Here is a 115343-nt window from a genome sequence, read left to right as displayed (position 1 = left end):
ACACGCCCGCGTGTTTTGACGTCAAAGGGGTTGGCCATGTCCAGAAGCAAGTCGGTCAAGGATTACATCCGTACCATCGTTGATTTCCCGCACGAAGGGATCATGTTCCGGGATGTCACAACTCTGTTCGCCGACCCGCGCGGATTTCGCATGGCGATTGACCAAATGCTGCACCCCTACGCTGGTGAGCAGATCGACAAAGTTGTCGGCCTTGAAGCTCGTGGTTTCATTCTCGGCGGGGCCATTGCGCATCAGTTGAGCGTCGGCTTTGTTCCCATCCGCAAAAAAGGTAAGTTACCCGGAACCACTATCAGCCAAGACTACAAGCTCGAATATGGCGAGGCCATCGTTGAAATCCATGATGACGCCATTCAGCCAGGCGAGAAGATCCTTGTGGTCGACGATCTGTTGGCGACTGGGGGCACCGCAGCAGCCGGCATCAAGCTGATCGAAAGACTGGGTGGTGAGATCGTATCTTGCGCGTTCATCATAGACCTGCCAGAGCTGGGGGGGCGCAAAGTACTCGAAGAAATGGGTATGGACGTGCACATCCTGTGTGAATTCGAAGGTCTTTGACGGCCGAATATTCACAAAAACGTGAATGGAAATTCCATGCGGCGCAGGCTTAGCGCGGCCTTAACTTTCGTCAATATACAAATATCCAAATATTCAGTGATCTTGTTGCGATATCGGGACGTAAAAGGTTCGATGCCACTTTTGGCATTCCAAAAAGGGAACCTGTTATCATGTTTCGCAAACTCGCAATTGCCGGCGTGGCCGGCGCACTGATCGCAACTACCGCATTCGCAGGTGGCAAGAAAGATATCGTTGATACCGCAGTTGACGCGGGCAGCTTTGAAACGCTCGTCGCTGCCGTTCAAGCTGCTGAGCTGGTCGATACTCTGAAGAGCGAAGGCCCGTTCACCGTCTTCGCGCCCACCGATGAAGCATTTGCAGCTCTGCCTGAAGGTACGGTTGAGTCGCTGTTGATGCCCGAGAACAAAGACCAGCTGATCGCTGTTCTGACCTACCACGTCGTGCCGGGCAAAGTCATGTCCACCGACCTGTCCGATGACATGACCGCCGCCACCGTCCAGGGTGGCAACGTCACGATTGATCTGGATAACGGTGTGATGGTCAACGATGCGTCGGTCGTACAGGCCGATATCGAGACATCGAACGGCGTGATCCACGTGATCGACAAAGTGATCTTGCCAGAGTCGTAAAATCTTTGGCGTGGCTCGTGCTTTGCCGGGCCGCGCTTAAGACCTCAAAACCGCGCCCGGATTCATTATCCCCAACGGATCCAGCGCGGTTTTGATGGCGCGCATTGCGGACATTCTTGCCGGATCGCCGTATCTCTCAAGGTCGTCAGCTTTCAAACGGCCGACGCCATGCTCTGCACTGACTGATCCCCCGAACGCATTGACCAGATCATGCACGCTGCGCTTGACCACTTGTCTTTGGCTATCGAACTCTGACCGTTCATGGCCCTTGGGCGGGAAAACATTGTAGTGCAGATTACCATCGCCCACATGACCAAAACAATTGACCCGGAACGGGCCCAACGCGGCCACCATCTCATTCGCACGTTCGATGAACTTAGGTATCAACGAAATCGGCACTGAGATATCATGACTGGAGACGGATCCGATCAATCGGTTTGCCTCGGGGATGCGTTCACGAACGGCCCACAGATCAGCGCGTTGAGCCTCACTCTGCGCAATGACCGCATCGCCAGCAAGCTCTACTTTCTCTGCCGCAACATAGAGTTTTTCCAACGCGTCCATGGGCGCCTGCCCCGCAAACAACCCCAGTTCGATCAATACGCACCATTGGGGCTGCGTGGCGAAAGGTTGGCGTACATCCGGCAGCGCCTCGGTCAGGAATTGCAAACCCTGCCTGTGGATCAATTCAAACGTGCTGACGGCATCGCCAAGCTGTTCATGCGCCAACGCAAGCAGCGCGATTGCCGCTTCGGGAGAGCGGACCTGTATCATCGCTGTCCCCTCATTTTCAGGCTGTGGAAACAGCTTGAGAGAGGCCGCCGTGATGATCCCCAGCGTGCCTTCTGCCCCGATCAAAAGGTTGCGCAAATCATAGCCGGTGTTGTCCTTGCGCAAACGGCTTAGCCCGTGCCAAATCTCGCCGCTCGGCAGAACTGCCTCTAGACCCAAACAAAGATCGCGTGCATTGCCATAGCGCAGCACATTCACCCCGCCCGCATTGGTCGCAAGGTTCCCGCCAATCCGGCATGAGCCTTGCGCAGCCAGCGCCAGAGGGAACAATCGGTTGACCTGTTCTGCTGCGGCCTGCACATCGGCCAGAATAGCACCGGCTTCGACGATCAGTATGTTCTCAGACGGGTAGACTGCGCGGATCGCTGTCATACGCTCCAGCGATATCACCATAGGTACAGGGCCATCTGACATGACCTGCCCGCCAACAAGGCCAGTTCCACCACCATAAGGCACCACCGCAACCTGCTCACGTGAAGCCAACCGGACCAGCGCAGCCACCTCGTCGACCGTTCGCGGCAAAGCCAAAACAGCCGCTTGGCCGGAAAAACGGCGGCGCGGTTCTTCCAGATAACGTTCTGTCACAGGACGTAGGATGTCGTCGCCCAGCTCGGCTCGGATCAGCCTGGCAAAGCTCTCATCAGCAGGATTCAGTGTCATGACCTTTCCTTGCCCAAGTCGGATCGCCCCGGCAAGCCCTATTCCAGGTCAATCAGATAGCGCGGCTCTAGAACAACTACTGTAGGCCGGTCTGGAAGCGTGCGCAGAGAGACGATGATCTCTGAGCCTCCGCTGCGTTCGACGGGGAAGTCATTTCGGATATCGACCAGAAACCGGTCGAGCGAAAACTGCGAGAACCAATGCATCGGAATGATGACAGAGCTTTTCAACCGCTTGAGCACCGAAATCATGTCTGGCAGGGGCATGGTTGTCCCCCCATCCACCGCCGCCATCACAACGTCCAAGCGGCCAAGGGCTGCGAACTGCTCATCGGTCGGAACATGATGCAGATGCCCCAAATGACCAATGCACATTCCCTCAATCTCGAACACAAAGATCGAATTGCCGCGCTCTTCCACCCCGCCATAGGGCGACCGGATATCGGTTGAGACATTGCGCACAAGCATTTCACCCAAATCAAGGTGATGCTCGATCCCTTGACCGAATTCGCCCCAGCCCGGCAACACATGTGGAATGGTCGGATCGGGATTGGGAGTCCAGTGGGTGCTGTGGGCATGGTTCATCGTGACCACATCCGGGATCATGTCAGCGCTGCCAATAAAGCCGGTGAAATCGGTGACCGCGTTCAACCCACCCTGCGTCTGGATCAAAAACGAGGCATGGGCAATGTAGCTGATCCGGACTGAGAAATCCGGGATTGGATCGGTCCACGTGGCCTTGTGGATATACTCGATGCCGGGCGCGGCATCGGCGATAGCGATACAATGGCTTGGCCGCCGCTCCTGCGCTGCGGCACCGCCCGAAATCACCAAAAGTACCGCTATAAACCAACGCATGACCGGAGTGTAGCGCAGAACATCACTAAGTCATGTCTATTGTTCAGACGAAAGCGCACCTTTTACCAAAGAGGGTCAGCATCGCGGAAAGATCCGCTATTCCGGCTTACCCTGCGTCCGTCTTACCGCGCCGGTCTGACCGCAGGCACGCATATAGAACATGTGTCCGCCACCGGCCATTGATCTGTAAATATGACTGCGCAACGCCTTCGTATTTAAAGCTCGACCGTTCCAGCAAGCCCCGAGATGGTTTGTTTTCGGGCAGGCAAGCGGCCTCGATCCGGCTCAGGTCCAGACGGGTGAACGCGTGATGCACCACCGCACCGATGGCCTCGCGCATATAGCCATTGCGGGCGTAGGCCTCGCCGGTCCAATAGCCCAGTGTTCCGGCCTGCGCCGGACCACGGCGGATATTGTCCAGGGTGATGGCCCCTACCAGCACGTCGTCCTCGCGGCGGAACAAAAACAAAGGTATCGCAGTGCCGCTGGCCACCGACCTTTGCGCCCAGTAAACACGGTTGGTAAAGGACTTACGGCTAAGGTGGTCCTTGGCCCAGACCGGCTCCCACGGGGTCAGAAACTCTTTCGAGGCGCGTCGAAGCGCCGCCCACTCATTGAAATCGGAATGGACCGGCGGACGCAAGCTCAGGCGTGCGGTTTCGATTTTCAGCTTGCGTCTGCCCAGAAGCATCACGCCGCGCGCCTCTCCTGCAGTTTTTCCAGGGTCGGCGCGCCCGAGACCGGACCGTACAGGGCCAACGCTGCCGGAGCCTGAACGGCCATTGCCTGCGCAAAGTTGCGCACGTCTTCGGTGCTGACGGCGTCGATCTTGGCAACGGTGTCCTCAAGTGTCGGCACCCGCCCCCAGATCTGTACCAGCCGCGCCAGACGTTCGGCCCGGTTGGATGGGCTTTCAAGCCCCATCAACATCCCTGCCTTCATCTGCGCGCGGGCGCGTGCAACCTCTTCGGCGCTCATGTCATCGGCTGCGCGCTTCATTTCATCTATGGTGATGGTGGCCAGTTCTTCGACCTGCTCGGCTGACGTGCCCGCATAGATGGTCGTCGTGCCAGTATCGGCATAAGCACCGGTTTGCGCAAAGATCGTATAGCACAGCCCGCGCGTTTCCCGCACCTCTTGGAAAAGACGCGAGGACATCCCACCACCCAGGGCCGTGGAATAGATCTGCGCGGTGTAAATCGCGTCATCGCGATAGCCCGGGCTTTCGAAGGCAAGTGCAAAATGGGCCTGTTCCAGCTCTTTCTCTTGCCGGGCTTCACCGCCGGTAAACCGGGCTGCTTCGGGGATCAGGCTCTTGCGCGGTTGCAGATGGCCAAACATCTCTTCGGCCAGTTTCATGAGGTCATCGTGATCCACGGCACCAGCCGCCGACAGGATCATCTGCTCGGGCCCATAATGTTCAGCCACGAAAGCTGAAAGGTCCTCACGGGAAAAGGCGCTGACCCGTTCAGATGGACCAAGGATCGTGCGGCCCAACGGCTGATCGCGATAGCTCTGCTCTTGCAGCCAGTCAAAGATTACATCGTCTGGCGTATCATAGGCCTGACCGATCTCCTGCAGGATCACGCCGCGCTCAACCTCGATCTCTCGCGGGTCAAAGATCGGGTTCAGAACGATGTCCCCAATGACATCCATGGCCAGCGCAACATCGTCCTTCAATACCCGCGCGTAATAGGCAGTAACCTCACGCGACGTGTAGGCGTTGATATACCCGCCTACATCCTCGATCGCCTCGGCAATTTGCAGCGAGGTCCGGCGCGCTGTGCCCTTGAAGGCCATGTGTTCTAGGAAATGCGCGATGCCGTTCTGTTCGATCCGCTCATGCCGCCCACCGGCGGTCACCCATATGCCGATGGCCGCTGATTGCAGCCCCGGCATGTGTTCACTGACGATACGAAACCCGTTTTTTAGTTGGTCTTGTCTGACAGTCACTCGGCGATATGCCCTTTGATATGATCCTCAATGGTGCCCAGATCATTGGCGATGCGGGTCACCCGTTCCGGACGTTCATACAGATCAGACATGCGAGAGGGAAGAGGCGGATGCACACCGCTCGCCTTCTCGACCGCGGCGGGGAACTTGGCGGGATGCGCTGTGGCCAGCGTGATCATCGGGGTATCGGCGGCACGCTGGTCTTCGGCCACCTTGATCCCAACTGCCGTATGCGGGCACACAAGCTCGGCGCTATGGGCCAGCGTATGCTTGATCGTCTCCAGCGTTTCATCCTCGGACACGCGGCCCGAGTCGAAATTCTCGCACAGGGATTCCATCGCGCCCTGGCTTACAGTGAAACCGCCAGTTTTCAGTTCATCCATCAACTGCGCCACGGCGCGGCCATCCTCGCCATAGGCATAGTACAGCGCGCGCTCAAAGTTCGAACTGACTTGAATATCCATCGACGGGCTTATTGACGGGATGGTGTTGCCCTTGAAATACCCCTGCCCCGACAAGCAGCGATGCAGAATGTCGTTCTGATTGGTGGCCACGACAAGACGGTCAATTGGGAGTCCCATTCGCTTGGCGATGTAGCCTGCAAAGATGTCACCGAAGTTTCCGGTCGGCACGGTAAAGCTGACCTTGCGGTGCGGCGCACCAAGGGCTACGGCGGACGAGAAGTAATAGACCACCTGCGCCAGCACACGAGCAAAGTTGATCGAATTCACACCCGCCAGTTTCACACCATCCCGGAAGTCGAAATCGTTGAACATGTCCTTCACGGCGGCTTGGCAATCGTCGAAGTCACCATCCACGGCCAAAGCGCGCACGTTGCTGTCCGTTGGCGTCGTCATCTGACGGCGCTGCACTTCAGAGACACGGCCATGTGGGAACAGGATGAACACATTCACCGCGTCTAGTCCCCGGAATGCCTCAATCGCTGCCGACCCGGTATCACCGCTGGTTGCGCCCACGATCGTGACGCGCTCGCCGCGCCGCTTCAGGGCCACCTGAAACAGTTGGCCGATCAGTTGCATCGCAAAGTCTTTGAAGGCCAGCGTGGGGCCGTGGAACAGTTCGAGCAAGAAGTGGTTTTCGTTCAACTGCTTCAAGGGCGCGCGGGCATCGTGACCAAAGCCTTCATAGGCGCGCGCAATGATCGCCTTGAACTCATCTTCGCCGAAAGACCCGCTGACATAGGGCCACATGACGCGAAAAGCGACCTCTTCATACGGCAGACCGGCCAAAGCGGCGATGTCACCCTTGCTCATCACCGGGATCTCGGCGGGCAGATACAGGCCACCGTCGCGGGCAAGCCCGGTCAGCATCGCCTCTTCAAATGTCAGTTCAGGCGCTTGGCCACGGGTCGAGATGTATTTCATTGCGCTTCACTCTTTGAAGGGGCGCGGCTGCGCCAAAGGAAGTAAACGGTCATCGCGGCCCAGACCAGAGCCAGACCAAACCAGGTCACTGCATATTGCAGGTGGTCATTCGGTATACCTGCGGTATCAACAGGCAGCGGGGTAATACCTGGATCGGTCCGGGACCGCGCGATCAGCAGCACCGGCTCTGCGCTCAACGCGTTAGCCAGTGCTGGAACATCGCGGGCGAACCAGATATTGTCGTCAAGATCGGCCTCAGGTGTGTAGCCGTCAATCTCGTCGGGCCAGTGCAGGTTACCAACCAAATCCATCTCACCGAGTTCACGTTTTGCAGCTTTCGCAGTTGTCGGAATGAACCCGCGATCGACCAGAATGGTGCGATTCTCCGTCAGGAAAGGTGCGATAATGCGATATCCGGGCCCGACCTGCTTGACCGAGACCAGCACATGCACCTCGCCCGGTAGCATCTGCCCCGAAACAGCGACGGGCAGATAGCGGTCGTTTTCGGCATCCGGGGCAACGGGTAAAGACACCGGATCACCTGCGATGCGCGCGTCGATATCGGTCAGCAGCCCCTCTTTCCACGCCAACCGCTGCACTTGCCACGCACCCAACGACAGCAAAATTGCCAGACCGGCAATTCCAAAGATTAATAGGAAAAGGATACGACGCATGATAGGGCTCGGGCTTGGTTGCAGGTGGGCACTAGAACCGGCGCCTTGTTAAGGTCAGCGAAGGCGCAATTGCAACCTTGCAATTGTATGGGGCGCAATCTTGCACCCCGTATAGCGAAAAAGCCGCCCCCTGGGCGGCTTTTACAATTTGATAGCCTGACCGGCGTTACATCAGCGGAGCCTGACCCCAGATGTACACAGCAAAGAACAAGAACAGCCAGACAACGTCGACAAAGTGCCAGTACCACGCCGCAGCTTCGAAACCGACGTGTTTTTCAGGAGTAAAATCGCCGCGCAGCGCCCGTATCAGGCAGACGGTCAGGAAGATCGTCCCAATGATGACGTGGGCGCCATGGAACCCGGTTGCCATGAAGAAGTTTGAGTAGAACTGATCGCCACCAAACACCCAACCTTCGTGCGCCAGCAACTCGTAATATTCGTACGCTTGCAGGAAGGTAAACAGCAGGCCCAGAACGATCCCAATTGCCAAACCATTCACCAACGCCTTACGGTCATTGTCATGTATCAGCGCGTGGTGCGCCCAGGTGATTGCGCAACCCGAAAGCAGCAGGACGAGCGTGTTGATCAGTGGCAGGTGGAACGGATCAACGGCATGGATATCCGGCTGGATGTATTCTGTACCGGCATAGTCATACATCGGATACATGCGATGCTTGAAGAAGGACCAGAACCAGGCAAAGAAGAACATCACCTCGGACATCACGAACAGGATGAACCCGTAGCGCAGACCGATACGGACAACCGGTGTGTGATCCCCTGCGCGGCTTTCTGCCACCACATCCGACCACCATGCAAACATGCAGTAGAGCACAGCAACAAACCCGCCCCAGAACAGGAACGAGGTATTTCCGTGCATCCACAGGACGGCACCGAACAGCATCGCGAAAGCCGCGACCGCGCTCAACAGGGGCCAGACCGATGGGGCCAGAATGTGGTAATCATGGTTTTTTGCGTGTGCCATCAGCGTCCCTCACCTACAGGCGTTAGTTCGTGTTTGATTCTGCCTGCGCTTCAAGGGCAGCGTAGCCCTCGGGCAGGTCAATTTCATAGAATGTATACGACAGAGTAATCGTATGCACATACTTGGCTTCCAAGTCTTCGACCATTTCCGGATCAACGAAGAACGTTACCGGCATTTGCACCCGCTCACCGGGTTGCAGCACCTGCTCTTCAAAGCAGAAGCAGGCGATTTTCTGGAAGTAGCCACCCGCTGAATACGGCGCGACGTTGTATGACGCCTGCCCCGCGATCGGGCGGTCGGTCGGGTTGTACGCCTCATAAAAGGCCAGCCCGGTTTCCCCGATGCGGACTTCCATTTCGCGCTCGACCGGTTTGAACTCCCACGCCATGCCTTTGGCTTTCGAGGCATCAAAGCGCACAGTTACCTTGCGGTCCAGGATATCTTCGGGCGCGGCTGCTGCCACCCCGGTGGTGCCTCCAAACCCGGTAACACGGCAGAACCAATCGTAAAACGGTACCGCCGCCCAGGCCAAGCCGCCCATCAGAACAACCACGCCGACTGTCTGCGCCACCGTTTTTTGCGGACCGGTCAATGCCATTAGTTCTGTACCTCCTGCGTTGCAAGACCCAGGCTTGTACCCGAGACCTTTACGATGGTTAGGCCAAAAATGATCACGATGAAGGCCGCCAACGTCAGACCGACCCCCAAATTGCGGCTGAACCGGCGCTGGTGGAGTTCATGGCTTTTGCGCAAACTCATGACCAACCTCCCAAACCATAAGGCTTTATCAGCGCCTCTAGCAGAATCGCACCAAAGTGCAGGAACAGATACAGCAGCGACAACTTGAAAAATGCGCGTTCGGCCTTGAAGTTATCGGCTTCCGAGTCGTCCTCGGTCCGGCGCGCGATCTGCCATGCGCCGCGCAAGAAGAGAGCATTCATCACAATCGCAACGGACAGATAACTTGGCCCACCAATGCCAGAGAACGCCGTCCCAACCGCCAACAAAGCAAGCAGGCCGGTGTAAACCAGAATATGCCAGCGCGTCGCGCGGCGACCATGCGTCACGGTCAGCATCGGCACGCCGGCATCGTCGTAATCAGACCGCATGAACAGGGCCAGTGCCCAGAAATGTGGCGGTGTCCACATGAACGTCAGCGCGAACATCAGCCATGGCTCCAGCGTCATTGAGCCGGTGGCAGCAACCCAGCCGATCACAGGTGGGAAAGCGCCTGCCGCTCCGCCGATCACAATGTTTTGCGGCGTCAAACGCTTGAGCCACATCGTGTATACGACAACGTAGAAAAAGATAGTAAACGCAAGAAAGGCGCCAGCAAACCAATTTGTCGCCAGCCCAAGCATGATCACCGATAGGCCCGACAACGTCAGGCCAATCGCCAAGGCTTCGCCCGCGTCAACCTTGCCCGACGGGATTGAGCGGCGCCTCGTACGCTTCATAATCTTGTCGATATCCGCATCCCACCACATGTTTAGTGCACCGGAGGCGCCGCCACCAATGGCAATGAACAGGATCGCGCAAAACCCAACAAACGGGTGTACTTGCACCGGGGCTGCCAGCAGACCAACCAAAGCCGTGAAAACAACCAGTGACATGACCCGGGGCTTTAGCAGGGCAAAGTAATCGCCAAAACTTGCCTCATCCGCGCGGGGCTGCGCGGAAACGGTGCTGGCATTGATGCTTGCGTCGGTCATCTCAGGTCCTTTTGCGGCGAAGGCTGCGCGGTTTCCGCGCAACCTGCGTCATGTTTGAAACAGGCTTTAGCCCGTATCAGTTCGCAGCAACTTGGTAGGATTGCGGCAGTCCTGCGTATTCGTCGATCGCACCTTGCAACCACTGTTCATACGCGTCTTCGCTGACCACTTTGACGGTGATCGGCATGTACGCATGGTCTTTGCCGCACAATTCGGAGCACTGGCCGAAATAAATGCCCTCTTTATCGGCTTCGAACCACAACTCAGCCAGACGACCCGGGACACCGTCCTGTTTCACGCCAAAGGACGGGATCGTCCAAGAGTGGATCACGTCCGAGGCCGTGACCTGCATAACGATGACCTTGCCGACCGGGACAACGACGGCTGTGTCGGTGGCCAGCAACCATTCGTCATCACTGTAACCGGCATCGGAAAGCTTTGCGCGCATCGCGTCATCCAGAACAAAAGGCGTGACGTCAGCATCCGCCGGGCGAGCGGACTCGTCCAATGTCGCCGGATGCCCCAACAGGTAGCTGTCGAATGCAAAATCGTGGTCAACATATTCGTAGGTCCAGTACCATTGGTTGCCGACCACTTTGATAACCACGTCGCCTTCGGGAATTTCTTGCTGCTTGAACAGAACCGGCAACGAGAAGGCGCCAATAAAAACGAGAACAAGGATCGGGCCCAATGTCCATGCGATTTCAACCGGTGTGTAGTGCGAGAATCGCGCCGGTGTCGGATTTACCCGCTGATTGTAGCGCACAATGCAGTAAACCAGCAGAGCGGCAACCAACAAACAGATTGCTGTGATGATCACCAGAATCATGCCGTCCAGCCGCTGAATACCCTCTGCCAGGCTTGTGGCGGCGGGTTGGAAACCCAGTCCGCCATCGACCGGCTTGCCAATAATCTCAAGCTCCTGCGCCATGGAAGGCAGGCTGGAGAGGGCTGTCAGCAGCCCCGAAAGCATCAAAGCATTCTTCATGTTCTGTCCTGATCGTTTGATCTTTGCTTCTTTTGCGAAAAGGTGTGAATCAGTCGCACCTCTCCCGTTGTCTTTGGCCGCGTTAAAAACCATATTCTGGCGGGTAGATAAAGCAAAATGCTTGCGTCAAACAGACGCTATTTTTGATCTGGATCAAACCCGAAAGGCCCCAAGTGATGCCCGACAACCCGTTTCGACCGTTTGAAAGCGTTCTTCCGAAGGACGAAGCGCTTGCGGTTTTGCAATCCGCCACCGCCGGGGCCCAGGACGGAGAGCTGTTTGTCGAACGGCGCAAATCCGAGTCTCTGGTCTTTGATGACGGGCGGTTGAAAGCCGCATCGTACGACGCGTCCGAAGGGTTCGGCCTGCGGGCGGTTCAGGGCGAGGTTGCGGGATACGCCCATTCCACCGATGTATCGATTCCCGCCCTGAAACGCGCGGCCGAGACGGCGCGGCTTGCTGTTGGGGACGGTGGCGGTACGCTCGCCGAAGCGCCACGCGCGACCAACACCCGGCTGTACACAGACGAAGACCCAATCGAATCCGCCAGCTTCCCAGTTAAAATCGAGACCCTGCGCGAGATCGACGCCTTTGCCCGCGATCTGGACCCGCGGGTCGTGCAAGTCAGCGCAACCATCGCAGCGGCCGTGCAAGAGGTCGAGATTCTGCGCCCAGATGGCGTTATGGTTCGCGACGTGCGGCCGATGACCCGCCTGAACATCTCGGTCATCGTGGAACAGAACGGCCGCAGGGAAAGCGGTTCGGCTGGCGGGGGTGGGCGCATCGGCCTTGATGGGCTGATCGACCCCTCTGACTGGCAAGACAAAGCGCGTGAGGCGCTGAGGATCGCTCTGGTCAACCTAGACGCTGTCCCTGCGCCAGCTGGCGTGATGGAAGTAGCACTTGGTCCTGGCTGGCCCGGCATCCTGCTGCACGAAGCCATCGGCCATGGGCTGGAAGGCGATTTCAACCGCAAGGGCAGTTCAGCGTTTGCGGGTCTGATGGGGCAACGAATTGCGTCGAAAGGCGTGACCGTCGTGGATGACGGCACCATCGCAGATCGTCGCGGTTCGATCACGGTGGATGATGAGGGCACCCCCAGTTCGCGGACTGTATTGATCGAGGATGGTATCCTGACCGGCTATATGCAGGATCGCCAGAACGCCCGTCTAATGGGTGTGGCCCCAACCGGAAACGGGCGACGTCAAAGCTATGCGCATAAACCTATGCCGCGTATGACGAATACGGTCATGCTGGGCGGAGATGCAGATCCGGCATCGCTGGTCGCGGACATAAAAGATGGTATCTGGGCCGTGGGCTTTGGTGGCGGGCAAGTGGACATCACAAACGGCAAGTTCGTTTTTTCCTGCACCGAGGCGTATCGCGTCGAAAACGGCAAAATCGGTGCCCCGGTCAAAGGGGCGACCCTGATTGGAGACGGCCCCTCCGCACTGAATCGCATCCGAGGGCTGGGCAATGACATGGCGCTTGATCCGGGCATGGGAACATGCGGCAAGGACGGTCAGTGGGTTCCGGTGGGTGTCGGCCAGCCAACCGTTTTGCTAGATGGCCTGACTGTTGGCGGATCGGCTGCCTAAGCAGAATCGGCTGGATACTTAGGTTAACTCCTTACAGCAGTTTGTAGCGGATTATGGCGCCTACCTTGTGAAACCCCCAAAGTGGGCGCCACTTTTTTATCTTTATTTCTTAGTTGCTTAAGTGAAATCAGCAGGGGAATTCAAGAAAATTTCCGAATAATTTGAGAGGATTCACAAGCTGTTAACCTCCTAAGCCGTAAACCAGTTCTGCAATCAGGCGGAGCAACGGATGACCGAAGAGCAGCTTTCTTCCTATCACCCCACACTCCCACCCACCACGGAAGAGGATCGGTTTTCCTGGCTTCGTCTGTTGCGCTCGCGCAAGGTTGGTCCGGCTACGTTTCGTCGGCTGCTGCGGGAACATGGCTCGGCGCAGAACGCGCTGGCCGCGCTGCCTGAAATGGCACGTGCTGCCGGAATTGAAGGGTATGAAATTTGCCCGCCCGGCGTGATTGAGGCGGAACTCAAGGCTGCAAGGGCTGCAAATGCGCGGCTGTTGTGCCTTGGGTCCGCTGATTTTCCTGATCAACTGAGTGACCTGTCCGACGCCCCCCCTATGCTGTGGGCGATCGGTGATGTGTCTATTTTGCGCAAGCCGTCTATCGCGATGGTTGGGGCGCGAAACTGTTCATCGTTGGGTGCCCGAATGGCGCGCGGTCTTGCGACCGATCTTGGGAAACAGGGGTTTGTTGTAGTTTCGGGGTTGGCCCGCGGAATTGACACATCGGCGCATCTGGCGGCGCTAGGTACGGGCACAGTGGCGGTCATGGCTGGCGGTGTTGATGTCATTTATCCAGCGGAGAACACCGATCTGGCAAGAGACATCGCGCAATCGGGGCTGCGTCTGTCGGAACAACCAATGGGGATAAATCCGCAGGCCCGGCACTTTCCACGTCGCAACCGTATCATCTCGGGTCTGGCTCAGGCGGTTGTGGTGGTCGAGGCTGCGGCAAAATCCGGCAGCCTTATCACCGCCCGCGATGCCTTGGACCAAGGCCGCGAGGTCTTGGCCGTGCCCGGGCACCCCTTCGACGCCCGCGCAGCAGGGTGTAACCTTTTGATACGCGATGGGGCAACACTGGTGCGATCTGCTGACGACGTGATCGAGGCGTTGCCGCAGCAGCCAGCAGACCTGTTAGACACCACCGAGCCGGCAGAGCCGTCCAAACCTGCTTTGTCAGGCGCTGCATTACATCGGGAGATATTGTCCCGGCTGGGTCCGTCACCCATTGCCGAAGATCAACTGATCCGCGATATCGCGGCCACGGCGGGTGAGGTTGGCCCGGCTCTGGTCGATCTTGAACTGGACGGGCAAATCCAGCGCCAACCCGGCGGCTTGTTGTCCCTCACAGCCTAACAGGACCTGCTGCAAGTTACGGTACAAACCGCTACGTCTACACCGCTGAATTCACCTCGAATTCTGCGTGTTCAAAGGAACGCATTGACAATCCGCACTTGCCCCACACATTTTGCACCATCACATAAGGCGCCCATTGAATTAAGCGAGGTTTCCCCTTAAATGCCTGTAGTTGTTGTAGAATCCCCGGCTAAAGCTAAAACAATCAACAAATATCTTGGCCCCGACTACACGGTTTTGGCATCCTATGGCCATGTGCGCGACCTGCCGCCTAAGGACGGATCCGTCGACCCTGAGCATGAATTCTCGATGAAATGGGAGGTCGGAAATGACAGTCGCAAGCATGTCAAAGCCATCGCGGACGCCCTGAAGGAAGACAATGCGCTGATCCTCGCCACCGACCCCGATCGTGAGGGTGAGGCCATCAGTTGGCACCTGCAGGAAGCACTGACCAAACGGCGCTCAATCAAGAAAGATACCCCTGTTAGTCGGGTGACGTTCAACGCAATCACAAAAGACGCAGTAACCGAGGCGATGCAAAACCCGCGTCAGGTCGATATGCCCTTGGTTGAGGCTTATCTGGCCCGCCGGGCGTTGGATTATCTTGTGGGGTTCAACCTGTCTCCGGTCTTGTGGCGCAAGCTTCCTGGCGCAAAGTCAGCCGGGCGCGTGCAATCTGTATGTCTGCGTTTGATTGTTGAGCGCGAGATGGAGATTGAGGCGTTCAAACCCGTTGAATACTGGTCGGTCCGCGCGTTGTTTGAAACACCACGCGGGCAGACCTACGAAGCACGGCTTGTCACCTATGCAGGCAAAAAGCTGGACAAGCACGACCTGAAGGATGCCACCCAGGCTGAGTTGGCAGTACAGGCCATCACCAGCCGAGCGCTCAGCGTAAAGTCGGTCGAGGCCAAACCCGCCGCCCGCAACCCCAGCGCGCCGTTCATGACCTCGACCCTGCAGCAAGAGGCCAGCCGTAAGTTCGGCATGGGCGCGCGACACGCAATGCAGGTGGCGCAGCGCCTCTACGAGGCTGGTTACATCACCTATATGCGAACCGATGGCATTGACATGGCGCCCGAGGCCGTGGCCTCGGCCCGGGATGCGATCAAAGACCGCTATGGCGCAGAGTACGTGCCGGACAGCCCGCGCATGTATAAGAATAAGGCCAAGAACGCGCAGGAAGCCCACGAATGTATCCGGCCTACGGATATGTCGCGCGATGCAAAGGCGCTGAAGGTTACAGATGAAGATCAGCGTAAACTGTATGACCTGATCTGGAAGCGTACTATCGCTTGCCAGATGGCCGCCGCGCGGCTTGAGAGAACCACGGTTGAAATCGGCAGCGATGACGGTCAGGTTGGCCTGCGCGCCACGGGTCAGGTGGTCTTGTTCGACGGTTTCATGCGCGTCTACGAAGAAGGCCGCGACGACGTTGTCGATGATGACGAAAAGCGCCTTCCGCAGATCATGCAAGGTGATCCGGCCCCCTTCGCCAAAGCCTCATTGCGGGACCAATTCGCCAAAGCGACCGCAGACGACAAATCTGCCGTTCTGTCTGACAACGAGGCCGTTCTGGCCCTGCAACACCACACGCAACCACCGCCACGGTACACTGAGGCGACCCTTGTCAAACGGATGGAAGAGCTGGGGATTGGGCGCCCCTCAACCTATGCGTCAATCGTCACCACGATCCAGGACCGGGAGTATGTGCGCAAGGACAAGAACCGCCTGATTCCAGAAGAAAAAGGACGGATCGTCACTATCTTCCTGCTGAATTTCTTCCGGCAATATGTTGGGTATGAATTCACCGCCAACCTTGAAGAACAGTTGGACGATGTCAGCGCCGGAGACCGCGATTACAAAGACCTGCTGGGCAAATTCTGGCGCGACTTCTCGGCCGCGATTGGCGAAACGTCTGAGCTGCGCATCTCCGAAGTTCTGAGCAAGCTGGACGAGGCTTTGGCCCCACAGCTATATCCCCCACGAGAGGATGGGTCTGACCCGCGTATATGCCCAAAATGCGGTGTCGGTCAGCTGCACCTGAAAACCTCACGAACCGGTGGCTTCGTGGGATGTGGCAACTATCCGGAATGCACGTACACACGTCCGATTGCAGGGGAAGGCGCCGAGGGGGACGAGCGTTTGCTGGGCGAAGACGCAGGTGATGAGATCTGGCTGAAGTCCGGTCGCTTCGGCCCCTATGTGCAGCGTGGTGAGCCCACACCAGAAAACAAAAAGCCTCCGCGTGCGTCTCTGCCGCGTGGGTGGAGCAAAGATGACATGGATCTGGACAAGGCGCTGACGTTGCTGTCCCTGCCCCGCCAGATCGGTGAGCATCCCGATGGAGGCATGATCACCTCGAACTTTGGACGGTTCGGCCCGTATCTGATGCATCAACTGCCCGATGAGGCCAAGCCGGTCTATGCCAACCTCAAGGACCCCAACGATGTGTTCGAGATTGGCATGAACCGCGCAGTTGAGTTGCTGGCAGAAAAACGCGCCAACCCGGGGCGGCGTGGACAGGCTGCCAAGCCATTGAAAGATCTGGGCGAACACCCCGATGGCGGCGCTATGCAGGTTTTTGAGGGGCGATATGGACCCTACGTGAAATGGGAAAAGGTCAATGCGACGATCCCCAAGGATATCAAGCCCGAGGACGTAACGCAGGAAATGGCCATCGAATTGGTGAATGAACGGGCCGCGAAGAAGGGAACCAAGAAAAAGGCTGCGCCCAAGAAAAAAGCCACCACCAAGAAGACAACCAAGAAGGCGGCCACCTAAGGGCCGTTAGGTAGAAATACCACCACCGGCCTGGATTCGTTGACTTCCCCGAGACGTGGCGGCACAACCTGCCCATCACCACGTCATTGGGGGAGTTTCCATGAAGAAAATCTATGCCAATGCCACCGAAGCGCTTGATGGGGTGCTGACGGATGGCATGCTGATTGCGGCGGGCGGTTTCGGCCTGTGCGGTATACCCGAACTGCTGTTAGAGGCGATCAAGGAATCAGGCGCTCAGGATCTGACATTTGCGTCGAACAATGCGGGGGTCGATGATTTCGGCATCGGCATTTTGTTGCAAACAAAGCAGGTCAAGAAAATGATCAGCTCATACGTCGGCGAGAACGCAGAATTCATGCGTCAGTATCTTGCCGGTGAGCTAGAGCTGGAGTTCAACCCGCAAGGCACCTTGGCCGAACGTATGCGCGCTGGCGGCGCGGGCATCCCTGGTTTCTATACCAAGACGGGTGTGGGCACCGTGATCGCCGACGGGAAAGAGCACAAGGATTTCAACGGCGAAACCTACATCATGGAAGAAGGTATCTTTGCCGATCTGGCCATTGTCAAAGCGTGGAAAGCCGACGACACCGGCAACCTGATCTTCCGTAAGACCGCGCGCAACTTCAATGTTCCCGCTGCAACCTGCGGCAAGATCTGCATCGCCGAGGTTGAAGAGATCGTACCGCGCGGTTCGCTGGACCCCGACGCAATCCACCTGCCCGGCATCTACGTGCACCGCATCATTCAGGGCGAGCATGAAAAGCGCATCGAACAGCGCACCACCCGCAAGAAGGAGGACGCATAATGCCTTGGGACCGCAATCAGATGGCCGCCCGCGCGGCGCAAGAGCTGGAAGACGGTATGTATGTGAACCTCGGCATCGGCATTCCGACGCTGGTGGCGAACTATGTGGGTGACAAGGACATCACGCTGCAATCCGAGAACGGGATGCTCGGCATGGGCCCCTTTCCGTTCGAGGGCGAGGAAGACCCGGACCTGATCAATGCGGGCAAGCAAACGATCACCGAACTGGCCCGCACGGCCTATTTCGACAGCGCGACCTCATTTGCTATGATTCGCGGCGGCAAGATCGCAGCCGCGATTCTGGGTGCCATGGAAGTGGATGAGAAAGGTGATCTTGCCAACTGGATGATCCCAGGAAAGCTGGTCAAAGGCATGGGCGGCGCGATGGACCTTGTGGCTGGCGTCGGTCGCGTGATCGTTGTAATGGATCACACGAACAAGCACGGCGACTCGAAGGTGCTGAAGGAATGCACTCTGCCGCTGACCGGTAAAGGTGTTGTGGATCGCATCATCACCAACCTGGGCGTACTGGACGTGGTCGAGGGTGGCCTCAAGATCGTTCAACTGGCTGATGGCGTCAGTGAGGACGAGATGCGCGCGGCGACCGAAGCCACAATCGTCAACTGACCATACCAATTGAAGAAGGCCCGCTGTTTTTTAGCGGGTCTTTTCAGTTTGTGGTCTGGAAAACGCAGCCGTCCGAAATCAGCTCGGGCGGGGTTGAACACAAGGCTTTGGCGATCTGAAAAGCCGCCAGCACTTTGGGCACATAGTCTCGTGTCTCGGCATAAGGCGGCACGCCGCTATGCTTGCGCACTGCGCCCTCCCCGGCATTGTATCCCGCCAGCACGAGGATCGGGTCATTTCCGAACTCGCCCATCAGCCAGTTGAGGTACTTTACCCCGCCCGAGATATTCTGCGCGGGCTGGAAACTGTCGCGCACGCCAAAACGTTTGGCCGTCGCTGGCATCAACTGCATCAAGCCTTGCGCACCTGCGTGGCTTACAGCATCCGCCCGACCTGCCGACTCCACGGCGATCACCGCCAGAACCAGGGCAGGCGAAACGTTCGTCCCCACGGTCGAGCGTAGAATCTCGACCCCCTGCTGTTGCGCGATGTTCTGAAGGGTCTGTAGCCGCGGTGAGGCCACGTTCGTGGCCGCCAGGGCATTTATGGCCGCATTCAACCTCCACGCACCTGCCTCGGCCATTGCGGGAGAGATTTTGTCCCAAAAGGCCTTGTAAGACCCCACCGGTTTGGCCCCTGTTCCTGCGTCGGGCGCAGATGGGGGAACGACCTTGGTCCGCGCAATGATTTCGGGAATGACGATCTCTGTTCCCGTGCTGGGCGCGAAGGGGGCTGCAGCGTGTTCCTCGGGTGAAATCTGGATGGTGATCCTGGGCGTCGTTCCCGGCTTGGGCGCCTTCACTCTCTTGTAAACGCCTCTGGGCTCAATCTCGTTTGCGACGACAGGCAGAGGTCCTGTCATCGTAAACGCCAAAATGCCGGCGCAGCTTATCGCGTCCCGGAGTTTCATTTGCCTGCCTCGTGCTTTTCTTTTTCGCCATTTCAAGCGCGAATCCCGTTGTAAAGCCAGAGAAACACGCCGAATTGGGGCAATTTCGCCTCATTTGGCGCAATTTTACATCGGCAACAGAGGATGGCCCCAACACTTTCGAATTTTTATTTGTTTATTTTCATCAGGTTATGGAAATTCCTACCAAAAAGTTAATCCTGAAAGGAAAAAAACGGTGTTTGGCCCAATTCCTGCCATGCCTGACAGGCAAACATAATGCCATACCGAGTGGGTCGGGAGCGGACTGAGAGAGAAAGCTCTGTAAAGACGCCGAGGTTTATTAGACTTTTGATCCTTTAGGAGGGACGTAACATGATCAAGTTCATCAAGAACTTCCGCAAAGACGAAGACGGCGCCGTAACAGTTGACTGGGTCGTTCTGACCGCAGCTATCGTTGGCTTGGCCGCAGTTGCTTACAACGCAATCGGAACCGGCACGGGGCAATTGTCGCAGTCCGTCGGCGCCGAAATCACTGCAGTCAAAACAACTACCGATAGTCAGACAATCGACACTGATTTCAGCCAATAATCGGCTAAAAGGCTAAATTAGCCGTAGCCGCGAGAATCTATGGTGGGGTCATGCTTTTCCAGGCTTGACCCCATTTTTTTAAAAGTAATTCAATAGTGGTAAACTTATGCTGAACAGATTGATAAGTTTCTCAAAGCACGAAGATGGGGCAGTTTCAGTTGACTGGGTAGTGCTGACCGCTGCGATGGTTGGATTCGGCACCTTCATCGGGCTTTACATAGGTGACCCGGTAAGAGAGTTGGGTGACGCGAATGGCGCCGCAGTTTCAGCTGTAGAAGTCCAACAGATTGATTTCGACTTTTCCGGCACCACCGATCCTTGACTGGGCATCGTTGCTGAACCGTTGCAGCGTTACAATCACGAAATTAATCAAGATTGTCCCCCTTTTCGACACAATTTACGATTACGAAGACTTAAGCTTCATCGTAGTGTTGCGATGAACTGACCAGAATTGAGAGTAATACGAGGGGACGTAAATGCGTGCAGTATTTGGACTTGTCCTGATTATCGGGGTGGCTTTGGCCGGGGGCGCCGTCTACTTGGCGCGCGATTACATCGCTCAGCATCAGGCTCAACTCGCCGCCGAACGCAAGGCCGCGCAAGAGGCGCTGGAAAACGCTGCTTTGGCCGGCACTACCGGCGTTATTGTATCCAACCGGACTATGAAATACGGCGAACGCCTTTCAGAAGAAGACGTGCGCATTGTGAATTGGCCTGACGAGGCAATCCCCGAAGGCAGCTTCGTGGACATGGCGGTATTGTTCCCTGAAAACGCCAACGGAGACCGATTCGTCCTGAGAACCATGGAAAAGGACGAAGCTCTGATGGAGGTGAAAGTCACCAAACCCGGAGAGTCGGCGGGTCTGACCTCGCAACTTGAAAAAGGTATGCGCGCTTTCGCCATCAGTGTCGATGTCGCATCCGGTGTGTCCGGCTTTCTTCGCCCCGGTGACAATATTGATGTCTACTGGACCGGAACCGTCAGCAGCAGCTATGAGGGCGGCGGCACTGAAATCACGCGTCTGATTCAAACCAATATCGAACTGATCGCAGTCGACCAGACCGCTGGATCAGATCTGACCGGCGCAACGATCGCCCGTACCGTTACAGTGGCTGCAACCCCGGAACAAATCGCGGCCCTTGCACAGGCGCAGAATACCGGTCGGCTATCGCTGGCCTTGGTTGGCGTGCAGGATGACACGGTGTCTGGTGCAGTTGAGGTGGACCAACGTAAACTTCTGAATATCCAAGAGGCTGCCCCTGCTCCGGTCGAGGCGGAGGAGAGAAAATGCTTCACCAATATTCGACGCGGCGCAGAGATCGTACAAACTCCGATTCCCTGCACAAACTGACGTTAAATCAGAGATTTACGGATGCAAGCCGCGCCAGATGCGCGGCTTGTGTCATTTTGCATGTTGCGGAATACCCACATAAGGAAAATTCCAGAAACCCTTGATTATTGCAATAAATTCGGAATTCGCGCAGTGTTGTCACACATAGGGCATTAGACCCAAAACGAGGCGTGATCGGAGAGGCAGGTCACATGAAAATACGTTCCTGGATCAGCGCAACCCTTTTTGGGTTGGCGCTTATAGTTGGTCCGGTCGGTCACACGGCCTGGGCTGAAACTTTACGCGTGGTTAAGAATGGCACGGCTGAAACGCTGGACGTGCCGATGAACCGCGCAATCGTAGTAGAAAGCGAAACACCGTTTGCGGAACTCAGCATCGCCAACGCAGGCATTGCTGATATTTCGTCGCTTTCGGATCGGACAATCTATGTTTTGGGTAAGGCCCCCGGCCTGACCACGTTGACCTTATTTGACGGTGCGGGAAACCTGCTGGCGAATGTCCGGGTCCGCGTCTCTCCGGATGTATCGGAATTTAAAGAACGGTTGCGGCAAATCCTGCCTGGTGAGCCGATCGAAGTTCGGACTGCCAATGATGGCATCGTGCTGTCTGGCACGATTTCGAGCAGTGCAAAACTGGCCCGCGCGCTTGAACTGGCCGAACGTTACGCGCCCGAGCGTGTTTCGAACCTGATGTCGGTTGGGGGCGTTCAGCAGGTCATGCTGAAAGTGCGCTTTGCCGAGATGAACCGTTCGGTAGCCAAAAGCCTGACCGCATCGCTGGGCTTCGGCGGCAGCGACGTGACTGGCGGATTTAACACGCTGAACAACCAAGGCGCGTTAACCAATGCCCTGAACAACAACATTCCTTTTGTGCAAACAAACACTGGCGCGGTTCTGTTCGGCTTTGGATCCGGATCAACGCAAGTGCGTTTGTTGCTGGAGGCGCTTGAGGCCAAGGGGCTTGCGCGCAGCTTGGCAGAGCCCAACCTGTCGGCATTGTCAGGGCAGGAAGCAACCTTCCTGGCAGGGGGTGAAGTACCCATCCCGGTTCCGCAGGACGACGGCGTTATTGCCATTGAGTACAAAACGTTTGGTGTCGAAATCGACTTTATTCCGCGTGTTGTGGACGGCGACTTGATCAACCTTGAACTGGCGGCAGCCGTTTCGGCAATCGACAACAGCTCGAACTTCACCATCCAGGGCGATACCGTGCCCAGCTTTGTGACCCGTCAAACCAGTACAACCATTGAGCTGCGCGACGGTGAAAGCTTTGCGATTGCTGGCCTGATTCAAGATGATTTCAGCGATCTGAACAGCCAGGTGCCGTGGCTCGGTGACGTCCCGGTGCTGGGTGCCCTGTTCCGCAGTGCAGAATATCAGCGTCAGCAGAGCGAGCTCGTGATCATCATCACTGCGCACCTTGTTTCGCCGACGCGTGGCGAGGCGCTGGCATTGCCCACCGATCGGGTCAAACCGCCAAGCGAATTTGATCTGTTCGTGAATGGCAGGGTCGGTCGTACAACGCGTCCGGGTTCTGGCGCAGCCTCAGAAGTGGCCAAACAGGACTTTGGCAGTTCTTACGGCTACGTTCTGGATTGATAGGAGGATAGGACCAATGCAGAAGTGGATCATCACACTGGGTCTTTCGGTCGCTGTCGCCGCATGTACGCGTGAGGCCGGGTACGAAGTGGACCAAGGCGCTTTCGGAAACGCAACGCTGAACAACGTTCAGGTCATGAACGGCGAATTGAGCTATGCCCAGATTCTGGGTCAAAGGTTCGCGGCCGAGGTTCCATCGCAGATCAACTTTGCCTTCGACAGCGCTCAGCTGGATGCGACGGCTCAGCGGATTTTGTTGCGGCAGGCCGCATGGATCAAGCAGTTCCCCGAAGCACGGTTCCGCGTTTACGGCCACACGGATGCCGTTGGCTCGACAGCTTACAACAAAGCTTTGGGCCAGCGACGGGCCAATGCTGCGGTTGCCTTCCTGACTCAGCAGGGTATCTCGCGGTCGCGCCTTGAGGCTGTTGTTTCCTTCGGCAAAGCACGTCCGTTGATTGACACGCCGAACCGCGACCGGCGCAACCGCCGTACCGTGACCGAAGTGTCCGGCTTTGTAGATGGCAACCCGCTGGTTCTCGACGGCAAATATGCCGCGATTGTGTACCGTGAGTATGTGGAAAGCGCGACATACCAGACGCAGCTGCGTACCCAGACCGCAGTTGGTACTACATCTGAACAATAATCCAGAATTGGGCGACATCGTCGCCCAATTCCCTACAATTGGTTCTTTTGCGCCCAATTCTTGCCCAAGTTCCAAGCCACATTTTCTACAATTAGATGACTTGTGGCCTGAAAAGGCCGCAACGGGGCAAAGGCGAACCAGACAGAATCTGCGGGTTCACTGGCTTGGTCTGCTCTCGCAACAAGGAATATGTTAATGACGAGCGCATCGCCACAAGATGACAAGAACGCCATTCTGGCTTGCACAATAAGCCGTGATGTCCAGAATTTCGACCTTCTGATCGAGGATATGGAGGTCGCGCTGGGAGAGCGATGGGGCGACCTGGGCTTTGCCGAAGCCCTTGCGTTTTTCAGTCAGCCCGACGCCGATTCCCTGGAGTTTGTCGCCTTGGCGATCGATGGCGAAGACGAAGACAACCTGTCCCTGATGGGCGAAATCATCACCCGCGCCAAGGAAAAAGGCATCAAGATCGTCCTGATCGCCGAGGATGTCACGCCCGCCGCTTTACACCAGTTGCTGCGCAAGGGGGCAGATGAGTTTGTCCCCTACCCTCTGCCCGAGGGCGAGTTGCAGGAAGCCATTGACCGAATGAACCGGCCTGATCCGGTCGCCGTTCAACCGGCAGCGGCACCGCTGACACAGGGCGCGTCCAAAGAGGGTGCTCTGTTTGTGGTACATGGGCTGGCCGGAGGGGTGGGTTCAACCACGATGGCGGTCAATCTGGCTTGGGAACTGGCCACGGTCTCGGACAAAGATGCGCCGTCCGTATGTCTGTTGGATCTGGATCTGCAATTCGGCACGATTTCGACCTATCTGGACCTGCCGCGGCGCGAAACGGTTTTTGAAATGCTGTCAGACACTTCGTCCATGGATGACGACGTATTCTCGCAAGCGCTCCAGACATACGAAGACAAGCTACAGGTTTTGACGGCGCCGTCGGACATCGTGCCGCTGGACCTGATTACCCCCGAAGATATCCAGCGTGTGATCGACATTGCACGCAAGAATTTTGACTATGTCATCGTGGATATGCCTTCGACCCTGGTTCTTTGGTCCGAAACGGTTCTTCAGGCCGCGCATGTGTACTTTGCCATGATCGAGTTGGACATGCGTTCGGCTCAGAACGCGCTGCGTCTGAAGCGCGCGCTTCAGGCCGAGGAACTACCGTTCAATAAATTGCGCTTTGCTTTGAACCGGGCCCCGAAATTCACCGATCTGAACGGCAAGGGCCGGGTTAAGCGGATGGGCGAAAGCCTGGGTATTTCCATCGACCTGCAACTGCCCGATGGCGGCAAGCCGGTTTTGCAAAGTGGTGACCACGGACAACCTTTGGCCAACGCGGCCGCCAAGAATCCGCTGCGCCGCGAAATCCAAAAACTTGCGAAGTCACTTCATAGTTTGGGCAGCAGCGACGCCGAGGCCGCGTAACCAGTATTAAAGGGAGAGAGCCGCCGTGTTTTCACGTTACAAGAAGCAGCCCGAAGCGCAGCCGGTTCAAACCCCGGCCGCAGCACCCGCACCTGCTGTTGAGACAAAGCCCACGACCACTGCCGTTGCCCGCAGGCCGGCACAGAAGAAACCGGCCGAACCCGTCGGTGCAGATCGTGATCGCAAGCGCAAAGAGCGTCTTGGCGAAATCAAGATCGAACTGCACCGCGAACTGCTGGAAAACCTGAATCTTGCAGCTCTTGAAAACGCGGGTGAGGCAGAGTTGCGCGCGGAAATCAGCGCAATCGTCAGCGAAATTCTTGAGGCTCGCAACATTGTTCTGAACCGCGAGGACCGCTCGCAGTTGAACAAGGAACTCTATGACGAGGTGACGGGTCTGGGCCCGCTTGAAACGTTACTGCAGGACGACACGGTCAACGATATTCTGGTCAACGGCCCTCAGCAGATCTTTGTAGAACGCAACGGCAAGCTGGAAGTCAGCGACATCACTTTCAAGGATGAAAAGCACCTGATGCGGATCATCGACAAGATCGTGTCCGCTGTGGGGCGGCGGGTCGATGAATCCAACCCTTATGTCGACGCCCGTCTGGCTGACGGTTCGCGTTTTAACGCGATGGTGCCGCCTATTGCGGTGGATGGGTCTCTGGTCTCGATTCGTAAGTTCAAGAAGGACAAGCTGGGTATTGATGACCTGGTGAATTTTGGTGCGTTTACCGAAGAAATGGCCGCCTATCTACAAGCCGCCGTGTCGACGCGCCTGAACATCATCGTTTCCGGTGGTACAGGTTCGGGTAAAACGACCACACTGAACGCCCTGTCGAGCTTTATTGACGACGCCGAGCGTATCCTGACCATCGAGGACACGGCGGAACTGCAGCTGCAACAGACCCATGTGGGACGCATGGAAAGCCGTCCGCCCAACGTGGAAGGCAAAGGCGAAGTCAGCCCGCGCGACTGTCTGAAAAACGCACTGCGTATGCGCCCCGACCGTATCATCGTGGGTGAGACACGTGGCGCCGAGGTGATTGACATGCTGCAGGCCATGAACACGGGCCACGATGGTTCGATGACCACCATTCACGCCAACTCGGCACGGGACGGTATTTCACGTCTTGAGAACATGATCGCAATGGCCGGGATCGAAATGCCGATCAAGGCGGTTCGCAGTCAGATTTCAAGCGCTGTGAACCTGATTGTTCAGGCCAGTCGCCTGCAAGACGGTTCGCGCCGCATGACCTCGATCACCGAGATTACGGGCATGGAAGGCGACGTGATCTCAATGCAGGAAATCTTTAAATTCCAACGCGTTGGACTGACACCTGACAACAAGATCATTGGGCACTTCACCGCCACCGGCGTGCGCAGCCACTTTTCCGAGCGCTTCCGTCTGTGGGGTTTTGATCTGCCCGCTTCGGTCTATGAACCAACGACTATGTAGGAGATCTGACAATGCAACTGCCTGTTGAGGCGCTCATTTATGTCGTGATCTTCGTCGCGGTTTTCGCGTTGGTCGAAGGTATCTATCTGGTGGCGTTCGGCAAATCCATAAGCCTGAACAGCCGCGTGAACCGACGTCTGGATATGCTCGAAAAAGGCGTCGGACGAGAGCAGGTCCTGGAACAGCTGCGCAAAGAAATGCAGCAGCATATGAAGACGCAGAGCATCCCGCTTTATTCGCTGCTTGCTGACAAGGCGCAAAAGGCGGCGATCGCCTTCACCCCCCGGCAATTGATCTTGGTCATGGTCCTACTGTCAGGCTTTGCCTTTGTGGGGCTGAGCATCGGCACAGCAACCGAGATGCTTCTACGGGTGGCGCTGTCCGTCTTTATCGGCGTCGGCGGCGTCTACGTATGGGTCAATCGCAAAGCCAACAAGCGCATGAGCATGATGGAAGAGCAACTGCCCGATGCGGTTGAGCTGATGGTTCGGTCCCTGCGCGTGGGTAACCCGTTTGTATCGTCCATTCAGATTGTCGCGAACGAGGTCCAGGATCCGCTGGGTACGGAATTTGGCGTAATAGCAGATGAATGCGCCTATGGCCGTGACGTGGGCGAGGCATTGAAGGATCTGGCCGAACGCCTGGATATGCAGGATCTCCGGTTTTTGGCCGTTGCTGTCGGTATTCAGCAGCAATCGGGCGGTAACCTGGCCGAAATTCTGGCCGGTCTGGCCAAAGTAATCCGAGCCCGCTTCCGTCTGTTCCGCAGGGTTAAGGCAATCACGGCCGAAGCGCAGTGGTCCGGCAAGTTTCTGTCCGGTTTCCCGCTATTCTGTCTGGTGTTCATTCTGGTGACGGACCCGGGCTACTATGACGACGTGATCGATCACCCGTATTTCATCCCGGCCTGTTTCTTTGTTGGCATCATGCTGACAGTGAACCTGATCGTGATGCGCGTTCTTACAAACATCAAGGTCTGAGGGGATTACGATGGAAATTCTGGGCCCATTCAACGACCTGATCAAACAGTATCTTGGTGAATTCGGACCGCTTATCCTGGTTGGAGTTTTGGGGCTGATCATGATCTTGATCGCCCTCACACTGATCATGAAGCAACCGGAAGACCCGCTGAAAAAGCTTCAAAGATCGACCGCAGCGCCAAAGCAGGACAAGAAAACCAAGAAAGACAAGCTGCGCACCGCCAGCCGCAACGAGCAGCTTGAAAAGTTCGCCACATTCCTTGAACCGCAGAACGAGGATGAACTATCGGCGATGCAGCTCAAGCTGCGGCAAGCCGGGTATCACTCGAAAGATGCGGTCCGGTTTTTCCATTTTGCACAGTTCGCGCTGGGTATCACTGGTATTCTGTTTGGCGTTTTGTTGGTGACTGTTCTGTCGGGCGGACAGGAATTCACGGCGCAACAAATGGCGATCCGTGTTCTGGTTCCTGCCGCTGCGGGGTATTTTCTGCCTCGCTACTGGATCACGCGACGCGTTGATGAGCGTAAAGAAGCAATCACGTCAGGCTTCCCAGATACGCTGGACCTGATGCTGGTCTGTGTCGAGGCCGGTCAATCGCTGGATCAGGCCATCGTGCGCGTTGCGGGCGAAATGAAGGCGTCATACCCAGATATTGCACAAGAATTCGAAGTCGTGGCCTACGAACTTAAGGCCGGTAAAGACAAAGACACCGTTCTGCGCGATTTCGGAACCCGCTGCGGTGTGCAGGATGTCAGCTCATTTGTGACGGTGATGATCCAGTCGGCCACTTTCGGCACCTCGATCGCCGAAGCGCTTAGGGTATACGCGGGCGAAATGCGCGACAAACGCGTCATGCGCGCCGAAGAAGCCGCGAACAAGTTGCCAACCAAGATGACGCTTGCCACAATGATCCTAACGGTGCCGCCCTTGCTTGTCATTCTGGTCGGGCCGTCGGCGAAAGGGATCGCTGATTTTGCAGCGGGTAATTGATAACCCATTACTGTCAGGCTTCAGGCGCATTCAACCGTGGATACGCCGTCCTTTAAAGGCCGCCATGGTGATCGCCATGGTGGCCTCTTGCACAGAAACGGGGCTGCCCGATGATCTGAACGCCCCAGGGATCGACCCGAAAGGTGAAAGCGTAGATGAGATCACCGTCGGAAATCGGCTAATGGCATCCGGTGAGTACGAACTGGCGTTGGATGCATTTACACGCGCCGCGCTGGGCCAGGGGATGACGACGCAGATATTGACATCTATGGGGACGGCCAATCTGGGCCTCAGGCGTCTGGGGCAGGCCGAAACCCTGCTGCGCCGGGCCGTAAAAGATGACCCCGAATGGCCCGTTGCCTGGAACAATCTGGGTGTTTTACTGATGGAAAAGGGTGAATACCCCGAGGCTGCACAGGTCTTTAAACGCGCCTATGCGTTGGACAATGGCGAAAGTGACGCAATCCGCGACAATTTACGCTTGGCACTCGTAAAAATGGAAAATCCTGTTAATAATATCGCAGAACAACAAGAATTTACGCTGGAGCAGCAAGGCGACGGGCAATTTAAGCTGCGCAGGCTCCCGCAAAATGGGCAAGAGCAGTAAGGGACGCAAAAATGCGCCAACAATTCTTGATAGCACCGATGCTGGTGTGCGGGCTGGTTTTGTCTGCCTGCGAAAAAGAAACCGAGGAAGAAAAAGTCGAACGCACCTACCAGGAGGTCAACGTCATTGACGAGACCAACCTGAGCGAGGTGTTGCTGACAGCCGCCGATCCGAATGAAGCGGTTGCTTATTTCCAAGGTGCCGCTTCAAAAAATCCGGACCGGATCGACTTGCAACGCGGGTTGGCAATCTCGTTAACCCGCGCGAAACGTACAACCGAAGCCGCCTCTGCCTGGAAAAAGGTAACGACGATGAAGGGGGCCGGGAATGTCGACAAGGTTGAATATGCCGATGCGCTGGTGCGTTCGGGCAATTGGAGCCAGGCCAAAACGGTGCTGGATTCCGTCCCCCCCACATACGAAACCTTTAAACGCTACAGGCTTGAAGCCCTGGTCGCCGACTCCAGAGAAGATTGGAAGCGTGCAGATCACTTCTATGAAACCGCGGTCGGCCTGACCACGCGTCCTGGTGGTGTCATGAACAACTGGGGATATTCCAAGCTGACCCGCGGACAATACGCCGAAGCCGAGCGTCTGTTTACCGACGCAATTCGGCAGGACAAGTCTTTGTTCACCGCCAAGAACAACCTCGTGCTGGCTCGGACCGCGCAAGGTAATTACAGCTTGCCGGTCGTCCCAATGACGCAAGTAGAACGCGCCATGCTGTTGAACACAATGGGTATTTCCGCGGTCAAGCAAGGGGACGTGGCGACAGCCAAAAACTTGTTCCGAGAGGCCATTTCCACCCATCCACAGCACTATGATGAGGCTGTCCGCTCGCTCCGCGCGCTTGAGGGTACCTGATTTATGAGCATTCCTGCGGCTGCATCTCTGTTGTTCCTGCCGTTTGTACTGCCAATTTGCTTGTATGTGGCGTTCACGGATATGCGGTATATGCTTATCAAGAATCATGCGGTGGCTGCATTGGCCGTTGTATTCGTCGTTATCGGCCTGTTCGTTTTGCCCCCGTGGGCGACCGAATGGATGACGTTAAACGTAGGATCGTTTTCTGTCGCCCTTCCCCCATATGTTTGGCACTTGCTGCATATCGTTTTTGTCTTGATACTTGGTATCCTGCTAAATTCGGCTGGCGTCATGGGCGCAGGCGATGCCAAGTTCCTGGCCGCCGCCTCGCCTTTTATCTGGGTTGGGGACTTAAATCTGATCCTGTTCATTCTGGCGACGACCACAGTTGCAGCATTTGCTGCACACCGGCTAGCCATGCACACACCATTACGAAAAATGGCACCTGATTGGGAAAGCTGGAACAGAACCAAGCACTTTCCGATGGGTCTTGCCTTGGGTGGCAGTCTGGCCATTTACCTGATCCTTGGTACTGTCAACGGTTCGTAAACTATCATTAACCCGCCTTTTCACTGCCTTGGTCCTGACACAAAGCCGGGCGAAATTTTTGCAAGCAGCCCATTGTGGGAATTTTTGCGTGATTAGTAGATAGACGAGCAACGCTCATGAATATGCAGACAACCGCGGTTATGGCCCCCCCTGCCCCCAAGGGCCTGGGCGAAATGAGGCTCCCGATAGTCATGATGCGCGACATCATGTTGAAAACGATCTTCCGAAAGAACGCTGATACCGTGTCCGAAATCGCTTCGGCGATCTGTTTGCCGGGGGCCGTCACGCAAGAATTGATCGACATGGCCCGCGAGCAAAAACTGATCGAGGCCACAGGAACGTTGAACGCCAACAGTGGCAACGAAATGGGGTATCAACTGACCGACGCCGGTAAGGCCCGTGCCTTGGACGCGCTGAGCCAGTCCGAGTATTTTGGTGCCATGCCAGTGCCGCTAGATGTCTACCGCGAACAGGTTGAACGGCAGTCGATCCGCAACATACAGGTCACGCGCGATCAGTTGACGGGCGCGATGGGCCATCTGGTTCTGCCTGACAGCTTGCTGGACCAGCTTGGCCCGGCAGTCAGTGCCGGCCGCTCTGTTCTGATGTACGGCCCCCCGGGCAACGGGAAGTCGTCGATTTCCAACGGGATCAGGGACGCCTTGGGCGATAACGTCTACGTCCCTTATGCCATTGAATATGCCGGTCAGGTGATCACGGTTTATGACCCTATCGTTCATACGGCAATTGAACAGGAAGCCGACGACCCCAACAGCCTGCGCCGCCGCAAACGGTTCGACTCACGCTATGTTCAGTGTGAACGCCCGACTGTTGTGACCGGTGGTGAATTGTCGCTCAGCATGCTGGACCTGGTCTACAATCCCACCGCGCGGACCTATCAGGCGCCGCTACAGCTCAAGTCCACCGGCGGCATTTTCATCGTGGACGACCTTGGGCGTCAGCAAGAACCGCCTCAGGCGCTGATCAACCGCTGGATTGTTCCGCTGGAAGAGAACAAGGATATTCTTGGCCTGCAATCAGGTGAAAAGTTCGAGGTGCCCTTTGACACTCTGGTTATCTTCTCGACCAACTTCCACCCGAACGAGATCTTTGACCAAGCGGCCCTGCGCCGGATTTTCTTCAAGATCAAGATCGACGGCCCGAATCAGGAAAACTTCCTGAAAATCTTTGCGATGGTCGCCCGCAAGCGCGGTATGCCGCTGGACGAGGCCGCTCTGGTACATCTGCTTAAGGTCAAATACCCAACCATCAACAACGTCTACGCGAATTATCAGCCGATCTTCCTGATCGACCAGATGATCTCGATCTGCGAATTTGAGGGCATTCCCTATCAGATGAGTCCCGACCTGATCGACCGCGCGTGGTCCAACATGTTCGTTAAAGACGAGGCGATCGTTAAATAACGCCGTGCCAATTCCGTAAAGGGTTGGGTAATCTGCGCGTATGACGCAGATTCCCGCCCGGATCACTGATTGGTTTGCCACCAAGGGCTGGTCCATCCACCCCCATCAGCAGGATATGTTTGACCGGGCCTCGGACCCGGCGACGTTACTGATTGCGCCCACCGGGGGCGGCAAGACAATGGCCGGTTTCCTGCCAACTCTGGCTGATTTGGCTCAACACGAACACGCAGGTCTGCACACGATCTACGTTTCCCCGCTCAAGGCATTGGCAGCCGATATTCGCCGCAACCTGCGCGGGCCAGCGGATGAGATCGGCCTGCCTATTCGGATCGAAGACCGTACCGGCGACACCTCGGCCACGCAAAAGAAACGGCAGCGGGTGGACCCGCCGCACATTCTGCTGACCACGCCGGAAAGCCTTGCACTGTTGACCTCGTATGAAGACGCACACCGAATGTTTGCGGGTGTCCAGCGTGTGATTGTAGATGAAATTCATGCCTTGGCGGAAAGTAAGCGCGGGGATCAGTTGATGCTGGCCTTGGCCCGGCTGCAATCCTTGTGTCCCGGTCTGCGCCGGGTCGGATTATCAGCCACGGTCGAGAACCCTGACGCCATCGCGCGGTTTCTGGCTCGCCACCCTGACCCGTGTCAGATCGTACAAGCTGACCCCGGTCCTGACCCCGACATACAGATGCTGGAAACCGCCGAGATGCCCCCATGGTCGGGCGGAGGTGCGGCTTATTCGATTCCGGCGGTGCTAGAGCAGATCAATCACCACAAGACCACGCTGATCTTCCACAACACCCGCGCACAGGCCGAGATTTTTTTTCACAACCTGTGGCTTGCCAATGACGACGGCCTGCCCATCGGTATCCACCACGGCAGTCTGGACCGGCAACAGCGCGAAAAGGTCGAGGCCGCCATGGTACGCGGTGATCTGCGCGCGATCGTCTGCACCGGCAGTCTGGATCTCGGCATTGATTGGGGCGATGTCGATCTGGTGATCCAGATCGGCGCGCCCAAGAACGTCAAACGGTTGGTGCAACGGATCGGACGCGCCAACCACCGCTATAACGCACCTTCCAAGGCCTTGCTTGTGCCTGCAAATCGGTTTGAGGTGGTGGAGTGCATTGCCGCGCTCGAAGCCGCCAAGGCGCATGAACTGGATGGCGAACCGCGCGGCTCTGGCCCCCGTGACGTATTGTGCCAACATATCCTCATCGCTGCTGCGGCGGGGCCGTTCAACGCAGACAAGCTGTTTGGCGAAATGACCACTGCCGGACCCTATGCAGCGCTAAGCCGCGCTGAATTCGATGCCTGTCTGGAATTCTGCGCCACCGGAGGTTACGCCCTGCGTGCCTATGACCGCTGGCAACGGCTACAGCAGCGCCCGGACGGGCTGTGGCAGCTACGCGACCCCCGTGCGGCGCAACGCATCCGCATGAACCTTGGCACCATTCAGGATACCGATACGCTGAAAGTGCGCCTGAAACGCAATCGCGGTGGAAAACCGCTGGGCGAGGTCGAAGAGGCCTTCGCCGCATCGCTCACCCCCGGAGATACCTTTCTGATCGGCGGGCAGATCGTGCGATTCGAAGGCCTGCGCGAAATGGTGGTCGAGGTTACGCGGCGCGCCGACAAGAAGCCCAAGGTCGCCACCTTCATGGGCACCAAATTTGCCACCTCCACGCAGTTGAGCGACCGTATCCTGAGGATGTTCGCCCAACCCAATTGGCCGCAGCTTCCCAAGCATACTGCCGAATGGCTTTCCCTTCAGCGGGATATGTCCCGCCTGCCCCAACGCGACCGGCTTTTGATTGAAAGTTTCCCCAATGACGGCCGCGAGCATTTGTGTGTTTATGGCTTCGCCGGACGGAACGCGCAGCAAACGCTGGGCCTGCTACTGACCAAGCGAATGGAAGAGACCGGGTTTGCGCCGCTTGGGTTCGTAGCCACCGACTATGCAACGCTGATCTGGGGGTTGGATGCGGTAACCGATCCTCGCCCCTTGTTCCAGATGGACGCTCTGCGAGACGGGCTTGAAAACTGGCTGGCCGGAAATGCCGTGATGAAGCGCACCTTTCGCGCCTCGGCCACGATCGCCGGTTTGATCGAGCGGAACACGGGCGGGCAACGCAAAAGCGGGCGTCAGGCAACGTTTTCCTCGGATATTCTCTATGACACCTTGCAGAAATACGACCCAAACCATCTTCTGATGCAGATCACCCGAGAAGAGGCCATGCGTGGATTGGTGGATTTTGGCCGGATTGAGACGATGATGGCACGTATCGGAGACCGCATTGACCTGCTGCGCCTCAAACACGTGTCGCCTCTGGCTGCGCCGTTGTTTCTTGAAGCTGGCAAGGTTCCCGTCAAAGGCGCGGCCGAGGAACGCCTTTTGGCCGAAGAAAGCGCACGTCTTTTGCAGGCGGCTGGGCTGGAACCCGGCTGATACCACTTGCGTCCATCGGCGAAACAGGCAAAGAACGGATCATGAACGAAGTGACGTTTTCCTTTGTTGGGCAAAACCTCAGCGCATTGGGGTCCGGTGCCTTATGGTGGCCAGATCAAAGCCTGCTCTGCGTGTCCGATCTGCATTTGGGCAAGTCCGAGCGTATCGCACGCCGGGGTGGACCAACTCTGCCGCCATATGACAGCAGGGAAACACTGACCCGGCTGGCTGCCGATATCACCCGAACCAATCCCGGCACCGTCATTTGCCTTGGCGACAGTTTCGATGACCTGGATGCTTCGACCGCATTGGACTCGGCCGAGAAGCGGGACATCACGGCCTTGCAAGCCGGTCGCCGCTGGATTTGGATCGAAGGCAACCACGACCCCGGCCCTATTGATCTGGGCGGTGCGCATCTTGTGGAATATGAAGTCGGCCCCCTGACCTTTCGACATATCGCGCATCCTGGGGCGCTGGCCGAGGTCTCGGGCCACTATCACCCCAAGGCGCAGCTGAGAGCGCGGGGGCGTTCTATCACCCGGCCAGCTTTTCTGATAGATCAGTCGCGGCTGATCCTGCCAGCCTATGGCACTTATACCGGCGGTTTACACAGCTCAGATCACGCTTTGAGCACACTGATGAAAAATCCGGCGATGGCCATCCTGACGGGTCCGCAGCCTCGGATCATTCCGATGCCACGATAACGGCGGCTACAGAAGACCATCCTGTTCAAGCTGAGGTTTATACTTTCGGCTGACAGGCACCAAGTCATTGTTTTTCAAACGCAGAAACGTTTTTCCGCCCCTCTTTTCCACCCGGTCAATAGCGGTGTCCGTCACCCAGTGGGATCGATGGGTGCAGTGCCCCGACACGGGCTCCATCTCGGCAATGGCATCACTGAAACGGGATCGAATCGTGAATGTTCCTTCTGTCGTTACCACATCTACAAAGTGATCCCGAACCGTCAGCCGAAAAATCTGCCCACCGAAGGACCCTGGCAATCGCTTTGCCAGTCGCGGCGAAACGGCGGCGGTCTCAGGTCGTGCTGCAGATGGTTGATCATAACCGCGGATCAGAACCAACCCGGTTGCAAGCAACGCACCGTATGGTGCCACCGAAAGCATGTCCGGGGCGGGCTGTCCGCCATAGGAAAAAAGCAGATAGGACAAAAACCACATCGACGGCACAAACAATCCAAGGATCAACGCAACCAAGGCAACGTCACGCCATGAAAAATACGCGCCTGTGAAATAGGTCTTGGTCACGTATTTCGATCCCGAGATGACCGCCAATGCCAACCCGATAACCCCAAACCAAAAGATCAGCCGTTCAGAAAACGGCAAGTAGAGCATCGGAAAAGGTTGGAACGTGTATGCCAGCAAAGGGGGAAACACGAGAGCCGCAACCACTCTGCGCACTTTAAGCTCGGCCAGAAATCGGCTTGGCACGACTGTCACACTCACTCAAAATTTGCCGCCGACTGAAGCCAGCCTGCATCTCCGTCGGTGCATGAATCAATTTGTAACAGACTGGAATTGTGTCTTTATCATCGAAAACACAGACATTCAAATCCGGTTCAATAAGCTCCGGCGATCTTTAAATACCAATGGGTCAAAGGGCGGATTGCCCTTTGACCCATACAAGTTTTAGAAACGAAAATTGTTAGGCGGTCAGGCCTTCCGGTTCGGTCAGGCCGTTGGCGCGACAACACGCGGTCAGCGTATTGGCCAGAAGGCAGGCGATCGTCATCGGGCCAACTCCACCGGGAACCGGGGTAATTGCACCTGCACGTTCCGCTGCACTGGTGTAATCCACGTCGCCGACCAGCTTGTTCTTACCGTTGCGCTCAATCCTGTTGATGCCGACGTCGATGACCGTCGCACCCTCTTTGATCCAGTCGCCAGGCACCATCTCGGGGCGGCCAACGGCGGCTACAACAATATCTGCGCGGCGTACCACGTCCGGCAGATCCTTAGTCCGTGAATGAGCGATGGTCACGGTGCAGCTATCGCCCAGCAGCAGTTGCGCCATCGGCTTGCCTACGATGTTCGAGCGCCCGATCACGACCGCGTCCATACCCGAAAGCGAGCCGTGATAATCGCGCAGCATCATCAGGCACCCCAGCGGGGTGCAGGGCACCATCGACTTCTGACCGGTGCCCAACAAACCTACATTCGAGATGTGGAAACCGTCGACATCCTTGGCCGGGTCGATTGAGTTGATCACGAGGTCTTCGTTCAGGTGCTTAGGCAGTGGTAGCTGAACCAAGATACCGTGCACGTCCGGGTCAGTGTTCAGCTTGGCAATCAGAGCCAGCAGGTCTTCTTCGGTGGTCTCGGCATCCAGCTTGTGTTCGTACGAGTTCATGCCGACCTCAACAGTCTGCTTGCCTTTGGACCGTACATAGACTTGGCTGGCCGGATCTTCGCCCACCAGAACTACGGCAAGCCCCGGTGTGATGCCGTTTTCCTCTTTCAGTTTGCCCACCTGATCAGCCACTTGGGCACGTACCTTGGCCGCAAAAGCCTTACCGTCGATTACCTGCGCTACCATCCTTTGATCCCTTCTTTCAAAAAACGGATCGGGCGCAATATGCGCCCGGTTTTTCATTCAGGGCCGAGCACACGTTCTTCGCGGGCAATCGACCAGTCAATCAAGATACGCCAGAGTTTCTCGGCAAGATCGGGGTCCATGCCCAGCTCATCGGAACTCATGCGCACGCGCTGCACCACGTCTTCGACACGATCCGGAATGCGGGCTGGTAGCCCCTCGCCGGGTTTCAGCTCGGACGCGCGATCAATGTAGCTTGCGCGCATAACCAACAATTCGATCAATTGGCGGTCCAGCTTGTCGATCTGAGGCCGCAATTCCTGCATCGAGCTGCAGTCTTGTGGCGGTATCAGAGTGGGCATTTCAATCTCCTCACGGCCCGGGGATATCCCCGGACCACGAGATGTATCATTCGGGCGCTTAGAACAAGCCCTCGATCTGACCTTCATCGTTGAGGCGAATCGTCTCAGCCGCCGGTTTGCGGGGCAGACCGGGCATGGTCATGATCTCACCGCAGACAACCACGATAAAACCGGCACCCGCAGACAGGCGAACCTCGCGCACGGGAACCGAATGGCCAGTGGGCGCACCGCGCAGGGTCGGGTCAGTCGAGAATGAGTACTGGGTTTTTGCCATACAGACCGGCAGATTGCCGTAGCCTGCGTCTTCCCACTCGCGCAACTGGTTGCGGATCTTGTTGTCGGCCAAAACCTCGTCGGCACGGTAGATACGCTTGGCGATGGTTTCGATCTTCTCGAACAACGGCATTTCATCGGGGTAGATCGGAGCAAAGTTGGCCGAACCGCCTTCGACAATCTCAACCACTTTCTCTGCCAACGGTGCTGAGCCTTCTGAACCCAGTTCCCAGTGGCGCGACAGGATGGCCTCGACACCATGTTCGGCGCAATAGGCTTTAACCGCCTCAACTTCGGAATCCGTATCGGTGACAAAATGGTTGATGGCGACAACAACCGGAACACCGAAGGATTTCACGTTTTCGATATGACGGCCAAGGTTGGCGCAGCCGGACTTTACCGCATCGACGTTTTCTGCACCCAAATCGGCCTTGGCCACACCGCCGTTCATCTTCATCGCACGTACAGTCGCTACCAGCACAACAGCCGACGGAGCAATCCCTGCCTTGCGGCACTTGATGTTCATGAATTTCTCTGCGCCCAGATCGGCCCCGAAACCAGCTTCGGTTACGACATAGTCGGCCACTTTCAACGCCGTCTTGGTGGCAATGACCGAGTTGCAGCCATGCGCGATATTCGCGAACGGGCCACCGTGAACAAAGGCAGGGTTGTTTTCCAGCGTCTGCACAAGGTTGGGCTGCATCGCGTCTTTCAACAGGACGGTCATTGCGCCTTCGGCCTTGATGTCGCGGCAGTAGACCGGGGTTTTGTCGCGGCGATAGGCTACGATGATATCGCCCAGACGCTTTTCCAGGTCTTGCAGGTCGGTTGCAAGGCAGAGGATCGCCATGACCTCAGACGCGACGGTGATGTCAAAGCCCGTCTCACGTGGGAAACCATTCGATACGCCACCCAGCGAGGCGGTGATCTGACGCAGGGCACGGTCATTCATGTCAACCACGCGGCGCCATGCCACGCGGCGGATATCGATTTCACATTCGTTACCCCAATAGATGTGGTTGTCGATCATCGCAGACAGAAGCGAGTGCGCCGACGTGATCGCGTGAAAGTCACCTGTGAAGTGCAGGTTCATTTCCTCCATCGGAACAACCTGCGCGTACCCGCCGCCCGCAGCGCCGCCCTTCATGCCAAAATTCGGACCAAGCGACGCTTCGCGGATACAGATCATCGCATTCTTGCCGATGCGGTTCAGACCGTCGCCCAACCCAACGGTTGTGGTGGTCTTACCCTCACCTGCGGGGGTCGGGTTGATTGCGGTGACAAGGATCAACTTGCCATCTTCCCGGTCCTGAACCGAGTTGATGAAGTCCTGACTGACCTTTGCCTTGTCATGGCCGTAAGGCAGCAGATCAGCAGACTCGATGCCAATTTTCGCACCAATTTCCTGAATCGGCTTCTTGTTTGCCTCGCGGGCGATTTCAATGTCGGATTTATAGCTCATTGGGCAGGGTCCCTGATTTAATGCCGTGCTAAACCGGCGCGATGCGTCGGCGCTGGGAAACCCATACCGTTGTGTACCAGAGAGATGGCTATAGATTCCGACATAATCATGCCGCGAAACGGCGTTGAGGTGGATCAGGCGCTGCTAATCGGAAACAGGCGGACCTTAAGGCGCCCAATTTCGCTGATCCGGTACAAACAGGGACATGGTATCGCCCAGCCTCAATTCTCCGGGCCGTTCGACCCATGCGGTGACACCGCGCCTCCCCCGGGCAGCCGATTTGAATGCCGCACCGTAGCCGGGCAGGTTTGCTTCGATTTCGCGCCCCGGAAGAACGCAAGGGCGGTTTTCCATGTCGACCACTATGGTCAGACCACCGGCAACCTGAAGCCGTGACGATGGTGGAACATGAGTGAAGTCAGGGATGCCACGCAGCACAAGAGTGGCCCCCAGAAAAGACGGGTCCAAACGCTGAACGCCCATCTCTTGCGCTGTCGCCTCAATCTCTTCCAGAGACAATACAGACAATTGCCGGACGTTGCGGATTTCAGTTCCCCTTGGGTAAAGGTTGGCCACACGAACGCAGGACGCTCTGTTTTCGCCTTCATGCCGCGCCCCAAGGTCACCCGAAAACCCAAGGTCCAGCCAGTCAACCGCTTTGGCCCGAATACTGGTTCCTGCGGGGACATGACCCAGCCAGACAACCTCTGCCTCATAGTCGGTCTTGCGTAAAACCGGCATGCTTGTTCCCCGCCTCAGCCACTTATTGAAGCGCACTAGAGGACAGAAAGCCAAGAATGAAAAGACAAAAAAAAGACCCGGGACATTGCCCGGGTCCAGTCCGTTTAAGCCGAGGGTTCCGGCTCCATCCCGCCTTCGGGCGGAGATTTTTTGACCTTGGTTTTCGGAATGGCGGTGACGCTGGGCGCGCTGCCTGCGTCAGGCTTGTCGCCTTCGTCATCGCTTTCGTTCGGGGACTCGCCGTTCATGACGCGCTTGATCTCATCGCCAGTCAGGGTCTCATACTCCAGCAATCCTTGCGCCAGCCGCTCCCACTCTTCGTTTCTGTCGCTCAGAATCGTGTGCGCACGCTCATAGCCCTGTTGGATCAGGCGCTTCACCTCTTCTTCGATCAACTCCTTGGTATGCGCGGAGACCGAGAAGCCGGCGGTGTTGCCCTGATAGCCCTCATGGGCTTCGGCATAGTCGATGTTGCCCACCTTGTCCGACATGCCCCAGCGCATGACCATCGCGCGCGCCAGCTGGCTGGCCTGCATGATGTCGCCCGCCGGGCCGTTTGAGACGTGATCCTCACCGTATTTGATAACCTCAGCGGCTTTACCGGCCATAGTCATGGCTAGCTTTTGCTCACACTCATCACGATGATAGTTCAGGCGATCCATTTCCGGTAGCGAGACAACCATACCCAACGCGCCACCGCGCGGGATGATCGTTGCTTTATAGACCGGATCACATAGCGGCAGTTCCAGGCCAACCACGGCGTGACCAGCTTCGTGATACGCTGTCTTTTCCTTCTGGTCCTGAGTCAGCACCATCGAGCGGCGCTCGGCCCCCATCATCACCTTGTCTTTGGCGTTCTCAAAGTCTTCCATGGTGACAAAACGCCGACCGACACGTGCGGCCATCAGCGCGGCTTCGTTGACGAGGTTCGCCAAATCAGCACCCGAGAAGCCCGGCGTGCCCCGCGCGATGATGCGCAGATCAACATCAGGCCCAAGTGGCGTTTTGCGGGCATGAACGCCCAAAATTTTCTCACGGCCTTTGATGTCGGGGTTGCCGACGGTCACGTTGCGGTCGAACCGGCCCGGACGCAGCAGCGCAGGGTCCAGCACGTCCTTACGGTTGGTCGCGGCCAGAATGATCACACCTTCATTCGCCTCGAACCCGTCCATTTCAACCAGCAACTGGTTGAGGGTCTGTTCGCGTTCGTCGTTACCACCACCGTAACCGGCACCACGATGGCGGCCCACGGCGTCGATTTCGTCGATGAAAACGATACAGGGCGCGTTCTTCTTCGCCTGTTCGAACATATCGCGCACGCGGCTCGCGCCCACGCCCACGAACATTTCGACAAAATCAGAGCCTGAGATGGTGAAGAACGGCACACCCGCCTCACCCGCAATAGCACGGGCCAGCAAGGTCTTACCCGTACCCGGAGGGCCAACCAGCAGCGCACCTTTCGGAATCTTGCCGCCCAAGCGCGAGAATTTCTGCGGGTTGCGCAGGAATTCGACAATCTCTTCCAGTTCTTCTTTGGCTTCATCAATGCCCGCAACGTCATCGAACGTCACTCGGCCGTGCTTTTCGGTCAGCATCTTGGCCTTGGATTTGCCAAAGCCCATCGCGCCACCTTTGCCGCCACCTTGCATCCGGTTCATGAAATAGACCCAGACACCGATCAGAAGCAGGAACGGTAGAAGTGTGATCAGGAATGATTGGAAACCCGATTGTTGCTGTTTAACAGCCTGAAATGGAATGTTTTCATCAAGCAACAGCTTGGTGACTTCGGCATCACCGGGCTTGATGGTTACATAGCTTGCGCCGCTTTCGGTGGTGTAGCGGATCTGCTCACCATCAACCGTCACATTTTTGACGTCGCCGCTTTCGACAGCGCTGACAAAATCGGAATATGTTCTTTCGTTACTTTGGAGCGTTCCGCCCTGACCGCTGAAAAAATTAAACAGTGCAAGGATCAGTAGAAACAGAACGACCCAGAAGGCGATGTTACGAGCGTTGCCCAAGGAAGATCTCCCACAAGATTTCGGCAGATGGAGGTCTGCCGCTTTGATTTATAAAATAGAGAGGATTCAAGCAGGTTCAATGCGATAAAATTGAAGAGTAGAACTCGGGCCGATGTGGCGCAAATTCGGCTGTCCAACCATTTGAATAAGCAGCCAAAGGCGCGGAAAGCAGTTTTTCCCCCTTCCAAACTGCGGGTGAGGATAAAAGCGCCTTGCGGGGTTTTCCCAAATCTCGCCAGTCGGGCACTTGCGGCAAACCGTCCTTTCCCAGCACGCGCACATCGGCACCGGGCGACGGTGGCCCCGATAGAATCCAACGGCTATCCCAAACCTCGTTCAGAGCGGAGGTTTCCGCCGCCACTGCGTTTAGCTCCCTGCAAAACCACGTTTTATTGCCATGAGGGATCAATAAGCAGCCAGATAGCGTCATTGTCCGACCCTCCACTATCGCCGCAACTGCCTGTTCAACCGAGGCCCGGCGCGGCGCATATCCCTGCCCTGCAATCCACGCGATGATTGCCACAACCAACCGCCGTTGAATTTCTGCCGGGACCTGTTTGAAACCACCCCGGTCCAGACAGACATCCCCGCCATCAACCACAGAGATGCTACGCGCGGATTCTTGCGTATAGCGCGCCAAAGCCTCACGCGCTTGTGCAAGATTTTCAGCCACCCGGGCCAAGGATTGCGCAGAAATCCCTAATGTCTTGAGGTCCTGCAGCGCTTTGCGCGCCTTGATCCGGTCGAACCTCTGATCCTGATTCGACGGATCTTCAACCCAACCCACATCAAGCTCTGACAGATAATCCCGTAAGGCTTGCCGCATAATACCCAGCATCGGACGCAGCAATGTGACGCCATTGCGGACCCTTGAATTGGGCATGCCAGACAAGCCTGTCACACCAGCCGCCCGGCCCAACCGCATCAGCACAGTCTCGGCCTGATCGTCCGCCGTGTGGCCAAGTACAATCGCCGAGATGTCGTTGCGCCGCGCCCAATCCGTCAACAAACGGTATCTTGCCTGTCGGGCCTGGTCCTGCAAGTTCCCTGCACCATCCCAGTCCTGCCACAGAAGTGTTTCGTGTGCGATACCCAAACGCGCGGCCTGATCCGCCACCTGCTTGGCCTCATCAGCGGCTTCGGGACGCAGCCCGTGGTTCACGGTTGCTGCAAACAGGTGGATGTTTTCGGACTGCGCAATCTCATGCAGCAAATGCATCAACGCGACCGAGTCCCCTCCCCCGGACACAGCAATGCCCAATCGCTGCGGCAGATGATCGGGCAGCCCAGCGCGCAGTTCAGATCGAAGCGTTTCGGCCTGATGGGTCAAGAACAGCCCAGCGACGCCATTTCCTGCGTGGCCGCAGACACCGTGGTCGAGGCTGGAAAACGCACGCCAACTTCGGACAGGGTAATGCAGGCCTGATCGGTCTGCCCCAAACGTCCCAAGGCCGCACCCAATTCAAAGAGCGCCTCAGACGCAAAGGCGCCTTCAGAATCGCCAGTAAAGCTGGCGAGGAACGCCCGCGCGGCTTCACGCGTGTTGCCCAGCCCTTCAAGCGCCTGACCACGTTTCAGATGCGCCTCGGGCGCAAGCGGGCTGCCGGGGTACGAGATATCGAACTGCGCAAACTGATCGGCCGCAGCCTGAAAATCCCCTTCGGCCAGCGCCAGTGCAGCAGCTTCGAAGTCGGACTGCTCACCAACCGCCAACTCTCCTTGTTCGGTCACAGTCGGAGCGAGCGGAGAAGCCGGTGCAGCGGCGGTGATCTCTGCTTCGCCGCCCAAAGTCGAGGTCTCACCCAGCGTGCTCAGATCGCCGCCCTCCAATTCGACAAGGCGGAATTCAAGGTCGCCGATCCGGTTGGTGCCGTCGGTCACGATATTCTGCACCCGCTGGTTCAACTGTTCGGTCTGACGTGTCAGGCGCTGCAATTCGGCCTCGATGGCATCTACACGCTCAAGCACGGAACTGCCGGACAGGTTCGGGGCCGGCGAACCGGTCGTCGAAAACTCACGCTTCAGGCGCTGTATTTCAACGTGAAGCACGGTCAATTCCTGCCGGATATCGGCTAAAGTCTGCTGATCCTGTGCTTGTGCCACACCGGCGGTCGCAACAACCGCGGCCAGAACCCATCCTGCAATTCTCATCGTCTTACCCCAAGGTTGAACCGGTCAGCACCGTCACCGCGCGGCGGTTCTTGGAATAGCAATCCTCGGTGCTACAAATCTCGATCGGGCGCTCCTTGCCATAGCTGACTGTGGTCAGACGGTTGCCCGCCACCCCGCGCGAGATCAGGTATTCGCGGGCTGCATTCGCCCGGCGCGCGCCCAAAGCAAGGTTATATTCGCGCGTGCCTTGTTCATCCGCATGCCCTTCTATGGTCGCGACATAGTCCGGGTTGGCCAGCAACCATTGCGCCTGACCCTCAAGGACCGTCTGAGCCTGCGATGTCAGGGTCGATTGATCCACCGAAAACAGAACCCGGTCGCCAATTGTTTGCTGGAAATATGCCGGTGAGCGCGGATCGCTGGGTGAGCCCGACGCAAACGCCCCATTTGCGCCATTCGCGCCATTGCCAAAGCCGCCCAGGCTGGATGGGTCGTTATTGGTACAGGCTGCCATCGCGGTCAGCGCACCCAAGGCCATGATTTTGCCCAATACATTCATTCCAAGTGCCTCGTTGTTTTATCGGTTTATTGCCGTCTCTGTACCACAGTGAAGGTTTCTTGTGAACTTTTCCACACTCCTGCCCCGATCAATTCTGCAATGGCCCCCATGAGGGATCGCTGCCACCGTCCGGTGTACGCACCGGTCGCAGGTTCCGGCCCGAGATATCAACCGAATACAATGTTGCCCGGCCACTGACCCCTTGGGTTTCGCGGGTAAACATGATGACCCGGCCGTTGGGGGACCAGGTCGGACCTTCATCCAGGAACGACGATGTCAGCAGCCTTTCTTCGCTGCCATCCGTTCGCATGACACCGATGTGGAAACGGCCCTTGTTCTGTTTGGTAAAGGCGATCAGATCGCCGCGCGGCGACCAGACCGGTGTACCATAGCGACCTTGGCCAAAACTGATACGGGTCGGCTCGCCTCCATTTGCGGGCATGATGTAAAGCTGCGGCGTGCCGGATCGGTCGCTTTCAAACACAATCTGCGATCCGTCCGGCGAATAGCTGGGGGCTGTTTCAATTGCCGGGGTGTTGGTCAGTCGTGCGCTTTGACCCGAGGCCAGATCCATTCTCCAAAGGTCCGTGTTGCCGCCCTGGATCAAGGAATATACGATCGAACGCCCATCCGGCGAGAAGCGGGGCGAAAAGCTCATCGTGCCGCCTTGGGTGTTCAGTTCGGTCCGTCTGACCCGATCAACATCCAGCACGTAGATGCGCGGCTGGCCGGTTTCATAGCTGGTGTAAAGCAGCCTGTCACCTGTGGGTGAAAAACGCGGGGCAAGAACAATGGCCGAACTGTCCGTGAGGTACTGCACATTCGCGCCATCGTAATCCATGATCGCCAACCGCTTCAGCCGCTGATCCTTTGGCCCGCTTTCTGACACAAACGCCACGCGGCTGTCGAAGTAACTGCCCTCGCCGGTAATCCGGCTATAGACCTGATCAGAAACCTTGTGCGCCATGCGCCGCCAGCCCTCGGTCGTGCCAGCGAATTGAAGCCCATTGCCCAGCTCCTGCCCCGAAAACACATCCCAAACCCGGAACCGCACGGTCAGGCGATTGCCCGAGACGTTTACCGCACCGGTCACAAGCGCCTCGGCATTGATGGCTTTCCAGTCCGCAAACTGTACCGGAGAATCAAAACTGCTGACCCGGCTGATGAAGGCCTCGGCCGAGATTTCGCGGAACAGCCCGGTGCCGGTCAGGTCAGCTGCGACAACCCGCGTGATGTCATTGGCATATTGCGCCGCCGCCGGCCCGTCGGGTACGAAATTCGGCACCGCAAAGGGAAGCGGTTCAATGATCCCCTGATCCAGTTCCAGGCGCAATGGCCCGCTCTGGGCGTAGACCGGCGCTGTCAATATCGTCAGGCCGAGCAACAGGCTGGTCACAAATCTTATCATTTTATCCGCATCCTCTCGGGATTGAATGTAATCTCAATATCCTGCCATTGCGCGTATTTTTCAGCAGGCAGGGTGTATCCTTTTGCCCCACAGCGCAAAATCGCCCGTCGCGCGGCCTCAAAAGCCTGATTTGCAGACGCGCTGGTGCCACCTGAGCTGTCGATCATGCGCAGGCTACCTCCTATAACTTTGCCATCCGGGGTCAGGGAAAATGCCACAACCACCACCGTCTGCAACGCATCGGTAGACAAAGAGCCCACGTTCCAGCACTGCGATACGGCAAGGCGCATGGCGTCTTTCTCTCCGCTGGTCAACGGCGGGCCGGACGGTGCACTATTTTGCCCCAACGCCTCGGCCAGAGCATCATCAATTGCGGTGTCGCTCTGCGCAGGCTCGGGCGGGATCGGGTCCTGCTCTTCGGCCACTTCAGGCTGGGCCGGAGGTGAAGGCTGGTTAGTCCGCACTCGCGGTCGCGGGGATGTGCGCGGTGCGTTCTCTTTGGTTTCTTCGGCTTCGGTCACGATTTGATCGGTGGCCTCTTCCGGGGCGGTTTGATCCTGCTGCTCTTGCTGAGTTTCGGAGCCGTCATCCAGTGATACGGCGGGTGTTTCAACTTCGTCGGGCTGAGCCTCTGGCGGCGGTGGAGCAATGGGCTGTGGTGCGACTTTATCGGCCGGGCGTGGCTGGGCCTCGGGACCCGGAGGAACTGGCAAAGTCTCAGACACGGTTTCTGGCTGATCCAGTGTAGGGGGCTCTTCGACCAGTTCGGGTTCAGGGGGCGCCTCAACCGGTTCCGGTACGGGATCGGGGTCAGGTTCTGGCGGTGTCACAACTTCGGGCGTCGTCACTTCATCTTCTGCCGTTTCGGGTGGCGTCACGTCTTCCTGAGGTGCTTCGGGAGCCTGTAATGCCGTAGGGGTTGGCACCTCGGGTGCGGTACTCTGCGCGGTCAGTGCAGCAAACTGCTCAGCCGACACCACCGAAACCTCCTGTACCGCCATTGGCAAGGGCTCGGACCGAAAGGTGCCGCCAAACAGGGCCCACCCAATCAAGGTGACATGGGCAATAGCTGAGATCTTGGTGCCGGTATCCACCGCGCGGCCTCACTCTCCACCTTCGTCCAAGGCTGGCCCACCGGTGTCTGTCACCAGGCCCACATTGGAAAATCCACCTGCATTCAGCGCGCCCATGACCTGCATCACCTGCGCATAGGGGATAGATCCATCCGCCCGCAGGAACACGCGGTCACTGCTGCGCTCTGCCGCGATGGCGCGCAGCTTGCCAATCAACTCCTGCCGCAAAACGTCAGTGGTCTGAATCTGCACCCGTCCATCCGCGGTCAGTGTCACGGTCAGAGGTTCCTCATTATCCCCGGGCAGTGCGCTGGCTGCCGTTTTCGGCAGATCGACCGGCACACCCACGGTCAGCAAAGGTGCGGCCACCATGAAAATGATCAGCAGCACCAGCATAACATCAACAAAGGGCGTAACGTTGATCTCGGCCATGGGTTGCGCCCGACCACGGCGGCGCCCACGCCTGCGTCCGTTACCGCCTCCGTTCTGTTGAACAGCCGCGCCCATGTCAGCTGTCCAACTGACGCGAGAGGATCGTGGCGAATTCGTCGGCAAAAGCTTCATAGCCGCCTACAATCCGATCACTATCCGCACTAAGCTTGTTGTAGAATATAACCGCCGGGATCGCGGCCAGCAGGCCCAAGCCCGTTGCCAAAAGTGCCTCGGCAATACCGGGGGCGACCACGGCAAGGTTCGTGTTCTGTTGCTCGGCAATCTCGATAAAGGCGTTCATGATGCCCCAGACGGTGCCGAACAGGCCGATGAAGGGCGCGGTCGAGCCTACGGTGGCCAAGATGGACAACCCCTTTTGCAGCGTCTCGGCCTCTTTCGCGATGGCGACATCCATCGAGCGGTCAATCCGCGCGGTGGCCCCGGCGATGAGACCGCCATCAGTACGGTGCGATCGCCGCCATTCGATCATGCCCGCGGCGAAAATCTTTTCCGAACTGCCATCCGGTTGGGTTCCGATCTGGTCGAACAATTCATCCAAAGGGTTACCGGACCAAAAGCTTTCGTCAAAAACCTGCGCCTCGCGCCGTGCAGCGCGGTAATTGATCAGCTTTTGAATGATAATCGCCCAAGACCAGACAGATGCAGCAATCAGCATCAGCATTACAAGTTTGACGATAAATGTCGCGCGGGCATACAGCCCCCACATGGAGAAGTCGATCTCCTGCGCCAGCGCCAGCGTTTCAGCTTCCATGAACCTGCTCTTTGTTTTGCCTGAGGGCCGTTCGTTTGGCCTTGTTTTTCCAAACGCTAACCCAGATGGGTATGAAAAGCCAACAGAACCACTTCTGCCTCGCAATTTGTTACAGCAATGCGCGAATCTCTGCCGGAAGGCGTACGGGTTTTCCCTGTGCATTCATGCATACGGCAGTGACTGTTGCGCGAAAAATCTCGGTTTCGCCACGCTTTATCAGCTGTCCCATCATCAGTCGAACGCCTGAACGAGAGATAAAGCGGGTTTCCACCGTCAGCTCGTCCTCGAACCTGGCGGTTGCCAGATAATCCGCCTCGATCCGCCGGACGACCCAGACGATCCCCTCATCGCGCATGGCGTTCTGATCGTTTCCCAGCTGACGCACATAATCCGAGCGCGCACGTTCTATGTATTTGAGGTAGTTCGCATGATAAACCACACCGCCCATGTCGGTGTCTTCATAATAGACCCGCACGGAATAGACGTGCTTTTTCTGCTCGGGTTCTTGGTCGGTCATAGGGGACGGTCCGATCTTTCAATACGTTTGGGATTTGCTGACGCGAGACGCGCCATGCCTCACATATACTAAGCCACGCGTGCAATCCCCGTATGACAACATTATCGCATCGCACCACGATGAGTATCGAATTTTTCAACTGACGACCAATCTATAGGCCAAGCCAGATGCGCGCGCAGAGTTGGACCGGAAAAGAATCACTGATCCGGGCGAACTGGATACTTGCTTTCAAACAGGCAAAGACATGGTGCGGTCGTTTCGGCGCGCTGACACACCGGCCACCTAAGTCCTATTGCAATGGCTTCATCCGCGCAAACAACCGCAGCGCATGGGACGCTTCCCGCGCCGCGCCGGGAAGTGCAGGGTCATAAGCTGCCCGGATCAACTCGGCGATGTCGGGTCGCAGAACCGTCGTTTGCCCCGCCACAGCCAAGGGCGATTGCGACCGAAAGGCCGTGTCCGACCACAACAGAATGGTCTGCACGACCTGGCTCAGCGCCAGGGTTTCCGCCGGAACCTTCAACAGTTCCTTATCCATCCTCAGAAAAACAAAAGCCGCGCGAATCGCGCCATCCTCTTCGAACCGAAAGACCCGATACTGATTGGCGTCCGCCGCCACCAAACGGTCCACCAAGGGTGCCAGATCCGGGATCAAACGGTCGAGGTCGGGAACCTCCAGCAACTCCTGCCAGTCGCGAAAAAAGAAGACCATGCAATTGGCGCCCAGCTCTGGATCGGTCTCGGCCATCTTGTGCCCGGCCAATGCCACCACTGCCTCAAACGCGCCTTTGACGGTGGACAGGGTCGCATCCTCAACGCCAAAAACAATGGGCACAATTGGTCGCCCCCAACGGGCGAACAGAAAATCACCATTTTCGCGTGTAAACAGCGCCTCGATCTGATCGGGTGTCACGCCCTGCCCCCAGTGTTTCAAACAAAGCCGCCAGAGCCTTAAAGTCTAATGGCGCGCAGTTCAACCAAACAGATCACTCTGTCGCTTGGGGGCCGCCATGCCCAGATGCGTCCATGCTTTTTGCGCCAGCATCCGGCCGCGTGGCGTGCGCTGTATCAGACCCTGCTGCAACAGATATGGTTCAATCACTTCCTCCAGCGAGTCCCGGCTCTCGGACAGGGCTGCCGACAAGGTTTCGATCCCCACTGGTCCACCGGCATAGTTTTCGGCGATCAGTTTCAAATACCTACGGTCTGCCCCATCCAGACCCAGATTATCGACCCCCAGCCGCGTCAACGCACCATCGGCCAGATCGCGGGTGATCCGCCCATCCCCTTCGACAATCGCAAAGTCCACAACCCGGCGCAGCAAACGCCCGGCGATACGCGGTGTCCCGCGTGAGCGTCGGGCGATTTCGCGCGCGCCATCATCTTCGGCAGGCGCACCCAGTTTGCGGGCATTGCGGGTGACGATCTCGTGCAGCTCATCAACAGTGTAGAACTGCAAGCGCGTTGGTATCCCGAAACGGTCGCGCAAAGGGGTCGTCAACAATCCCATCCGGGTCGTTGCCCCAACAAGAGTAAAGGGCTGCAACTCGATACGCACGGTGCGGGCGGCTGGCCCCTCACCGATCACGAGGTCCAGTTCGAAATCTTCCATTGCGGGGTACAAGACCTCTTCAACCGCAGGGTTCAAACGGTGTATCTCGTCAATGAACAGAACGTCCCGCGATTCCAGATTGGTCAGGATCGCAGCGAGATCGCCCGCCTTAGCCAACACGGGTCCTGAAGTCATTCGAAAGTTCACCCCCAACTCCCGCGCCATGATTTGCGCCAGAGTGGTTTTCCCCAAACCCGGAGGGCCGTGAAACAGCGTGTGATCCATCGCCTCACCCCGCTGACGAGCCGACTGGATAAAGATACGCAGGTTGGCTCGGGCTTCGGCCTGACCGATGAACTCATCCAGACCCTGCGGGCGCAGCGCGCGGTCATTGTCCTCGGGCAGCGGGTCCGGGCGCAGGGTGGGGTCGGCATCTACCATTTTATCACCCTTTCACTCAGCTTTTCGGGGCAAGCAGTTTCAGCGCAGCCCGGATCAGGTCAGTCTCACCCGCATCAGGCTGGCTGGCCGCTGCTTCGGCCACTGCAGAGGCTGCATCTGAAGGTCCGTAGCCAAGGTTGCCAAGCGCTGACAGCGCCCCGGCCGAGGCCGCCGCCGCGCCCGAAACCGCCTTCGCCGCTCGCTTGGGCGTCGCGGTTGGCTCTGTCAAGTCGACAACGTCCAACTCTGGCCCCTCTATCGCCTCTGTCACAGTCCCGCCCATCGCCATTACACCCGGAGCCTTGTCCTTTAGGTCCAGCACAATCCGTTGCGCCGTCTTGGGCCCGACCCCCTTGGCCGCCTTGACGGCACCCCAGTCGCCCAGAGCAATCGCCCGGCTCACGCCATCCGGCCCAAGCGCCGAAAGGATGGCCAGCGATACCTTGGCCCCGACGCCCTGAACCGAGCACAGCAACCGGTGCCATTCCTTTTCCACTAGCGACAAGAAGCCATAAAGCTGCATCAGATCCTCGCGCACGACCATATCGGTGTAGATCGATACAGCCTCACCCACACCCGGCAAGGCCGCCATCGTCCGGTCCGAGCAATAGACGATATAGCCGACACCGCGTACATCGATCAGCACGTGATCCGCCGCGCGATAGTCCAGCCGACCCGTCAATTTCCCGATCATGCCCGCACCTCTTTGATCCGCGCCTGCGGCGCTGCACCGTAATACGAGTGACAGATGGCAATTGCCAGTGCATCTGCAGCATCCGCCCCCTTGGGTTGGCAGCCCGGTAATTGCAGTTTGACCATGTGAAGAACCTGCTCTTTTTCGGCGTGACCGACACCCACAACCGTCTTCTTTACCCGATTGGGGGCATACTCACCCACAGGCAAACCAGCCTTGGCCAACGTCAGCAACGCCACACCCCGTGCCTGACCCAGCTTGAGCGTACCCGCGCCATCTTTGTTGACAAAGGTCTGTTCGATAGCCGCCTGATCGGGCCGGTGCTCGGCGATGACCTCAATGATTTGGTTGTGTAGCGACAGCAATCGCTCGCCCAGATCGTCACCATCCGATTTGCACAAGCCGTTTGCAACGTGGCTCAGACGGCTGCCATGCGATTCGATGACGCCCCACCCCAGGGTTCTAAGCCCCGGATCAATGCCCAGAATTCGCATGTTATGCCTCGGTCTGCTCGGGTTTTTGTGACCTTTGTTTCGGGATAGCACGAAACATGAACATTTTCCAAGCAGTTTGACGCGTCGTCCGAAAACGACACACGTATCCCAATGGCGACAGAACGGCCTGTTTGCGACAGCGAAAAGCCTGGAATCGACACGATTTATGAAGGCAAAATGACCAACAAATTAAGGGAATTTAGAGAAAATCGGGCATTGCAAAAACTGCATAGGACACATGCAATTTTTGCACTTGCTAAGCGATTTTGACGACACTAGATGCCGCTCAGAACGGATGATCGAGACCTATACTTTAAACAGAAGGAAACAGGATATGGCTGCACTGGACACTACCCGCGCCACCACTGGCTCGTTCGGCCTCGTTGGCCGTATCGGCGCAACATTTGCATCGGTTGTTAACGCCGTTGTCGAATGGAATGACGCCCGTGTAACCCGCAACACGCTGAGCGGTCTAACAGATCGCGAGCTGGACGATATCGGCCTTTGCCGTGGCGATATTGACGTCGTGGCTGAGGGTCGCCGCTAAGACGAATTTACCACTTACTCGCCTCACTCTCCCGATACAGGGTGAAACAAAACGCCGCGCATCCCGCAATGCGCGGCGTTTCTTATCAAACGAAGCCGTTAAGATTTAGCGAATGAAACTGTTGATCTGCGTTGCAAGGAACGCTGACACAGGATCGATTTGCATCACCCAGGCACCGGCTTGCTCAACAGGCGTTCCTAATGCCAGGTTATCAACGCGATACTGGTAGGCCGATGAGCCCAGACTGCTCAGCAAAAAAACCTTGAACGCGAACAATCCGGCAAGACAGATCAAAAGCAACTTTGCCGGAACTGCCGAACGGACCCGCTGCGGTTTCATCACGACAAGACCATCTTTGCGCATCGTGGCGCGATAGCCCCGGCTGAGCTTTGCGTGTTTCTTGTTCAGGCGATGAATGCGCCGATCAAATTCCAGTTGTTTTCCAGTCATGGCAGCCTCCAAAAAACCGCCCCCGTAACCACGTAAACACGGTAGTTGCAGATTGCGACAAAAAGGAGGCAAGAATCCACGAAACTCCTGTAAATGGTCTAATTTCAGCCTTGTTTGCTTAATATCAGCGTCGTCCACTCACCAATCTTATCGTTTTTAATAAGATTGAACCCATTTTGAAGATAAACCGATATCACGTCATCGGCCTGTTCATTGAGGATTCCCGACAAGATCGCATATCCACCGACCCGCAGATTCGCTGCGATTTCCGGGGACAATGCGACAAGAGGACCTTTGAGAATATTCGCGAAAATCAAATCGTAGGGCGCACGCGCTTGCAAGTCCGGGTGGTCGAAACCAGCGGCTTCTACGCAGTGGACCTGTCCGGCCATATCATTGGCCTTGAGGTTGGCCTCGGCCACATCTACGGCGACCTGATCAATGTCACTTGCGATGACATCGCCGTCCCAAACCCGCGCCGCAGCAATGGCCAGAACCGCCGTGCCACATCCAATATCGGCCACTTTGGTCGCCAAAAACCCTGTGTCCAGCAAGTAATCCAGCGCCTTGAGGCACCCCAATGTCGTGCCGTGGTGCCCTGTGCCGAAGGCCATCGCGGCCTCGATCAGCAGCGGGATGCGCCCTTCGGGCAGTTTTTCGGCATCATGGCTTCCATACACAAAGAACCGCCCCGCCTCGACCGGGGCCAGCTCGCGGCGTACATGGGTCACCCAATCGGTCTCGGGCAGTTCTGAAACCACAAATGGTTTGGCTTCGAACGCCGCAGCCAGAAGAGCCAGCGCCGCTTCATCCGGTGCCTCTGTGAAATACCCGCCCACTTCCCAAAGGCCCGAGCCATCTTCGACCTCGAAAACGCCGACACCAGTGGGTTCGGGGTTCAGGCGTTCCATCGCTTCACCCAAACTGTCGGCAGCTTTCTTGCCTTTCAGCGTCGTAAGCGCGGTGAATGTGGGCATTTCGGCCTCCTGTCTCAGTTGAGACAGCGCCTAGGATGTGTGCCATTCAAGGTCAAGCTCTGCCGGCTATTCCGCCGGGGCCGGTGCGTATTTTGACAGAATTGTTTCATTTCCGGGCTCAGGGTGACGTGGAATCAACATCGACAGCAGCAACGATACAATCGCCATCGCCGCAGCCAGGCCAAAGACCGCACCCGGAGACACGACCCAAAGCAAGCCGAGCAAGGCAGGCAAAAACACTGCAGCAATGTGATTGATGGTAAATGCCACGGCCGCTGTGGGCGCAATATCTGCGGGATCGGCGATTTTCTGGAAATAGGTTTTCAAAGCCAATGCCAGTGCGAACAGAACGTGGTCGATCACGTATAGGATCGCCGCCAGCACTACGCCCCAGCCGAACCAGTAGATGCCACCATAGGCCGCGAAGACGATCGCAAGACCAGTATATTCAAAGATCAGGGTCCGGCGTTCACCGAACCTTGCGACCGCTTTGCCCAACAAAGGCGCGGCGGCCATGTTGATCATGAGGTTGATCAGGTAAAGGCTGGTCAGTTCATGGACCTGAAAGCCGAATTTCTCGACCATCATGAAGCCCGCGAAAACAACAAATATCTGGCGCCGGGCTCCGGCCATAAACTGCAGCGCGTAATACAACCAATACCGTTTGCGCAGGATCAGTTTCTTGGTCTGCGGCGTGGGCGCATTAAACTGCGGATAGGCAAACAGGCAAAACAACGCCAGCAGGGCTGTCACCCCTCCGGTAGCCATGAATACGACATTGTACGACAGATCGAACCGGTCCCAGGTCAGCACGATCAAGCCATAAACCACAGCCGTCGCCCCCGATCCCATGGCCACCAGCCATCCAAGTATCTGTGGGGCACGGTCTTTTGGCAGCCATTGCAATTGCAGCGATTGGTTTACCGTCTCGTAGTAATGAAACCCGATCGAACTGAACAGCGTGACGAACAGCAAGCCACCAAGGCTGGGAAACCACGCAGTCACCGCTGTTGCCACCCCAAGCATCATCAGCGAAATCATCGCCAGAACCTGCTCGCGGACAAAGATAATCACGGCGATCACGCCAACGGCCAGAAATCCGGGAATCTCACGAACCGTATGCAGCAGGCCGATATCCGCGCCGTCAAAATTCGCCACCTCGATGACAAAGTTGTTCAGCAGGGCGCTCCACCCATTGAACGCGATGGGCATGGTCAATGCCATCATGAACAACAACGTCACAGGACGTCGCCAGAACGGCAGGCTCTGCGCCTCGGAGAGCGGCATGGGTTTCAACATGCACCCCCTCTACGCCCATTTATTCTGTTTGGCGAGAACGTATCGACGCACAAACGTCCTGCATTGGCGCAGGGTCAGTAAAAACTCTGTGGGTCGATGTCCACGGTCAGGCGTATGTCGCCCTTCAGGCGCAGCGGAGCGATCCAGCGGGTGATTGCGTCTTGAATAGGTGCTCCCTTGGGCGCTTTGACCAACAAACGCACACGATGCCGGCCACGAATACGCGCAATTGGGGCAGGGGCAGGTCCAAAGACCTGCGCTCCGATGTCGCGCAGGGGCGCATCGTTTCGAGCCAAGGCATTGCCGATGTCAAAGACCGGGCCGACCTCTGGCCCGGACAGTACGATCCCGGCCATTCGTCCGTAAGGCGGTACGCCTGCAGCTTGTCGTCCGGCGGCTTCGGTTTTCCAAAACCCCTCTTCATCACCCGACAGGATGGCCCGGATCACGGGGTGTTCCGGCTGAAACGTCTGCAACAAGGCCTGCCCCGGTTTGTCTGCCCGGCCAGCCCGCCCTGCAACTTGCCGCATCAGTTGGAATGTCCGCTCAGCCGCGCGTAAATCAGCGCCGTGAAGGCTGAGATCCGCGTCAATAACCCCGACCAATGTCAGCTTGGGAAAGTTGTGCCCCTTGGCCACAAGTTGCGTACCGATGATGATATCCGCATCGCCTTGGGCAATTTCTTCGATCTTGGCTTTCAACGCGCGCGCAGACCCAAACAAATCAGAGCTCAGCATCGCGATCTTCGCATCGGGAAAGGTTGCCTCAGCCTCTTCTGCCAACCGCTCAATCCCGGGTCCGATCGGAGCGAGTTTGCCCTCGACCCCGCAAGAGGGACAGACATCGGGCATCGGTTTGGTTTCTCCGCATTGATGGCACATCAGGCGTTTGAGAAACCGATGCTCAACCATCCGGGCGTCGCAGTGGTCGCAGGCGATCTGCTCACCGCATGCCCGGCACAGCGTCACGGGTGCATAGCCACGGCGGTTTATAAATAGCAGCGACTGCTCACCCTTTTCGATCCGCTGCAGAACCGCCTGCCGCAGGGACGGGGAAATCCACGCACCCGGCTGCATTTGCTCGGCCCGCATGTCGATGGCATTCATCTCGGGCAACACCGCCGCACCAAACCGCGAGGTCAGGTCAATACGGTCATACTTTCCGGCCTCGGCATTGGCCCAGCTTTCAAGCGATGGCGTTGCACTGGCAAGGATCACCCGCGCGCCGCAAATGGCAGAACGCAAAACCGCCATGTCACGGGCGCTGTAATGCACCCCATCTTCTTGTTTGTACGAGGTGTCGTGTTCTTCATCGACAACAACAAGGCCAAGATCGCGAAACGGAAGGAACAAGGCCGAACGGGCTCCTACCACCAGTTGCGCATCACCCTGCCCGACCATTCGCCAGACCCGGCGGCGCTCGGTCATGGTTGCGCCTGAATGCCACTCGGCCGGGCGCGCACCAAACCTTGCCTCGACACGCGTCAGGAATTCCGCGGTCAGCGCAATTTCCGGCAACAGAACCAGCGCCTGCCGCCCCGTGCGCAGCGCTTCGGCCACGGCCTCAAGGTACACTTCGGTCTTGCCTGATCCAGTCACGCCTTTCAGCAGTGTTGTGCCGTAATCGCCGGTCTGCTGGCCTTCCTGCAGTTTGGCAACTGCCTCTGCCTGATCCTCGGTCAATGTCTTACCCGGCAAGTCCGGGTCCAGATGCGGATAAGGCAGATCGCGCGGGCTGTCCTCTTCGCGCACAGCCCCCTGCTTGACCAATCCCTTCACGACCGAGGACGTCACCCCCGCCTGTTCGGCCAATTCCTTCAGGGTGAACGCCAGTCCGCCGTAGTCCTGCAACACCCCAAGCACGCGGGTTCTCGCGTCGGTCACCCGATCCGGCTGAGCCTGTCCCAAACGGTAAATTTTCCGCATTGATGGCGGGTCACCCAGACCCGGTGCCCGTGTCGCCAAACGCAACATCGCCGGCATTGGCGTCAGCGTGTAATCCGCAACTTTCCCCAGGAAAACCCGCATCTCTTCGCGCATCGGCGCGACCTCAAGCACCCGGATCACCGAACGCGCCTTGGCCAAGTCAAAGCCACCCTGCCCCGGCCCCCAGACCACGCCCAGCACCTTGCGCGGCCCCAATGGCACCTCGACAAACGCACCCAGAAAACACCCGCCCTCGGGCGATTTGTAATCCAGCGTCCGGTCCAGCGGCTGCGTTGTCAGCACCGCCACCAGCTCGCCTTGGTCGAAATACTCCTGAGTGCTCACCGCATATCCTTGGCAAGGGGGTTTCAGCATGTCTTTCTTTGGGGTAAAGCCATCCGCGACCAAGGCCAACCCATCAAAGGACTGCCCGCATGAAATTCTTCGTAGACACCGCCGAGATCGACGCCATTGCCGAACTGAACGACCTGGGCATGGTGGACGGCGTAACCACCAACCCTTCGCTGATCCTGAAATCAGGCCGCGACATTCTGGAAGTCACCAAAGAGATCTGTGATCTGGTCGACGGTCCTGTCTCGGCCGAAGTTGTTGCCACCGAGGCCGACGACATGATCGCCGAAGGCCGCAAGCTGGCCAAGATCGCGCCAAATATAGCCGTAAAGGTTCCGCTGACTTGGGCTGGTCTGAAAACCTGCAAAACGCTCAGCGACGAAGGGCAGATGGTCAACGTCACGCTGTGCTTTTCGGTCAACCAGGCGCTGCTTGCGGCCAAAGCAGGCGCGACCTTCATCTCGCCCTTCATAGGTCGTTTGGACGATATCAATCTCGACGGCATGGAACTGATCGCGGATATCCGACAGGTCTATGACAATTACGGGTTTGAAACTGAAATCCTCGCTGCTTCGATCCGCACTGTGAATCATGTGACGGACAGCGCGCGCATTGGTGCAGACGTGATCACCGCCCCTCCGGGTGTCATCAAAAAACTGGCTGACCATCCTCTGACGGATAAGGGTTTGGAAAGCTTTCTGTCTGATTGGGCAAAGACCGGTCAGAAAATCCTCTGATTTTTGACACAGCCGCGCGGCGCTGTTAGGCGGCGCGCCGGGCCCAACTGCAAAACCTGATCTTTTGATCAGGACTTTGCAGGCGGGAGCCTTGGCAACACATACCAGCGTAAAATCCGATTTTGCCTGCATTTTTTCCAAGGCAAAATCGGCATCTCATGTTATAAACCCGCCAACAAAAAAAGACCGGACGGGACATGAGCAGCAACACAAAACTCAAGGACAATCTCCGCGCCGCGATTCTGGCCGAGCCGGACGCCGTGCTGGACGACAAGGATTTGATGCAAGCACTGGTGACCGCAAACGAACACGCACGCGGTGCCAACGTTATCGACCTTCGGGGCATCGCCATGCAACGGCTTGAGGCGCGACTGGATCGGCTTGAGGACACGCACCGCTCAGTCATAGCCGCGGCGTATGAAAATCTGGCTGGCACCAATCAAGTACAGCGCGCCATTTTGCGCCTTCTGGAGCCGGTAAAGTTCGAGGACTTCCTGCAGACGCTTGGCAACGACGTAGCCGAGATACTGCGCGTTGATCATATTACGCTGGTTCTGGAATCCACGGTTATTCAGGAAGACCCGGCAATCGAAAAACTGGGTGGCGTGCTGACCGTGGTCGAACCCGGTGTGATCGACGCTTATCTCAGCAAGGATCGCAGCGGTCCGGTACGTGACGTCGTTCTGCGTCAGGTGCAACAGCCCAGCCCGCGGATTTTTGGCCTCAATGCCAGCCAAATCAAGTCCGAAGCCTGCCTGAAGCTTGATCTGGGTGAGGGTCGCCTACCCGGCATGATCGCAATGGGCGCCAAGGATGCCAACCATTTCACCCCACAACTTGGTACTGATCTTCTGTCGTTCTTTGCTGGCGTGTTCGAACGGTCGATGCGTCACTGGCTGTCGTGAGCCTGATTTCACCAGCCTGCCGTGATGCGTTGCAGCTGTGGCTGGACAGCTTAGGCGCCTTGGCCGGGCGGTCCGAAAACACAAAAACCGCATATAGCGGCGACGTGACAGAGTTTCTGACGTTCATGACCCTACACCACAGCGAGCGGCAGGGTCTTGCAGCGCTGGCACGGATCACCGTGTCAGACATGCGCGCGTGGATGGCGGATCAGCGGGCCTCAGGCGTTGGTGCCCGTTCACTGGCGCGCAAACTCTCGGCGGTGAAAAGTTTCTACCGCTGGCTGTCCGAGCGTGAAGGGTTTGAGCCCACCGCCGTCCTGTCGACCCGCGCACCAAAATTTACCAGGAAACTGCCGCGACCGTTGGCCGAAGATGCCGCTCGCGCCATGATCGAAACGGTCGAGGTGCAGTCGGCAAACGATTGGATTTCGGCCCGCGATGTTGCCGTTGTCACGCTTCTTTACGGTTGTGGGCTGCGCATCTCCGAGGCGCTTTCCCTGACCGGGACCGATGCACCATTGCCCGAAACCTTGCGCATTATCGGTAAAGGCAACAAAGAAAGGATCGTTCCCGTTCTACCCGCTGCCCGCGCGGCAGTGGATCGTTACCTGAAGCTATGCCCTTACACGCAAACCGCTGACAAAGCACTGTTTCGCGGCGTGCGCGGTGGTCCGTTGAACCCGCGTGCTATCCAGGGGGTTATGGCTAAAGCGCGGATGCAACTTGGTCTGCCTGCAACGGCGACCCCGCATGCCCTGCGGCACAGCTTTGCCACGCACCTTTTATCCGCTGGCGGTGATCTGCGTGCCATTCAGGAATTGCTGGGCCATGCCTCATTGTCCACGACCCAGACCTATACCGCAGTCGACACCGCCCGGTTGATGGAGGTTTACAACCGCGCGCACCCAAAGGCCTGAGTTTTCAAGCCTATCCCTGAATGATCTGCCACCTAAATCGCGCGGTTTTGCCCAGCAACGCCAAGGTAACAGCCAGACAGCCAAGTTTGCGTGTCTAATTTTCACACCTGTTCTTGTAAGGCTGGCAATCCGGGGCTTTTTGCTTTGCATCTGCTTCACGCATCGTCCATGACACCCCCATGACACTCAGATTCAAAGCACTTTCCGTCCATCTCTTCACGGCGACAGGCGCCGTTTTTGCGATGTTGGCCATGCTGGCCGCCGTCGAAGAAAAATGGAGCCTGATGTACCTGTGGCTGGTGGTTTCATTCGTCGTGGACGGCATCGATGGCCCCCTTGCCCGTCACTACCACGTCAAGAAAAACGCGCCAGAGTTCGACGGAGAGCTTCTAGACCTGATAATCGATTATCTGACCTATGTGTTCATTCCAGCGTTTGCGCTGTTCAAATCGGGATTGATGGATGGCTGGACCGGCTGGGTTGCCATCATAGTCATCACCTTTGCCAGCGCCATGTACTTCGCCGACACCCGGATGAAAACAAAGGATAAATCCTTTTCCGGGTTTCCTGGGTGCTGGAATATGGTCGTCATCGTGATTTTCGCACTGGAACCCAATTTCTGGGTCATATTGCTGCTGGTCTCACTGCTTTCGCTGGCGATGTTCCTGCCTTTGAAGTTCATCCACCCGGTGCGGACCCAAAGATGGCGCAACGTATCGCTGCCCATTGCCTTCGCGTGGACGTTCTTTGCGGGTTGGGCGGCTTGGGTTGATTTCCACCCGGAAAGCTGGGCGCATTGGGGTTTGGTGATTACCAGCCTATATCTGGTGTTCGCAGGGATTGCGCAGCAAATCATTCCACAGCGCAAAAGCGCGGACTACAGAACCTCCTGAACCTCGAACTCGGTGCCGTTATGGGTGAAAACCTCGCCCTCTTGCAGACCGGCCATGGCCAGATAGATCGGGCTTTGGGTCGATATTCCCATATAGGTTCTTCCATCCACATCAAATCGTGTGGTTGAAACGCAAACAACAAAGCAACGGTTGTTGAACTTGACGACTGCGCCGGGCTGCACGGTATCTGTTACGCTGAAGTCTGTGTTTTCGATGACGTCGATCTTGGCGTGATGCGCGTGAACAGGTGCGTCGAAAGCCGCCGCCAGATCCGCATTCTCGCGCGAGGCGGCGATGTCGTCCTTGTCATGCCCTTCCCGGTCATCCAACTGAGAGTCCTTGAGAAATGCGTCGTAGTGGGCCTGCGCAGTCGCCAGTTCCTGCGCTTCCAATGACATCAATCGGTCGATAATGGCCTTTTTGCGGGCAGTCGGGTCTGATTGGGCGGTCATTCAATACGATCCTTTGAGTTCTGCATCAGATACAGGTTGAGCCTCAACCAACTTGATTGCAACAGAAATCCATCTCTTCAAATCAACAGGCCGGCCGCCCGTTCATGACGCAGCAGGGCAACCTTGGTCTCGATCCCGCCATCACCGGAAAAGCCCCCAAGCCCGTTGGCGGCCAACACGCGATGGCATGGGATGATCACCGGGATCGGATTTGCGCCGCAAGCCTGCCCCACAGGTTGCGCCGGCTGACCAAGCTCCTTGGCGATATCGCCATAGGTGCGGGTGTAACCCATTGGAATAGCGTACATCAAGTCGCAGACTTTTTGCTGAAACGCTGATCCGGCGACGTGATATGGCAGATCGAACCTGTCCAGCCGCCCCTGATCATAGGCCATCAACTGCGCTTCGGCTTCTTGCAGCAAGTGCGTTTTCGGCCCGTCGTTCCGGCCGCCCCATACAAGGCGCGTGATTGCGCCGTCGGTTTCTTCGACACCAAGGCGACCAAACTGAGTATCAACGGCGATCATCGGCATGAGCGCAACGTTCCAGATCACCACCGCCAACGCAAGCGATGAAAGGAAAACCCCCGGCGGTTTGCCAGGGGTTTTATCAGTTAACTTAACGCCTCATCGCAGCGCTTGCAGACACCGGCATGTGAGTGGAGCCCCACATCGGGCAAAATCTTCCAGCAGCGTTGGCATTTTTCGCCCACCGCCTTTTCAAAGACTACTGATACGCCTTCGATTTCCGGCACACGAAACGCTTCGGCGGGGGTCGGGTCTCCGGTGACGGTCAAGCCCGAAGTGATGCACATATCATCCACATCGAAGGTTGCCAGCAAGTCGCGCGTGTCGCCTTCCTCAACATGGACGATCGGCGCGGCCTCAAGGCTGGACCCGATGACCTTGTCCTGACGCTGTATCTCTAGCGCGGCGGTAACGACACGACGGACGCGGCGGACCTTAGCCATGTTGTCTTCAAGGTCGGTATCCCGCCAGTCTGCCGGCGTATCCGGGAAGTCCACCAGATGAACCGAGCTGTCATCGTCCGGAAAACGTTCCAGCCAGACCTCTTCCATTGTGAATACCAAGACCGGGGCCAACCATGTCGTCAGTCGGTGGAACAGGATATCGAGAACGGTACGCGCGGATCGGCGGCGCAGGGTGTCACTGTCGCAGTACAGTGCATCTTTGCGGACGTCGAAGTAGAAGGACGACAGATCAACCGTTGCAAAGGTAAAGATGGCGCTGAACACACCTTGGAAGTCAAACGCGGCATAGCCTTTGCGCACCTGCGCATCCAGATCGGCCAGACGGCTAAGCACCCAGCGTTCAAGGCGCGGCATATCTTCGGGTGCGACGCGATCCGCTTCGGTGAAATCGGCCAGCGAGCCCAGCATGAACCGCATGGTGTTGCGCAGGCGGCGATAGCTGTCGGCGGTACCTTTAAGGATCTCGGGCCCGATCCGCTGGTCAGCGGTATAGTCGGTCTGAGCCACCCAAAGACGCAGAATGTCGGCACCGTATTGCTTGACAATTTCTTCGGGTACGATGGTGTTGCCAAGTGATTTGGACATCTTGTTGCCCTTGGCATCCAGCGTAAACCCGTGGGTTACTACGTTCCGATAAGGAGCACGTCCTTTGGTACCACAAGCTTGCAGCATTGAGGAATGGAACCATCCGCGGTGCTGGTCGGTGCCTTCCATATAGACGTCGGCGATACCGTCGTCTGTGCCGTCCTCACGGTCGCGCAGAACAAAGGCGTGAGTCGAGCCCGAGTCGAACCATACGTCCAGCACATCAAAGACCTGATCGTAATCGTCTGGGTTGGCAATGCCATCCAACATCTGCTCTTTGAAGCCATCGGTGTACCAGATATCCGCGCCATCCTTCTCGAACGCTGCTTTGATACGAGCGTTGAGTTCTTCGTTACGCAGCAGGTAATCCGCGTCTGTGGGCAAAGCACCTTTCTTGGTAAAGCAGGTCAGTGGCACGCCCCATGCACGTTGGCGCGACAGAACCCAGTCCGGGCGCGCTTCGATCATCGAATACAGGCGGTTGCGACCCGTTTGCGGCGTCCATTTTACCAACTCATCAATCGAGCGCAGGGCGCGTTCGCGGATGGTGTCACCCATCTCACCCATGCCGTCGTCCAGCTTGCGGTCGACCGAGGCGAACCACTGCGGCGTGTTGCGATAGATGATCGGCGCTTTCGAGCGCCACGAATGCGGATAGCTGTGCTTGATCTTGCCACGCGCCAGCAGCCCGCCGACCTCGGCCAGCTTGTCGATGACCGCTTTGTTCGCGTCGCCCTCACCACCCTTGCGGGACAGGATGTATTTGCCACCAAAGAACGGCAGATCAGCGCGGAACGAGCCGTCATCCATCACGTTATAGGTGATGACCTGCTCGAGCATGCCCAGATCACGATAGAGTTCGAATTCCTCCATCCCGTGCGACGGTGCACAGTGGACGAACCCGGTCCCTTCGGTGTCGGTCACGAAGTCAGCGGCACGGAAGTCGCGGATATCGTCCCATTCCCCGTTACCACCCTCGGCCCCGGCCAGCGGGTGCATTAGGCCAAATACGTTATCCAGTTCTTCGGCGCTCACACCGCGAACACGGGTCCACTGGTCATCGTTTAGCCGGGCACGGCCGAGCACATCGGCGGCCAGATTGTCGGCCAGCAGGAATTTATCACCTACGTTGGCCCAGCACTCTTCCGGCGCGCCAGTTACTTCGTAGAGGCCGTAGGAAATATCTTTGCCGTACACGACCGCCTTGTTCGACGGCATGGTCCAAGGGGTTGTGGTCCAGATCACCACGTAAGCGCCCATAAGGTCCGCGGCTGTCTCACCTACCGTTCCATTGACTTCAAACTTCACCCAGATGGTGAAGCTTTCCTTGTCGTGATACTCGACCTCGGCCTCGGCCAGCGCGGTTTTCTCGATGGGCGACCACATTACGGGTTTGGACCCCTGATAGAGCGTGCCGTTCATTAGGAACTTCATGAACTCGTCGGCGATCACGGCCTCGGCGTGATAGTCCATGGTGATGTACGGATCGGCCCAGTTGCCGGTGATTCCCAGACGCTTGAACTCTTCGCGCTGGATGTCGATCCAGCCCTCGGCGAACTTGCGGCATTCCTGACGGAAGTCGACGATGTTCACCTCATCCTTGTTCTTGCCCTTCTTGCGGTACTGCTCCTCGATCTTCCACTCGATGGGCAGGCCGTGGCAGTCCCAGCCCGGCACATAGCGCGCGTCATAGCCCATCATCTGGTGGCTGCGCACGATCATATCCTTGATGGTCTTGTTCAGCGCATGACCGATATGCAGGTGGCCGTTCGCGTAGGGCGGGCCGTCATGCAGGGTGAAAGGCTTGCGGCCTTCTTTCTCGCGCAGGCGGTCGTAGACGCCGATAGTCTCCCACCGTTCCAGCCATGCGGGTTCGCGCTTGGGCAATCCGGCGCGCATGGGAAAATCGGTCTTGGGCAGGTTCAGCGTGTCTTTGTAGTCAGGTGTTTGGATCGTGTCGGCGCACATTGGGGGCGTCCCTTGGATGATCTGGTCGTACTAGGATCGAAGCGGTCGGTGCGAAGTCTCAAACACCTTTGCCCGGCGTCTCAGAGGGTCAGAGCGCCGGGGATATAATTCGAATAATGATTGCCATACGGTCAAGCATGGCGGGCTTATAAGGCGCCCACGCCTAATGGTCCAGAGGTTCCGCCAAATGCAGCGAATGGCGCAGCTTGGCCCATCGGTTCAGCCACGCCAATCCGGCAAGCGCAAGGCCCAGGGCCAGCAGCGAAAACACCCGGATCAGCCCGCCCAGCCCCGCGATATCGATCAGGAACACCTTGGCCACGGCCAGTCCGATGACCGCAAGCCCCGCCTTGCGCATCACATTCGACCGGCGCGCAAGCGATTGGTAGAACAGCACAGCGCCAATCATCAACAAAGCCATGGTGTAGGTGTAAAGCTCGGGCTGGGTGACGCCGTTGCCTTCGAACATTCCCTCGGCCCCCTGCCAGATGTGACGGATCATCAGCCCCAGCCAGACACTCGCCAAGACACCTGCCACCCCCCAGCTTACCCGCTTAATCCAAAGCGGGGTCCCGTGAATACGCCAGACCGAAAAACCGATGGCCAGCGCAGGCAGAAGATAGGCCACTGCCAACGTGTTCAGCACCGGCGGGCCCAGAACCGGTGGCGCAACCGGGCTGAGCAACGGGTTTGCGTCAAACAATGCTTGCCCAAGCCGCAACACTCCGTGCCCGGCAAAGAAAATGGCCAGCAGATAACGAGCATAGTTCAACTTGCCGCCCAGTTCGAACCTCTGCACCTGCGCAAAAGCCAACAGCAACCAGATGATCGCCAACAGGCTCAGCCCCCAATGGCTGTTGGTGGCGTTGCCTTCGCCAAAGCTTTGCAGCCAGCGCTCCAACAACAGGGACAGAAGAATGCCTCCGGTCGCCCAGGCTGCGCTTTCAAGCAGCAGTTTCGCTACAGGGCGATCCATGGGCCAAAGCAGCATCCATCCGAGCACAAAGCCAACAGTTGCCACGCTGTACACAAGCACCATTTCGATGATCGGCGCCGAACTGGCCCAATCAAGACCGGGGTTCAGCACCAACCGCACTGTTATGGCAAAGACGCCCGCCCAGATGAACAAGGCCATCGGCGGCAGGGTAAACTTCCGGTCTAATGCGGCAGCAACAACAACCATAGCGACCAAAGCAATCGTCAACGCCGCCGAGCTTAGTACGATCACGCAGGCAAAGGTCAGGCAGGACAAGGCCGACAACGTGGCCAGCGCAGGGCGCATGCGGTTTTCACCGTCAACACGCGCAAACCGTTCAGCAAAGACAACCATCAACACGCCCAGCGCAAGCGCATGCAGCGCCCAGGGGTAAGGTCCGATAACCGTTGCAGGATGCCAACCGACCTCAAGCGCGATGGCCATGGCGGGCGCAAAAACAGCCGCGGCCCCGGCCCAGACCGCGGCGTAACTGCGCGCTCGCAGCGACCTCCAGGCCGCAGCCAGCGAAACCACGGCCCCCAGCCCAGTCAGAACAGTAACGACCCAAGGGTAGTCTGCCTCAGCCGTTTCGGCATAGGTCTCGGCAAACTGGCGAAACACAATACCGTTGTCCCAACCGTGCATCAAAACGAACCAGATGAGGCCAAGCGCGGGCAATGCAGTTGCATCCTGTAACGCCTCGGCCCGCTGTCCCCAGACCATCAACGCAAGTGCCAGCCCCGAAAGCAGGGTAACGCTCAACCAGAACTCACCCACAGAATCCGGCCAGTGCAAGGATACAATGGCCGCGCTCACAGCCACCGCCGCAAAGCCCAATCGCGTTGGGAATTCCGGCCAGGCGTCGCCCTTTTTGCGTCCGATAATTGAACTGATCATCGCACCGCCGTGATTTGGCCAGACCCGGCGGACGGGAATGGCAATGGCGATCACGGCCAGTGCCGAGACGCAAACCAGATACGCGGCCTCGGTCAAAGGCGCGGACAGCACCAGCAACAAGCAAGCGGAATAGGCGCCAAACAGTGTCAATACCGATATCCACGCCCAGCGCCGCACTGTGTCGATTCCCAGACCCAAAGTGGCGGCGAGGAAGAAGTAGGCATACAGCCAGCTTGGGTTCTCGGACGTGCCCCCCACTACGAAAGGGGCAGAGAATGCACCGATCAAACCGACAGCAGCTAATAAGGGGCCGTGAAACCACCCCAGCACCAGACCCACCACGGCAATGGCAACCATTGCGACCAACGCGGCTTCGGGACCGATGAGATCATAAAGCTGCCGTGCAGCCAGTACGCCTCCGAACAGGGTAACCAGCCCGGCTCCGGAAAAGACTGACGGCAGATAGGCCGTGGCCGAAGTTTCGTCATCACCATATCTACGCCTGATGACCTCACCGGCAGCGATCAGCGCTGCACCAAAAAGTAAGGCCGCACCAACGCGGGCAGATGGCCGTAGCAGGCCGCTTTCCACACCGTATTGGACCAGAAAAATCCCCGCCAGCGCCAGCGACAGGGCTGACACCGCGTAAAACCAGTTTTCCCGAAGCCAGGAGCCGAGAGCCGCAAGGCGATCTTCGCGAAATACAACCGCTGCGGGCGGCGTCTTTTCAGCAGCAGGCTCAACCGTTGGAGCCTTGGGCTTGGCCCATGGGGCAGGCTTCGACGCCTTGTCCGGTGCTTTGGTGGATTGGCTGGTCTGCGCGCTCTTTGGCTCTGGCAGCGCGCCACCAAGTGAAAGGATTTGTGCCTCTAAGTGCTCTACCCGGCGGCGCAGGCGCGTTTGGCTGACTAACAGAACGAAGATGGTGACCGGGATGGCCAGCACAATCAGTCCGAACAGAACTAACAAGGATTCCACTGGGCTCTCCGGGTTGTTGCCCCGTCAGGCTACCCTAAGTGCTTGGCCTGCAACAGTGTTGGCAGTCAAGGATGGAACAAAGATCCCACAAAATAGGCGACCAACGCTGCGACACCTCCGATCGCAAAGGTTTCAAGGCCGGAACGCCACCAAGGCGACAAGGACCAGCGGCTTTTGAACGCGCCGATGGCGAAGAACACGCACATGGTCATGCAGGCCGAGACAACAAAAGCGTTTTCCACCGAAAACAAAAACGGCAACAAGGGCACCAAACCGGCAACAAGAAAGGCCAGGAACGTCGCGATCGCCGCCTTCAGGGGATGGGGATCAACGCTGCCCAACCCGTATTCGCCCTCAACCATAAGGTTGATCCAGTTGTCATGGTTGGCTGTGATCGCATCTGTGGCTTCTTCCAAAATACGGCCCGTCAAACCCTTTTGCGCCAATATCTCGCGCACTTCGCGGCGTTCGCCGTCTGGATACAGCCGGATATGACGTTCTTCGGTGACACGGATACGGCGGATATTGTCCAGTTCGGCTTTGGTGCCGGAATAATTCCCGGCAGCCATCGAAAACCCGTCGGCCAGCACGTTGGCCAGACCCAAGGCCACGATAATGAACGGAGACAACCCTGCACCCGCGACCCCGGCGACAATGGCAAAAGTGGTCACGGACCCGTCAATGCCGCCGTAGACCACGTCTCTTAGAACCCCGCGCCCCGGCGGTGCATTGATCCGTTCTGCGATTTCCTGCTGGCTGTGTCCGTGGTCGATCATCGCTGGCTCCAGCTTTGTTATGCATCTTAGCGGGCCACAAGACTTTGCGCTGTATCAACTTTTCGAGAATAACCCACTGAGCGCACGTTTGATCATACCGCGGGTCGAGGGTTTGTGCCGTTTGGAAAACGGCAGCGGGCGACAGACCTCCATCGCGGCGACGCCGACCCGCGCGGTCAACGCACCGTTCACCAGACCCTCACCAAACCTGCGGGACAGTTTGCTCAGGACCGATCCGCCCAAGACCGGCTCAAGCAGATCATCTCCGACGGCCACTGCTCCGGTTGCAACGAGATGCACAAAAACGGCGCGGGTCAGCCGCCAACTGCCCAGAAACCCGGCGCGGCCACCGTAAATCTCGGCCACCCGGCGGATCATCCGCAACGAGGCCGCAAGCGCAGTTGCCACATCCGCAAGCGCCAAGGGCACCAGCGCTGTCACTGTCGCGACCTGCCGAGCCGCTGCTTCAACCTCGCGGCTGGCGGCGGCATCCAGGGGGGCCAGCAACTCATCCTCAGCCAAACTGAACAGGGTGGAGGCGTCAAACTGTTCCCCCATCCGTTCTGCCAGCCGGTCGCGACCCCACCGGGTTTCCTCGCGCCCTTTGTAGAACGCGATCAGTCGGGTTGTGATCTTTCGGGCCTGAGCCAGATCGCCATCGGCCAGCGCTGAATCCACGGCCTGGCGCATCCCGTCCACGCGAGACAGCCGACCAATCGCCGCCAGCTCTCGCACCGCGATGATCAGGGCAACCACTACCAGCGCGCCAATCAGGACGGTGACAAACCAACCCAATACAGGCGCGCGCAGTAACAGTGAATTGACGAAATCCCACGCCGCAACGGACACCACCGCACCGATGACAGCCAATGCCAGCCCCCAGAACCAGCGCGAAAGCTTGGACGGCTTCCGCGCCGCCAACCGAACGGCTGTCTGCATGGCCTGTCCCTGCGGCGGGGCAATATCGGGCACAGGCGGGGCCAGCGACACGTCTGCGTCAGGTTCCTCTGCTTCCAGATCAATCAGTACCGGACCTTTAGCCATCCGCTGCCTCACCCCTGCGCCAGACATATTTGATGTCCGGCAGGTTTTCATCATTGTCCGCCCCATCACTGCGGTCGACTTCGATAAAACCGTTACGCTCATAGAATCGACAAGCCCGTTGGTTGGCTTGAAAGGCAAACAAAGACAGTTCTTCCCGTTTGGTTTTTGCTTGATCCAACAGGCACCGACCAATCCCCCGGCCGCATTCAGACGGCGTCAGGTACAGACAGTGGATCTCTGTCCCATTCAGCGCCAGGAACCCCACAACACCTGCATTGGTTTCGGCAACCGTGACCCACTGTTGGTCAATCATCCAGCCACCAAACGCGATGGTTTCGGCACCGGAATACAGCTCGGGCATCCATTCGTGTTCGCGGGCAAAGCCGTGCAGAATGTCTCCGATACGACCGGCGTCCGTGGTGCGGGCTGGGCGGAGAGTAAAGGTCACAGCCGGTCTCCGATCAGGAACTGTGCCGCGCGATCCAGCCGGATATGCGGCGGGCCGTCTCCGGGGCGCAGCGTCAGATGAGCAGGCGCAAACGACATGAAACCAAAATCCTCTTCCAACCAGCTTTCGGCCCCGTTACGGGCCGGACCCAGCAGATGGGCCGGATCTTCGGGCAGGTTGCCGGGAAAAAAAGCAGCTTGTTTTCCATTCAGCAAGGTTCCGCGCACACAGGGCAGGTCGACCCCGTTATGGGTCCGCGTTTCCTCGGTTGTTGCGCGCAACGCAGCTAACGACAACGCCGCCGTTTCCGCACCGGCAAAGCTGGCGCGGTCACGCGCGTCGCGGGTCAGGGCCTCCATGATATGGGTCAGGCGTGGGTGTTGCGTGTGATGCAAGTGGTCGGCCTTGGTGGCGGCGAAAAGAATACGCTCAACCCGTTTGCCCAATAGCAACTGGCTGAGCCATGCATTACGCCCCGGGCGAAACGCCGACAGGATATCTGCCATCGCATGGCGCATATCCTCGACCGCTTGCGGCCCCTGATGGATTGCCCCCAGCGCATCGACCAGAACAACCTGCCGGTCAATTCGGGCGAAATGGTCCCGGAAGAAGGGTTTCACGACCTGCGACTTATACGCCTCGTACCGCCGCGCCATTTCCCGGTGCAAGCTGCGCCGGGGCGCATGACCATCGACGGGCAGTGGCGCAAAGGTCAGCACGGGCGACCCTGCAAGATCACCGGGCAAAAGGAATCGCCCGGGCGTACAGTCATAAAACCCGGCCTCCCGCGCGCCAGCCAGGTACTCCGCAAACGCCTTGGACAATGCCTGCGCCGTTGGCTCGTCATGGGCCGCCGCCGGGTCGGACGCCTTGGCCTGCGCCAGAAACTGTTCAGCTTCACGCCGCCCGGAAATGCGGTCCAGCGTCTCGGATGACCAAGCCTCATAGGATTTATCCAGAAGGGCCAGATCAAGCAGCCATTCGCCGGGATAATCCACGATGTCCAGATGGAGGGTCCGCGGTCCTTGCAACCCCGCAAGCAAGCCTGAAGGCCGGGCCTTGAAGGACAGGCGCAGTTCGGACACAGCGCGCGTGCTGTCGGGCCAGTGCGGCTGCGGTCCGGTCAGCACGGCCAGGTGGTTCTCATAGTCAAAGCGCGGCACGGTGTCGTCGGGCTGTGGTTGCAGATAAACGGTGTTTATCCGCCCCTCTTGCTGCGCAACGAGACCCGGCATCCGCCCCCGGTTCAGCAGATTCGCGACAAGGGACGTTATGAAAACCGTCTTGCCCGAGCGCGCCAGACCGGTGACGCCCAGGCGGATAACCGGCTCGAACAATGTCTCGGATACGCGATCACCCACGGCTTCGACACCGCGCACAAGACTGTCTGCCAGGGATGAGATGACCAAACCGTCGCCCCGCTTTTTTCGTTTCGCCCAAGATAGGTAGAGGACACGCCACATGCCAGAGCTTTCCCGCCCTTGCCCCCTTTGGCGCGTCAGGGTACGAGCGGGCCATGCCTAGATACGCGCTGAAAGTTGAATACCACGGTGGGCCGTTTGCCGGATGGCAGCGCCAAAAGGATCAGCCATCCGTTCAGGGGGCGATCGAACACGCGCTATCGCGTATCCAACCCGGCGACCACACCATCGCTGCCGCTGGTCGCACGGATGCGGGCGTGCATGCGCTGGGCCAGGTGGCCCATTGCGATCTGGTGAAGGAATGGGACCCGTTCCGCCTGTCCGAGGCGCTGAACTATCACCTCAAGCCGCAGCCTGTGGCCATCGTCAAGGCCGCAAGGGTCGGTGATGACTGGCACGCCCGCTTCTCGGCTTTGGAAAGACAATACCTGTTTCGCATCCTGATGCGGCGCGCACCTGCGACACATGACGCCGGGCAAGTCTGGCAGATCAGCCATGATCTTGACGTCACCGCCATGCAGGCCGGTGCGGATGTTCTGATCGGACAGCATGATTTCACCACCTTCCGCTCATCCATCTGTCAGGCCGCAAGCCCCGTCAAAACGCTGGATGAACTGCGTGTTGAACGGGTTGAGGGGTTTTCCGGCCCCGAGGTGCATTTCCACGTGCGTGCCCGCTCATTCCTGCATAATCAGGTACGCAGTTTTGTTGGAACGCTGGAAAGGGTCGGCGCAGGCGCATGGGCACCCGAGGATGTCCGCAACGCGCTTGAGGCCACGGATCGCGCCGCGTGCGGGCCGGTATGCCCGCCGCAAGGTTTGTATCTGGCACGGGTCGGTTATCCGGACCCGGTGTTCGACTAGATCGCGCGCATCAACAGGCCACTGGCGATCACGGTGATAATCAGACCTGCCACCAATTCGATTGTCGGCGCCAGGACCGAGGCAAACCGGGTCGCCGAAGCCGAGGCCATCAATCCCCCGCGCAAACCAAACGAAGTCCATCCAACCAAGGTCGTCACAGTCGCTGTACCCAGCGCCATTGCAAAAGCCCCGGCGATACCAGCCATCGCAATGCCCATCTGCCAGGTCAGGATCAGCACAAAGAGTGCTCCGGTACAGGGACGTGCCGCGATGCCTGCGATCAGCATCAAAGCCTCGCGCAAGCTTCCGACCTGCGTCACCTCTTGGGCCGTTGGGCCATGTCGATGCCCGCAGCGGGAACAGGTGCCGTGATCATGGTGATCGTGGTGGTTTTGCACAACATCGTTTCGATGACGCCGTGCAAAACTGCGAATGGAACGCAGCACCAGCCACAGACCAATGGCGGCAATCGCTCCGTAACTGATCGGTGCCATGACCTTTTCAGTTGCGCCCACCAGGCTTTCACGTGACATCTGAAAGATCAGAACACCTGCGTAGACTAACACGATGGCCGTGAACGCCTGCCCGAGGCTGGACAAGACGCTGATGGCGGACAGGCGCAGAAACGCGACGTTCCGACCCAGCCCGTACCCCCCGATCAGAACTTTGCCGTGGCCGGGACCGATCGCATGGAAAAAACCATAGGCAAAACAAACCATCAGTAGGGTCGCGATGGCCGCAGGCTGCTCGGCACGCGCTGCACGCAGGGCGCGGGCGATCTGGTTCTGGAATTCGCGTTGCTCACCTGCGGCCCAGGCCGCAAGGCTGTCAAACCCGCCGCTTCCCCAGAACCACAGCAATACGGCAATGGCTATAGCAACCGGAACAATCAGGTACTTGGACATGTAACAAAAATCTCGGTTGCAAAGCTTTCACCGACCAAAGGTATGTCATTTTCCTCAAGGTCGTAATTGGCATCCAGCGTCAGCAGAAAGGCCCGCATTTGCGCCAACTCCGCATCGATGTCAGGGTCAATCCGGTCGATCTTGCACGACTCTGGCCCCAACACCTTTACGGGGCGCGTCACCTCGTAGGCGGTGTAAAATGTCTCATCATAGGCTTTGGCCGTCAGCGCAGCGGCCGGAACCCCACCGCCATCTACCGCCCTAATATGAGAGGTCACGATGCGTCCGTTCTCAGCCGTGGCGTCCGCCTCCATCGGGCCCGACAAGGCCACAGGCACGCCGTCTGCAAATACAACCAGATCACCGTTATACCCTTCGACCCACTGCGCATCGAAACCTGACAGAATCTGCTCTTCCGTTTCGGTTAGAACGCCATCGGCATCCTGATCCAGCTTCATGTCTTCCAGCACCAGCAACGAGTAGAACTCATCATATGCCCAAGTCACACGTACATGCGTCAGTTGGCCGGACTCGTCGACGATGAACTCTAACCCGGTGTCGATAAAAACATGCGGGTGCGCCGTGGCCGAAAACGGCAGGCAGCAAATCATAAAAGGTGCAATCCAACGCATGAACGCAAGATAGGATCTTGGCCCGCGCGCGGCAATGCGTTTCACACAGCGCACGCAGAAACCAACCACCGGATCAGGTGGGTGGAAACAGAATAATGGTTTGCAGGGCCGTACCCACCGGACCTTCGGTGTCGTACAGAACCGACTGAGACATTCCGATGCCGGATGGCTGCCAATGACACACCGACTCAGAGGCCAGCCAATCCGAGACAGGCTCGCGGTGGATTTGCACTGTCAGGTCCGTATTCATGAACCCCATCTCAGAGGTTGGTGCGTTCCACGAGATACCATTCCCGCAATCGGCCAGCGGGCAGAGCGCCTGAATCGGTGACGGCACTTCACCCTCCAGCAAGGCCGGGGTCTGCATCCAGACCGTTTTTGGCCCTGCCCCCTGATTGCCGCCCTTGGGGTACAGAACATTGGAATGATTAGCAAAACCCGGCAGTCCGTGACGTACTTCACCGATTGGAAACGGGCCTGCGACCGCGTCTTCCAGCCGCGGTGACGACATTTGTACATTCGGCACAGGTCCAAGATCCCGGCACACCAGGTGCATTGTCGTGGCCGTGGCGCAGAGCGAGTCATTCAGGTCGTGCACCGTAACCCGCGTGGTGGCCAGCGTCTTGGTATGACGCGTTGTTTCGGCGGCAACCCGCAACCCGGTCAAGGGTTGCGGCCGTAGCAGATCAACCGTCAGGCGGGTCAACATCTTCCCCGGTCCCACCTCGGCCTCGGCTGCGCGTACGATCAGGCCGCTGACCGGCCCTGCGTGGCAGTGATCCGCCGACCACGGCCCCCGCGCAGGATCGTTGCCTACAAAAACGCCATCGTCGCGCAGATGAAAATAGGCCTGCTGGCTCAGGTCTTGTGTCCCGTTCATGGGGTGCCTCAATTGTATTGTTTGGTCCTTCCACCCGGCGACCGGGCTTTACGTTCGATCAAAGAATGGCTTAGCTGCGCCAGCAATGTCCAGTTCGGTGACGGGGCGTTATTTCACTCAATTTGCAGCCGAGGAGGCGCGACATGGCATTGTTGATCGAAACCGGGCTGTCTGACTGGATGAATGACGGCGACATTGCCCGTGACATTCGTGGTCTGTATCCCGACGCGGATGTGCGGACGCCGGATACCCTTGGTGATCCAGCCGACATTACGATGCTTGCGGTCGTCGGCTTGCAGGACACTCATCCGCAGCGCCTGCCCAATCTGCAACTGGTTCAAAAGCTGGGCGCGGGCGTCGAAACGATCATCAGCAACCCGAGTCTACCCGCCCATGTGCGCATTGCACGGCTTAAACCTGATGCTCCTGCACAGGGCATCGCCGAATGGTTCGTCGCCTATGTGCTGCGCCAGCAGCGTCACATGACCTTTCACGAGGCGACCCAGCGCCGTGCCGAATGGGTGCCCAAGGCACCGATCTACTCACCGGATACCGTGGTAGGCGTGCTGGGCTTGGGCCATATCGGGGCGCGCAGCGCCAGGATGCTGAACGCCGTTGGTTTTCAAGTGATGGGTTGGAGCCGCTCTGCCAAACAGATCGAAGGCGTGACCTGCCTGCACGGTGAGGCTGCTTTGCCTGATCTTTTGGGCCGATGCGACCATGTTTGCGCCATTCTGCCTTCGACCCCGCAAACTGTCGGGCTGTTCGATGCGGAAATGCTGGCCGCAATGAAACCGGGCAGCCAGTTGCTGAACGCCGGGCGCGGAGACCTGATTGACGAAACCGCCCTGATCGTGGCACTGGATCGTGGCACACCGGGCCACGCGGTGCTGGATGTCACCTCAATAGAACCGCTGCCGTCCAAAAACCCGCTGTGGAGACATCCCGGCGTTACGATCACACCACATGTCTCGGGTTGGCATCTGGGCGAGGCCTTGGCGGATGTTGCGGAAAATTTCCGACGGTTGACCGCAGGCGAACCCTTGCTGCACGAGGTCGATAAATCGCGCGGTTACTAGGTTCGGATCAAGGTGTCAGAATCCAATTGCCGCTTGCATCGCGGCACCGGCGGGTCCGGACCTCACGCGGTTGATCAGCGCCTTCAGGCTGAATGATGTGCTGTAGATGTACGCAATTGTCCCGCACATCGCGCACGCGGATCGTGCCTTTCGAACCGGTTTCATCATTGGTCCAAACGCGTTCTTCACCCACCTGGGGCACCGACCCCGACAGCATCGCATTCGACGCGGCATTCAGAACGTTAAAATCCGCAGGCGTCAGCCCCATTTCTGCAATTATGCGCGACAGCGGTTTGGCCTGACCGGTTGAGGCCGTTGCCAGCACACATATCGCAACCAAGGTAGAAAGAATTCGGGCTGTCATACTCGCCTCGCCTGACTGAAATAATCTTGCGCTCAAGACTATACTGGCAAACGGTGCGGGCCAAGCCCCGCGCAGTGACCTTCAAATTATACCGAACAAACCTAGTGGGACTCTGCTGGTTGGTCCGGACCTGCAACCGGCCCATAGTCCCCACATCAAGAATCAGAGGACACCGATGGCAAACCCGACCTATTTCGCGCCCACGGGCGGCCACCCTGGCCAGGACCAGCTTTTGACTGACCGCGCCATGTTTACCGAGGCCTATGCGGTGATCCCAAAGGGCACTATGCGCGATATCGTCACCAGCGCCCTTCCGTTTTGGGAAAAAACCCGCCTTTGGGTCCTGTCCCGGCCGCTGAGCGGATTTGCCGAAACCTTTTCGCAATACATCATGGAAGTTCAGCCCGGCGGCGGCAGCAACCACCCCGAGACCGACCCATCGGCTCAGGGTGTACTGTTTGTTGTCGAAGGTGCCGTAACGCTGGATCTGAACGGCTCCGAACATGTTCTGGATACTGGTGGATACGCTTATATCCCGCCCGGCAGCGATTGGACCTTGCACAATCGGACCGAAGGAATCACGCGATTCCACTGGATTCGCAAAGCTTATGAGGCTGTGCCCAGCCTCCCGACACCAGATTCGATCATCACCAATGAACGCGACGTTACCCCGGTTGAAATGCCTGGCACCCAGGGGCGATGGTCCACCACCCGTTTCGCTGACCCCCAGGATCTGCGCCACGACATGCATGTAAACATTGTCAATTTTGAGCCTGGCGGCGTGATCCCCTTTTGCGAAACGCATGTGATGGAACACGGCCTTTACGTGTTGGAAGGTAAGGCGGTTTACCGGCTCAATCAGGACTGGGTCGAGGTTGAGGCCGGTGATTACATGTGGTTGCGCGCCTTCTGTCCACAGGCCTGCTACGCCGGTGGGCCGGGACGATTCCGCTATCTTTTGTACAAGGATGTGAACCGTCACATGCCGCTGTCATTGGCAAAACGCCACGGCTAACCCCGCTTTTTGCGGCGCGGGGGTTCACATGGGCGCTTTAATCTGGTGAAATAATACCTGTTTTTAGCACTGGAGATTGTTCAATGGTACTGCGTGGATCCCTGCTGGCACTGGCAGCTATAGTTGGCCTGACGGCCCTTGAGGCAACCCCTGTTGCTGCGAAAGAGACCAAATCGGTTTCCGTCATGAGCCGCACCTGGGCTGTCACGCAGGTCGCGGATACTCCGGTCGTGTTTCGCGCCACCCGCGACAACAACAACCTGAACCCGTTTGGCCCGCCGCCCCGTCTGCGGACCATTCAGGCTATTGCCGCCATTCAGGCGGCCACCGGTTGCAAGCCGATCGTGGCCAGCATGTATCAAAATATCTCGGGTCAGTTTTTCTCGCAGGTTAGTTGCAACTGATTCTTTCGCCGGGCGGGCATTGAGGTCGGCGCACCCCACTGCCATAGCTTGCGCATGAAACTCGCAATCAATGGATTCGGCCGCATTGGCCGCACGATTCTGCGGCAACTGCTTGCGTTGCCGTTAGGTAAAGACGTTGAGCTGGCGTTGATCAATGACATCGCGCCGCTCGAAACCTGCGCTTATCTGTTCAAATACGACAGCACGTTCGGCCCCTACCCTGGCACGGTCGAGTCTGCAGATGGCATACTGGTGGTTGACGGACACGCCATCCCAATGACGCACAACCCGGACCTCTCCTGCGTTGATCTGACCGGTGTCGACGTTCTGATGGATTGCACAGGTGTGGCGCGCACCTCGGACGTTGCGAGCCAAGGCCTGACCGCCGGGGCGGGAAAAGTGCTGATTTCTGGCCCCTCGCCCGCGACGGAAGTGACCATCGTTCTGGGGGCGAATGAAGACACACTGGACAATGCCCGTATCGTGTCAAATGCGTCCTGCACCACCAATGGGCTGGCCCCGCTGGTCAAGGCAATCGACGGAATAGGTGGCATTGCTTCGGCCCACATGACAACCATTCATTGCTACACCAACAGTCAGCCCATGGTTGACGCACCGCGCGGCGATCTGGCTCGGTCGCGCGCCGGAGCCCTGTCGATGGTGCCCACAACCACCAGCGCCACGCACTTGATTGATGAGGTTATGCCGCATCTTGCGGGCCGCATTTCAGGCGCCGCCGTACGCGTTCCGACCGCCAGCGTTTCAGCCGTGGATTTGGTCGCAACGCTGGAACGCGGGATGTCTGTCCCTGACTTTGACGCTGCGCTGCGCAAAGCGGTCGCACAATCCTGCGTTCTCGGCTGGACCGATCACCCGCTGGTGTCGTCGGACCTGCGCGCAAGACCTGAGTCTCTTGTGATCGCCGGTCCCGAGACACGTATGGTTGGCGAAAATCAAATCCGCGTCTTTGGTTGGTACGATAATGAATGGGGGTTTTCGGCGCGCATGATTGATGTCGCCCGCCTTATGGCGCAACCCTGATCCCGCACGCGGGCGCAGCGGGCGGGCTTGCTCGCGCGCTGCCGGGCCCAACCGGTCCCGAGCATCTTTGATGCGACCGGACCGGGCGGGAGAACCCGGTTTAGCTTGCGGCTACCTCATATGGCTCGTCGAACCAAACCTCTTCCAGATTAGCTCCATCGCCGATCCGATCCACAACGGCGAATAGGCCAGGGTCATGCAGGGGTGTCAGAACACCATGCCATGTGCCGCGCCGGTAATTCACGCCCTGCCCAGGTGCCGTGACAAAGGCCAAAGGCCGCCCCGGCCGTCCATCGACATCCGGTGCGACAACAACCAGAAAGGGCTGATGCGTCATGGGAATAAAGGCCTGACTGCCCGCAGGATGCCGTTCGACCATGTCCAGCCGGTACGGCAGGTGCCTAGGATTTGCGCGGAACAGGCTGATACCTGCACGGCCATCGGAAAAATCCAACCCGGCAAGGTCGTGATACCGGCCACATTGTCCTTGATTTATGATCTTTTCCGGCTCTCCAGAAACCTCAAGAACATCACCAAAGGGCGCAAAAGCCGCTGCGGTCAGCGGCACGGCAACAATCCGGGTCATGATGGCAACAGATCGCGCAGACGAAACTCCGCGATGCGCTCTACCTGGCGGCAGGCCTCTGCGAACTCTGTATCGCGGTCCTGCGAAATGCGTCGTTGAAACGCTTGCAAGATTGACGCTTTGTCGTGATCCCGCACAGCAATGATAAACGGAAACCCGAACTTCTCTGTGTATTGCTGGTTCAGGTCGGTAAAGGTCTCTCGCTCCTGATCCGTCAGCGCATCCAGCCCGGCCGAGGCTTGCTCGGACGTGCTTTCCTGCGTCAAACGCTTTGCTTGCGCCAACTTGCCCGCCAGGTCCGGATGAGCTGTCAGGACGCCCAACCGCTCTTCTTGCGAGGCCGAGCGGAACATACGCGTCAGCGCGTTATGTAACCCCCCGGCTGTGTCATGGGCCGGGCCAAGTTCAAGATCATAGGCGCGTTCAGCAATCCAGGCGGAGTGCTCAAAGACCCCGCCGTAGGTGCCTACAAAGACGTCGCGCGTCATCAGTGAGGGTTTTGGGTGCTGGGCTGGCAGGTGCTGCGCCGCCCAATGCTCGGCGATCTGCAGGCGCGTTGCGAACCAAACATCCGAAAATCCGCGTGCGTAGTCCAAAAATCGCCTCAACGCCATCACGCGGCCCGGGCGTCCGATCAGTCGGCAATGCAGGCCGATAGACAGCATCTTGGGCGCACCTGCTAAGCCTTCGGCATAGAGCGCGTCGAAACTGTCCTTGAGATACGCATAAAACTGATCACCCGAGTTGAACCCTTGCGGAGTGGCAAACCGCATATCGTTGCAGTCCAGAGTGTAGGGAACAATTAACTGGTCGCGCCCTTCGACTTGCGTCCAATAGGGCAGATCATCGGCATAACTATCCGCCACATAGGCAAACCCGCCTTCCTCGGCTGCCAATCGAACGGTGTTCTCTGAACAGCGCCCGGTATACCAACCGCGTGGACGCTCTCCAACAACCTCGGTATGCAGTCGAATTGCTTCGGCAATATCTGCACGTTCCTGCTCTACGGGCATATCTTTATACTCGACCCATTTGAGGCCGTGGCTGGCGATCTCCCAACCCGCATCCTTCATCGCCGCAACCTGATCGGGTGATCGGGCCAAAGCAGTCGCCACACCGTATACAGTGATCGGAAGATCATGCATCAGCCGATGCAGGCGCCAAAAGCCTGCGCGCGACCCGTATTCATAAATCGATTCCATATTCCAGTGACGCTGACCGGGCCATTGCGCAGCGCCGACGATCTCGGACAGGAACGCTTCGGATGCCGCATCACCGTGCAACACATTGTTTTCGCCTCCTTCTTCGTAGTTCAGCACGATCTGCACGGCCAGTTTTGCACCATCGGGCCATTTGGCGTTGGGCGGGTTCGCACCGTATCCGATCATGTCGCGAGGGTATCTGGGCGGCTTCATGACAACTTCCGTTCTTTAAAATTTCGACAGCCTTACCGCATAAATGCGCCCGTGATTATCAAACTAATCCGAACGCTGCTTCCGGTTCTTTCGGCATTTCCACTATTTTGAACTTTGCGTCAGACTGCGACAAAGCAAAATACAAATCAAAGGAGCTTCCCTTGGCTGGCTATCTGACAACTCATGTTCTGGACACGGCCCGTGGCTGCCCCGCCGAAGGGCTGAAGATCACGTTGTACGAGATCACCGGAGACACCCGCCGTAAGCTTGCTGAGACCGAAACCAATTCAGACGGGCGCACCAACAGCCCCATCCTACCGCAAGAAAGCTTCAAGGTTGGCACCTACGAATTGATCTTCTCTGCCGGAGACTATTTGCGCAGCACAGGTCAGGGTGTCGAGAATCCCTTGTTTTTGGATCAGGTACCGATCCGGTTCGGCATGTCAGATCCAGAGGCGCATTACCACGTTCCCTTGCTGCTGTCTCCCTACGGCTATTCAACGTACCGGGGCAGCTAAGTGAACCCTCCCGCCCGTCGGCTGCCCCTTTTGGGGCACCTTCCGTTGGGCCAAGCGCCGCACCTTTCAGGCGCGGCGCGGTCGCAAGACAAAACTCTTGTACCGCTAAAACTCATGCAACCGCGCCGCGGCCAAGCCGCGGCGCCGGGCCCAACGCTGTGCAGTGCCCGCAGGGCGCAAACAGGGGCGGGAGGACGTGTTAACCTGGCGACTCCGCATTGCGGACGACCTTTGCTATATGTCCGATCATGAAATCCATGAACAAACGCGCCTTGGGGTCTTGGTGGCGGCGATGCGTGTAGAGACAGGCCATCTGCACGGGAACCGGCGGCGTCATAGCTGCAACCGGCACCAAACGCCCTGCCTGCAGGTGCTCAGCCACTTCGAAGACAGGCTTCATCGCAATGCCCTGCCCGGATAGGGCCCAGTCGGTCAGCACGTCACCGTCATCGCATTCGAACCTGCCTGAAACGGCAAACCGCTTGGGCCCCTCGGGTGTTTCCAATTGCCACTGAAACTCCGTCGCGCCCGGAAACCGAAGGTTCAGGCATTCGTACTTGCCCGATATCAAATCAGCCCCGGTTTGCGGCATGCCCTTTCGCTGCACGTATTCCGGGGCGGCGCAGAGAACCCTCTGGCAATCAGCGATTTTGCGGATACGTAATGTGCTGTCTTCAGGCTGGCCGATGAAAAACGCCAAATCCAGCCCCTCGGTCGTCAGGTCCACCGACCTGTCTGTCAGACGCAGACGCACGTCGATTTCAGGATACTTATCCAAAAACTCAGGCACATGCGGCGCCAATAATCGACGTCCGACACCCAATGGCGCAGCAACAAACAGGGATCCGCGCGGCGCTTCGGTCAGGTGGATCACCTGCGCTTCGGCTTCGTCCACCGCATCAAGAACCGACACGGCACCTGGGTAGAATGCCCTGCCCTGCTCGGTCGGGCTGAGATTGCGTGTCGTACGCTGGAATAGACGCACGCCAAGATGATCTTCAAGCTGAGAAATGCGCGCAGACGTCACCGCTGGCGATATCCGCAGATCGCGGCCCGCAGCGGACATGCTGCCCAGATCGTAGACGCGAACAAAGGTGCGGATATTATCCAGATAGGACATCTTATCGTTTTTTTTGATACAGTTTGACAATATACGGGAATACCGAAGAAAATCGGGTTTGCCTAGTGTTGCGGCACCTTATCGGAGAGACCTCTCATGTTCGAATTCGCCGTATTCTGGGATTGGATGGCGTTTGCGGTGCGTTGGCTGCACGTGATCACCGCGATTGCCTGGATCGGATCATCTTTCTACTTCATCGCGCTGGACCTTGGCCTGAACCGCAACATGCCCGGTCCTGCAGATGGCGAAGAGTGGCAGGTCCATGGCGGTGGTTTCTATCACATCCAGAAGTACCTGGTCGCTCCGGATCGCATGCCGGACCACCTGACCTGGTTCAAATGGGAAAGCTATGCGACCTGGCTTAGCGGTGCGGCCCTGCTGATGATTGTCTACTGGGTGGGCGGAGAGCTGTATCTGATCGACGCCGAAAAAGCTGATCTGGCGTTGTGGCAGGGCATTCTGATCTCGGCTGCCTCGCTGACAGTGGGCTGGCTGATCTATGACTTCCTTTGCAAGTCGGGACTGGGCGAACGCCCTACCCTGCTGATGGTTTTGTTGTTCATACTGCTGGTTGCGATGGGCTGGGGGTATAACCAGATCTTCACTGGCCGGGCAATGATGCTTCATCTGGGTGCCTTCACCGCAACGATCATGACGGCCAATGTGTTCTTCATCATTATGCCGAACCAGCGGATCGTGGTGGACGACCTCAAGAACGGGCGCACGCCGGATCCGAAGTATGGCAAGATTGCCAAGCTGCGGTCGACCCACAACAACTACCTGACGCTGCCGGTTGTGTTCCTGATGCTGTCGAACCACTATCCGCTGGCCTTTGCGACCGAATACAACTGGATCATCGCCGCGCTGGTGTTCCTGATGGGCGTCACCATTCGGCATTACTTTAACACCCGTCACGCCCGCGCAGGCGATCCGACTTGGACCTGGGCCGTGACCGCCCTGCTGTTCATCGCGATCATGTGGCTTTCCACCGCGCCGATGTATAAACCGCTGGACGAGGCCGAGGCGCAGCCGCTTACGGCCTACGAACAAAAATTTGCCGCCGCAGACGGGTTTGAAGATGCGCATGACATCGTGCTGGGCCGCTGTTCGATGTGCCACGCGCGCGAACCGGTTTGGGATGGCATCCTCTGGGCTCCGAAAGGCGTATTGCTGGAAACCGAAGGTGATATCGCCCGTAATGCCAGGCAGATATACCTGCAGGCAGGCGTCAGCCATGCCATGCCGCCCGCCAACGTGACCTATATGGAACCTGAAGATCGCGCAGCAATCATCCGCTGGTTCCGCAATGCCGGATCGTGAATCAGGGGCCAGACAGGCACACAAACCGCTTATTCGCCCTCTGTCCCGATAATTTCTTTCCCTGCTCTGGAACTGATGCTCTATGTTGAATGCAACCAGCCGTCATTTTGCATAAGACGGCGAAACTGATTTCGACTTGGGGCAGTTGGAGCCATTCGATGCGGGGACGCGGGCCACGAGCCTATGTAAAACACTGTTTGCTCGGCGTGATGGCCGCCTTTCCGTCCTCTCTGGCTGCGTTAGAGATAACGCTCAATGCGCCCGGTGCGCCCGAGGCATTGGTTGAGCGAATTGAGGAAACCTCCTCGGTTGCAACGGCGGACAGCAGGGGGTTGGACACGCCCTTGGAAATCTTGTCCGCGGCCTTGTCGGACTACCGAACCATTGTTCAGATTCTGTATGATGAGGGCTATTTCAGCCCCGTCGTCAGCATAAAACTGGATGGGCAGGAAGCGGCTGAGATGAGCTCGCTGACCGTACCCACCGCAATCAACCGCGCGGTCATTACGGTCGAGACAGGGCCGACCTTCACGTTCGGCACGGCCGTCATCGCTCCTGTCGCACCGGAAACAGTCCTGCCCGAGGGCTTCGCCACCGGTAAGCCGGCGACGACCGGGGCCATCCAACGGGCAGTTTCTGATGGGGTGCAGGGTTGGCGCAACGCTGGCCATGCCAAGGCAGAACTTGGTAGCCAAAGCGTTATCGCCCGCCATGCCCAAAGAAGGCTGGATGCCCAGATCGCGCTTGCGCCGGGCCCGCGCCTAACCTTTGGCAAGATGTTCATCAAGGGCGACACTGATGTGCGTCATCGGTCGATTGAAAAGATCGCCGGGTTTCCTGCGGGTGAAGTCTTTTCCCCAGAAAAGATCCAGAAGGTTGGCACTCGGCTGCGTCGAACCGGCACATTCAGCGTCGTTTCGATCGAAGAAGAAGAGACACCCAACCCGGATGGAACACTGGATTTCATTGCCACGTTCGAAGATTTGCCAAAGCGCCGCCTGACATTCGGTGTCGAGCTTGCTTCGAACGCCGGGCTGGACGTGACTGCAACGTGGACACACCGAAACGTTTTCCGCCGCGCTGAACGATTGCGGTTCGAAGCTGCACTGCGCAACATCGGCGGGACCGAAGATCTGGACGGACGCTTTGGCCTGCGTCTGGATCAACCTGACCGGCTCGGCCCGGACGACAATACTTTCTGGAGCGCATTGCTGGAGCGGAAGAATACCGACAACTACAACGTAACAATCACCTCGCTGGCCTATGGTGCACGGCGCACTTTTTCCGATCGGCTATACGCCGAAGCATCGGCCGGATTTCAATGGTCAGATGCGGATGATGCCTTTGGCGATGGGCGTAAGTTCCGGTATTTCATCCTTCCGCTGCGGTCAGAATGGGATGAGCGCGACAGCAAGGTCAGCGCCACCCGAGGTTTCTATCTGGATGCACAGGCGATGCCCTTTGTCGGCCTTTCGGGTACGGAAACCGGTCTTAGGCTATTTTTCGACGGGCGCGGCTATACAAGTCTGCGCACAGACGGGCGAATCGTGCTGGCTGGCCGCGTGCAACTTGGCTCGGTAATCGGCCCAGCCTTAGACGCGGTGACGCCGGATTTCCTGTTTTTCTCAGGCGGTGCCGGAACGGTGCGCGGGCAACCTTTTGAAAGCCTCGGCATCCCGGTCAATGGTGGCGTCGCGGGTGGCAAATCCTTTCTTGGGCTTTCTGGTGAAATCCGCGGTAAGATTACCGATGCGATATCGCTTGTCGGGTTTTATGATTTCGGTACCGTAGACACGTCCTCGTTCATTGGCAGCGGTGCCGAGTATCATTCGGGCGCGGGCCTTGGGGTACGGTATGATCTGGGCGGCTTTGGCCCGCTGCGTCTTGACCTGGCCCTGCCGGTTCAGGGCGACACGGACGGCGGACTGCAGTTTTACATCGGGATCGGACAGGCGTTTTGATACGGCAGTATTCATATCCGGTTGTAACAACGGTGCTGATCCTGACCGCACCGCCCGTTTTCGCGCAGCAGGACGACGGCGGCGGCAGCATGCTAGAGCGGTTCCTGCAAGACACCCTGTCAGGTGACGATCAGAACGTAACCGTGAAAGGCCTGCAAGGCGCGCTGAGCGCACGCGCCACGATCGAAGAGATCACTGTATCCGATGATGAAGGCGTCTGGCTAACCATCAAACAGGCCGAACTGGACTGGAACAGGCTAGCCCTGATCCGGGGGCGGTTCTCGGTCAATGCCCTGACCGCGCAAGAGATCGACATAGCGCGCGCACCCGGCACAACCACCAAGGACACGCCGGCACCTGCGGCTGAAACTCAGCCGTTTGAGCTGCCAGAGTTACCGGTTTCGGTTGAGATCGGGGAAATCCGAATCGATGAGCTATTGCTGGGTGAGCCATTGATTGGTGTTGCCGCTGCACTGTCGGTGACCGGCAATCTCTCGTTGGCCGATGGCACGCTGGACACCAACCTGGACATAACCCGGCTGGACCGTGCGGGCGACAGGGTGACTCTGACAGCCGGTTTCCAGAACGCGTCGCGTGAAATCAACCTGGACTTGGAGGTGAATGAGGCTGAAGGCGGCGTTATATCTACGGCGCTAAACATCCCCGACAGCCCTGCGATTGGGTTCACCGCCAAAGGAGCGGGGCCACTAACGGATTTCACAGCCGATATTGCCCTGAGCAGTGACAGACAGCCGCGCGTGACCGGACAGGTCCAACTGCGCGCGGCAGAAACCGGAGCAGCGGAGGGGATAGCCTTTACTGCCGATCTGGGCGGTGACCTGACCCCCTTCATGACCGAGGATCTTGACCCGTTCTTTGGCCCGAGAACACGCCTTTTTGTGGACGGTCAGACCAAGCCACAAGGAGCATTAGACCTTCCTGACATTGAACTGACCACACAAGCCCTGGATTTGAAGGGCGAACTGCAACTGGCCGAAGGCGGCACGTTGCAAATGGTGGCCCTGCAGGGCCGGATCACACCACCTGACGGAGAAACCGTGGTTTTGCCAGTCAGCGGCGGGGATACCTTGATTGAGGCCGCGCAGATTTCTGCGTTGTTTGATCGCGCAAACGGGAACCTCTGGGACTTGAGCCTGACGGCAGATACGTTTCAATCGCCTCAAGCGAGCCTGAGGGATGCTGCGATCACAGCACAGGGTACACTGGAACAGGGCAACGCCTTCAGCATTCAGGGCGATCTTCAGGCCATTGTAGATGGGGTCGACCTGAACAATCTAGCCATCAATACCGCTCTGGGCGATCGCCTGACTCTGGACGGCCAGTTCGACTATGACAGCGACCAGACCCTGAACCTGTCCGGGTTCGAGCTGGTCGGAACCGATTATACGTTAGCACTGGATGCGCTGATCGACGGGCTGGACACTGGCTTGACGGTGGATGGCTCCGCCATGCTTAACGCAACGGATCTGGCGCGGTTTTCAGATCTGGCACAGCTTGATCTGGGCGGTCAGGCGTCGGCCCGAATTGACGGCAACGGCTCACCGTTAGAGGGCAGCTTTGACGGCAAACTGGTTGTTGAGGGTCGCAATCTGGTGACAGGTCGCGACGACATCGACCCGATCATCAAGGGGGAAACAACGATTACCGTGGATGGCAGCCGTGGCAGTGGCGGCATCACCATCCGCGAATTTGCGCTGAATAGCGCAGCTGCGCAGGCGCAGGCCAACGGAGACATCACAACCCCCAATGGCAACCTGACCATCGACGGGCAAGCCAGCGTTACAGCGTCTGACCTGTCTGTTTTTTCAGGCTTGGCAAAACGTGACCTTGGTGGCGCGTTGCAAGCAAAGGTAGTCGGGAAAGGCGCGGTACAGACGCTTGAAATTGACGGAACGGCCAGTGTAACCGCTCAGGACATCAAGATCGGGATGCCCGACATTGATCCTCTGCTGGCAGGCAAAACCGTGATTAATTGGGACGGCGCGTATTCAGGCGACCGGATCGAAATTCGCGAGGCGACGGTGAACGGTGCGGCCGTGACTGCACAGGTTGCCGCAACGGTTGATAATCCGACCGGCGATCTGGCGGTAGATGGCAATGCCCGCATTAATGCCCCTGATCTGTCGCTGTTCTCGGGGCTGGCAAAACGCGATCTGGGCGGTTCGATCGCGGCCAATATTCAAGGGAACGCCGCCATTGCCAACAGGATTTTCGATATTCAGGGCGAGGTGAACGCAGACGACATTCGAACCGGCATCGAAATGGTCGATACCTTGATCCAAGGCCGCACCACCCTGAACATTGACGCCGCGAACGGTGAACAAGGGGTGGATATCCGCACCTTTCGCCTGATGGGCACTGCCCTGTCCGCAACGGCATCGGGGCAGCTGGACCGCGAGGCCGGCGGGCTAAGTTTCAATGCCCGGCTTGATGATCTGGCCCGCATCAACACTTTGGTATCCGGACCGCTGACATTGGACGGTAATGTGGCCCCAACGCCTTCAGGGCTTGAAGGCACCACGCGGTTGACCGGGCCCGACAGTTCTTATGCAGAATTGACCGGAACCGTCGACTCGGATGGTTCGGCCGATCTGGATTTCGACGCCAAGCTGAACAGGATCGAGCGCTTTGCACCCGAATTCCCTGGCACTGTTGCGGCAATTGGCAACGCCAAACGTAACGGCGGCGAATGGACCATCGACGGGTCGGCAAATGGCCCTGCTGAGATTAACAGCACGATCAAAGGAACTTTTGATGAGACCTCGGGCGAGGCCGATCTGGAGGCGCAGGGCGGTATCAACTTGGGTGTCGCCAACCTCTTTATTTCGCCCAACAAGATTGAAGGAACTGCGCGCCATAATCTACGGCTTCGGGGGAAACCCGGGCTGAACGCTGTCAGCGGGTCCATCACCACCTCTGGTACGTCGCTTGCGTTGCCCGGTATTGGACAGACAGTCACCGGCATCAGCGGATCGGTTGAGCTTGCGGAAAGCCGGGCAACGATCTCACTAAGCGGAGGAATGCGTGCAGGCGGAAACTTCACCGTTTCCGGCCCCTTGGACCTTACACCACCGCTGAACGCGAACATAGTTACACGTCTCAACAACCTCGTGCTTACGGATAAATTGCTGTACGAGACAACACTGAATGGCGAAATCGCCATGACCGGCGCCCTGGCGGGTAACAGTGCACTTTCCGGTCAGATCACGTTTGAAGAGACGAACATAAACCTTGCCGCTGCATCAGGAGCCGTAGGGGCCGCTCCGATCCCCGAGATCAAACATTTAAATGAAAGCCAGCCGGTCTTCATCACCCGCGAACGGGCGGGGCTGGTTGTCGAGGAAGGCCAAACTAAAAGCGAATCCCGCATCGCGTTGGACATCAGTCTGCTGGCACCCAAGGCGGTTTTTGTCCGCGGTCGGGGCGTGAACGCGGAACTGGGTGGAAGACTATTTATCGGCGGCACGACGACCACGGTCATTCCGTCCGGGCAAATTGAACTGATCCGTGGTAACTTCGATATTCTGGGTCGCAGACTGGCGCTAACCAAGGGGCTTGTGACACTGCAGGGGGACTTGAAGCCCTATATTGAGTTCGCCTCGTCAACCAGCACATCCGATGGCACCGCCACCATCGAAATCGCTGGGCCACTGGATTCGCCCGAGGTTGATGTTTTCTCCGACCCCGAACGCCCCGCCGAGGAAGCTCTGGCCATGCTCTTGTTCGGCAATCGTTTTTCGGAAATCTCACCTTTCGTGATTGCCCAGATGGCGGCGTCGCTGGCGCAGCTCAGCGGCGCTGTCGGAGACACAACCAAGGGGCTACGCGAGGCTGCCGGCGTGGATACAGTGGATATCGGTGCAAGCGAAGGCGGCACCGGGCGTCTTGGCGCCGGGGCATACCTCAGCGATAACCTCTACACCGATTTCACCGTCAACACGGAAGGCGACACCGAAGTGAACCTGAACCTTGATGTCACTGACAGTTTCACCGTGCGCGGCACGGTGGACGGGCGCGGTGAAACTGGGCTCGGTGTGTTTTTTGAACGCGATTACTAGCGACGTCACTCGACACCAACTAATTGTTTGACCCGTGGCGTGAGCCCGGTTGAAGCGTGAACCTACTTGGATCAGGGCCGCCACGCGTGGACCTTTGAAAAGACAAAAAAGCGGGACTGTTGCAGCCCCGCCTTTTCTGGATTTTCACTAACAAAGAGTTACTCTGCCGCGATCGTGTCCCCGATCTTTTCAACTCGAATGGCCGCGAACTTGAACTCGGGAATTTTCCCATAGGGATCGATAGCCGAATTGGTCAGAACATTCGCGGCCGCTTCGACAAAGGCGAAGGGGATGAAGACCATGTCCTCGGCAATTGCCCGGTCGGCGCGCGCCATGATCTCGATCGAGCCGCGACGCGTGGTCAGGCGAACCATCTCGCCCGGTTCAATTCCCATCAGCTTGAGCGTGCGCGGGTTCATCGAACAATTCGCTTCAGGCTCGACCGCGTCCAGAACCGTGCTCCGGCGGGTCATTGCGCCGGTGTGCCAATGCTCAAGTTGGCGGCCAGTGGTGGCAATCATCGGGTATTCCGCATCCGGAACTTCATCCGGTGGAATAACACTGGCCGGAGTGAACTTGGCCTTGCCGCCGGCCCGTGGGAAACCGTCGCCGAATACAATGGACTGACCTGGATCGGTCTCGCTAAGCGACGGGTAGGTGATCGAGGCGTTTTCCAACCGCTCCCACGTGATGTTGTCCAGCGACGCCATGGTCAGCTTCATCTCGGCAAAAACTTCGGAAACCTCTGTGTAATCCCAGTTCAGCCCGATGCGCTGCGCCAGTTCGACTGTGATTTTCCAGTCCTCACGCGCATCCCCCGGAGGCGCTACGGCAGGCCGCACACGCTGCACCTGACGGTTGGTGTTCGAGGTGGTCCCGTTCTTTTCATACAGCGCTGAGGCCGGCAGGATGATATCCGCATAGTTCGCCGTTTCGGTCAGGAAGATATCCTGCACGATCATCAGATCGAGCTTGGCCAACGCGTCACGGGCGTGGTTCACATCCGGGTCGGACATGGCCGGGTTTTCACCCATGATGTACATACCCTTGATGTTACCCGCATAGGCCTGATCAATGATCTCAGTAACTGTCAGGCCTTTTTCATTCGAAAAGTCGTCTGAGTTCCAGACGTTGTTGAACTTGGCCCGGATGTTGTCATCGGTCACAGTCTGATAGTCTGGCAGGAACATCGGGATCAGGCCCGCGTCAGATGCGCCCTGCACGTTGTTCTGACCACGCAGCGGATGCAGGCCCGCGCCGGGTTTTCCAACGTTGCCAGTCATCAGAGCCAGCGAAATCAGGCAGCGCGAGTTATCCGTGCCGTGAATGTGCTGGCTGACGCCCATTCCCCAGAAGATCAGACCGGCCTTGGCCTGTGCAAAGGTACGCGCCACGCGGCGTATCTGATCGGGTTCGATACCGCAGATCGGGGCCATCGCCTCGGGCGTGAACTGACGCAGATGTTCTTTTTCTGCGGCCCAATCCTCGGTCCAGCGGTGGATGTACTGGCTGTCATACAGTTCTTCTTCGACGATCACGTTCATGATCGCGTTGAGCATCGAAACATCCGCCCCCGGACGGAATTGCAGCATCTCGCTTGCGAATTTGCGCATGCCAACGCCGCGTGGGTCCATCACGATCAACTTGCCGCCGCGCTTGGCGAACTGCTTGAAATACGTCGCCGCGACGGGATGGTTTTCGACCGGGTTCGCCCCGATGATAATCGCCACGTCAGCGTTTTCGATCTCGTTGAAGGTCGCAGTCACAGCGCCTGAGCCCACGTTTTCGATCAGCGCAGCCACAGACGACGCGTGGCACAGACGGGTGCAGTGGTCAACGTTGTTGTGCTTGAAACCCTGACGGATGAACTTCTGGAACAGGTAGGCCTCTTCGTTGGTACACTTGGCAGAACCAAACCCTGCGACGCTGCGCGGGTCTTCGTCGCGCAAGGCCATCAGCTTGGTGGCGGCCAGATCCATCGCCTCTTCCCAAGTCGCTTCGCGGAAATGGGTAGACAGGTTGCCCGGATCGACGTTCAGACCCTTTTCAGGCGCGTCCTCACGACGGATCAGCGGCGTGGTCAGGCGGTGCGGATGGTGGATGTAGTCAAAGCCAAAGCGGCCCTTGACGCACAAGCGGCCTTCGTTGGCGGGGCCGTTGATGCCCTCGACATACTTGACCTTGCCGTCCTTGACCTTCAGCGAGACTTTACAGCCTACACCACAGAACGGGCAGACGCTTTCGGTTTCGCTGTCGTAGTCCTTGCTGTCGCCAATTTGCTGATCATCCAGCACAGTGGCGGGCATAAGTGCGCCGGTCGGGCAGGCCTGAACGCATTCCCCACAAGCGACACAGGTTGAATCACCCATCGGGTCGTTCTGGTCGAACACCACCTGCGCAGTATGACCACGACCGGCCATGCCGATCACGTCATTCACCTGAACTTCGCGGCAGGCACGAACACAGAGGTTGCAGTTGATGCAGGCGTCCAGATTGACGCGCATCGCAACGTGGCTGTCATCCAGCAGCGGGATCTTCTCGGCCTCTTTCGCCGGGAACCGACTGTTGCTGACATCGTTCAGCTTGGCCATGTCCCAGAAATGGCTGGAGGCGTCATGCGCTTCTTCGGGTTGGTCGGCGACCAACAGTTCCATAACCATGGCACGCGATTTCTCGGCCCGGTCGCTGTCGGTCTTGACGACCATACCGTCTGCAGCAGGACGGATGCATGAGGCGACCAGCGTGCGCTCGCCTTCCACCTCGACCATACAGGCGCGGCAGTTGCCGTCCGGGCGATAACCAGGCTGCGGCTTGTGGCACAGGTGCGGGATGGTGAACCCCTGCCCCTTGGCGGCTTCCCAGATGGTCCAGCCTTCGGGCACGGTGACGTCTTGCCCATTCAGGTTGAAGGTGACGGTCTTGGTTGGGCTTGCATCAAGCATGGCTGTCTCCTTCAGATTTCGTCAGCAAAGTGTTTCATGACCAGACGGATCGGGTTCGGGGCCGCTTGCCCCAGACCGCAAATCGATGCGTCACCCATGACCTGACACAGGTCTTCCAGCAGGTCTTGATCCCACTTATCGGCCTGCATCAGTTTCACCGCCTTTTCGCAGCCCGCCCGGCAGGGGGTGCACTGGCCGCAGCTTTCGTCCTCGAAGAAGCGCAGCATGTTCAGCGCCGCATCGCGGGCCGTGTCCTGATCAGACAGAACCACCACCGCGGCGGACCCGATAAAGGTGCCCAGCGGTTGCAATGTGTCGAAATCAAGTGGAACGTCGTCGATTGACGCAGGCAACAGGCCAGAGGACGGCCCGCCTGGTTGATAGGCCTTGAACACGTGGCCCTCGGCCATACCGCCAGCGGCATCAATCACGTCAAGGATGGTCGACCCCGCAGGCAAAAGGTAGACCCCCGGCTGCGCAACCCGGCCCGAGACCGAATAGCTGCGCAGGCCTTTGCGGCCATTCTTTTCAACTGAATTCAGGATCTGCGGCCCCTCGCGGCAGATTTTCGAGACCCAATAAAGTGTTTCGACATTGTGGACCAAGGTCGGGCGGTTAAAGACCCCAACCTGCGCCACAAACGGAGGACGATGACGCGGCAGGCCCTTCTTTCCCTCAATCGATTCGATCATCGCGGATTCTTCACCGCAGATGTAAGCACCGGCACCCCGGCGCAGGTCGATATAGCCTTCGTCAACGATTCCGGCTTTTTCCAAAACCGAAATCTCGCGGCGCAGGATTTCCAGAACCGCCGGGTATTCGTCGCGCATGTAGATAAAGCAGGTCTGCGCCTCGACCGCCCAGGCGGCAATCAGCATGCCTTCCAGAAACACATGCGGGGTGCGTTCAAGGTAGTAGCGGTCTTTGAAGGTGCCCGGCTCGCCCTCGTCGCCATTCACCGCCAGATAACGCGGACCTTCGTTCATGCGAACAAAACCCCACTTTTTACCGGACGGGAAGCCAGCACCACCCAGACCACGCAGGCCCGAGGACAGGACATCTTCTTGCACCTGCTCCCAATCGCCACTGTCACGCAGCTCTTTCAGTTTGACGTAACCGCCGTTCGCCTCGTAGGCGGCGAAGGTTTCATAGTCGGGCAGATGGGCATGCGTATCATCGGCAGCAATCGCCGCCTGCACCTTTTCAGGGGTCGCATGATCGATGTGGTTGTGACCGATCTCAAGCACAGGGGCCGTATCACAACGTCCCATGCAGGGCGCGCGCAAGACACGAACTTGTGATGCATCCAACCCGTCTTCCAGCGCCTTTTGCAACTGCTGGGCGCCGGCCATTTCGCAGGACAGAGAATCACAAACCCGGATCGTCAGCGCGGGCGGAGGGACCTCATCCTCTTTCACGACATCGAAATGGGCATAGAAGGTGGCCGTTTCATAGATTTCAGCCTGACCGACACGCATTTCCACCGCCAACGCAGCGATGTGATCGGCGCTTATGTGGCCGTGCGCATCCTGAATTAAGTGCAGAAATTCAATAAGTAAGTCCCGGCGTCGCGGTCGGTCGCCCAAAAGGGCTGCGATTTCGGCCTGCGCCTCGTCCGTGAACTGACGGCCCTTGGGTGTGTGCCGTCCCTTGCCTTTACCTGACTTCCAGACGCCCTTGGGGGCGCCGGATGGCTTGGTATCTAATGGTGCCATGATGTCCTCCGATTGAGAGTCCGAATGTCATCAGTCTAACATATCGTCAAATCGCATATTTTAATCGCACGATAAGGAAACATTATTGCTCCAAAGACGTCACCACATCACGCAAAGCATCAACCGTTGGCAGTTCTGGTTCACGGATCAAGGTCGCCAGACAAATCGGTTTGCTGACCACCGGATCGACCAGCGGTAACACCCTGGTCCCTGTCAGATCACCCAAGGCACGTACCAGAACACGCGGGACAACGGTTGCCGCCAGACCCTCGCACGCCATAACCATCGAGGCGGAAAAACCACTGGTTTCCGCAACCACATCCGGATGCAAACCATGCTCGGCAAAAATTCGGTCAAGAATACGCCGGTTCTGCATCTGCGGCTCAAGCAGGCTCAGCGGAAATTCGGCAACTCGACCCCATGGAATTGGGCCGGTTTCATCCGTCATATGTGTTGGGACCAGCAGCACATAGGTCTCTTCATACAGCGGCTGCACCCGGCGTAAATCAGTGCCAATACTGTCGCCGTAAGTCACTCCGGCATCTATGCTGCCTTCGTCCAGCCGGTACTGTATGGCGGTGGAGGACAGGGTTTCGATCCGGGTCACAATACGAGGATGCGCATCCCGCAGGCGCTTGATCAGATGCCCCGTGAATGCAACCGCCGTTGGGATCACACCCAGAATCAAAGTGCCGGTAATCTCACCCTTTGCCGCCAGAACCTGCTGTTCCAGCGCCTTGGTGTCGTCGAGGATGCGCCGCGCCCGCTGGACGATCATCGCGCCTTCTTCGGTCAGCCCCTGAAACCGGTTCGCACGGCGGACAATCGAAACCCCAAGCCGATCCTCGAGGTTGCGAATACGCATCGAAAAGGCAGGCTGCGAAATCCCGCATTCTTCGGCCGCCTTGGCAAAGTGTCGGTGCCGCGCGAGGGCGCTGAGCAATTGTAGGTCACGAATTTCGATCATTTCAGGGCGTCTCACAAGGCAAATCAGCCCCCACCTTAACGGCGGGCGTGCTGCATAGAAACGAATGAATTGACCCGGACCGTCGCATGAAGTCAGCAGCACGCGGAGCATTTTTAGTGCCCGTGATTGCGCGGGATAAACCGATTGTGAGCTTCACGGCAAGTTAAGTCATTCGTGAAGAAAAACTCGATACTACGTGTGGGGACAACACAGTTCAAAGGGAGGACGACGTGTTACTCAAGAAACTCGCCGCGCGCATTATTCGGCGCGCAGAAAACCGTATCGGTGTTAAACTGGATTATACTCACAAGATCGCAGAGACCGACATGGGTCTTCTCATGCGATACAATCGTATTTTTGGGTTTCTTGACCCGAACAAACACGTTCCCGCACTGGCATATCACACGGCCCGCCTGCGCGGCGCGATTGCTGCAGATTGCGGTATCTGTGTAGAAGCGGAAATCAACCTTGCGGGGCAAGCAGGCCTCGACGACGCAACGATAGATGCTGTGTTGCGATCCGATTATTCAGAGCTTCCCGAGGACGTGACGGCAGTCGCAAATCTGACAGATGCGGTTGTTGGTCGACACGAAGATGACACTGAGGCACGTGAAATCATCAAGACAGCTTATGGAGACGCTGGTTTGATTGAGGTGAGTTTTGCCATGAACGGCGCGGCGCTTCTTCCGAACATCAAACGCGCGATGGGATACGCCACGGTGTGCGATATATCCGTTCTGCGCAGGCAAGCCTGGTTGTCGGCAGGCTGAATGCACCTGACGACAATGGGCACAGCGGCCCAACTCAAACAGGTCAGATTGGTCGGAAACTCTTGGATCAGGTATTGAACAAGAAGTGCATCACATCGCCATCCTTGACGATGTACCCCTTGCCCTCGGCCCGCATTTTACCAGCTTCCTTCGCCCCCTGCTCGCCATTGGCGGCGATGTAGTCGTCATAGGCGATGGTCTCAGCGCGGATGAACCCTTTTTCAAAATCACCATGGATTACGCCAGCGGCCTGCGGTGCGGCGGTGCCGGTGCGAATGGTCCAGGCGCGGGCCTCTTTCGGGCCGACGGTGAAATAGGTTTCCAGCTTCAGCAGATCGTAGCCGGCGCGGATCAGACGGTCGAGGCCGGGTTCTTCCAGACCCATCTCTTCGAGGAACATTTGCGCCTCATCCTCTTCCAGCAGGCTGATCTCTTCCTCGATCTTGGCGCTGATGATAACGTGCGCGTTGCCCTGCGCCGCGGCCATCTCGGCCACGCGGGCAGAGTATTCGTTGCCTTCGGCAGCTTCTTCCTCGGACACGTTGCAGACATAAAGCACTGGCTTGGTCGTCAGGAGCTGCAACATCTTCCACGCCTTGGCATCTTCGTCCGAAACCTCGACCAGGCGCGCGGGTTTGCCACTTTCCAACATGGCCTGAGCGTCGGCCAGCAGGCGGTCTTGCTGCTGCGCTTCCTTATCGTTGCCCTTCAGCTTGCGCACCAGATTAGCGCGTCGCTTTTCGATGCTTTCCAAATCAGCCAGCATCAGCTCGGTTTCGATCGTGTCAGCATCCGCGACCGGATCCACGCGACCGTCAACATGGGTCACATCGCGATCTTCGAAACAGCGCAGGACATGGGCGATGGCGTCGGTCTCACGAATATTGGCAAGGAACTGATTGCCCAGCCCTTCGCCTTTGGACGCGCCTTTGACCAATCCGGCAATGTCCACAAACGTCATGCGCGTCGGGATAATCTGCTTGGACGACGCAATCGCCGCCAACTTGTCCAGCCGCGCGTCAGGAACCGCCACGTCGCCCACGTTGGGCTCAATGGTGCAGAACGGGAAGTTCGCCGCTTGCGCAGCAGCGGTTTTGGTCAACGCGTTAAACAGGGTCGACTTGCCCACATTCGGCAGACCCACGATTCCCATTTTAAAGCCCATCCTGCCCTCCAGAAGCGATACGACGGCGTCTTCTAGGCGTGTCCGGGGAAATGCGCAAGCCAGACGGCGGAATGGTCGGTTAGCCCGATTGGAAACATCACGTAAACGTTCGTCATCTGTGAACTTGGGCTTATTGAAAACAACGCCCCAGGGTCGCCACGTAACAAGCCGAAATCAAACAAATAGTGAAAACCTGATATGAAGAAAACTATCGCGGCGCTTGCGCTTATGCTTGTGGCCCAGACAGCACAGGCGCAATCCATTGTCTTTGGTGCAGGGTATGCAGATTTTTCTCACAGCGCGGCCAGTGATGAAGCCGTCTTTTCGCTTGAGTACCAGCATCGTCCCTTTCATGAGGCCACACGTTTTTCTACCGCATGGGGAACGGCCCTGACCGTGGATACAGCCGGCGATGTCCATGCCGGGGTCGGTTTGATCGGGTCTTTTACGTTTGCGGACCGTTGGTTTGTGGAAGGCAGCGTTATGCCTGGCTACTATTCCGAAGGCGATGACAGGAACGATCTGGGGGGTGAGTTCCAGATCCGCAGTCTACTGGGCATCGGCTATAAACTGAACAACGGGGACAAGCTGTCTTTCGCAATTACCCATAAATCGAATGCCAGCACGCAGCATGACAACCCGGGCGTCAACGAGGCCCTGCTAAGATATCATTTCACCTACTGAGGTGTTGCAGCAGGACCGGGATTGATTTTCGCGCAAAGTTTCTGCACATCAGGTCGAAACCTGAATGCAAGGACTGCAGATGACCCGTATCGACGCAAAGTTCGCCGCCCTCAAGGCCGAAAGTAAAAAGGCGTTTGTCGCCTATATCATGGCGGGTGACCCGGATTTCGACACATCCCTTGAGGTCGTGAAGGGTCTTCCCGGTGCCGGAGTGGACGTCATTGAACTGGGATTGCCCTTCACGGACCCTATGGCCGATGGGCCGACCATTCAGGCAGCTGGCCAGCGGGCCCTGGATGGGGGCATGACCTTGCAGCGAACTCTTGATCTGGCTCGCGCCTTCCGTGAGACTGACGATACGACCCCGATTGTTCTGATGGGGTACTACAACCCGATCTACAGCCGTGGTGTTGAGAAGTTTCTGGACGACGCCAAGGCCGCAGGCATCGATGGCCTGATCGTGGTTGACCTGCCCCCGGAAGAAGATGAGGAACTGTGCCTGCCAGCCCAGGCCGCGGGCCTGAACTTTATCCGCCTTGCCACGCCAACAACCGATGACAAACGCCTGCCCCGCGTTCTGCAAAACACGTCGGGCTTTGTGTATTACGTCTCGATCACCGGCATCACCGGCGCGGCCGAGGCGCAGGCCACGAATGTCGGGCCCGAAGTGGCGCGGATCAAGTCGGCAACCGACCTGCCGGTCATTGTAGGCTTTGGCATCAACTCGCCGGAAAAATCCAAGGCAATCGCCAGCGTTGCTGATGGCGCGGTCGTTGGTTCAGCTATCGTCAGTCAGATCGCGGCAGGTAAACCCGTGGCCGAGATTCTGGACTTTGTAAAGTCACTGGCCGACGGTGCGCACTCGGTCTGACCGCCCGGCAAATAAGCTATTCAAAAGACACCGCAGCAAGCGAACAGCGTGCTGCAGTTTTTCATGCTAGCGGACGATTGCACCAAGCGGATTGCGCCAGTAAAACTGCGTGACCCATTTACCAGAGGCGCTGTTTAATGTCCGTAATCACGACTATCGAAGACCTGCGGCACATCTACGAACGCCGCGTACCGCGTATGTTTTACGACTACGCCGAAAGCGGCAGTTGGACGGAACAGACCTTTCGGGAAAACAGCTCGGATTTTTCGGATATCCGTCTGCGCCAACGTGTTGCCGTGGATATGTCCGGACGCTCGACCGCCTCGCAAATGATCGGTGAAGACGTCGCTATGCCGGTCGCGCTTGCCCCGGTGGGATTGACAGGCATGCAGCATGCGGATGGCGAGATGAAGGCCGCCAAGGCCGCCGAAGAGTTCGGCGTGCCGTTCACCCTGTCCACCATGTCGATCAACTCGATCGAAGATGTGGCTGAACACACCACGAAACCTTTCTGGTTCCAGCTTTATACGATGAAGGATCAGGACTATGTCAGCCGCCTGATCCAGCGCGCCAAAGATGCAAAATGTTCGGCGCTCGTGATCACGCTGGACCTGCAAATCCTTGGACAGCGACACAAAGATCTGAAGAACGGCCTGTCAGCGCCGCCAAAACTGACCCCGAAGTCAATCGCGAACCTGATGACTAAATGGTCCTGGGGGATCGAGATGCTGAACGCCAAGCGTCGCGAGTTCGGCAACATCGTTGGCCATGTTGACGGTATCTCGGACGCTTCGTCGCTGGGTGCATGGACAGCTGAACAGTTCGATCCCAGCCTTGATTGGGCAAAGGTCGAAAAGCTGATGCAGGAATGGGGCGGCAAGGTCATCCTGAAGGGTATTCTGGATGCTGAAGACGCCAAGATGGCCGTAAAATTGGGGGCCGACGCGATCATCGTTTCAAACCACGGCGGGCGTCAGTTGGACGGCGCACTCAGTTCCATTCGCGTGCTGCCGCAAATCATGGATGCGGTCGGAGGGGATATCGAGGTTCACATGGACGGTGGAATTCGGTCGGGTCAGGACGTCCTGAAAGCCATCGCGTTGGGTGCCAAAGGCACTTATATCGGCCGCGCCTTTGTATACGGGTTAGGCGCAATGGGACAGAAAGGCGTGACAACTGCGCTGGATGTCATCCAGAAAGAGTTGGACACGATTATGGCCCTTTGCGGGGAACGCAGCGTTGGCGATCTGGGGCGGCACAATCTTCTGATCCCCGATGACTTCGGCGGCCGCTGGCAGGATTGACCGCGCAGAAAAAGGCGCTCTGCCCGGACCGTCCTCTGGGCAACTCCCCTTGGACATTTGCGGCCAGATGAAGCAACGGATTCTGCATTCATCTGGCCCAAAATATCCCGGAGCGCGAGGCAGAGCCTCGCAAAAGCTCATAACGGTCAAAAAGACCTTTCCAATCACAGTGAATCAAGCTAAGGACGCGGCTTCACGCGGGCATACAGCCTTGGAGGATGCCCGCCCTAACATTGGAGATATATCATGGCTGGTGAGATTCCTGATCTCGTAGCTCTGGAACGGACGGGGACAGGCAAGGGCGCCGCTCGTCAAGCACGCCGCGACGGCATGGTTCCGGGCATTGTTTTTGGTGGCGACAAAGACCCGCTGCCAATTCAGATTCCGTTCAATGAACTGTTCAAGCGCCTGAAAGCTGGTCGGTTCAAGTCGACCCTGTGGAACCTTAAGGTTGATGGGCACGAAGACGTGCGCGTCATCTGCCGCGACGTTCAGCGTGACGTTGTAAAAGACCTGCCGACCCACCTGGACCTGATGCGCCTGCGCCGGACGACCAAGATCGCGTTGTTCATTCCCGTTGAATTCATCAACGAAGAAGCGGCACCCGGCATCAAAAAAGGCGGCGTTCTGACCGTTGTGCGCCCGGAAGTTGAACTGTTGTGCACCGCCGGCGACATTCCTGAGAAGATCACTGTTGATCTAACCGGCATGGAGATCAACGACGTTGTCACGATCTCTTCGGTTGACCTGCCCGCAGGCACCAAGCCGACCATTGACCGTGATTTCGTGATCGCAAACGTCTCGGCACCGACCGGTCTAGCGACCAGCGATGAGGAAGAAGGCGAAGAAGCCGAAGTGGCGCCAGACGAGGTTGAAGTCGTCGGCCAGGAAGAAGCCGAAGAATAAATCCGGGGTCATATTCCGGAAATTTGAACGGGGCTCAGATCGGGCCCCGTTTTCTTTTGTCGACCGCACTGGAAAACAGGCGCCATTCCGTGCGATCAACCCCCTGTGCAAATCGCTGTGAGCAAGGACGAAACTATGAAGCTGTTTGTCGGATTGGGGAACCCGGGATCAAAATATGCCCGCAACCGGCACAATATTGGCTTTATGGCCGTGGACCGGATTGCCGAGGATCACGGCTTTGGCCCATGGAAAACCAAGTTTCAGGCTGAACTCGCGGAAGGTCGGCTAGGCGATCAAAAAGTGCTTTTGATCAAACCGCAGACTTTCATGAACCGTTCTGGCCAGTCCGTTGGCAAGGCGATGCGGTTCTACAAACTGGATTCGACCGATGTGACAGTTTTCCACGACGAATTGGACCTCGCCCCTGGCAAGGTTCGGGTCAAGGCGGGTGGCGGCCATGCAGGCCACAACGGCTTACGCTCGATCCACGAACATATCAGCCCGGCCTATGATCGGGTGCGTCTGGGTATCGGCCATCCCGGTCGAAAAGAACTGGTCTCTCCCTATGTTCTGAGCGATTTTGCCAAGGCTGACGCCGATTGGCTGGACGACGTGCTGCGCGGTGTATCGGATGGTGCTGGATTTCTGGCTGACGGGGATGGCGGGAAATTCATGAACGCCGTCGCTTTACGCACGGCCCCGCCCCGGTCTTCCAAATCATCACCACAGCCAGACAAACCAGCCGAAAACCCAGCCCCTGCACCAGAGGTCGACAACCGCTCAGCTATGCAAAAGCTGCTGGACAAGTTCAAATAAGGCTGTTCACCTGACCGTAACGTCCCAATTACGCACTTATTTCTCGTGCGCTCCAATACTGCGGCGATAGCGGAGGCAAGTATGACAGCAGTGTTGAAACGGCTTTTGCGTATCTTTCTGATGCTGGTGCTGGCCGCAAGTGTTGTGGGTTTCTGGAAACGCGAAGAGATACAGCGCCTAATGGCTGTTAATTCTCTGTTTTCGGAAGAGAAAATTGTTCAAAACTTCTCTCATATGAACGAGGCCTTTCTGACGGTCGCCCTGCCCCGTGGCAATGGCCCAACATGGGAGCTGCCTTATGGTCCCGCATTTGATCTGCCAGAAGGTGCCGACGCGTGGATCAAAGAGCGCAAAGTAACCTCACTGCTGGTGATGCAGGACGGACAGATCCGGTTCGAGGAGTATTATCTGGGCACGGCGCCCGAAGATCGGCGGATTTCCTGGTCAGTTGCCAAAAGCTACCTGTCAGCGCTCTTGGGCATCCTTGTGGACGAAAGTGCAATCGATTCACTGGATGATCCGGTGGTGAAATACGCGCCAAAACTGGAAGGCACCGCCTATGAGGGCGCATCCATCCGCAATGTTCTAAACATGGCTAGCGGTGTTACCTTCAACGAGGATTATTTTGATCGCAAGTCAGATATCAACCGGATGGGTCGTGTTGTGGCTTTAGGGGGTGAGCTGGACGACTTCACCGCGTCTTTTCAGAACACCTTTGCCACACCGGGCGAAACCTGGCAGTACGTATCGATCGACACCCATGTCATTGGCATGGTGATCCGCGGCGCAACTGGGCGGAGCGTGGCTGAATTGCTGACTGAGAGGATCATTCAACCCCTTGGTTTGGAGTATGACGGCTATTACCTCACGGACGGTGCTGGGGTTGCCTTTGTTCTTGGCGGATTAAATTTCACCACCCGCGATTTTGCACGTTTTGGCCAGATGATTTTGCAGAATGGTGTGCGTGACGGACAACAAATTGTCTCCGCAGACTGGATCGCCAAATCTGTCCTTCCCAGCGCGCCAACCCCTTCTGGCCAAATGGGATATGGATATCAATGGTGGGTACCGATTGGCGCGCACGAGGGCGAGTTTCTGGCTCGTGGTGTTTACGGTCAGTATATCTATTTCGATCAGCCGCGCGGTGTGCTGATCGTCACGACCGCCGCAGATCGCAAGTTCCGTGATCCGGGCATCAATGAGGTGAACATAGAAATGTTCCGCAAGATCGCCCAAAGCCTGTAAGGTAGCTCTATGCAAAAACAAGACAGTATCAATGTATTAGGGGGCGTGCTCGCCCCATGTTCACGTGATCCGCTGACCGGATTCTTCCGCGATGGCGCGTGCAACACCTGCCCCGAGGATCAGGGCAGCCACACGGTTTGCGCGGTAATGACGGCTGAGTTTCTGGCCTTTTCCAAGTATGTCGGCAACGACCTCAGTACACCGCGGCCCGAGTTCAACTTTCCCGGATTGAACCCCGGTGACAGTTGGTGCCTGTGCGCAGGGCGCTTTATGCAAGCCCATGACGAAGGCTGCGCCCCCAAGGTTCATCTTGAGGCAACCCATCAGCGGGCTTTGGATGTGGTGCCGCTGGATATCCTGAGCCTGCATGCTGTGACCGCGGATTGACGCCGGTCAGGGGATATTCACCAAGCAGACGCCAAACGACAAGATGAACGTACGAGATACACCCTGAGCTTAAATGCGTTGATGGGTCCGTCCAAACTCGAAGGTTTCAACCGCTTTGCACAAAGGAAAAACCGGCCCTTTAACGGGGCCGGTTCTATCTTTTCTGGCTTCTCGGCGTTCAGTCTGCCGTGCGCCCTTCTGTATCGGACATATCGAAGTTCAGATACTTGGCGACGGTTTGAACATCCTTATCGCCGCGTCCGCACATATTCATGCAAATCAAGTGATCCTTGGGCAGATCAGGTGCGATCTTCATAACGTGCGCCAGAGCATGAGAGGGCTCTAAAGCCGGAATAATCCCTTCGGTCGCGCAGCACAGCTGGAACGCCTCAAGCGCCTCTTTGTCGGTGATTGAGACATATTTCGCGCGGCCAATATCATGCAGCCAGGAATGCTCGGGGCCGATTCCGGGATAATCCAAACCGGCCGAGATCGAATAGCCTTCCAGAATCTGGCCGTCGTCGTCTTGCAACAGGTATGTGCGATTGCCGTGCAATACGCCCGGACGACCACCGGTCAGCGAGGCGCAATGCTCCATCTTTTCGTTCACGCCTTTGCCGCCAGCCTCAACACCGATGATGCTTACGTCTTTGTCATCAAGGAACGGATAAAACAGACCCATCGCGTTAGAGCCACCACCGATCGCGGCGATGATCGTATCGGGCAGACGGCCTTCGGCCTTCATCATCTGCTCTTTGGCTTCCTTGCCAATGATTGACTGAAAGTCACGTACCATCGCTGGATACGGGTGTGGTCCGGCCACGGTGCCGATGCAGTAGAACGTGTCGCGTACGTTGGTTACCCAATCACGCAGAGCATCATTCATCGCGTCTTTCAGCGTGCCGCGCCCTGACGTCACCGGGATAACCTCAGCCCCCAGAAGGCGCATACGGAACACGTTCGGGGCCTGACGCTGCACATCATGCGCGCCCATGTAAACCACACATTTCAGGCCGAACTTGGCACAGACCGTGGCGGTGGCCACACCGTGCTGCCCTGCCCCGGTTTCGGCTATGATCCGGGTCTTGCCCATGCGGCGTGCCAGAATGATCTGGCCCAGCACGTTGTTGATCTTGTGCGCGCCGGTGTGGTTCAGCTCATCCCGCTTGAGATAAATCTTCGCGCCGCCTAGATGTTCGGTCAGGCGTTCCGCATAATACAAAGGTGACGGGCGGCCCACATAGTTGGCCCATAGATCGTCCATCTCGGCCCAGAATGTGGGATCATCCTTGGCTTTCTCATATTCCTCCTCCAACGACAGGATCAGGGGCATCAGCGTTTCACTGACGAACCGCCCGCCGAAAATACCGAAACGGCCTTGTTCATCTGGGCCGGACATGAAGGAATTGAAAAGATCGTTGGCCATGGGTGTCTCCATCGTCGTACCCGTTGTTCATAGGAGGTGGCGACGGGATTTGCCATCGCAAAACGCATTATTCCGCCGCTTCAAAATGTTGCGCCCAGACCTTTAGCGCTTGCTCTCGTCTAGGAATTGCAATGCAGGGGAAATGATGAAACTGGTTCACGTCCGCCAGCCGCGACGTGACCTGAATTGCACGGCGATGAGGACCAGAATGGGCAAAGGTCAGCATGGCCTCGGCGTCGTGCCAAACGCTCAGTGAGAAATAAAGGCCCCGGTGTTTGAACACGTCCGCTTGCAGACACAGCGGATCACCGCGCGCCTGCCGTAACACCTGACGCGCATGCCAGAGCAGTTCCGGCCCGTAGTACCACCGTTTCAACGAAACGCCGCCAATTACTGCGAGCATTGTTGCGCCCTCCTGAACGGAGATACGCTGCCACCCAGCGTTCAGATCACTGCGTTGCTTCGATAAATGCCCGAATTTTAGCCGCGTCTTTGACACCCGGTGCACTTTCCACGCCTGATGACACATCAACTTGCCGGGCGCCGGTCATGCGTATCGCCTCAGCGACATTGTCAGGCGTTAATCCACCGGCCAACATCCATGGACGCCGCCAATACTTGCGCCCAGCCAGCAGGCGCCAGTCAAAAGCAAGGCCGTTGCCACCGGGCAATTCAGACTGGCGCGGGGGCTTGGCGTCGATCAGCAATTGATCGGCCACCTCGGAATACAGATCAATCGCGGCCAGATCCTCGGCGTCGGCGACGCCCACAGCTTTCATGACCGGTAAGCCATACCGTGCGCGCAACTCGGCCACGCGGTCCGGGCTTTCTTTCCCGTGCAATTGAAGCATATCCAGCGGCACATTAGCAGTGATGCGATCCAACTCCTCATCGGAGGCATTTACGGTCAGTGCGACCTTGGCGACGCCAGAGGGCACCAGATGGGCAAGCTCTGTCGCGCTCTCAACAGTCAGATGTCGCGGCGACTTGGGGAAGAAAACAAAGCCGACATACCGCGCCCCGGCCTCCGCCGCTGCGCGCACATGATCAGGTGCGGTCAGACCGCAAATTTTGACAGACGCATCAGACATGAGAGGGCTTCAGTTGGTCTCATCCAGCAATGCCAGAACGTCGTCCTTGCCTTCGTTCTGTTTGTTCTTGAGCTTTTTGACCTCTCGCTCAAGCTTGCGCACTTCGCCCTTCTTCACTGTAGCATCTTTGCGGTGCTTGTGCTCGCGCAGCCATTCCCACAGGAAGCCGATCACCAGACCGGCCACGACACCACCCAGCACCACAATGAACAGCGGCAATGATGTTGACAGGTTAAAGCCCAGTAACTCGGATAGGTCATCAGGCATCAGTTTGAGTTCAACTATCTGGCGGTTAGCCAGAGAAATTGACACCAGCACGATTCCCAAGAGGCCCAGGAATCCATATCGAAGATAACGCATCATGCCCTAGGCTTTACCGTTCAAACGGTCCCTTAGCAACTTGCCAGTTTTGAAAAACGGTACGCATTTTTCTTCGACCTGAACGGTTTCACCGGTTCGGGGATTGCGCCCCACCCGGGCATCGCGTTGTTTCACAGAGAAAGCCCCAAAGCCGCGCAGCTCAACACGGTCTCCGCGCGCCATGGCATCCGTCACTTCTTCGAACACAGTATTCACGATCCGCTCGACGTCGCGTTGATACAGATGCGGGTTTTCGTCGGCGATTTTCTGAATCAGTTCTGAACGGATCATGAGCGTTACCCTCCCAGGCGACCTTAGTCATCTCTAGTTGTCTGGACAGTATAGAAAAAAACCCGGTACGGGGGAACGTCGACTCTGTATCGAAAGACTGCATTTTTGCAATAAGTCGTGTGATTTTTTGCTTCTAGGTCCGAATTTCAACCAAAAGCGCAAACGACTATCAAAATAACACTACGTTTTGGAACATATTGATTCGCAACAAAAACGGCCCCTCGTGGGTACGAGGGGCCGAAAAATCTTTCGTTAGGCGCCTTGCTTAGTCGCCGGATTTCAGCGCTGCACCAAGGATATCGCCCAGCGACGCGCCCGAGTCGGAAGAACCGTACTGTTCCACGGCCTCTTTCTCTTCGGCGATTTCGCGTGCTTTGATCGACAGGCCCAGACGGCGGGTCTTGCTGTCGACGTTGGTGACGCGGACGTCGACCTTGTCGCCGGTGTTGAAGCGCTCGGGGCGCTGCTCAGCACGATCACGCGACAGGTCCGAACGACGGATGAACGACTTCATGCCTTCGTACTCGACCTCGATGCCGCCATCTTCGATTGCGGTCACTTCGACAGTGATGACCGAGCCACGCTTCACGCCGCCCACGGCTTCGGCGAACTTGTCACCGCCCAGGGCTTTGATCGACAATGAGATACGCTCTTTTTCCACGTCAACTTCCGAGACAACCGCCTGAACGACGTCGCCTTTGCGGTAGTTCTGGATCGCATCTTCGCCGCGCTCGTCCCAGGACAGGTCGGACAGGTGAACCATGCCGTCGATGTCGCCTTCCAGGCCAATGAACAGACCGAATTCGGTGATGTTCTTGACTTCGCCTTCGACCTCGGTGCCCTCGGGGTGTGTTTCTGCAAACACTTCCCATGGGTTGCGCTGAGTCTGCTTCAGGCCCAGAGACACGCGACGCTTGGCGCCGTCGATTTCCAGAACCATGACGTCGACTTCCTGGCTGGTCGAAACGATCTTGCCGGGGTGGACGTTCTTCTTGGTCCAGGACATCTCGGACACGTGCACCAGACCTTCGACACCGGCTTCCAGCTCGACGAACGCGCCGTAGTCGGTGATGTTGGTGACGCGACCCTGATGGACCGAGCCCAGCGGGTACTTGGCAGCAACCAGATCCCACGGATCTTCCTGCAGCTGCTTCATGCCTAGGCTGATGCGGTGGGTCTCTTTGTTGATCTTGATGACCTGAACGTTGATGGTTTCGCCGATCGTCAGGATCTCGGACGGGTGGTTCACACGGCGCCATGCCATGTCGGTGACGTGCAGCAGGCCGTCAACGCCGCCCAAGTCAACAAATGCACCGTATTCGGTGATGTTCTTAACAACACCCTCAACGGTCTGACCTTCGGACAGGTTTCCGATAACCTCGGCGCGCTGTTCAGCACGCGATTCTTCCAGGATTGCGCGACGCGACACAACGATGTTGCCACGGCGGCGGTCCATTTTCAGGATCTGGAACGGCTGCTTCAGACCCATCAGCGGGCCAGCGTCACGCACGGGGCGCACATCAACCTGCGAGCCGGGCAGGAACGCAACTGCGCCGCCTAGATCGACGGTGAAGCCACCTTTGACGCGACCAAAGATTGCACCTTCGACGCGCTGGTCGTCGGCATATGCTTTTTCCAGACGGTCCCATGCCTCTTCACGGCGGGCCATCTCACGCGAGATGACGGCTTCGCCACGGGCGTTTTCTGCGGCGCGCAGGTAAACTTCGACCTCGTCGCCTACAGCGATTTCAGGGGCTTCGCCGGGATTTGCGAATTCTTTCAGATCAACGCGGCCTTCCATTTTGTAGCCTACGTCGATGATGGCTTGGCCGGCTTCGATCGCCAGAACCTTACCTTTGACAACAGACCCTTCTTCGGGCGTGTCCATTTCGAAGCTTTCATTCAGGAGGGCTTCGAATTCCTCCATGGATGCGTTAGCCATGTGGCGTTGTTTTCCTTTACATAACGTTTTTGCTGGCCGAGCGGTTGTCTCCGCCGGTCTTGTTTCCTGTTGTCATCAGGCGTGATCCGGGGCGCATCCGATTACACAAACACAAAGGGCCGAGGAAACCCGGCCCTGCTCAGATACGTCATCCGGACGTTAACCGCCCATGTTTAGACGGGTGCTCTATACCTGCTTGGGCGTTGCCCCGCAAGTCGAAACCTGCATGGTGCCGCGTGTCGCGCTTAAATCCGCCCGCTTCACATCGGCTTGATCACGCGTCATACCAGTTGTCCCAAAATGCCCAGCGCGGCACTACACAACGTATTCCCTTTAACACAGGAGCAACCGGGCCATGGAAGACTTCAACCTGATCGTTGCGCAGCAGCCTCAATGGATTCAAATCTGGCTGAATATTCTGTCCTTCGGCGCCTTTCTTTTGCCGATTTCCTTGCTGATATGGCGCCAATCGCGCGTGGCCTCAATCATTATCTTGATCAGCAGCATGTTGGCCGCAGCGGGTGTAATTTTTATTTTCAATCAGCTTGGATATGTTCGACTGATGGGATTGGGACATATCATTCCCTGGACGCCTCTTGCAGTCTACCTGTGGTATCAGCAAGCCCGCGTCGACATGCCGGAACCGCCCAGATGGATTATCCGCTTTATCTTTCTGACGATTACGATCTCGCTGGTTTTCGACTACGCAGATGTCGTGCGCTATCTGCTGGGCGAGCGGACGGCATTCACCGCTCCGGCCTAGGTTCCGGTCTGAACACCGAAAATGAGTCACAGAAGGCAGAGGTTTAAGGCCCTGCCTTCCGAGCTTTTGTTAAAACACTATGCGGGTTGAGCACAATGATACCCTAGAAGAGTTGCAGATCTTTCTTGCCACTCTGGATTTCAGCGAGGTTTGGCATGTTCTGGATCGTTACGGGTTCCGGTGCAGCACCTGGTACTGCGACTGTTGGTTTTGCGGCATTTGCCATTACAAAGGCTGGTTGCTTCAGTTCGCCGCGGATATCGCGCAGAAGCGTTTTGTGATCCGGCATTGTATTGATGATCTGCGTAAGATCAGCTTTGGCACGCCTCATGCCCTGTTCCCAAATCTGCTTTTTCAACGGCCGAACACGATCTCGGATACCAGTCCCATAGCCGTTATCATAGGACTGTTTGCCCAACAGAACCGTTTGATAGACGCGATGGTCAAATAGCGTGGCGAACTCGACATCGTGTTGCATGGGCAGACGGTGCTGCCACAACTCGAGGTTCTCGGCCAATCGATCCGGCACTTTCATTTCGGTGCGCGCGTCGATCCAATACTGGTCATCCTTGCGATTGCCCAACTTGTAGTGCAGGCAGATAAACTCCAAAACCTCGTTGTAAAGCTTGTCCATCTGCCGGTTGTACCTGGCCCTTAGCGACGGCTCGATGTCTCGCGTGGGCAGGTGTTCGGCAAACCAGCGCACCGCGTGATCAATCATATGAATCGCGGTACTTTCCAGCGGCTCGATAAAGCCGCCTGACAGACCAATCGCCACACAGTTCTTGACCCAGGCGTTGCGCACGCGCCCGACGCGCATCGGGATCACGCGAGGCGTAGCGCCCTTGCCGCTGTCGCCCAGCCATTCAAGGTATTCATCTGCTGCCTGATCATCCGTGCGGTGAGCCGACGAAAACACATAGCCCGTACCCACACGGTTATAGAGAGGCACGCGCCAAGTCCAACCTGCGCCAAGTGCGGTGGATCGCGTGAGGCTTTCGATCTTTCTTGGATTGGGATGTTCGATCTGCAGCGCCATGGCGCGGTCGTTCGGCAGATAGTCCGAATAATCCATAAACGGCTCGCCAAGCGCTTGGTTGATGATCAACCCGCGGAACCCGGTGCAGTCTACGACCATTTCGATGTCGTGGCGACCGGCACGTTCCAGCATCAGATGGCTGACATTGCCCTTTTCATCCAACTCAACCGTTTGGACCTCGTCCCGAATATGCTCAACGCCGCGCTGGGTGCAGACCTTGGTGAGCATGCCTGCGAATTTCACGGCGTCCAGATGATACGCATAGCCAAACCGTTGTTCAAATTCAGGCTGGCCCAATTGCCGCGCACCCTTGCAAAGACGGCCGAGGTGATCATGCGGTGAGATAGATTGCGTGAAATCCCGATCTCCGTTGCCAAAGCGCAAGAAATACTCGGCGGCTTCCAACCCCTCGACCATCTGGCCGTGAGCAAACGGGTTCACGTAATCGATGCGATTGCCCTTGGCGTCCTTGTTCCAGTTGCAGAACTTCACCCCCAGCTTGAACGACGCGTTGGTCTCGCGGAAAAAATCCCTCTCTGAGATGCCCGCCTGGCGGAGCGTGACCGGCATGCGCGGCACGGTGGCCTCACCAACACCGACTGTTGAGATATTGGGGCTTTCGATCAGGCAGATACTCGGGCGATCTTTGGGGGCAGACGTGCGGGAAAACACCATATCCAGGATCAGCGCGGTCATCCAACCCGCTGTACCACCACCAACGATGGTGATCTTGCGCAAACGATTGTTCATATTTTTTTAGTCCCTGTTAGCTTGGGGAATTATCAGCTGCGTTCTGTTTTGAGGCTTGATTGCAGCTTTCCCTCTTGGCGATCTTTGGACTATAACAGCTTTCCCGCATCCAGCTAGGGCTTAACCCTAGAAGGCCCGCTTTCATCTGACCAAGTAATTCTTGGTGAGGAAAGCTTACCGTACCGCGCCAGCTTTGAACGATCTGCAAAGTTTATCGACCGTTCTGCGATAGCACGTTCAAATCAAGCCCCCTAATTCTGTTTCAGCGGTTGGCAGTTCAGCCAGCCGAACCTGAACAGAAAAGGAAATCTCTATGAAATCTCTGGTTCTCACAGGCCTGATTGCCACCTTGCCCCTGATCGCGGCCCCGGCCTTTGCGGCGGATGAGATCAATGTCTCGAACGGTATTTCGGCAGCCGGTGCGCCCTTGGCTGCGCACGGTGTCGATCTGGTTGCGCTGCTGCAGGACGGCAACCCGGTCGAGGGCTTTGCAACGCACACGGCGACCTATGACGGTGCGTCCTACTACTTCTCCAGCGCTGCAAACCTGGAAGCGTTCGAAGCCAATCCTGCCGCTTATCTGCCGCAACACGGCGGATTCTGTTCGTTCGGTGTTTCGGTCGGCAAGAAGTTTGACGGCGACCCGGATCAGTACGTGGTCTCGGACGGTAAACTGTACCTGTTCCTGAACGCCGAAACCCGCGCAGCGTTCCTGAAGGACGTACCCGCGACGGCAAAAACCGCTGACGATCAGTGGTCGAAGATCAAGAGCGTTGCAGTAGGCGAACTGTAATACTCTGCCCCGCGGCGCTATTGCGTCGCGGGGCGTTTGCTTTCGATCAGCGCCACGGCCCTTTCAAGCGCCGCCGCGATACTTAGGTCCGAGGTATCCAGACGCACGGCGTCCTCCGCAGGCTTCATTGGCGCCGTGATACGCTCAGCATCTCTTGCATCGCGTTCACGCACATCTGCCAATACCTGTTCCTTAGTGACATCGGACCCGTTAGCCTTCAGCTCTAGGTAGCGACGTTCTGCCCGGACCTCGGCGTTTGCCGTGACGAAGAGCTTGACCTCGGCTTCGGGGCAGATGACCGTCCCGATATCGCGCCCATCCAAAACCGCTCCCCCGGCCCGTCGCGCAAAAGCCCGTTGAAAATCAACCAGCGCCGCGCGAACTTCGGGGATTACCGCGACTTTCGAGGCCGCCTGAGCAATGTCGGCTGTCCTGAGGTCGCCCTGTTCCAACTCGTCCGCCGTCAAGGCCTGCGCCGCCGCGATGGCGTCCGTGCCATCCAGTGTCCGGCGTCCAACGGCACGATACAGCAACCCGGTGTCCAGATGCGCGAACCCAAAATGCGCCGCGACACCCTTCGCGATCGTCCCCTTACCAGCGGCAGCAGGGCCGTCAATCGCCACCGTAAAGCTCATGTGCGTTCAACCTTGGCACCCAGCGATGCCATCAGCGGTTCAAAGATTGGGAACGACGTCGCAATCGGGCTGCCATCATCTACAGATACCGGTGATTTTGCGCCCATGCCCATCACCATAAACGACATGGCAATGCGGTGATCCAAAAAGCTTTCGCACGTGCCGCCGCCGGGGACGTTTCCGATGCCCAGTCCTTCGACCGACCACCACTCCTCACCTTCATCGACGGTGACGCCGTTGGCACGCAGGCCTTTCGCCATTGCGTCAATCCGGTCGCTTTCCTTCACGCGCAGTTCTTTAACGCCACCCATCATCGTCGTGCCGGTGGCATTGGCTGCAACCACGGACAGAACCGGGTATTCGTCGATCATCGAGGCCGCGCGGTCGGGCGGCACGTTGATGCCCTTCATATTCGGGGAATAGCGCGCGCGCAGATCGGCGACGGGTTCGCCGCCCTCTTCGCGCTCGTTTTCATAAGTCAGGTCTGCCCCCATTTCACGCAGAGTGGTAAACAGCCCTGCACGGGTTGGGTTCAGGCCAATCCCCGGAACCAACACGTCGGAACCGGGCGTGATCAGCGCAGCGCACACTGGAAACGCCGCGCTGGACGGGTCACGCGGTACGGCAATGACCTGTGGCTTCAACTCGGGACGACCGGTCAGAGTGATGACCCGGCCTTCATCCGTATCCTCGACAGTGATTTCCGCTCCGAAACCGACCAGCATCCGCTCTGAATGGTCGCGGGTGGCCTCTTTCTCGATCACAACGGTTTTGCCCGGGGCGTTCAGGCCCGCCAGAAGGACCGCTGATTTCACCTGCGCCGATGGCACCGGAACCTCATAGCGCACGGGGACCGGCTCTGCCGCTCCGACAATCGTCATCGGCAAACGCCCGCCCGATCGCCCAACTGATTGCGCGCCAAAAAGCGACAGCGGGTCAGTGACCCGTGCCATAGGCCTTTTGTTCAGACTGGCATCACCGGTGAAGGTCGCTGTGATCGGGCTGGTCGCCATCGCGCCCATGATCAACCGCACACCGGTGCCCGAGTTGCCGCAATCGATCACCTGATCGGGCTCAGCAAAGCCACCGACACCGACGCCGTGCACGGTCCATTCACCATTCCCGTGATCGGTGACTTCGGCTCCGAATGCACGCATGGCCTTGGCGGTGTCCAGAACATCTTCACCTTCTAGCAAGCCGGAAATCCTGGTCTCGCCCACTGCCATCGCACCAAGGATCAGCGACCGGTGCGAGATCGACTTGTCGCCCGGCACCTCGGCCGTACCGGTCAGCGGGCCGCAGGGATGCGAGGTCATCGGGATGGGCGTGCCGTGTCCGGACATGAAGGCTCCTTATTTGCGCTATCAGTGCCCAAGCCGCTTAGCGAATTGGGGCCGGTTGGTCCAGCCGCAATCAGTCTTTGCACCGGAAGGTCAGGTAGTGGGGCGTGCGCCCTTCGCGCAAAGCCTTTTGTTCATAGCGGGTGGAAATCCAGTCGTCCCACGGTTCGCGCCAGTCCGAGGGGCGTTCAGCCAGCCATTCGAACCCGGCGCGCGGAACTTCTTCCAAAGTCTGTCGGACATAATCCGGAATGTCGGTGGCTACTCGGAAAATTGCACCGGGCTTCAGGGCGCGGGCCAGCGGTTCCAAGTGTTCAGGAGTCACAAAACGCCGACGATGATGACGTGTCTTGGGCCAAGGATCGGGATACAGCAGAAACGCGCGCGATACACTGGCTTCGGGCAGTACATCGAACAGGTCACGCGCATCGCCTGGATGTACCGCAAGGTTCTTTACTCCGGCCTTGCGAATCTTACCCAGCAGCATGGCAACGCCGTTGATATACGGCTCAGCCCCGATAATGCCAATTTGCGGATTGCGCGCGGCCTGATGAACCAGGTGTTCGCCACCGCCAAAGCCGACCTCAAGCCAGACCTTCTTGCCACCAAATAACGTTTTCAGGTCCAGTGGATGACGTTCCGGGTTGCTCTCCCAATCCACGGCCCCCGGCGACAGGGCATCAAGGTCTTCGTTCAGGTATGCCTTCTGGCTTTGCTTCAAAGCCTTGCCTTTGAAGCGGCCATAGAAGTTTCTGCGGGGGCGTTTGGGTGTCTGAGTGCTCATGGCGGTGCCCATACTGCGCGGGCGACATCGAGGCAAGAGGTGGCCGCGCCCGTTCAGTTAACGGGCCGCCACTTGCTGCATTTTCAAAAAATAGAGCGCGCCCGCAAGGGCGCACCTATTGATAGCAAAGGTTCAGACGGCTGCTTTCAGCGCATCGGCCAAATCGGTACGTTCCCAGCTGAATCCACCATCAGCATCCGGCTCTCGGCCAAAATGGCCATAGGCCGCGGTGCGCTGGTAAATCGGCTTATTCAGCTGCAGGTGTTCACGAATGCCGCGCGGGGTAAGATCCATAACCTGACCGACCGCTTTTTCGATCACCGCATCTGCAATTTGACCGGTACCATGCGTATCGGCATAAATCGACAGAGGTCTCGAGACACCAATCGCATAGCTCAGCTGGATGGTGCAGCGCTCTGCCATGCCCGCAGCCACCACGTTCTTGGCCAGATAGCGCGCCGCGTAAGCTGCGGAACGGTCTACCTTGGTCGGGTCTTTCCCCGAAAATGCGCCGCCGCCGTGCGGGGCAGCACCGCCATAGGTATCCACAATGATCTTGCGACCCGTCAGACCGGCATCGCCGTCTGGTCCGCCAATGACAAACTTGCCGGTGGGGTTCACGTGCCACTCGGTCTCATTGGTCAGCCAGCCTTCGGGCAACGTTTCACGAATATAGGGCTCAACAATCGCGCGGATATCATCTGAACTCAGCGCCTCGTCCAGATGCTGTGTCGACAACACGATCGAGCTGACGCTAACCGGTTTGCCGTCACGATACACCACCGAAAGCTGCGATTTCGCGTCAGGGCCAAGCGCGGGCTCAGTGCCGTTCTTGCGCACCTCGGCCAAACGACGCAGGATTGCATGAGAATACTGGATCGGTGCCGGCATCAGCGCAGGTGTCTCAGTGGTGGCATATCCGAACATGATGCCCTGATCGCCAGCGCCTT

110 protein-coding genes (1 of these 110 only partly in view) are annotated in these 115343 nt (G+C 57.7%); 46 read left to right on the top strand and 64 right to left on the bottom strand.

All coding sequences use genetic code 11. The annotated features are described in order from the left end of the window. Positions 1-36 precede the first annotated feature (36 nt). The gene (locus AC2FIT_RS11510) at positions 37-576 is read left to right on the top strand and encodes an adenine phosphoribosyltransferase (RefSeq protein ID WP_224889553.1); all 540 of its coding nucleotides are present in this window, start codon (positions 37-39) and stop codon (positions 574-576) included. A 170-nt stretch (positions 577-746) separates the two neighbouring features. Continuing rightward, entirely contained in the window at positions 747-1226 is a 480-nt protein-coding gene (locus AC2FIT_RS11505) for a fasciclin domain-containing protein (protein ID WP_496829549.1), read from the top strand. A gap of 36 nt (positions 1227-1262) precedes the next feature. On the opposite strand, the gene AC2FIT_RS11500 is transcribed toward AC2FIT_RS11505, so the two are convergent. The 11 genes from AC2FIT_RS11500 to coxB form a co-directional block, all read right to left on the bottom strand. Next, positions 1263-2678 carry an FAD-binding oxidoreductase gene (locus AC2FIT_RS11500; RefSeq protein WP_496829547.1) on the bottom strand — a complete coding sequence of 472 codons (1416 nt, stop codon included), beginning with the start codon at positions 2676-2678 and terminating at the stop codon, positions 1263-1265. A 38-nt stretch (positions 2679-2716) separates the two neighbouring features. Then, complete coding sequence (locus AC2FIT_RS11495; protein ID WP_496829545.1) at positions 2717-3535, bottom strand: MBL fold metallo-hydrolase; 819 nt, start codon at positions 3533-3535, stop codon at positions 2717-2719. Between the two features lie 106 nt (positions 3536-3641). Continuing rightward, positions 3642-4226, bottom strand: coding sequence for a GNAT family N-acetyltransferase (locus AC2FIT_RS11490; protein WP_224889724.1), 585 nt, complete (start codon positions 4224-4226; stop codon positions 3642-3644). Continuing rightward, positions 4226-5488, bottom strand: coding sequence for a M16 family metallopeptidase (locus AC2FIT_RS11485; protein ID WP_496829543.1), 1263 nt, complete (start codon positions 5486-5488; stop codon positions 4226-4228). Before AC2FIT_RS11485 ends, AC2FIT_RS11490 begins: the two co-directional genes overlap by 1 nt. Then, positions 5485-6873, bottom strand: coding sequence for a threonine synthase (gene thrC / locus AC2FIT_RS11480; RefSeq protein WP_496829541.1), 1389 nt, complete (start codon positions 6871-6873; stop codon positions 5485-5487). The genes AC2FIT_RS11485 and thrC overlap by 4 nt, the downstream gene beginning before the upstream one ends. Continuing rightward, a complete protein-coding gene (locus AC2FIT_RS11475) occupies positions 6870-7547 on the bottom strand; it encodes an SURF1 family protein (protein WP_496829539.1) in 678 nt (225 codons plus the stop codon). Before AC2FIT_RS11475 ends, thrC begins: the two co-directional genes overlap by 4 nt. Before the next feature lie 166 nt (positions 7548-7713). Continuing rightward, the gene (locus tag AC2FIT_RS11470; RefSeq protein WP_068337593.1) at positions 7714-8529 is read right to left on the bottom strand and encodes a cytochrome c oxidase subunit 3; all 816 of its coding nucleotides are present in this window, start codon (positions 8527-8529) and stop codon (positions 7714-7716) included. A gap of 22 nt (positions 8530-8551) precedes the next feature. After that, positions 8552-9127, bottom strand: coding sequence for a cytochrome c oxidase assembly protein (locus AC2FIT_RS11465; protein WP_496829537.1), 576 nt, complete (start codon positions 9125-9127; stop codon positions 8552-8554). Then, a complete protein-coding gene (locus tag AC2FIT_RS11460; protein ID WP_496829535.1) occupies positions 9127-9288 on the bottom strand; it encodes a cytochrome c oxidase system small membrane protein in 162 nt (53 codons plus the stop codon). The genes AC2FIT_RS11465 and AC2FIT_RS11460 overlap by 1 nt, the downstream gene beginning before the upstream one ends. Continuing rightward, positions 9285-10241 (bottom strand): heme o synthase, encoded by a 957-nt coding sequence (gene cyoE, locus AC2FIT_RS11455; protein WP_496829533.1) that lies wholly within the window; start codon positions 10239-10241, stop codon positions 9285-9287. The genes AC2FIT_RS11460 and cyoE overlap by 4 nt, the downstream gene beginning before the upstream one ends. A gap of 76 nt (positions 10242-10317) precedes the next feature. After that, positions 10318-11229, bottom strand: a complete 912-nt coding sequence (gene coxB / locus AC2FIT_RS11450; protein WP_496829532.1) for a cytochrome c oxidase subunit II — start codon at positions 11227-11229, stop codon at positions 10318-10320. A 176-nt stretch (positions 11230-11405) separates the two neighbouring features. Here coxB and tldD point away from each other — a divergent pair, with 176 nt between their 5' ends. From tldD to AC2FIT_RS11425, 5 genes are all read left to right on the top strand, one after another. Beyond that, on the top strand, positions 11406-12827 hold the full coding sequence (gene tldD / locus AC2FIT_RS11445; protein ID WP_496829530.1) for a metalloprotease TldD: 1422 nt from the start codon (positions 11406-11408) through the stop codon (positions 12825-12827). 229 nt (positions 12828-13056) lie between these two features. Next, positions 13057-14184: a DNA-processing protein DprA gene (gene dprA / locus AC2FIT_RS11440; protein ID WP_496829528.1), complete on the top strand. Its 1128-nt coding sequence runs from the start codon at positions 13057-13059 to the stop codon at positions 14182-14184. 162 nt (positions 14185-14346) lie between these two features. Beyond that, positions 14347-16968, top strand: coding sequence for a type I DNA topoisomerase (gene topA, locus AC2FIT_RS11435; RefSeq protein WP_496829526.1), 2622 nt, complete (start codon positions 14347-14349; stop codon positions 16966-16968). A gap of 100 nt (positions 16969-17068) precedes the next feature. Next, the gene (locus tag AC2FIT_RS11430) at positions 17069-17773 is read left to right on the top strand and encodes a CoA transferase subunit A (protein ID WP_496829524.1); all 705 of its coding nucleotides are present in this window, start codon (positions 17069-17071) and stop codon (positions 17771-17773) included. Next, positions 17773-18399 (top strand): CoA transferase subunit B, encoded by a 627-nt coding sequence (locus tag AC2FIT_RS11425; protein WP_496829522.1) that lies wholly within the window; start codon positions 17773-17775, stop codon positions 18397-18399. Before AC2FIT_RS11430 ends, AC2FIT_RS11425 begins: the two co-directional genes overlap by 1 nt. A gap of 43 nt (positions 18400-18442) precedes the next feature. On the opposite strand, the gene AC2FIT_RS11420 is transcribed toward AC2FIT_RS11425, so the two are convergent. Beyond that, a complete protein-coding gene (locus AC2FIT_RS11420) occupies positions 18443-19261 on the bottom strand; it encodes a lytic transglycosylase domain-containing protein (RefSeq protein ID WP_496829520.1) in 819 nt (272 codons plus the stop codon). A 399-nt stretch (positions 19262-19660) separates the two neighbouring features. Here AC2FIT_RS11420 and AC2FIT_RS11415 point away from each other — a divergent pair, with 399 nt between their 5' ends. From AC2FIT_RS11415 to pdeM, 15 genes are all read left to right on the top strand, one after another. After that, complete coding sequence (locus tag AC2FIT_RS11415) at positions 19661-19876, top strand: Flp family type IVb pilin (RefSeq protein WP_496829518.1); 216 nt, start codon at positions 19661-19663, stop codon at positions 19874-19876. 106 nt (positions 19877-19982) lie between these two features. Beyond that, positions 19983-20198 carry a hypothetical protein gene (locus AC2FIT_RS11410; RefSeq protein ID WP_496829516.1) on the top strand — a complete coding sequence of 72 codons (216 nt, stop codon included), beginning with the start codon at positions 19983-19985 and terminating at the stop codon, positions 20196-20198. Positions 20199-20352: 154 nt separating this feature from the next. Then, positions 20353-21228, top strand: coding sequence for a Flp pilus assembly protein CpaB (cpaB, locus tag AC2FIT_RS11405; RefSeq protein WP_496829514.1), 876 nt, complete (start codon positions 20353-20355; stop codon positions 21226-21228). A 191-nt stretch (positions 21229-21419) separates the two neighbouring features. Continuing rightward, positions 21420-22826 carry a type II and III secretion system protein family protein gene (locus AC2FIT_RS11400; RefSeq protein ID WP_068337614.1) on the top strand — a complete coding sequence of 469 codons (1407 nt, stop codon included), beginning with the start codon at positions 21420-21422 and terminating at the stop codon, positions 22824-22826. Positions 22827-22842: 16 nt separating this feature from the next. Beyond that, entirely contained in the window at positions 22843-23472 is a 630-nt protein-coding gene (locus AC2FIT_RS11395) for an OmpA family protein (protein WP_496829512.1), read from the top strand. 195 nt (positions 23473-23667) lie between these two features. Further along, complete coding sequence (locus tag AC2FIT_RS11390) at positions 23668-24900, top strand: CpaE/TadZ family protein (protein WP_496829510.1); 1233 nt, start codon at positions 23668-23670, stop codon at positions 24898-24900. Between the two features lie 25 nt (positions 24901-24925). Further along, entirely contained in the window at positions 24926-26359 is a 1434-nt protein-coding gene (locus tag AC2FIT_RS11385; protein ID WP_496829507.1) for a TadA family conjugal transfer-associated ATPase, read from the top strand. An 11-nt stretch (positions 26360-26370) separates the two neighbouring features. Further along, complete coding sequence (locus AC2FIT_RS11380) at positions 26371-27339, top strand: type II secretion system F family protein (RefSeq protein ID WP_496829505.1); 969 nt, start codon at positions 26371-26373, stop codon at positions 27337-27339. Between the two features lie 10 nt (positions 27340-27349). Further along, the gene (locus AC2FIT_RS11375) at positions 27350-28330 is read left to right on the top strand and encodes a type II secretion system F family protein (protein WP_496829503.1); all 981 of its coding nucleotides are present in this window, start codon (positions 27350-27352) and stop codon (positions 28328-28330) included. A gap of 64 nt (positions 28331-28394) precedes the next feature. Beyond that, a complete protein-coding gene (locus AC2FIT_RS11370; protein WP_496829501.1) occupies positions 28395-28937 on the top strand; it encodes a tetratricopeptide repeat protein in 543 nt (180 codons plus the stop codon). Between the two features lie 11 nt (positions 28938-28948). Next, positions 28949-29800, top strand: coding sequence for a tetratricopeptide repeat protein (locus tag AC2FIT_RS11365; protein ID WP_496829499.1), 852 nt, complete (start codon positions 28949-28951; stop codon positions 29798-29800). Between the two features lie 3 nt (positions 29801-29803). After that, positions 29804-30349 carry a prepilin peptidase gene (locus tag AC2FIT_RS11360; RefSeq protein ID WP_496829497.1) on the top strand — a complete coding sequence of 182 codons (546 nt, stop codon included), beginning with the start codon at positions 29804-29806 and terminating at the stop codon, positions 30347-30349. Between the two features lie 116 nt (positions 30350-30465). Further along, positions 30466-31773, top strand: a complete 1308-nt coding sequence (locus AC2FIT_RS11355) for a DUF8689 domain-containing protein (RefSeq protein ID WP_496829495.1) — start codon at positions 30466-30468, stop codon at positions 31771-31773. A gap of 40 nt (positions 31774-31813) precedes the next feature. Then, entirely contained in the window at positions 31814-34225 is a 2412-nt protein-coding gene (locus tag AC2FIT_RS11350) for a ligase-associated DNA damage response DEXH box helicase (protein ID WP_496829493.1), read from the top strand. A gap of 41 nt (positions 34226-34266) precedes the next feature. Further along, positions 34267-34929, top strand: coding sequence for a ligase-associated DNA damage response endonuclease PdeM (gene pdeM, locus AC2FIT_RS11345; protein WP_496829491.1), 663 nt, complete (start codon positions 34267-34269; stop codon positions 34927-34929). A 6-nt stretch (positions 34930-34935) separates the two neighbouring features. On the opposite strand, the gene AC2FIT_RS11340 is transcribed toward pdeM, so the two are convergent. The 18 genes from AC2FIT_RS11340 to ruvC all read right to left on the bottom strand — a co-directional run bounded on the left by AC2FIT_RS11340 (position 34936) and on the right by ruvC (position 51688). After that, positions 34936-35682 (bottom strand): LytTR family DNA-binding domain-containing protein, encoded by a 747-nt coding sequence (locus tag AC2FIT_RS11340; RefSeq protein WP_496829489.1) that lies wholly within the window; start codon positions 35680-35682, stop codon positions 34936-34938. A gap of 205 nt (positions 35683-35887) precedes the next feature. Then, positions 35888-36778: a bifunctional methylenetetrahydrofolate dehydrogenase/methenyltetrahydrofolate cyclohydrolase FolD gene (folD, locus tag AC2FIT_RS11335; RefSeq protein ID WP_496829487.1), complete on the bottom strand. Its 891-nt coding sequence runs from the start codon at positions 36776-36778 to the stop codon at positions 35888-35890. A gap of 53 nt (positions 36779-36831) precedes the next feature. After that, positions 36832-37137, bottom strand: a complete 306-nt coding sequence (locus AC2FIT_RS11330; protein WP_496829485.1) for a chorismate mutase — start codon at positions 37135-37137, stop codon at positions 36832-36834. A 58-nt stretch (positions 37138-37195) separates the two neighbouring features. Beyond that, entirely contained in the window at positions 37196-38872 is a 1677-nt protein-coding gene (locus AC2FIT_RS11325; RefSeq protein ID WP_496829483.1) for a formate--tetrahydrofolate ligase, read from the bottom strand. Positions 38873-39037: 165 nt separating this feature from the next. Next, positions 39038-39613: an MOSC domain-containing protein gene (locus tag AC2FIT_RS11320; RefSeq protein WP_496829481.1), complete on the bottom strand. Its 576-nt coding sequence runs from the start codon at positions 39611-39613 to the stop codon at positions 39038-39040. A 104-nt stretch (positions 39614-39717) separates the two neighbouring features. Continuing rightward, entirely contained in the window at positions 39718-41634 is a 1917-nt protein-coding gene (ftsH, locus tag AC2FIT_RS11315) for an ATP-dependent zinc metalloprotease FtsH (protein WP_224889584.1), read from the bottom strand. A 76-nt stretch (positions 41635-41710) separates the two neighbouring features. Further along, positions 41711-42964: a tRNA lysidine(34) synthetase TilS gene (gene tilS, locus AC2FIT_RS11310; RefSeq protein ID WP_496829479.1), complete on the bottom strand. Its 1254-nt coding sequence runs from the start codon at positions 42962-42964 to the stop codon at positions 41711-41713. Continuing rightward, positions 42961-43785, bottom strand: a complete 825-nt coding sequence (gene ybgF / locus AC2FIT_RS11305) for a tol-pal system protein YbgF (protein WP_496829477.1) — start codon at positions 43783-43785, stop codon at positions 42961-42963. The genes tilS and ybgF overlap by 4 nt, the downstream gene beginning before the upstream one ends. A 4-nt stretch (positions 43786-43789) precedes the next feature. Next, positions 43790-44305, bottom strand: coding sequence for a peptidoglycan-associated lipoprotein Pal (gene pal / locus AC2FIT_RS11300; RefSeq protein ID WP_496829475.1), 516 nt, complete (start codon positions 44303-44305; stop codon positions 43790-43792). Between the two features lie 88 nt (positions 44306-44393). Further along, on the bottom strand, positions 44394-45713 hold the full coding sequence (gene tolB, locus AC2FIT_RS11295) for a Tol-Pal system beta propeller repeat protein TolB (protein ID WP_496829473.1): 1320 nt from the start codon (positions 45711-45713) through the stop codon (positions 44394-44396). After that, positions 45710-46807 (bottom strand): cell envelope integrity protein TolA, encoded by a 1098-nt coding sequence (gene tolA / locus AC2FIT_RS11290; RefSeq protein ID WP_496829471.1) that lies wholly within the window; start codon positions 46805-46807, stop codon positions 45710-45712. Before tolA ends, tolB begins: the two co-directional genes overlap by 4 nt. 9 nt (positions 46808-46816) lie before the next feature. Then, the gene (gene tolR / locus AC2FIT_RS11285) at positions 46817-47293 is read right to left on the bottom strand and encodes a protein TolR (RefSeq protein ID WP_068337650.1); all 477 of its coding nucleotides are present in this window, start codon (positions 47291-47293) and stop codon (positions 46817-46819) included. Between the two features lies 1 nt (position 47294). Further along, positions 47295-47990, bottom strand: a complete 696-nt coding sequence (gene tolQ, locus AC2FIT_RS11280; RefSeq protein WP_496829468.1) for a protein TolQ — start codon at positions 47988-47990, stop codon at positions 47295-47297. A gap of 109 nt (positions 47991-48099) precedes the next feature. After that, complete coding sequence (ybgC, locus tag AC2FIT_RS11275; protein ID WP_068337654.1) at positions 48100-48507, bottom strand: tol-pal system-associated acyl-CoA thioesterase; 408 nt, start codon at positions 48505-48507, stop codon at positions 48100-48102. A gap of 289 nt (positions 48508-48796) precedes the next feature. Further along, on the bottom strand, positions 48797-49420 hold the full coding sequence (locus tag AC2FIT_RS11270) for a hypothetical protein (RefSeq protein WP_496829466.1): 624 nt from the start codon (positions 49418-49420) through the stop codon (positions 48797-48799). Between the two features lie 60 nt (positions 49421-49480). Continuing rightward, positions 49481-50500, bottom strand: a complete 1020-nt coding sequence (gene ruvB, locus AC2FIT_RS11265) for a Holliday junction branch migration DNA helicase RuvB (RefSeq protein WP_475183775.1) — start codon at positions 50498-50500, stop codon at positions 49481-49483. Positions 50501-50516: 16 nt separating this feature from the next. After that, on the bottom strand, positions 50517-51194 hold the full coding sequence (gene ruvA / locus AC2FIT_RS11260; protein ID WP_496829464.1) for a Holliday junction branch migration protein RuvA: 678 nt from the start codon (positions 51192-51194) through the stop codon (positions 50517-50519). Beyond that, on the bottom strand, positions 51191-51688 hold the full coding sequence (ruvC, locus tag AC2FIT_RS11255; RefSeq protein ID WP_496829462.1) for a crossover junction endodeoxyribonuclease RuvC: 498 nt from the start codon (positions 51686-51688) through the stop codon (positions 51191-51193). The genes ruvA and ruvC overlap by 4 nt, the downstream gene beginning before the upstream one ends. A 334-nt stretch (positions 51689-52022) precedes the next feature. On the opposite strand from ruvC, the gene AC2FIT_RS11250 reads away from it, so the two are divergent. Continuing rightward, positions 52023-52235: a DUF1127 domain-containing protein gene (locus AC2FIT_RS11250; protein WP_068337885.1), complete on the top strand. Its 213-nt coding sequence runs from the start codon at positions 52023-52025 to the stop codon at positions 52233-52235. Between the two features lie 105 nt (positions 52236-52340). Here the strand turns inward: AC2FIT_RS11250 and AC2FIT_RS11245 are convergent, their stop codons facing one another. The 4 genes from AC2FIT_RS11245 to AC2FIT_RS11230 all read right to left on the bottom strand — a co-directional run bounded on the left by AC2FIT_RS11245 (position 52341) and on the right by AC2FIT_RS11230 (position 57261). Beyond that, complete coding sequence (locus AC2FIT_RS11245; RefSeq protein WP_496829460.1) at positions 52341-52823, bottom strand: hypothetical protein; 483 nt, start codon at positions 52821-52823, stop codon at positions 52341-52343. Further along, the gene (locus AC2FIT_RS11240) at positions 52790-53662 is read right to left on the bottom strand and encodes a 50S ribosomal protein L11 methyltransferase (protein WP_496829459.1); all 873 of its coding nucleotides are present in this window, start codon (positions 53660-53662) and stop codon (positions 52790-52792) included. Before AC2FIT_RS11240 ends, AC2FIT_RS11245 begins: the two co-directional genes overlap by 34 nt. Positions 53663-53728: 66 nt before the next feature. Next, positions 53729-54961: an MFS transporter gene (locus AC2FIT_RS11235; RefSeq protein ID WP_496829457.1), complete on the bottom strand. Its 1233-nt coding sequence runs from the start codon at positions 54959-54961 to the stop codon at positions 53729-53731. 74 nt (positions 54962-55035) lie between these two features. After that, on the bottom strand, positions 55036-57261 hold the full coding sequence (locus AC2FIT_RS11230; RefSeq protein ID WP_496829455.1) for a primosomal protein N': 2226 nt from the start codon (positions 57259-57261) through the stop codon (positions 55036-55038). Positions 57262-57320: 59 nt separating this feature from the next. Between AC2FIT_RS11230 and fsa the strand changes: the two genes are divergently transcribed. The 4 genes from fsa to AC2FIT_RS11210 all read left to right on the top strand — a co-directional run bounded on the left by fsa (position 57321) and on the right by AC2FIT_RS11210 (position 60689). After that, positions 57321-57974, top strand: coding sequence for a fructose-6-phosphate aldolase (fsa, locus tag AC2FIT_RS11225; protein WP_496829453.1), 654 nt, complete (start codon positions 57321-57323; stop codon positions 57972-57974). 197 nt (positions 57975-58171) lie between these two features. After that, positions 58172-58879, top strand: coding sequence for a DUF484 family protein (locus tag AC2FIT_RS11220; RefSeq protein ID WP_496829451.1), 708 nt, complete (start codon positions 58172-58174; stop codon positions 58877-58879). Further along, positions 58876-59796, top strand: a complete 921-nt coding sequence (locus AC2FIT_RS11215) for a tyrosine recombinase XerC (RefSeq protein ID WP_496829449.1) — start codon at positions 58876-58878, stop codon at positions 59794-59796. Before AC2FIT_RS11220 ends, AC2FIT_RS11215 begins: the two co-directional genes overlap by 4 nt. A 179-nt stretch (positions 59797-59975) precedes the next feature. Next, complete coding sequence (locus tag AC2FIT_RS11210; RefSeq protein WP_068337681.1) at positions 59976-60689, top strand: CDP-alcohol phosphatidyltransferase family protein; 714 nt, start codon at positions 59976-59978, stop codon at positions 60687-60689. Here AC2FIT_RS11210 and AC2FIT_RS11205 read toward each other — a convergent pair. The 8 genes from AC2FIT_RS11205 to AC2FIT_RS11170 form a co-directional block, all read right to left on the bottom strand. Next, on the bottom strand, positions 60674-61141 hold the full coding sequence (locus AC2FIT_RS11205; RefSeq protein ID WP_496829447.1) for a hypothetical protein: 468 nt from the start codon (positions 61139-61141) through the stop codon (positions 60674-60676). The genes AC2FIT_RS11210 and AC2FIT_RS11205 overlap by 16 nt on opposite strands. A gap of 77 nt (positions 61142-61218) precedes the next feature. Next, entirely contained in the window at positions 61219-61674 is a 456-nt protein-coding gene (locus tag AC2FIT_RS11200; RefSeq protein ID WP_496829445.1) for a methylated-DNA--[protein]-cysteine S-methyltransferase, read from the bottom strand. Between the two features lie 80 nt (positions 61675-61754). Further along, a complete protein-coding gene (gene ileS / locus AC2FIT_RS11195) occupies positions 61755-64685 on the bottom strand; it encodes an isoleucine--tRNA ligase (protein WP_496829443.1) in 2931 nt (976 codons plus the stop codon). A 163-nt stretch (positions 64686-64848) separates the two neighbouring features. Further along, positions 64849-67536, bottom strand: coding sequence for a DUF2339 domain-containing protein (locus tag AC2FIT_RS11190; protein WP_496829441.1), 2688 nt, complete (start codon positions 67534-67536; stop codon positions 64849-64851). A gap of 65 nt (positions 67537-67601) precedes the next feature. Further along, positions 67602-68312, bottom strand: coding sequence for a VIT1/CCC1 transporter family protein (locus AC2FIT_RS11185; protein WP_496829439.1), 711 nt, complete (start codon positions 68310-68312; stop codon positions 67602-67604). Between the two features lie 54 nt (positions 68313-68366). Further along, entirely contained in the window at positions 68367-69356 is a 990-nt protein-coding gene (locus AC2FIT_RS11180; protein ID WP_496829437.1) for a YcjF family protein, read from the bottom strand. Next, positions 69349-69804, bottom strand: coding sequence for a GNAT family N-acetyltransferase (locus AC2FIT_RS11175; protein ID WP_496829435.1), 456 nt, complete (start codon positions 69802-69804; stop codon positions 69349-69351). The genes AC2FIT_RS11180 and AC2FIT_RS11175 overlap by 8 nt, the downstream gene beginning before the upstream one ends. Next, positions 69801-71213: a YcjX family GTP-binding protein gene (locus AC2FIT_RS11170; RefSeq protein WP_496829678.1), complete on the bottom strand. Its 1413-nt coding sequence runs from the start codon at positions 71211-71213 to the stop codon at positions 69801-69803. The genes AC2FIT_RS11175 and AC2FIT_RS11170 overlap by 4 nt, the downstream gene beginning before the upstream one ends. 107 nt (positions 71214-71320) lie before the next feature. Here AC2FIT_RS11170 and truA point away from each other — a divergent pair, with 107 nt between their 5' ends. Beyond that, on the top strand, positions 71321-72088 hold the full coding sequence (gene truA, locus AC2FIT_RS11165; protein WP_496829433.1) for a tRNA pseudouridine(38-40) synthase TruA: 768 nt from the start codon (positions 71321-71323) through the stop codon (positions 72086-72088). Here the strand turns inward: truA and AC2FIT_RS11160 are convergent. From AC2FIT_RS11160 to AC2FIT_RS11150, 3 genes are read right to left on the bottom strand one after another with little or no spacing between them, the layout of a single operon-like run. Then, entirely contained in the window at positions 72085-72993 is a 909-nt protein-coding gene (locus AC2FIT_RS11160; protein WP_496829431.1) for a nickel/cobalt transporter, read from the bottom strand. The two genes, truA and AC2FIT_RS11160, sit on opposite strands and share 4 nt — an antisense overlap. Next, positions 72978-73670, bottom strand: a complete 693-nt coding sequence (locus AC2FIT_RS11155) for a DUF1007 family protein (protein WP_496829429.1) — start codon at positions 73668-73670, stop codon at positions 72978-72980. Before AC2FIT_RS11155 ends, AC2FIT_RS11160 begins: the two co-directional genes overlap by 16 nt. A 28-nt stretch (positions 73671-73698) precedes the next feature. Beyond that, positions 73699-74505 carry a thioesterase family protein gene (locus tag AC2FIT_RS11150; protein WP_496829428.1) on the bottom strand — a complete coding sequence of 269 codons (807 nt, stop codon included), beginning with the start codon at positions 74503-74505 and terminating at the stop codon, positions 73699-73701. 143 nt (positions 74506-74648) lie between these two features. On the opposite strand from AC2FIT_RS11150, the gene AC2FIT_RS11145 reads away from it, so the two are divergent. Beyond that, a complete protein-coding gene (locus AC2FIT_RS11145; RefSeq protein ID WP_496829426.1) occupies positions 74649-75584 on the top strand; it encodes a 2-hydroxyacid dehydrogenase in 936 nt (311 codons plus the stop codon). A 7-nt stretch (positions 75585-75591) separates the two neighbouring features. Here the strand turns inward: AC2FIT_RS11145 and AC2FIT_RS11140 are convergent, their stop codons facing one another. Beyond that, on the bottom strand, positions 75592-75948 hold the full coding sequence (locus tag AC2FIT_RS11140; protein ID WP_496829424.1) for a hypothetical protein: 357 nt from the start codon (positions 75946-75948) through the stop codon (positions 75592-75594). Positions 75949-76123: 175 nt separating this feature from the next. Between AC2FIT_RS11140 and AC2FIT_RS11135 the strand changes: the two genes are divergently transcribed. From AC2FIT_RS11135 to AC2FIT_RS11125, 3 genes are all read left to right on the top strand, one after another. Continuing rightward, entirely contained in the window at positions 76124-76963 is an 840-nt protein-coding gene (locus tag AC2FIT_RS11135) for a bifunctional allantoicase/(S)-ureidoglycine aminohydrolase (protein WP_496829422.1), read from the top strand. A gap of 83 nt (positions 76964-77046) precedes the next feature. Then, positions 77047-77367 (top strand): hypothetical protein, encoded by a 321-nt coding sequence (locus AC2FIT_RS11130; RefSeq protein ID WP_496829420.1) that lies wholly within the window; start codon positions 77047-77049, stop codon positions 77365-77367. 54 nt (positions 77368-77421) lie between these two features. Next, entirely contained in the window at positions 77422-78408 is a 987-nt protein-coding gene (locus tag AC2FIT_RS11125) for a type I glyceraldehyde-3-phosphate dehydrogenase (protein ID WP_496829418.1), read from the top strand. A gap of 100 nt (positions 78409-78508) precedes the next feature. On the opposite strand, the gene AC2FIT_RS11120 is transcribed toward AC2FIT_RS11125, so the two are convergent. After that, positions 78509-78994: an ureidoglycolate lyase gene (locus AC2FIT_RS11120; protein WP_496829416.1), complete on the bottom strand. Its 486-nt coding sequence runs from the start codon at positions 78992-78994 to the stop codon at positions 78509-78511. Further along, positions 78991-80409: an allantoinase PuuE gene (gene puuE / locus AC2FIT_RS11115; protein WP_496829414.1), complete on the bottom strand. Its 1419-nt coding sequence runs from the start codon at positions 80407-80409 to the stop codon at positions 78991-78993. The genes AC2FIT_RS11120 and puuE overlap by 4 nt, the downstream gene beginning before the upstream one ends. A 161-nt stretch (positions 80410-80570) precedes the next feature. Between puuE and uraH the strand changes: the two genes are divergently transcribed. Further along, the gene (gene uraH, locus AC2FIT_RS11110) at positions 80571-80927 is read left to right on the top strand and encodes a hydroxyisourate hydrolase (protein WP_496829412.1); all 357 of its coding nucleotides are present in this window, start codon (positions 80571-80573) and stop codon (positions 80925-80927) included. A gap of 199 nt (positions 80928-81126) precedes the next feature. On the opposite strand, the gene AC2FIT_RS11105 is transcribed toward uraH, so the two are convergent. Next, entirely contained in the window at positions 81127-82047 is a 921-nt protein-coding gene (locus AC2FIT_RS11105) for a LysR family transcriptional regulator (protein ID WP_068337717.1), read from the bottom strand. Positions 82048-82143: 96 nt separating this feature from the next. Between AC2FIT_RS11105 and AC2FIT_RS11100 the strand changes: the two genes are divergently transcribed. The 3 genes from AC2FIT_RS11100 (at position 82144) to AC2FIT_RS11090 (ending at position 89407) form a co-directional block, all read left to right on the top strand. Further along, complete coding sequence (locus tag AC2FIT_RS11100) at positions 82144-83367, top strand: urate hydroxylase PuuD (protein ID WP_496829410.1); 1224 nt, start codon at positions 82144-82146, stop codon at positions 83365-83367. 158 nt (positions 83368-83525) lie between these two features. Next, on the top strand, positions 83526-85328 hold the full coding sequence (locus tag AC2FIT_RS11095; RefSeq protein WP_496829408.1) for an autotransporter assembly complex protein TamA: 1803 nt from the start codon (positions 83526-83528) through the stop codon (positions 85326-85328). Further along, positions 85325-89407 carry a translocation/assembly module TamB domain-containing protein gene (locus AC2FIT_RS11090; RefSeq protein WP_496829406.1) on the top strand — a complete coding sequence of 1361 codons (4083 nt, stop codon included), beginning with the start codon at positions 85325-85327 and terminating at the stop codon, positions 89405-89407. Before AC2FIT_RS11095 ends, AC2FIT_RS11090 begins: the two co-directional genes overlap by 4 nt. Before the next feature lie 158 nt (positions 89408-89565). Here AC2FIT_RS11090 and fdhF read toward each other — a convergent pair whose 3' ends face one another. The 3 genes from fdhF to AC2FIT_RS11075 all read right to left on the bottom strand — a co-directional run bounded on the left by fdhF (position 89566) and on the right by AC2FIT_RS11075 (position 95031). After that, entirely contained in the window at positions 89566-92349 is a 2784-nt protein-coding gene (fdhF, locus tag AC2FIT_RS11085) for a formate dehydrogenase subunit alpha (protein WP_496829404.1), read from the bottom strand. Positions 92350-92360: 11 nt separating this feature from the next. Next, complete coding sequence (locus tag AC2FIT_RS11080; RefSeq protein ID WP_496829402.1) at positions 92361-94064, bottom strand: NAD(P)H-dependent oxidoreductase subunit E; 1704 nt, start codon at positions 94062-94064, stop codon at positions 92361-92363. An 82-nt stretch (positions 94065-94146) separates the two neighbouring features. Continuing rightward, the gene (locus tag AC2FIT_RS11075) at positions 94147-95031 is read right to left on the bottom strand and encodes a LysR family transcriptional regulator (RefSeq protein ID WP_496829400.1); all 885 of its coding nucleotides are present in this window, start codon (positions 95029-95031) and stop codon (positions 94147-94149) included. A gap of 230 nt (positions 95032-95261) precedes the next feature. On the opposite strand from AC2FIT_RS11075, the gene AC2FIT_RS11070 reads away from it, so the two are divergent. Beyond that, the gene (locus tag AC2FIT_RS11070; protein ID WP_496829398.1) at positions 95262-95801 is read left to right on the top strand and encodes a carboxymuconolactone decarboxylase family protein; all 540 of its coding nucleotides are present in this window, start codon (positions 95262-95264) and stop codon (positions 95799-95801) included. Positions 95802-95868: 67 nt separating this feature from the next. On the opposite strand, the gene ychF is transcribed toward AC2FIT_RS11070, so the two are convergent. Then, on the bottom strand, positions 95869-96966 hold the full coding sequence (gene ychF / locus AC2FIT_RS11065; protein ID WP_496829396.1) for a redox-regulated ATPase YchF: 1098 nt from the start codon (positions 96964-96966) through the stop codon (positions 95869-95871). A 198-nt stretch (positions 96967-97164) separates the two neighbouring features. Between ychF and AC2FIT_RS11060 the strand changes: the two genes are divergently transcribed. The 7 genes from AC2FIT_RS11060 to AC2FIT_RS11030 all read left to right on the top strand — a co-directional run bounded on the left by AC2FIT_RS11060 (position 97165) and on the right by AC2FIT_RS11030 (position 103179). After that, positions 97165-97650, top strand: a complete 486-nt coding sequence (locus AC2FIT_RS11060; protein WP_496829394.1) for an acyloxyacyl hydrolase — start codon at positions 97165-97167, stop codon at positions 97648-97650. A 79-nt stretch (positions 97651-97729) separates the two neighbouring features. Continuing rightward, entirely contained in the window at positions 97730-98521 is a 792-nt protein-coding gene (gene trpA / locus AC2FIT_RS11055; RefSeq protein WP_496829392.1) for a tryptophan synthase subunit alpha, read from the top strand. Between the two features lie 137 nt (positions 98522-98658). Then, the gene (locus AC2FIT_RS11050; protein ID WP_496829390.1) at positions 98659-99825 is read left to right on the top strand and encodes an alpha-hydroxy acid oxidase; all 1167 of its coding nucleotides are present in this window, start codon (positions 98659-98661) and stop codon (positions 99823-99825) included. 246 nt (positions 99826-100071) lie between these two features. Next, positions 100072-100731 (top strand): 50S ribosomal protein L25/general stress protein Ctc, encoded by a 660-nt coding sequence (locus tag AC2FIT_RS11045; RefSeq protein WP_496829388.1) that lies wholly within the window; start codon positions 100072-100074, stop codon positions 100729-100731. Positions 100732-100866: 135 nt separating this feature from the next. After that, positions 100867-101547, top strand: a complete 681-nt coding sequence (gene pth, locus AC2FIT_RS11040; protein ID WP_496829386.1) for an aminoacyl-tRNA hydrolase — start codon at positions 100867-100869, stop codon at positions 101545-101547. Positions 101548-101628: 81 nt separating this feature from the next. Then, positions 101629-102792 carry a serine hydrolase domain-containing protein gene (locus AC2FIT_RS11035; protein WP_496829384.1) on the top strand — a complete coding sequence of 388 codons (1164 nt, stop codon included), beginning with the start codon at positions 101629-101631 and terminating at the stop codon, positions 102790-102792. 9 nt (positions 102793-102801) lie between these two features. Next, the gene (locus AC2FIT_RS11030; RefSeq protein WP_068337742.1) at positions 102802-103179 is read left to right on the top strand and encodes a DUF2237 family protein; all 378 of its coding nucleotides are present in this window, start codon (positions 102802-102804) and stop codon (positions 103177-103179) included. 178 nt (positions 103180-103357) lie between these two features. Here AC2FIT_RS11030 and trpB read toward each other — a convergent pair whose 3' ends face one another. The 6 genes from trpB to rpsA form a co-directional block, all read right to left on the bottom strand. After that, the gene (gene trpB / locus AC2FIT_RS11025) at positions 103358-104605 is read right to left on the bottom strand and encodes a tryptophan synthase subunit beta (RefSeq protein ID WP_496829382.1); all 1248 of its coding nucleotides are present in this window, start codon (positions 104603-104605) and stop codon (positions 103358-103360) included. 67 nt (positions 104606-104672) lie between these two features. After that, a complete protein-coding gene (locus AC2FIT_RS11020) occupies positions 104673-105008 on the bottom strand; it encodes a hypothetical protein (RefSeq protein ID WP_496829380.1) in 336 nt (111 codons plus the stop codon). 46 nt (positions 105009-105054) lie between these two features. Continuing rightward, positions 105055-105696 (bottom strand): phosphoribosylanthranilate isomerase, encoded by a 642-nt coding sequence (locus AC2FIT_RS11015; RefSeq protein WP_496829378.1) that lies wholly within the window; start codon positions 105694-105696, stop codon positions 105055-105057. Positions 105697-105705: 9 nt separating this feature from the next. Then, positions 105706-106056 carry a lipopolysaccharide assembly protein LapA domain-containing protein gene (locus AC2FIT_RS11010; protein ID WP_496829676.1) on the bottom strand — a complete coding sequence of 117 codons (351 nt, stop codon included), beginning with the start codon at positions 106054-106056 and terminating at the stop codon, positions 105706-105708. A 6-nt stretch (positions 106057-106062) separates the two neighbouring features. Continuing rightward, positions 106063-106347 carry an integration host factor subunit beta gene (ihfB, locus tag AC2FIT_RS11005; protein ID WP_037310872.1) on the bottom strand — a complete coding sequence of 95 codons (285 nt, stop codon included), beginning with the start codon at positions 106345-106347 and terminating at the stop codon, positions 106063-106065. A gap of 265 nt (positions 106348-106612) precedes the next feature. Next, positions 106613-108289 carry a 30S ribosomal protein S1 gene (gene rpsA / locus AC2FIT_RS11000; protein WP_496829376.1) on the bottom strand — a complete coding sequence of 559 codons (1677 nt, stop codon included), beginning with the start codon at positions 108287-108289 and terminating at the stop codon, positions 106613-106615. 355 nt (positions 108290-108644) lie between these two features. Between rpsA and AC2FIT_RS10995 the strand changes: the two genes are divergently transcribed. Beyond that, positions 108645-109052 carry a hypothetical protein gene (locus AC2FIT_RS10995; RefSeq protein WP_496829374.1) on the top strand — a complete coding sequence of 136 codons (408 nt, stop codon included), beginning with the start codon at positions 108645-108647 and terminating at the stop codon, positions 109050-109052. 103 nt (positions 109053-109155) lie between these two features. Here the strand turns inward: AC2FIT_RS10995 and AC2FIT_RS10990 are convergent, their stop codons facing one another. Further along, entirely contained in the window at positions 109156-110841 is a 1686-nt protein-coding gene (locus AC2FIT_RS10990) for a tryptophan halogenase family protein (protein WP_496829372.1), read from the bottom strand. A 313-nt stretch (positions 110842-111154) separates the two neighbouring features. Between AC2FIT_RS10990 and AC2FIT_RS10985 the strand changes: the two genes are divergently transcribed. After that, on the top strand, positions 111155-111634 hold the full coding sequence (locus AC2FIT_RS10985; RefSeq protein WP_496829370.1) for a YHS domain-containing (seleno)protein: 480 nt from the start codon (positions 111155-111157) through the stop codon (positions 111632-111634). A 17-nt stretch (positions 111635-111651) separates the two neighbouring features. Here the strand turns inward: AC2FIT_RS10985 and AC2FIT_RS10980 are convergent, their stop codons facing one another. The 4 genes from AC2FIT_RS10980 to metK all read right to left on the bottom strand — a co-directional run. After that, positions 111652-112269: a (d)CMP kinase gene (locus AC2FIT_RS10980; protein WP_496829368.1), complete on the bottom strand. Its 618-nt coding sequence runs from the start codon at positions 112267-112269 to the stop codon at positions 111652-111654. After that, positions 112266-113612, bottom strand: coding sequence for a 3-phosphoshikimate 1-carboxyvinyltransferase (aroA, locus tag AC2FIT_RS10975; RefSeq protein WP_496829366.1), 1347 nt, complete (start codon positions 113610-113612; stop codon positions 112266-112268). Before aroA ends, AC2FIT_RS10980 begins: the two co-directional genes overlap by 4 nt. Before the next feature lie 70 nt (positions 113613-113682). Beyond that, a complete protein-coding gene (gene trmB, locus AC2FIT_RS10970; protein WP_496829364.1) occupies positions 113683-114393 on the bottom strand; it encodes a tRNA (guanine(46)-N(7))-methyltransferase TrmB in 711 nt (236 codons plus the stop codon). A 132-nt stretch (positions 114394-114525) separates the two neighbouring features. Then, a protein-coding gene (gene metK, locus AC2FIT_RS10965; protein WP_068337762.1) for a methionine adenosyltransferase crosses the window boundary here: on the bottom strand, positions 114526-115343 show its 3' portion. 364 nt of this gene lie beyond the right edge of the window; 818 of the gene's 1182 nt are visible here — the last part of the coding sequence; its start codon lies beyond the right edge, outside the window — the gene reads right to left on this strand; the stop codon is at positions 114526-114528.

The organism is Ruegeria sp. YTSA135 (genome assembly GCF_059610165.1).
Note: the sequence above shows the minus strand (reverse complement) of the source record. Positions and strands in the feature narration are given on the sequence as shown.

Coding starts and splice junctions, on each gene's coding strand:
- AC2FIT_RS11510 (WP_224889553.1), top strand. CDS start 37: ATGTCCAGAAGCAAGTCGGTCAAGGATTACATCCGTACCATCGTTGAT.
- AC2FIT_RS11505 (WP_496829549.1), top strand. CDS start 747: ATGTTTCGCAAACTCGCAATTGCCGGCGTGGCCGGCGCACTGATCGCA.
- AC2FIT_RS11500 (WP_496829547.1), bottom strand. CDS start 2,678: ATGACACTGAATCCTGCTGATGAGAGCTTTGCCAGGCTGATCCGAGCC.
- AC2FIT_RS11495 (WP_496829545.1), bottom strand. CDS start 3,535: ATGCGTTGGTTTATAGCGGTACTTTTGGTGATTTCGGGCGGTGCCGCA.
- AC2FIT_RS11490 (WP_224889724.1), bottom strand. CDS start 4,226: ATGCTTCTGGGCAGACGCAAGCTGAAAATCGAAACCGCACGCCTGAGC.
- thrC (WP_496829541.1), bottom strand. CDS start 6,873: ATGAAATACATCTCGACCCGTGGCCAAGCGCCTGAACTGACATTTGAA.
- AC2FIT_RS11475 (WP_496829539.1), bottom strand. CDS start 7,547: ATGCGTCGTATCCTTTTCCTATTAATCTTTGGAATTGCCGGTCTGGCA.
- AC2FIT_RS11470 (WP_068337593.1), bottom strand. CDS start 8,529: ATGGCACACGCAAAAAACCATGATTACCACATTCTGGCCCCATCGGTC.
- AC2FIT_RS11465 (WP_496829537.1), bottom strand. CDS start 9,127: ATGGCATTGACCGGTCCGCAAAAAACGGTGGCGCAGACAGTCGGCGTG.
- AC2FIT_RS11460 (WP_496829535.1), bottom strand. CDS start 9,288: ATGAGTTTGCGCAAAAGCCATGAACTCCACCAGCGCCGGTTCAGCCGC.
- cyoE (WP_496829533.1), bottom strand. CDS start 10,241: ATGACCGACGCAAGCATCAATGCCAGCACCGTTTCCGCGCAGCCCCGC.
- coxB (WP_496829532.1), bottom strand. CDS start 11,229: ATGAAGAATGCTTTGATGCTTTCGGGGCTGCTGACAGCCCTCTCCAGC.
- tldD (WP_496829530.1), top strand. CDS start 11,406: ATGCCCGACAACCCGTTTCGACCGTTTGAAAGCGTTCTTCCGAAGGAC.
- dprA (WP_496829528.1), top strand. CDS start 13,057: ATGACCGAAGAGCAGCTTTCTTCCTATCACCCCACACTCCCACCCACC.
- topA (WP_496829526.1), top strand. CDS start 14,347: ATGCCTGTAGTTGTTGTAGAATCCCCGGCTAAAGCTAAAACAATCAAC.
- AC2FIT_RS11430 (WP_496829524.1), top strand. CDS start 17,069: ATGAAGAAAATCTATGCCAATGCCACCGAAGCGCTTGATGGGGTGCTG.
- AC2FIT_RS11425 (WP_496829522.1), top strand. CDS start 17,773: ATGCCTTGGGACCGCAATCAGATGGCCGCCCGCGCGGCGCAAGAGCTG.
- AC2FIT_RS11420 (WP_496829520.1), bottom strand. CDS start 19,261: ATGACAGGACCTCTGCCTGTCGTCGCAAACGAGATTGAGCCCAGAGGC.
- AC2FIT_RS11415 (WP_496829518.1), top strand. CDS start 19,661: ATGATCAAGTTCATCAAGAACTTCCGCAAAGACGAAGACGGCGCCGTA.
- AC2FIT_RS11410 (WP_496829516.1), top strand. CDS start 19,983: ATGCTGAACAGATTGATAAGTTTCTCAAAGCACGAAGATGGGGCAGTT.
- cpaB (WP_496829514.1), top strand. CDS start 20,353: ATGCGTGCAGTATTTGGACTTGTCCTGATTATCGGGGTGGCTTTGGCC.
- AC2FIT_RS11400 (WP_068337614.1), top strand. CDS start 21,420: ATGAAAATACGTTCCTGGATCAGCGCAACCCTTTTTGGGTTGGCGCTT.
- AC2FIT_RS11395 (WP_496829512.1), top strand. CDS start 22,843: ATGCAGAAGTGGATCATCACACTGGGTCTTTCGGTCGCTGTCGCCGCA.
- AC2FIT_RS11390 (WP_496829510.1), top strand. CDS start 23,668: ATGACGAGCGCATCGCCACAAGATGACAAGAACGCCATTCTGGCTTGC.
- AC2FIT_RS11380 (WP_496829505.1), top strand. CDS start 26,371: ATGCAACTGCCTGTTGAGGCGCTCATTTATGTCGTGATCTTCGTCGCG.
- AC2FIT_RS11375 (WP_496829503.1), top strand. CDS start 27,350: ATGGAAATTCTGGGCCCATTCAACGACCTGATCAAACAGTATCTTGGT.
- AC2FIT_RS11370 (WP_496829501.1), top strand. CDS start 28,395: ATGGTGATCGCCATGGTGGCCTCTTGCACAGAAACGGGGCTGCCCGAT.
- AC2FIT_RS11365 (WP_496829499.1), top strand. CDS start 28,949: ATGCGCCAACAATTCTTGATAGCACCGATGCTGGTGTGCGGGCTGGTT.
- AC2FIT_RS11360 (WP_496829497.1), top strand. CDS start 29,804: ATGAGCATTCCTGCGGCTGCATCTCTGTTGTTCCTGCCGTTTGTACTG.
- AC2FIT_RS11355 (WP_496829495.1), top strand. CDS start 30,466: ATGAATATGCAGACAACCGCGGTTATGGCCCCCCCTGCCCCCAAGGGC.
- AC2FIT_RS11350 (WP_496829493.1), top strand. CDS start 31,814: ATGACGCAGATTCCCGCCCGGATCACTGATTGGTTTGCCACCAAGGGC.
- pdeM (WP_496829491.1), top strand. CDS start 34,267: ATGAACGAAGTGACGTTTTCCTTTGTTGGGCAAAACCTCAGCGCATTG.
- folD (WP_496829487.1), bottom strand. CDS start 36,778: ATGGTAGCGCAGGTAATCGACGGTAAGGCTTTTGCGGCCAAGGTACGT.
- AC2FIT_RS11330 (WP_496829485.1), bottom strand. CDS start 37,137: ATGCCCACTCTGATACCGCCACAAGACTGCAGCTCGATGCAGGAATTG.
- AC2FIT_RS11325 (WP_496829483.1), bottom strand. CDS start 38,872: ATGAGCTATAAATCCGACATTGAAATCGCCCGCGAGGCAAACAAGAAG.
- AC2FIT_RS11320 (WP_496829481.1), bottom strand. CDS start 39,613: ATGCCGGTTTTACGCAAGACCGACTATGAGGCAGAGGTTGTCTGGCTG.
- ybgF (WP_496829477.1), bottom strand. CDS start 43,785: ATGAGAATTGCAGGATGGGTTCTGGCCGCGGTTGTTGCGACCGCCGGT.
- pal (WP_496829475.1), bottom strand. CDS start 44,305: ATGAATGTATTGGGCAAAATCATGGCCTTGGGTGCGCTGACCGCGATG.
- tolB (WP_496829473.1), bottom strand. CDS start 45,713: ATGATAAGATTTGTGACCAGCCTGTTGCTCGGCCTGACGATATTGACA.
- tolR (WP_068337650.1), bottom strand. CDS start 47,293: ATGGGCGCGGCTGTTCAACAGAACGGAGGCGGTAACGGACGCAGGCGT.
- tolQ (WP_496829468.1), bottom strand. CDS start 47,990: ATGGAAGCTGAAACGCTGGCGCTGGCGCAGGAGATCGACTTCTCCATG.
- ybgC (WP_068337654.1), bottom strand. CDS start 48,507: ATGACCGACCAAGAACCCGAGCAGAAAAAGCACGTCTATTCCGTGCGG.
- ruvB (WP_475183775.1), bottom strand. CDS start 50,500: ATGGTAGATGCCGACCCCACCCTGCGCCCGGACCCGCTGCCCGAGGAC.
- ruvA (WP_496829464.1), bottom strand. CDS start 51,194: ATGATCGGGAAATTGACGGGTCGGCTGGACTATCGCGCGGCGGATCAC.
- ruvC (WP_496829462.1), bottom strand. CDS start 51,688: ATGCGAATTCTGGGCATTGATCCGGGGCTTAGAACCCTGGGGTGGGGC.
- AC2FIT_RS11250 (WP_068337885.1), top strand. CDS start 52,023: ATGGCTGCACTGGACACTACCCGCGCCACCACTGGCTCGTTCGGCCTC.
- AC2FIT_RS11240 (WP_496829459.1), bottom strand. CDS start 53,662: ATGCCCACATTCACCGCGCTTACGACGCTGAAAGGCAAGAAAGCTGCC.
- AC2FIT_RS11235 (WP_496829457.1), bottom strand. CDS start 54,961: ATGTTGAAACCCATGCCGCTCTCCGAGGCGCAGAGCCTGCCGTTCTGG.
- AC2FIT_RS11230 (WP_496829455.1), bottom strand. CDS start 57,261: ATGCTGAAACCCCCTTGCCAAGGATATGCGGTGAGCACTCAGGAGTAT.
- fsa (WP_496829453.1), top strand. CDS start 57,321: ATGAAATTCTTCGTAGACACCGCCGAGATCGACGCCATTGCCGAACTG.
- AC2FIT_RS11220 (WP_496829451.1), top strand. CDS start 58,172: ATGAGCAGCAACACAAAACTCAAGGACAATCTCCGCGCCGCGATTCTG.
- AC2FIT_RS11210 (WP_068337681.1), top strand. CDS start 59,976: ATGACACTCAGATTCAAAGCACTTTCCGTCCATCTCTTCACGGCGACA.
- AC2FIT_RS11205 (WP_496829447.1), bottom strand. CDS start 61,141: ATGACCGCCCAATCAGACCCGACTGCCCGCAAAAAGGCCATTATCGAC.
- AC2FIT_RS11200 (WP_496829445.1), bottom strand. CDS start 61,674: ATGCCGATGATCGCCGTTGATACTCAGTTTGGTCGCCTTGGTGTCGAA.
- ileS (WP_496829443.1), bottom strand. CDS start 64,685: ATGTGCGCCGACACGATCCAAACACCTGACTACAAAGACACGCTGAAC.
- AC2FIT_RS11185 (WP_496829439.1), bottom strand. CDS start 68,312: ATGATCGACCACGGACACAGCCAGCAGGAAATCGCAGAACGGATCAAT.
- AC2FIT_RS11180 (WP_496829437.1), bottom strand. CDS start 69,356: ATGGCTAAAGGTCCGGTACTGATTGATCTGGAAGCAGAGGAACCTGAC.
- truA (WP_496829433.1), top strand. CDS start 71,321: ATGCCTAGATACGCGCTGAAAGTTGAATACCACGGTGGGCCGTTTGCC.
- AC2FIT_RS11160 (WP_496829431.1), bottom strand. CDS start 72,993: ATGTCCAAGTACCTGATTGTTCCGGTTGCTATAGCCATTGCCGTATTG.
- AC2FIT_RS11150 (WP_496829428.1), bottom strand. CDS start 74,505: ATGAACGGGACACAAGACCTGAGCCAGCAGGCCTATTTTCATCTGCGC.
- AC2FIT_RS11145 (WP_496829426.1), top strand. CDS start 74,649: ATGGCATTGTTGATCGAAACCGGGCTGTCTGACTGGATGAATGACGGC.
- AC2FIT_RS11140 (WP_496829424.1), bottom strand. CDS start 75,948: ATGACAGCCCGAATTCTTTCTACCTTGGTTGCGATATGTGTGCTGGCA.
- AC2FIT_RS11135 (WP_496829422.1), top strand. CDS start 76,124: ATGGCAAACCCGACCTATTTCGCGCCCACGGGCGGCCACCCTGGCCAG.
- AC2FIT_RS11130 (WP_496829420.1), top strand. CDS start 77,047: ATGGTACTGCGTGGATCCCTGCTGGCACTGGCAGCTATAGTTGGCCTG.
- AC2FIT_RS11125 (WP_496829418.1), top strand. CDS start 77,422: ATGAAACTCGCAATCAATGGATTCGGCCGCATTGGCCGCACGATTCTG.
- AC2FIT_RS11120 (WP_496829416.1), bottom strand. CDS start 78,994: ATGACCCGGATTGTTGCCGTGCCGCTGACCGCAGCGGCTTTTGCGCCC.
- puuE (WP_496829414.1), bottom strand. CDS start 80,409: ATGAAGCCGCCCAGATACCCTCGCGACATGATCGGATACGGTGCGAAC.
- AC2FIT_RS11105 (WP_068337717.1), bottom strand. CDS start 82,047: ATGTCCTATCTGGATAATATCCGCACCTTTGTTCGCGTCTACGATCTG.
- AC2FIT_RS11100 (WP_496829410.1), top strand. CDS start 82,144: ATGTTCGAATTCGCCGTATTCTGGGATTGGATGGCGTTTGCGGTGCGT.
- AC2FIT_RS11095 (WP_496829408.1), top strand. CDS start 83,526: ATGCGGGGACGCGGGCCACGAGCCTATGTAAAACACTGTTTGCTCGGC.
- fdhF (WP_496829404.1), bottom strand. CDS start 92,349: ATGCTTGATGCAAGCCCAACCAAGACCGTCACCTTCAACCTGAATGGG.
- AC2FIT_RS11080 (WP_496829402.1), bottom strand. CDS start 94,064: ATGGCACCATTAGATACCAAGCCATCCGGCGCCCCCAAGGGCGTCTGG.
- AC2FIT_RS11075 (WP_496829400.1), bottom strand. CDS start 95,031: ATGATCGAAATTCGTGACCTACAATTGCTCAGCGCCCTCGCGCGGCAC.
- ychF (WP_496829396.1), bottom strand. CDS start 96,966: ATGGGCTTTAAAATGGGAATCGTGGGTCTGCCGAATGTGGGCAAGTCG.
- AC2FIT_RS11060 (WP_496829394.1), top strand. CDS start 97,165: ATGAAGAAAACTATCGCGGCGCTTGCGCTTATGCTTGTGGCCCAGACA.
- trpA (WP_496829392.1), top strand. CDS start 97,730: ATGACCCGTATCGACGCAAAGTTCGCCGCCCTCAAGGCCGAAAGTAAA.
- AC2FIT_RS11050 (WP_496829390.1), top strand. CDS start 98,659: ATGTCCGTAATCACGACTATCGAAGACCTGCGGCACATCTACGAACGC.
- AC2FIT_RS11045 (WP_496829388.1), top strand. CDS start 100,072: ATGGCTGGTGAGATTCCTGATCTCGTAGCTCTGGAACGGACGGGGACA.
- pth (WP_496829386.1), top strand. CDS start 100,867: ATGAAGCTGTTTGTCGGATTGGGGAACCCGGGATCAAAATATGCCCGC.
- AC2FIT_RS11035 (WP_496829384.1), top strand. CDS start 101,629: ATGACAGCAGTGTTGAAACGGCTTTTGCGTATCTTTCTGATGCTGGTG.
- AC2FIT_RS11030 (WP_068337742.1), top strand. CDS start 102,802: ATGCAAAAACAAGACAGTATCAATGTATTAGGGGGCGTGCTCGCCCCA.
- trpB (WP_496829382.1), bottom strand. CDS start 104,605: ATGGCCAACGATCTTTTCAATTCCTTCATGTCCGGCCCAGATGAACAA.
- AC2FIT_RS11020 (WP_496829380.1), bottom strand. CDS start 105,008: ATGCTCGCAGTAATTGGCGGCGTTTCGTTGAAACGGTGGTACTACGGG.
- AC2FIT_RS11015 (WP_496829378.1), bottom strand. CDS start 105,696: ATGTCTGATGCGTCTGTCAAAATTTGCGGTCTGACCGCACCTGATCAT.
- AC2FIT_RS11010 (WP_496829676.1), bottom strand. CDS start 106,056: ATGCGTTATCTTCGATATGGATTCCTGGGCCTCTTGGGAATCGTGCTG.
- ihfB (WP_037310872.1), bottom strand. CDS start 106,347: ATGATCCGTTCAGAACTGATTCAGAAAATCGCCGACGAAAACCCGCAT.
- rpsA (WP_496829376.1), bottom strand. CDS start 108,289: ATGGCTAACGCATCCATGGAGGAATTCGAAGCCCTCCTGAATGAAAGC.
- AC2FIT_RS10995 (WP_496829374.1), top strand. CDS start 108,645: ATGGAAGACTTCAACCTGATCGTTGCGCAGCAGCCTCAATGGATTCAA.
- AC2FIT_RS10990 (WP_496829372.1), bottom strand. CDS start 110,841: ATGAACAATCGTTTGCGCAAGATCACCATCGTTGGTGGTGGTACAGCG.
- AC2FIT_RS10985 (WP_496829370.1), top strand. CDS start 111,155: ATGAAATCTCTGGTTCTCACAGGCCTGATTGCCACCTTGCCCCTGATC.
- AC2FIT_RS10980 (WP_496829368.1), bottom strand. CDS start 112,269: ATGAGCTTTACGGTGGCGATTGACGGCCCTGCTGCCGCTGGTAAGGGG.
- aroA (WP_496829366.1), bottom strand. CDS start 113,612: ATGTCCGGACACGGCACGCCCATCCCGATGACCTCGCATCCCTGCGGC.
- trmB (WP_496829364.1), bottom strand. CDS start 114,393: ATGAGCACTCAGACACCCAAACGCCCCCGCAGAAACTTCTATGGCCGC.